Here is a 113159-nt window from a genome sequence, read left to right as displayed (position 1 = left end):
CCGGCGAGCACCTGTCGAGCCTGGTGGACGGCTTGCTTGAGCTGTCGCGCATCGAGGCCGGCAAGCTGCGGCTCGAACAGGAAGCCGTGTCGCTGGAATCCCTGTTCGACGATCTGGTCCGGATGTTCCGGCCCCTGGCCGCGGCGCGCGGGCTGGCCTTCCACTATCGCGTGACGGGCCGGCTGCCGCTGCACGTGCATGGCGATTCCAAGCGGCTGCGGCAGATTGTCATCAACCTGGTCAGCAACGCGATCAAGTTCACCGATCATGGTTCCGTCACGCTGACCGTACGGCATCAGCGCGAGCTTGCCACGATCAGCGTGAGCGATACCGGCCCCGGTATTCCCGCCGAAGACCAGGCGCGCATCTTCGATCCGTTCGAGCGCGTCACGCCGCACGACGACCGCGAAGGCATCGGTCTGGGGCTGGCCATCGTCCGGCTGCTGGCAGAACTGATGGGCGGCGACATCGTGGTGCGCAGCGCGCCCGGCGAAGGCAGCGAATTTCTGGTGCGGCTCTATCTGCCGGCGGTCTCGGCCGTGGTTGCACCGCGCAAGACAGTGCCGGCCAGGCCGCTGCCGGCCGATGCGCGCGTGCTGATCGTCGACGACAGGGCGGCGCATCGGGCTGTGCTGCGCGGCTTCCTGGCGCCGCTCGACCTGGCCGTGCACGAGGTGGGCGAGGGCGCGCAGGTGGTGCCCGAGCTGCGTGACTGGCGGCCGCAACTGGTGCTGCTGGACCTGAACCTGCCCGATGCCTCGGGCTGGGACCTGTGTCGCCAGATCCGCAACGAGCAGCCAGCGCCGCAGGTGGTGATCGTGTCCGCCAATGCGCATGAGAACACCGAGGAGGCCCGCCAGTTGCACGGCTACCTCGGCTTTGTCAGCAAGCCCGTGCGCGAGGCGGAACTGATCGATATGGTTCATCGGGCGCTGTCGCTGGCGCCTGCCCCGCAGCCACCGCAGCAACCGGCGCAGCCCGACGACGAGACGTTGCGCGAGCTGCTGGCGATGGGTGCGACCGGCCGACTGCGCGCTGCCGAAGCACAATTGTCGGAACTGGCGCAGGGCGGCGGCGCCGTTGCGGCCTGGGCGCGCCAGATGCTGGTGCTGGCACAAACCGACGCTGCGGCCCTGACCGCTTCACTTGGCGAGGCGCTTCATGCAACCCGATCCTGATACCCGGCGCCTGTCTGGCGCCATCGAGACACGTGTGCTGGTGGTGGACGACAGCGCCGACGCACGTGGCATGCTGACCCGTGCCCTGGGCGACGAGGCCATGCTCGTGCATGCGGCATCGAGCGGCAACGCCGCGCTCGATGCGCTGGCGTACTTCGCGCCCGATGCCGTGCTGCTCGATGTCGACATGCCCGGCATGGACGGCTTTGCCACCTGCGAGGCGCTGATGGACCGCCACGCCGACCTGCCCGTCATCTTCATGACCGGGCTGGGAGACACCGGGCATGTCGTGCGCGGCTTCGAAGTGGGAGCCTGCGACTACGTGACCAAGCCCGTGGTCATTGCCGAGGTGGTTGCACGTGTGCGGTCCCATGCCAGCAAGGCGCGCCTGGCGCGCAGTGCCCGCGAGGCGGTGCTGGGCAGCACGGTGCCAATGTTTGCGGCCGGAGCCGATGGCCGCTGGCTGTGGAGCAATGCCAGCGCGACGCAGGTGTGGCTCGACCGGGGCTGGCCGGCGCCAGTGGCGGGCGGTGCCTTGCCGCAAGGGCTGCACGCTGCGCTGCAGCGGCTGCGGCTTGCGGCGCATGTCACGCTGGATACCATGTCGCTGCGCCGCCTGACCGGCGAGGCGGCGGACTGGATGGTGGTCGAGATCGGCGCGTCCCCGTTGCCGGGGCAAGGGGGCGATACCGGTACCGATGCCGATGCCCCGGGTGTCGGCGGGGCCGTGCCGGCGCTCACCGCGCGCGAGGCCGAAGTCATGGCCTGGGTGGCGCGCGGCAAGACCAACCGCGATGTCGCGGAAATCCTGGGCATGAGCCCGCGTACGGTCAACAAGCACCTGGAACACATCTACGAAAAGCTTGGCGTGGAAACGCGAACGGCCGCCGTGGCCGCAGCGCAGCGGCGCAACAGCGCAACGGCGTAGCCGGCCAGGGGGTGTCGGGCGCATGCGCCCGGATCGGGCCGCCTACGGGTCTGCCTGTCTGGTACGGGCTTGCCTATTGGCATGGACCCGTCTGTCGGCATGGGCTCGCCGGCCGGCCGGCCCTGCCGCGCAGCCTGCCCACGCGGTCACGCCATTGGCATAGCTCGTCCAGCCGAAAGTGCTGGAACTTGCCGGCCAGGATCATCGCCAGATCCGACTGCGGCAGGCGCAGCAGCGCGGCGGCGTCGGCCAGCGTGACGCGGGCCGCCCGCAGCCCACGTTCCATCTCCATCACGATCGCGGCCTTGCGCGGAATGTCTTCGGCGTCGGCAAAGCCGAGACGGGCGTAGACGTTGTCCGGTCCATAGACAAAGCTGAACATGGCGCTTCCTGCCTGGTACTGCCGTATGCGGCGACGCTGCGAACTATAGGCGGCACCAGCCCGGAAATCGCCAGCGGAAACATGTCGCCGTGTTACGCCGTATTGCAGCATGTGACAGCGCCATTGCCATGTGTGGCGCGGGTCTCGTGCCCGGCCTCCCCCACTTCGGAAGGGCTCGAATTCCGTTCAGTTGACCCGACAACGCACCGTTAGCCGATAGCTGGAGAGGCCGAGCATACGGCCCGAACGGGAAATTTCGCGGACAACACACATCATGCCCAGCCAGTGAATCCAGATATCGGGAGGTAACGCCAATGCAACTTTTTCAACGAATGACCGTCTTCCAGCGCATCATGTCGGCCTTTGCGGTCGTGCTGGCCATGACATGTGGAATGGGCGGCTTCGCGCTGTTCGAACTCGCCCGTGTGGGTGATGCCACGCGCGATATCAAGGACAACTGGATGCCGTCGGTGCGCCATTCCCTTGAGATGAAGAGTCAGTTGAACGCCTATCGCACGTCGGAGTTGCAGCATGTGCTGTCTGCCTCGGAGGAGGAATTCCGCCGGTACGAGGCCCTGATGGGCAAGCAGCTTGATGCCTTCCGCGATGCCGAGAAGATCTTCGCCAGCCTGCTGGCCACGGAGGCCGAGCGGCTCACGTATCGCGAGATGACGGCGCTGATGACGCAGTACCTGGCCGTCCATGACAAGCTGCTGGCGCTGTCCCGCAGCGGCGACCGCCAGGGCGCGGTGGCCATGCTGCGTGGCGAGTCCTTCCAGGTACGCAGCCAGTTGGAAGCCAGTATCGACAAGGCGGTGCAGCAGAACGTGACCGGCTCGGAAGTCAGCGGCACGCACGTGGAGCAGGTGTTTGCATCGGCACGTAACCTGATGATCGGCGCGCTGCTGACGATGGTAGTACTGGTCGTCGCGCTGGCGCTGGCGCTGGCGCGTGGCCTGGTGCGCCAGCTGGGCGGCGAGCCGGCTTACGCGGCGCAGGTGGCCGGCGAGGTGGCGGCAGGCAACCTGGCGCTGGAAGTCGTGCTGAAGCCGGGCGATACGTCCAGCATGCTGCACGCGATGAATCGCATGCGCCTGACGCTGGCCGATATCGTCCATCACATCAAGGCATCCAGCGAAGCGGTGGCTACCGCTTCGGGGCAGATCGCCCAGGGAAACGTCGATCTTTCGCAGCGCACCGAGGAGCAGGCATCGGCGCTGGAACAGACCGCCGCCAGCATCGAGGAACTGGCCGTCACGGTCAGGCAGAACGCCGACAACGCAGGCCATGCCGACAAGCTCGCGCAAGGTGCGTCGTCGCTGGCCGAGAAGGGCGGCCAGGTGGTGGGCGACGTGGTCAGCACCATGGGGGATATCTCGAGCAGCTCGGGCCGCATCGTTGACATCATCAGCGTGATCGAAGGCATTGCGTTTCAGACCAATATCCTGGCATTGAACGCTGCCGTGGAGGCTGCCCGCGCCGGCGAGCAGGGACGCGGCTTTGCCGTGGTGGCCGGCGAGGTGCGCTCGCTGGCGCAGCGCAGTGCATCGGCCGCCAGGGAGATCAAGGAACTGATCGAAGGCTCTGTCAGCAAGGTGCAGGAAGGCTCGGCGCTGGTCGATAGCGCCGGGCAGACCATGCACCAGATCGTGGAGGCCGTGCGGCAGGTGTCGCAGCTGGTGGCCGATATCTCGGCGGCGTCGACGGAGCAGACCAGCGGTATCGAGCAGGTGAACGCGGCGGTGACGCAGATCGATGACGTGACCCAGCAGAACGCGGCGCTGGTGGAAGAGGCCGCTGCCGCAGCCACGGCGCTTGACGAGCAAAGCCGCAGCCTGTTGTCGTCGGTGGCCGTGTTCAAGCTGTCTGACCGGCGCGGCATGGCGCGCAGCAGTGAAGCGCACGGCTTCGGCCACAGCGGGGTGCCGGCGCTGGCCTGACGCCGGGAAGACGTTGCAGTCACGAGGAAGGCCGGAGCCAGTCTCCGGCTTTTTTCGTTTCGGGTCGCCGGTAATCCTTACACGGTCTGCATTTTCCCGCCAGGCCGGCCATGGCGTCGCTTGCGGCTACCAGAACGTGGCCGCGTAGCCGACCAGGATCAGTGCCATCGCGATCAGGAAGACCGGGTGTGTCCACGTATAGCGCCGGTTTCCACGCAGTTTCTGCATCTTTTCTTCGCGGTCCTGCACGTCGCCTTGCTGCATGGGTGTCCTCCTCGAAGTCCGGGGCCCGACGGGCCGACAGGGTCGTGGTGTGCAGGATGCGTGCCATGCGCGGCGGGCACCGTGCCGGCAACGACGCCGGACACCGGGCGGCGGGCTTGGCACAATAGCAAGCTTCGCGCGTCCCGTTGTCAGCCGGCGATCGATCGCGCGCCCGGCAAAGGAGAGATGACCTCATGACGGTGCCAGATATGTCCGCCTCGCCCGATCCATCCAACGCATCCGGTTCGTCAGACCAGCCCGCCCGCCCGCCCGCTATCGGCCTTGGCAGCGCGGCACGCGACCTCTACCGCGCGCTCTGGCGCCATGCGCACGGCGTGCGGGGCCAGATGCTGGGTGCCGCCGGCCTGTTGTCGGCGGCGCAGTTGCTGCGGCTGACCATGCCGTGGCTGGCCGCACAGGCGATCAACGCGCTGCAGCAGGGCCAGATGGAAGTGGCCGGCCGATGGATCGTCTACCTGATCGGCATCTATCTGTTGTCGTGGCTGCTGCATGGCCCGGGGCGCGTGCTGGAGCGCAATGTGGGCGTGCGGGTGCGCGAGCGGCTGTCCGACCAGCTCTACGCGCGCATTGCGTCTGCGCCGCTGGCCTGGCGAGATGGCCGGCACTCGGGCGAGTTGCAACACCGCGTGGTGCAGTCCAGCCGGGCGCTGTCCGACTTCGCGCAGAACCAGTTCGGCTATTTGCAGAGCGCGTTCAACTTCGTAGGGCCGATCGTGGCGCTGGCGCTGCTGTCGCGTACCAGCGGCGTGATCGCGGTCACCGGCTATGTGGTCATCGCGCTGATCATCTTGCGATTCGACCGTACGCTGATGCAGCTGGCCCGTGCCGAGAATGACGCGGAGCGCCGCTATGCCGCCGCGCTGCTGGATTTTGTCGGCAACGCGGGCACGGTGATCGGCCTGCGGTTGCAGGCCGCGTCGCGCAAGCTGCTCGACCATCGCATGGCGGCCGTGATGGCGCCGTTGCGCCGTGCGGTGGTGGTCAACGAAGGCAAATGGTTTGCCGTCGACCTGCTTGGCATGGGACTGACGTGGATCCTGGTGGTGGTGTACGTGCTGCAGGCGCGCCAGCCGGGCCAGGCCGTGCTGCTGGGTACGGTCTTCATGATCTACCAGTATGCGCAGCAGGCCGCGACGGTGGTTGGCGCGATGGCGTCGAATTTCCAGAGTTTCGCGCGCATGCATACGGACTACGGCAGCGCCGAGCCGATCTGGGCAACGCCCGGCGATCCGGACGCGGCCGTGCCCGCCGTGATGGCGGACGCCCCGTGGCAGACGCTGGAACTGCGCGGCGCCACCTGGCGCTATGCCGACGACGCACGCGGCGGCCTGCACGGTATCGACCTGCAACTGCGGCGCGGCGCACGCATTGCGCTGATCGGCCCCAGTGGCGGCGGCAAGAGCACGCTGCTGCGCGCCCTGGCCGGCCTCTATCGCCCGCAGCATGGCGAACTGCGTCGCGACGGCATGGCCGAGGACTGGATCGAACTGCGCGCGCTTGCCACGCTGATCCCGCAGGAGGCCGAGGTATTCGAAGCCAGCGTGGAGGAGAACCTGACCTTCGGCGAGCCGGCCGATGCGGCGGCGCTGCAGGCCGCCGTGCATACGGGCGTGTTCGACGAAGTGTTGCAGCGCATGCCCGCCGGCCTGGCGAGCCCGCTCAGCGAGCGCGGCGCCAACCTGTCCGGCGGACAGCGTCAGCGGCTGGCGCTGGCGCGGGGGGCGCTGGCCGCGCAGGGCAGTTCGCTGTTGCTGCTTGACGAACCGACCAGCGCGCTTGATCCGCAGGCCGAAGGCCGCGTGTTCGACCGCATGTTCGCGGCCTTTCCGTCGGCCTGCATCGTCGCATCGGTGCATCGGCCCAGCCTGCTGGCCCGCTTTGACACCCTCGTCGTGGTCGAGGCTGGCCGGGTGGTCGATGCCGGGCCGCGCGACGAAGTGCTGGCAAGGCGCGGGGACTGATCCGGACGCGCCCCTGAACCGGCCGCCAGCGCGGCCGGCGCGGCGCCGTTACATCAGCGAGTCGGTCGAGTAGGCGACACCATCGCGCCCGGGGTCGGCCCCGCCGTGCAGTGCTGTGCCGTCGATATGCACCGCATGCACCCATCCGATCGTGTAGTTGTACGGATTGCGGATCACCTCGTAGCCCTGCTGTTCGAGCTGCCGGCAGACCGCGCGCGGAATGCGGTTGCAGACGTCGATGGCATTGCTGGTCGACGAGAAGCGCGGAGCCGACACGGCATCCTGGATCGGCATGCCGTGGTCCACGGCGTTCAGGATCACCTGCAGCACGCCCATGGCGATCTGTGTGCCGCCCGGTGCGCCGAGCACGATTTCGGGCTGGTTGTCGCGAAACACGATGGTGGGACACGACGACGTGAAGCGGCGCTTGCCAGGCGCGATGCTGCCGGCCCGGCCCGGCCGGGGATCGAATACGCCCATGCACCCGTTGTACATGAAGCCCATGCCGGGTGTGATGGCGCCCGACGGCATCGCCAGCGAATGGGTCAGTGACACACAATTGCCGTCGCCATCCACCACCGACAGGTGCGTGGTATCGCGCGGCACCGCGTGTCCGGGGTTGACGCGCGTGACGGACACTTTCTCGTGCGCGCGCACGGCTGCGGCGGTCTGCGCGGCGCGCTCGGCGGACAGCAGGCGTTCCAGCGGGATGTCGACGAAGGCCGGGTCGCCCAGGTGCTTGTCCTTGTCGACGGTGGCCTGTTTCATGACTTCACAGACGATGCGCAGGTATTCGGGCGAGTTGTGCGGCATCGAGCGCAGGTCGAACTGCTCCAGCGCGTGCAGCATCTCCAGCAGCATCGCACCGCCACCGGGCGGCTGATTGGTGGCGATGAGACGGTCGCGGTAGCGGCCGAACAGCGGCTTCTGGCGGATCACGCGGTAGTCGGCCAGGTCCTGGCGGTTCAGCAGGCCGCCGTTGGCCTGCATGTCGGCGACGATGGCGTCGGCAATCGACCCGCGGTAGAAGGCGTCGGCCCCCTCGCGGGCAATCACGTCGAGCACACTGGCCATGTCGGTGTTGACGATGGGCGCGCCGATGGGCCGCGGCAAGCCGTCTTCGCGGCAGTAGATACGGCGGCCCGATTCGCTGAAGGCCAGTCGCTCGCGGTTGCTGGCGCGGCCGAGCGTGGCTTCGTCCATCCAGAACGCGTGCATGCCGGGGCGCACGAAATAGCCGCCACGGGCCCAGGCAATGGCCGGCGCCACCACCTCGCGCCATGGCAGGCGGCCGTGGGCGGCGTGCATCGCCTCCAGGCCGCGCAGCGTGCCGGGGGTGGCGATCGATTGGTAGCCGATGTCGTTCAGGCGGTCCTTGATGAAGAAGCCGAAGCCGTCGCGTGCCTCGCCCTCCAGCAGGTCGGCCCACATGTCGGGCCGCGCGCTGGCTGGTGCCGTGGCGTGGAAGTCGAAGTATTCGTGCGCGCGGGCGTCGCGCATGTAGACCGCACCGGTGCCAAAGCCCGCGATGCCGCACATCAGCGGATCGACCACGGTCTGCGCCAGCGCGCAGGCCACGGCCGCATCCACGGCGTTGCCGCCTGCCTTCAGGATCTCGACGCCCGACTCGGCCGCTTCCGGCTGCGGGCAGACCACCATTCCAGGATTTGTCATGGCAGGGTCCTTACTTGGATTGGAAGTCGACGGAGCCCAGCGCTTCCTGCACCTTGGCGGTGTCGCGCACGGTCATCTGCATCAGCATGCCGGACGGGCCGGGCATTGGCACCACCTGCATGGTCCTGAGCTTTTCGAGCGTGCCCTTGTCGGCCAGGAAGACCTGCGATGCGGCGTGCAGGCGTTTCACGACATCGGGTGACGTGCCGGCCTTGGCGGCCACGCCCATCCAACCCAGGTCATCGAGCCCCGACAGGCCCAGTTCGGATGCCGTCGGCACGTCTGGCAGGTCTGGCAGCCGCTTTGGCGCGAACAGCACCAGCGGCACGAGCTTGCCGGCGCGAATCTGCGGCATGGCCGTGCTCAGCACCGGCGCCATGACCTGCGTCTGGCCGCCGACGGTGGCGACCACGCCATCGGGTTCGCCCTTGTACGGCACGTGCGTCATATGGATGTTCTGGTTCTTCTGGAACAGTTCGACCACCAGGTGGGTGGAATTGCCGTTGCCCGACGACGCGAAATTGATCTTGCCCGGCTTGGCCCTGGCGGCAGCCACCAGGTCGGCCAGCGTGCGGAATCCGGTCTGCGGATTGGCAACCAGCACGAACGGCACCGTGGTCAGCACCGACACGGGCGTGAAGTCGGTTTCGGGCTTGTATGACAGCGGCGCGTAGGCGAACTTGTTCAGCACCATCTGCGAGACGCCGGCCAGGAACAGCGTGCACCCATCGGCAGGTTGGGACAGCACGTACTTGGCCGCGATCACGCCACCGGCGCCCGCCTTGTTTTCCACGAGCACGGTGGTGCCCAGCTCCTTCGAGGCCGTTTCGGCCCACATGCGCGCCAGCGTATCGGTGCTGCCGCCGGCCTGCTGCGAGACCACCAGCTTGATCGGCCGCGTGTTACCCGCTTCGCCGCAGGCCCAGCCCGGCGCCGATGCACCCACTGCGAGCGTCGCGGCCAGCAGTTTCCCCATGATGGAGAATTTACTCATGTCGTGTCCTTCTTGATCAGTGGTTCCATGGATTGTTCCGCGGCCGCAGAAGCGTCAATATTCGCCCGGGAAGCGCGGAACGGCCAATGAAATGTTCCGAACCTTGTATGAGTATTTGTTCATGTCGCAGTCTCCGGACACCGTGGCCTGGGCGCGCCGGTTGCGGATGCGTCACCTTGAATCGTTCCTGGTCCTGCACGAGGCAGGCACGCTGACGCTGGCCGCCCAGCGGTTGCACATGACCCAGTCGGCCATGTCGCACTGGCTGGGCGAGATGGAAGACCTGGTCGGCACGAAGCTGGTGCTGCGCGGCAAGCAGATGAAGCTGACGGCGGCCGGCGAGGCCGTGCGCAAGTTGGCGCTACGGGTGCTGGGCGAAGTAGGGCGGACCAACGCCGAGCTGCTGTCGCTGGCAAAGGGCGACGTGGCGCGCGTGCATATCGGCAGTGTGACGGCGGGTATCGCCCATCTGATTCCGCGTGCCGTGCTGGCCTTTCAGGCGCGCCATGCCGATGTGTCGTTCCAGGTGACCGAAGGCGTGTTCAACGCGCTGCTAAGCGGGCTGGAGGAGCGCGAGTACGACCTGGTGGTGGGGTCGATCGATGCCCGCGCCTACGGCCAGCATCTGGAGCACGAGGTGCTGTTTGCCGACGACATCGCGATTGTGGTCGGGCCGGACCATCCGCTGGCGGCGGCACGCAGCGTCGGCTGGGCCGACGTATTCGGCTTTCCGTGGCTGATGCCGCCGCGCGACACGCTGATGCGCGTGCGGCTGGAAAACACCTTGCTGGAACGCGGTGGCGCCGGCATCAAGCCGAAGATCGAAACGGGGTCGATCGTAGTGCTGGAATCGGTGGTGCGCGCCAGCGACCATGTGGGCGTCTGTTCGGCCGCCATGGCTGCGCACCTGCAGAGCCGTGGGCTCGTTTCCATCCTGCCGCTGGCCGACGTGGGGTCGTTTGGGCCCGTGGGGGCGGTGTGGCGGCGCGGCGGCGCCGACGAAATGCTGCTCGACTTTGTCTCACTGCTTCGCAGCGAGGCCGGGCGGATCGACGGCGGCGGCTGACGTGCCGGCAGCCGTCAGGCTGCCCAGCGGGCTGACGCCTTTCCAGGCGCCTGTTGCGATGGCATCGACGATCAGCTTCAGCAACGCGTCTTCCACCGTCTTGCAGGCCAGGCTGAGCCGTGCGGCGCCTGCCACGCAGAGGAACACGCGGCGCACCAGCGACGAATCGGAGATCGGCACGCACGCGAACGCCTGCGGCGGTTCGGTGGCCAGCGCGCTCCAGGGCAGGATGGTCCACCCCATGCCGGCGCTGACCGCCGACAGCAGCACCGACACCGCGCTGGTCTCGGCCACAAGCTTCAGTTCGAGCCCGGCGGCCACGAAGGCTCGGTCTGTCAGCACCCGTACCGAATTGGGAAAGCTCGGCAGCAGCAGCGGCAACGCGGCCATCTCGGCCAGCGTCAGCGCCGTGTCGCGCTGCGCCGATGCCGGGCCCACGGCCATCAGGTCTTCGTCCAGCAACGGCACGAGATGCATGTTCGGACGCTGCTGGGCATCCATGGCGATGCACAGGTCGAGCTTCTGCGCCGTGACGAGTTCGGCCAGGTCGGCGCTGCTGCCTTCCACGATCTCGACCGTCACGTCGGGCACGTTGCTTGTGACGAACTGCAGCAGCGGCACGGCCAGCACGCGCGACGTGCTGGTCGGCAGGCCCACCCGGACATGGCCAGACGGCACATCGCGGCCATGCCGAACGGCCGCATGCGCTTCTTCCATCTGGCGCAGCACCATCTTGGCGTGCCGGTACAGGATCTGGCCGGTTTCGGTGGGACGCGCGCCAAATGGCCCGCGCACCAGCAGCTTGGCGCCCAGTTCGGCCTCCAGGTTGACCACGTGCTGGCTCAACGACGGTTGGGCAATATGCAGCGCATCGGCCGCCGCGGTAATGCTCTCGAGTTCGACGATGCGCGCGAAATAGCGAAGCTGCCGGAAATCCATGACTGCGAAAACGTGGGAACGGGATGCCCACTCTAGCACTTCATGTGCTGGGGCAGGCATCGTCCCGGCGTCAGCGGCCGCTTGCCTGCGCGGCTACGGGCACGTCGATATGGCAGCCGCCGCTGCCAAGGTGCAGGGTCAGCAAAGGTGGGCGGCCATGGGGTACCTGCGGAAAGTGGCCGCGGTCGGCCCCTGCGATGGACACCCGCAGCCGGCTGCCTGCCGCCAGTGTCCACGCCATCGGAAGCAGCGCGAAGTCCAGCGCGACGGGCTCGTCCGGGGTCAGCCGTTCGGCATCGGCACGGCGGTGCGCGCGATAGGGCCAGGTCGTGCGGTACTCCGCAGGGCAGGGTTCAGTCTTCCGGTGGGACGCGCGCAGCATGCCCTCGGTGATATAGCGCACCGTGCCATCGGCTTCCACTTCCGAGAGGTAGACGAATACCGCCGCGTCGGGCTGCGACGAAGCCACCTGCAGATGCGCCACCACATGGCCCGCAATCGCCATCGGCGATGCCAGAGGCGCCGAGTCGAAATGGGGCAGTGCCGCTTCGTGCCGGCCCCAGTCGGCGTAGTAGTCCTCGATGTTGGCGGCCCCCAGCCGCTCGTAGCGCGTCTGGCGGCCGGTGCTCCAGTCGAAGCTGACCTGGGTGGCGGCTGTGGCGGCCCCGGACTGCGGTGTGGCCGACAGCACGCCGCCATCGGTCAGGTGCAGCCGGGTACTGGCCGGGGCGGGCGGCCAGGCGTCGGCCGGTTGCCACTGGTTGTCGTGGATGCTGTGGTAATGCACGCGCGCTTCGCGTTCCAGGCCGGTGGGCAGGCCAAGCAGGTGATGGTCGAAGAAGCGAAGCACTTCGCCCAGCAGCGGGAAGTTGGACGCGGCGCGGTCGCGCCAGGGCGACACGTTGGTACGTGCACCATGGTCCCAGGGGCCCAGCAGCAGGCGGCTGTCGTGCGACGGCAGCGAAAGGAAGCGTGTAATGGCGCCGTTGGCGTAGCCGCCGCCGTCGTACCAGCCAGAGATCGAATACACGGCGACGTCACGCGCGATGCCGTCGAGATACCGGTACGGGCTGCAACTGCCGGAATCGAGCGACGGGTCATGGAAGGCGGCGCCATCGCGATAGGCGAACTCTGGCGCCAGATCGGCCAGCGTGAAATTGTTGCGGTGCTCGGCAACCGCGGCGGCCACCAGTGCGCCGTCGGCGTCTTCGTCGGTGCGCTCGGGGCCTTCGAAGGTCGGGTCGTTGAAATAGGGAAAGCCGGCTACCAGGTCGCGGCGGTCCTGGTCCAGTGCAAGCATCAGCTCGTCATAGGCTTCCACCCAGACCTTGGACAGCATGCCGCCCGGGTAAAGCTGTTCGCTGTAGATGTCGGACACCGAGAACAGCGGTGCGATGGCCTTGACCGCCGGATGGCCGGTACTGGCCAGGAAGCATGCCGCGGCGCCCAGATAGGAAATGCCAGTGGAGCCAATCCTGCCGTTCGACCATGGCTGGCTGGCAATCCATTCGGCCACTTCGTAGTAGTCGTCGCGTTCGGTGGGCGACCGCAGCGCGTCGCGCGTGCCGAAGCTGGCGCCGGTGCCGCGCACATCGACCACGACCACGGCGTAGCCCTTGGGCACGAAGGCATCGCGGTACTTGGCGCCGTTGGGGCTCGGTTCCGCACCCGGCCGGGACAGGCGGAAGCGCCGGTAGTACGGCGTGAAGATCACCACCGTAGGGAAGGCTTCCGGCGCGGCGGTGCCCGGCAGCGGCTGCGGCAGGTACACATCGGCGGCCAGGCGGCAGCCGTCGCGCATGGGCAGATAGCACGAGGCCGGCTGGGCTGGTACGGAGAAGGTGGACGGACGGCTTGCCAGATAGGCGGACGGCGGCGTCAGCCACGCGTTGCCACGGGTATCGATGTCGGACATGACGGTGTACTTGTGCGGAAGGGCCTGAATAACGGCCCCATGGTACGGAGCGGCCCGCCGGTTCCGGAAAGACGAAATTCCGATCCGGTCATAGGTCGGCCCTATGGCCCGCCACGCGGCTGTGCGCCAATCCGCCGGAAAACCTGCGTGCCGGGCACAAGGCCGGTGCGTGGCGCCGTGATGCTGCATTGCAATAGTGCGCATGGGCCCCACGGATGGGCGGTTGCCTCAGGGTTTGCCCAGGGCATAGCCCTGGCCTATGTTGGTATCGACAATCCGTATTGGTCGCGGGTCGCGCAGATCCATACCATCGTCATGAATATTTCGTGACTGGCTTCGATTCGATTGGAGAGTATTGATGTACCGACGTTTGATGGCTTCCGCGTTCATCGCCTCGGCGGTGTTGTGCCATGGCGCTGTGCAGGCCCAGGATGCATACCCGACCCGGCCGATCCGCATGATCGTGCCGCAGTCGGCCGGCTCCGGCGGGGACGTGGTGGCGCGGCTGCTCAGTGACAGGCTGTCGCAAGACCTGGGGCAGTCGATTGTCGTGGACAACCGTCCCGGTGCGAACGGCATCGTGGCGATGAGCACCGTAGCCAAGGCGGCACCGGATGGCTACACCGTGCTGCTGACGGGCGTGTCGCAGATCAGCTTCAACCCGCACCTGTATGCGTCGCTGCCGTACAACCCGCAGAAGGACTACACGTTCATCTCGCCGGTCGTCGACACGCCGTTCGTGATCGTTGCCAGCAAGGCCAGCGGCATTACGTCGGTGCAGACCTTTGTCGACAAGGCCAGGAACAAGCCGGGCGGCCTCACGTTCAGCAGCGCCGGTGTGGGCAACTCCACGCACCTGGCCATGGAAGTGGTGGCGGACAAGCTGGGCCTGAAGATGACCCACGTGGCCTACAAGGGGTCTGGCCCGGCGTTGACTGGCGTGGTGGCGGGCGAGGTTGACGCGATGGTGAGCGTGCTGGGCGCAGCGCTGCCGCAGGTAACGGGCGGCACGGTGGTGCCGGTAGCCATCGTCGGGCAGCAGCGCGTGAAGGAATTGCCGAACGTGCCGACCCTCAAGGAGGCTGGCATCGATGTGCCGCTGATGCCAAGCTGGTACGCACTGGTGGGCCCGGCGGGCCTTGATCCCAGGATCGTGACCCGGCTCAACACCGCAGTGCAGGCGGCACTGGCCGATCCGCAGATCAAGGCCAAGCTGGCATCGTTGTATCTGTTCCCGGTGGTGGGCAGCGCCGATGCCATCAAGCAGCGTGCGATGTCGGAGTCGAAGGTCTGGGGTGACTTCATCCGCAAGCGCGGCATCCAGGGTTCCTGATTGCTGCTTGACACGTCAGGCTGGTGATGCCCGGCGCTAGTGCGGCAGGAAGAAGAACGTCAGCGCCAGCGTGAAGTAGACCACCAGCAGTTGTACGCCCTTGAACCAGTCGGCGTGGCCATCGTTTGCCATCTGGGCGGTGACCAGCACGGAAAGGGCCACGATCAGCACCAGGGCCGGGCGGAACGCCAGGTCCATCGGCGAAGGCCCGATGACAAGGCTGGCAAGCACCAGTACCGGTGCCACGAACAGGGCAACCTGCACGCTGGAGCCTACCGCGATCGAGAATGACAGGTCCATGCGGTTGTTCAGCGCGGCCGTGATGGCGGTGGCGTGCTCGGCGGCATTGCCCAGTATCGCCACCACGAACGCCCCCACGAAGATGTCGCTCAGGTGGTACTGCTGCATCATGGGCGCCAGGGCACCGACCATGATCTCGCTCATCCATGCGGTGCCGGCCGTGGCGACCACCAGCATGGCGATGGGCCGGCCTATCGATGCCCGGGGCGCGGGTGTATCGGGCTGCGGTTCGGTGCCGGCCGCAGCCGGCGCAGGGGCGGCGCGGAATAGTGCCGGATGCGTGATGAGCGAGAACACCAGGTAGAGCGCGTAGACGGCCAGCAGGGCCACCGAGATCGAAATGCTGAGCCGGTGCAGGGACACCGTGGCGCCTTCCACGGCTTCGAACGTGGCCGGCAGGATCAGGGCAACGGCCGAGAGAATCAGCATCGTCGCCTGCGACCGCGCGCCGCGCGGGTTGAACTGCTGTTCGTGGTGGCGAATGCCGCCGGTCAGCATGGCGGCACCGAACACCAGCAGCATGTTGCCGACGATCGAGCCGACGATGGACGCTTCCACCACCTCGTGCAGCCCGGCCTGCAGTGCCGCCAGCGCGATGATCAGTTCGGCGGCGTTGCCGAACGTCGCATTGAGCAGCCCGCCGACACCTTCTCCCAGATGCTCCGCCAGTTGCTCGGTGGCGTGGCCCATCCTGCCGGCAAGCGGCAGGATAGCCAGGGCCGAGACGGCAAAGATCAGGAGGTGGCGGTCGGCGGCAAATATTTCGATTGCAATCGAAACAGGAACAAAGACCAGAAGCCAGTTCATCAGGACAGGATCATGATCACCACCATCCCCCAGATGGTCAAAAGCGTGTTGCCCACCGCGTAGGTGACGGTATAGCCCAGTCCGGGCACCTGGCTCTTGGCCGCTTCGCAGACCATCCCCAGCGCCGCCGTGGTGGTGCGCGCCCCGGCACAGATGCCCAGGATCAGCGCCGGGTGGAAGCGGAACACGAACTTCGCCAGGAACATGCCGATGATCAGCGGCACGGCGGTGGCGAAGATGCCCCACAGGAACAGGCTCACGCCCAGTTTCTGCAGGCCGGCGATGAAGCCGGGCCCCGCCGAGATGCCCACCACCGCGATGAATACGTTCAGGCCGACCGAGTTCATGAACCAGAGCGTCGGCTCGGGAATGCGGCCGAACGTGGGATGAATTGCCCGGAACCAGCCGAAGATGATGCCGGCGATCAGCGAACCGCCCGCCGTCGAAATGGTCAGCGGAATGCCCGACACATGGATCACGATGGCACCGATCAGCGCGCCGACCGTAATCGCCAGCGAGACAAAGGCGACGTCGGTGACCGTGGTGGGGCGGTCCACGTAGCCGAGTTGCTTGGCCGTGGCATTGATATCCTGCGTGCGGCCCACCAGCGTAAGCACGTCGCCGCGATAGAGCTGGGTCTTGGGCAGTACCGGAATCACGGTCTCGGTCGGGCCGCGCTTGATCTTCTTGAGGAACACACCCCGCGCGCCAGGCCAGCGCGCCAGTTCCTGCAGCGGCTTGCCGTCCACTTCCTTGTTGGTGATGTAGACGTCGACGCCTTCGGTCTGGATATTGAGCAGCTCGGTGTCTTCGACCTCGCGGCCGCTCGGGCCCAGGCGCAGGATCATCTGGTCGCGCTTGCCCCCAATGGCTACCACATCGCCGGGCTCGATCAGCGTGTGCTGGTCAACCTCGATGATCTTGCCGTTGCGCCGGATGCGCTCGATAAAGGCCCGCACGCCGTCGTGCGTACCCGCTTCAAGCTCGCCGACCGACTTGCCGATGAACTGGCTGTCGGGCGCGACGGAGTAGGCGCGCACCTCGAAATCATGCCATTCGGTGCCCCCGCCAGCCGATGAGCCGGCCCCCAGCATCTGCTCGTACTCCTTGCACGCGGCCACCAGGTCGATGCCCAGCAGCTTGGGCCCGATCTGGGCCAGGATGATGGCCGACCCGACGGTACCGAAGATGTACGTCACCGCATAGGCGATTGGCATGCCGTCCAGCAGCATCTTGGTCTCTTCCGGCGAGCGCCCCAGCCGGTTGATGGCATCGGTGGCCAGTCCCATCGACGCCGAGATGGTCTGCGAGCCGGCGAACAGGCCGGCGGCAGAACCGAGGTCGTAGCCGGCGACCATGGCCGCCACCACCGACGCCCCCAGCGAGAGCACCGCCAGGATCACTGCGAAGATCGCTTGCGGTACCCCGTCCTTGGCGATGCCGCGCACGAACTGCGGACCCACCCCGTAGCCAACCGCGAACAGGAACATCAGGAAGAAGACCGACTTCACGTTCGCGGAGATCTTCACGCCGAGGATGCCGATAACGATGGCTACCAGCAGGGTGGACGTCACGGCTCCAAGGCTGAAGCCCTTGAAGCTCTTTCCGCCCACCCAGTAGCCAATCCCCAGCGCCAGGAAGATGGCGATCTCCGGGTAGGCCTTGAGCGTATCAACAAACCAGGTCATGTTTGCCTCCTGTTATCGGACCTCAGCGTTTGCGGCGAGACTGGCTGGTCGCGGTGACCGCGATTACTTCTTCTTCGACTTGGTCTCCTTGCCGCCTTCGGTCTCGCGATAGCGCTCCAGGTACTCGTCGCGCAGCTTGCGGACCGAGCGGCCGATCTTGACGTAGTCCTCTTCGTTGAGGTTCGCCAGCGACACGCGACCCGACGGATGCCGCGTGCCAAAGCCGCCGCCGGGCAGCAGCACCACGCCTGCCTCTTCGGCCAGCCGGAACAGCAGTTCGTGCGGCTGGATCGATTCGAGCAGCCACTTGACGAACTCCGGCCCCACCTCGCGGCTCATCTGTTCCACGTCGAGCAGGGTGTAGTAGTCGACGACGTTCTCGTCGACCTCGGCCATCGGTGCGCCTATGCCACGGTACAGGGCGGCCTTGCGGCTGCGGATCAGTCGCTTCATCGCTTTCTTGTAGCTTTCGGCGGTATCCATGAGGGAGAACAGCGAGAACAGCACCATCTGCACCTGCTGCGGCGTGGAGAGGCCCGCGGTGTGGTTGAGGGCCACGGTGCGGCTGTCGGCCACGATGCGGTCGATGAACTGGAGCTTCTCCGGGTCGGTGGTGATCGACGAATAGCGCTTGTTCAGGCCGGCGCGTTCGTCCTTGGGCAGGTTGGCGAGCTTTTCGTCGAACAGGTTCGTCTTGTGCGTGGCAATCACGCCCAGCCGCCAGCCGGTGGCGCCGAAATACTTCGAGTACGAGTAGACCAGGATGGTGTTGCGCGGGCACATGGCGAACAACGACACGAAGTTGTCGGCGAACGTGCCGTAGACGTCATCGGTCAGGATGATCAGGTCCGGACGCTCCTTTACGATCTCGGCGATGTATTTCAGGCTTTCGTCGCTGACCTTGACCGACGGCGGATTGCTGGGGTTGACCAGGAAGAACGCCTTGACCTTGGGATCGCGCAGCTTGTCGAGTTCCTTTTTCGAGTATTGCCAGCCATCGGCCGGGTCTGCATCGATCGACAATTCCGTCAGGTGATATTCGGACAATTCAGGAATTTCGATATACGGCGTGAAGATCGGCATGCCCAGCGCAATCGTGTCGCCGGCCTTGAGCAGGTGATTGACCCGCATGGAATTGAACAGATAGGTCATGGCCGCGGTACCGCCTTCCACGGCATAGAGATCGAAATCCCCAAGGAACGGATGCTTGCCGATCATTTCCCGGCGGATGTATTGCTTGACGATCTTTTCCGTCAACCGGAGCATGCGGTCGGGTACCGGGTAATTGCAGGCCAGGATGCCTTCGCACATCTCGTAGAGGAAATCGCCGCCATCGAGCCCAAGCTGGTCGCGCACGTAGGAGACGGCGCCAGCCAGGAAGCGGACGCCTGGCACATCGTGATGCTCGCGCGCAAAGAGATCGAAGCGTTCCTCGATGCCGGCACGGCGAGGAAAGCCGCCGACGCCCTCGGGCAGATAGGAAAACGACCGCTCCGATTCGCGCATGGCGAACAGGCCAAGCTGCCAGAACCCGTGACGCGGCACGGTAGCCAGGAAGTTCGGATTGCCGCGGCCGGCATTGAGCATGAGCCGGTTGGACACACTGCCGGCTAGTTTGATCAGCTCGTCCTTCAGCTCGAATGGCGAAAGGCTGGCCAGCTTGGAGGTATCCCGCTTGCTCATCGTGTGTCTCCGGTTCGGTCGAATGTTGCGGCGCGAAAACGGCAGCCCTCGGGGGCGCTTATCGCAAGCCGCGTGATGGATGGGCACCTTGGTGATTCGGAAAAATCACGCGCAGGTGCCGCGCACTATTCCCAGATACACAACCTAGTCTGCATAGCGTGTGTGCTCAATTGGGCCAAAGGGCTACTGGAAGGGGATTCGCCCGGCATTTGCGGGCAGGATTAGGCCAAGGTCCAATGGAAAAAAGGGCGCCGACTGCCAAATTCTCTGATTGACTGCATCGCCGTCACGCAGGCATTTGCGCGCAAGAATCCCGGCCACGACGCCGATTTTCCGGAGACAGAACATGGAAGTGGACCAGCAGACATCGAAGCGGGACCTTCACCAGTTCCTGGCCGCATCCGAAGGCCGGATCGACCGCTGGCGTACGCTGCACCGGCTGGCGAAGTCGCTGGCTGCGGCGCCGCAACAGGTGGACTCGTGGGTGGGTCCGTGTCGCGACGTGCTGGAGGAGTTGCGGCCGCTGGAGCAACTGAATGGCTATCCGGGCACACAGATCTTCGCGCAGGTGGAGGCCCGGTTCGCCGAGCGGGACTGGAACGCGCTGGCGCGGCTGGTGGGCCGCATCAGCACCGCGTTGCTGTCCAACAGCTACCGTGACGGCCACGAAGCGTGGCTGGTCGAGGAGGAGGGCGAGACGCGGCTACCGGAATTCCTGCCGCCGTCGATCGGCAGGGGGCAAAGCCGCAAGCCGTATTTTGAAGTGCTGATCGTTGCCGCAGGCGAGCCGTCCACGTGGGACGACCTGCGCGCGTCATTCCGGCGGCTGCGGCGCGAGGACGACCAGTTCGTGTGCGAGACCGTCGTGGTCGGCAGCTTCGAGGATGCCTTGCTGGCCGCCATCTTCAACTACAACCTGCAAGCGGTGGTGATTGTCGACGGCTTTGTGTTTGCCTCGCAGTTCACGTCGCCCGCCCTGCGCGAGATCATTACGCGCAACACGCCGGTGGGCACCGATGCGGGTGCTGGCGATACCGGTGCAACGCTGGCACGCGTGATACGGCGGCTGCGGCCAGAGCTGGACGTGTACCTGTCCACCGACCGTGACGTCGGCCATCTGGCGGGATCGGAAGAGGCAGCGCCGATACGGCGCATCTTCTACGGGGCCGAGGAACCGATGGAAATCCACCTGGCGATCCAGGAGGGCGTGAAGGACCGCTACGAGACTCCGTACTTCGACAACCTGAAGCACTATGCGCAGAAGCCGATCGGCACGTTCCATGCGCTGCCCGTGGCGCGCGGCAAGTCGATCTTCAAGTCGAACTGGATTCGCGACATGGGCGAGTTCTATGGCGCCAACCTGTTCCTGGCGGAATCGTCGGCCACGACCGGCGGCCTGGACAGCCTTCTGGAGCCAACCGGCAACATCAAGCGGGCGCAGGAAAAGGCCGCGCGCGCGTTCGGCGGCGACCGCAGCTTCTTCGTGACCAATGGCACGTCCACGGCCAACAAGATCGTCCACCAGGCGTTGCTGTCGCCGGGCGATATCGTGCTGATCGACCGCGACTGCCACAAGTCGCACCATTACGGCATCGTGCTGGCGGGCGCGCTGCCGCTTTACATCGATGCCTATCCGCTGACCCAGTATTCGATGTACGGCAGCCTGGCGATCCGCCCCATCAAGCAGGCGCTGCTGGCGTTGAAGGCCGAAGGCAAGCTGGATCGCGCAAGAATGCTGGTGCTGACCAACTGCACGTTCGACGGCCATATCGCCAACGTGCGACGCACCATGCTGGAGTGCCTGGCGATCAAGCCGGACCTGATCTTCCTGTGGGACGAGGCGTGGTTTGGCTACGCGCGGTTCTCGCCGCTGCTGCGCATGCGCACCGCCATGGGTGCCGCGTACAAGGTGCGCAAGATGATGCATGACCCGGCCTACCGCGAGCAGTACGAGGCGTTCAAGGCATCGGTAAAGGATATTCCCGATACGGACGCCCGCCTGCTGGACATGCCGCTGCTGCCTGACCCGGACGTGACGCGCGTGCGCGTGTACGAGACCGATTCGATTCACAAGTCGATGTCGGCGCTGCGGCAGGGATCGATCGTCGTTGTGGCCGACCAGGACTTCCACAAGGTCGAGGCGCCGTTCAAGGAGGCATTCTTCACCCATACCTCGACGTCGCCGAACCTGCAGATCATCGCGTCGATCGACCTGGCGCGGCGTCAGATGGAACTGGAAGGCTATGAGCTGGTGCAGCGCGCGCTGCAACTGGCCATTGAAATGCGCCAGGAGATCAACGAACATCCGCTGATCTCGAAGTACTTCCGCGCGGCCACCCCGGCCGAGATGATTCCCGAGGTGTACCGGGTCTCGGGGTATGCCGACTATGCGATGCCGGGCAAGACGCTGGCGGATACCGCGCAGGCCATGCGCGAGGACGAGTTCTTCCTCGATCCCACCCGCATCACGCTGCTGTGCGGCAACGCCGGCTACGACGGCACCCAGTTCAAGGGGCTGCTGGCCGAAAAGTACGATATCCAGATCAACAAGACGTCGCGCAACAGCGTGCTGGTGCAGATCAACATCAACAACACGCGCAGCGACCTGGCGCATCTGATCAAGGCACTGGCCGACCTGTCGCGCGACATCGACCGCCGGCTGGAAGAGGGCGGCGAGAACGAACGCGCAACGTTTGCCGCGCGCGTCAAGGCGTTGGTGGAAGACGTGCCCGACCTGCCGAACTTCAGCCGCTTCCATAACGCGTTGCGGCTCGACAGCCGGAGCGCAACGCCTGAAGGGGATATGCGTACCGCGTATTACCTGGCCTACCGGCCCGAATGCTGCGAGTACATCAAGCTCAACGATCCGCAGATCGACCAGCGGCTGGCCGACGGGCCGGAACTGGTGTCGGCCAAGTTCGTGATTCCCTATCCGCCGGGCTTTCCGATCATGGTGCCCGGCCAGGTGATCACGCCGGAAACCATCGCGTTCATGCGCAAGCTCGATGTCAAGGAGATCCACGGGTTCAACGCGGCACGCGGGCTGGAACTGATCCGGCCCGAGGCACTGGAAGCATTGCGCAAGCCATGACCGCCAGGGCATCGATTCTTCACTTCCTACGAGGCAACCGAGATGCTGAAAGCAAGATTCCCGGGGAAAGCCCGGACAAACCGGCATGCCAGGGCATGCGTGCTGGCCGGGCTGGCGCTGCTGGTCGCGCTGCCCACGGCCCCGGCGTGGAGCACCGAGCAGGCCCAGCAACGCCGCCAGGGCCGCGACGTGCGCCAGGATACGCGGCAGGGTGCGCGCGAGACCAAGCAGGACTGCCGCGCCGCTGACCAGAAGAGCAATTCGGCATGCCGGCAGGACAAGCGGCAGACCAAGCAGGGCGGCCGGGAGGCCGCGCGCGATATCAAGTACTAGGTGGACTCTGACGCGGCGGGGGCAGATCGCCCGCCCGCCAGCGCCCACCAGCGCCCGATTACGCGGCGCCTACGCCCGTTTCAGCGCCTCGATCCGGCTGCGATAGGCGCGCTGCAGGCAGCTCTTGTCGCTGCACCGGTTGCGTTCGTCGCGCATCCAGGCGCGCTGGTCGTCCTTGATGCGCGTCTTGTTGGCGGTGGACGCAAGCTTGCGGCCGTACAGATCGGCAAGCTCCTTGTCGGCGCGCGCCAGATCGGCATCGCCGCATACCAGTTGCGACGCCATGGACGTGAGCCGGCTGCAATCGAAGCTGCGCGTCAGCGCCGCGTGGGTGTCGGTCCTGTTTTCGATGCGCCCCGGCTTGCAGAGTCCTTGCAGCGACCGGCATACCGCGTTGCGGCCCACCCAGGCCATGTCATGCGCGCCATGGTCCGCCACGAAGCGGTTGATGGCGGCATGGGTGACGCCCCGCTGCATGGCGTTCGCCGCGACGATTTCGTTGCACAGGGAATCTGACAGCAGCGCAGTGCCCTGGCGCTTGTAGCAACTATGGAACCCCAGCAGTCCGGATCCCAGGATGCTGCGGCGTTCTCCCGAGGCAAAGATGATCGACGCGCATGCCGAAGCGCACCGGGCACCGTCCGGCACCACGGTGTAGACACGAACCTTGTCCATGGTGTCCACGAGCCGGAAGGCAGCCTCCACGTTGCCGCCCGGGCTGTCCAGGATCAGCGTGACCAGGCCTTCGTCGTCGCGGTCGGCGATCCTGGCCACCGCCTGGAACTTGCCGGCGTCACCATCCTCGATGCGACCCTCGCCAATCACCATCCTGCGATTCAGCTCGGGCTGGTGGTAGATGCGGAATTCCATGGCTGGCGCGCTGGCTGGGTACAGGCCCCCGCTGGCGAGCATCAGGGCTGCCAACGCGCGCTGGAACAGGGAGAGCCCCGCTTGCCCGGCCCGACCATCGGCAGATCGCATTGCCACCTCGCTTTTCTTGCAGATATGCAAAAATGTCACGGATCAACCGATATAGTGTTGCCAGTGGCACACATAAGAAAAGTGGGAGTATTCAAATTCTTTCGCAAGGCCCGACGCGGCCCGGCCGAAGCCAGGCCGGCGCCGGCGCCGACGGCTGCGCCGCCTGCACTGTATGTTCAGGATACAACCAGTTCCTATGAGCGCGTATTCAATCGCGTGATGGAGAGCGTGGTTGGCATCTCCCATGCCGACGCCGCCGAGATCCTTGCCATCGTCAAGCGCAGTGGTTCCGACGGCCTGAACATGGCCGGCTATTTCGAGCAGGTGTATTCGGGGTATTTCAGGGGGCGCGAGTGGACCTGGACCGAGTACGACGACTGGGCGGCGCTTTTCACCGAGATGGGCGCCTTCCCGTCGCACTGGACCGACATCGACCAGCCCCAGAAGGCCAAGACCCGGACCGAGGAACTGCTGGGCCAGCGTGTAGGGGATATCCGCGCGTTCCTGGATGCCCAGCGTGTCGAGTATTCGCCGCGCACCGGCAAGGTGCAACTGGTTGCGCTGGTGGAGCACACCGCCGGCCTGGAAGACTCCGCACTGTGGCAGGCGGTGCTGGCAAGACGCCGCCACGATGCAGAGCTGGCAGTCGAGCGCCGGCCCCGGCTGCTCTATGACCTGCTGATGCGGACCATCGCCTATCGCGCCAAGAGTGAGCGCGATGTGGAACGCGCCAAGGCTGCCGGCGTCAAACGCTTCGACCTGATGCTTGATATCGAGGCTGACCGTCCGTTTGTGGAGGTGGCGCGCAAGAAAAGCCCTTCGTCGGTGCCGCCTTTCTATCCCAACGACTTCACGTTGCTGCGGCCGATCATCGAGAACGGCGAACCTGGCGCCCGGTAGCCCGACCGCGCCAATACCCCCGTGGCGGCCTTGCCGTGCCCCAGGGGCGGGTCACGCATGCCAGGCAAACGCTCGCGATGCGATGCCGGCATGGCAGTTACAATTCGTGGACGCCCCTTTGCCGCAGACCTCCCCAGACGCCCCAGACCCATGGATCACAACCTGACCCTCATCACCACGCTCGCCGCAGGCTTTGGTATCGCGCTTGTGCTCGGATTCCTCGCGGAGCGCATGAAGATACCGGCGCTGGTCGGCTACCTCGTGTCGGGCATCATCATTGGTCCCGGCACGCCCGGCTTTGTCGCGGACGTCCATCTGGCTGCCCAGCTTTCCGAGATCGGCGTGATGCTGCTGATGTTCGGCGTGGGGCTGCATTTCTCGTTGAGCGATCTGCTGGCCGTCAAGCGCATCGCCATACCCGGCGCGGTGGTGCAGATGGGGATCGCCACGTTGCTGGGCATGGCCATCGGCTGGGGCTGGGGCTGGCACTGGGGCACCGGGCTGATCTTCGGGCTGTCGCTGTCTTGCGCCAGTACGGTGGTGCTGCTGAAGGCGCTGGAAAGCCGGGGCGTGCTCGAAACCATGAATGGCCGTATCGCGGTGGGCTGGCTGGTGGTGGAGGATCTGGCGACAGTGCTGGTGCTCGTGTTGCTGCCGCCGCTGGCCGGGCTGCTGGGCGGGACCGTGAATGCGGAAGCACAGGCGTCGCAGTCGATCGGCATGACGGTGTTCCAGACGCTGCTGCAAGTGGTGGCCTTTATCGCGCTGATGCTGATTGCAGGGCGTCGGGTGCTACCGTGGTTGCTGTGGCAGGTCGCCAAGACCGGCTCGCGCGAGCTGTTCACGCTGGCCGTGGTGGCGGTGGCAATCGGCATTGCTTTCGGTGCGGCCGAGATCTTCAGCGTGTCGTTTGCGCTCGGCGCCTTCTTTGCCGGCATGGTGATGCGTGAATCGCAGTTCAGTCATCGCGCGGCCGAAGAATCGCTGCCGCTGCGCGATGCATTCTCGGTGCTGTTCTTCGTTTCCGTCGGCATGCTGTTCAAGCCGGAGATCCTGGTGGAGCAGCCGCTGCACGTGCTGGCGGTGGTGGCCGTGATCGTGGTGGGCAAGTCGCTGGCCGCGTTCGCGCTGGTGCTGGCGTTCCGCTACCCGCTCAATACGGCGCTGACGGTGTCGGCCAGCCTGGCGCAGATTGGCGAGTTCTCGTTCATCCTGGCCGGGCTCGGTGTGACGCTCGGCCTGTTGCCGGCAGAGGGCATGAGCCTGATCCTGGCCGGCGCGCTGATCTCCATCGCCCTGAATCCGTTGCTGTTCGCGGCGCTGGAGCCGGTGCGGCGCTGGATCCTGGCGCGTTCGGCAATTGCGCGCAACCTCGAACAGCGTGGCGATCCGTATGCCGAACTGCCTGTCACCACCGAGCGCAAGTATCTGCAGGGCCAGGTGGTGCTGGTCGGTTACGGGCGCGTCGGGCGCCGGATCGCCAAGGCGATGCAGGAGCGCGGCATTCCGTTCGTGATTGCCGACGAGAACCGCGAACTGGTGGAAGGACTGCGCAAGGCCGGCTTTGCGGCGGTGTCCGGCAATGCGGCCGATCCGGCCGTGCTGATCCAGGCGCATATCGCCCATGCCGCGATGCTGGTTGTGGCCGTGCCCGAGCCGTTGTACGTGCGGCAGATGGTGGAGACCGCCCGGACGCTCAATCCGCATGTCGAGGTGGTCTTGCGCACCCATAGCGAGGACGAATCGAAGCTGCTGCGCAAGGAAGGGCTCGGCACCGTGTTCTATGGCGAAGAGGAACTTGCCAAGGGCATGTCAGGCCACGTGCTGGGGCGCTTCGTGCCCGAGACCGTCAATGACGCCAGCGCCAGCCCGGTGGCGCTGTAGCGGCTATTGGTTGCGGGGCCTTCAGAGATAGCGTTCCGCTTCGTCCAGCAGGGCGCGCTGCGACACCATGTCGCCACGTGCGAAGTTGACCAGCGTGAACGCGCGCACCAGCGGCGGATCGCCCGGCACATGGGCGGTCAGCAGTTCGATGTCGCTGGCGGGTGTCGTGCTGTCCGGCTCCAGCAGCACATTCGTGGCGCTCAGGCGCAGCGGGCGATGTGCGATCGAAAACCGGGCAGGCGCGTCCGCAAGCGTTTCGGTCAGGCACTCCAGCTGCCGCTCCAGCGCGCCAGCCGCAGCAGGCAACTGGGCGAGTGCCTGTTCGTTGCTGGCAATCTGCTCGCGCAGTGACGCGGCCTCGGCCGTGCTGACCGGCGTATCGCCGCCCACCACAGACCGCATCCCGGTGCCCTGACGCTCGAACAGTCGCAGCCGCGCTTCCAGCAGGGTCTGCTCGCGGTCCAGTTCGTCACGGCGCGACTTGCCTGCCGTAAACAGGGCCAGGGATTCCAGCGCCAGTTGATCGAACATCCGGCGCACGATCTCGTCGCGCAGGGTGGCATCCGAATCGGCGATGATCGTCACACGGTGCTCGCCGAAGCTGATATTGGTCTGCGGCACCTCCGATCGCATCACATCGCCTTCCAGCGCCACCCCCAGCGTGCGCCGCTCGGTCATGGTCATGCCGAGCACGGCGGCGGCCGCCTGCGTGGCGGGCGATGCCGCAAAGAAGTCGCGCAGTTCGGGCGATCGGCTGAAGGTCAGCGCCACATCGTGCGGGGTGCCGAAAAACGCGTGGATATAGGGATCGATACCCCATGCATGGTCGCTGGCGTCGCGCGCGGCGGGCACGTCGTGGACCAGCGTGCGCACGTGAGTCAGGGCTTGGGCCAGGGCCGGTCGCAACTGGCGCTCATAGTGCGATACCAGCCGCAGCCGGGGATTGAGGCGGGTGACGCGCTCCGCGAGTTCCGCAAGTGCGTGCCTGTCGTGTTCGTCCGCGTGCGTGGCTCGCTCGCGCATCCATCCGATCAGCCCCATCGCTCTGCTCCCCAGGGTAGTGTCCGCTTGTGTCCGGCGGGCGGACGGCATCCGCCAAGGTATTGCCACTGGATTGTAGGCAATTGCCGTGGATGCGGGCCGGCTTAAGTACCCGTCAGCCGGTTGCGGCCTGGCAGACAGCCCAGCAGCACATCGAAGGCCGGGCCGATATGTTCCTCGGGCACGCAGGCGTAGCCCAGCAGCAGGCCCTTCTGGACGGATTGCCCCAGGTAATAGCGCGACAGCGGGCGAACGATGATGCCCCGCTCGCGTGCCGTGGCTGCGACGGCAACGTCATCCGCGTCGTCGGGCAGCCGCAATATCAGATGAAGGCCCGCATTGCTGCCCTGGCGGTTCAGGGCGGCGGGGCCCAGGTAACGCTCGATCAGGTCGGCCAGCATCGCGCGGCGCCGGGCGTAGAGCGGGCGCATGCGCCGGATATGCGCGGCATAGTCGCCGGCCTGCATGAACTCGGCCACCGTCGCCTGCGTCATCAGGTGGCCGGCGCGATACAGGTCGGCGTGCGCGGTCTGGAACGACGCGGCCAGGGCGCGGGGCAGGACCAGGTAACCCATGCGCAGCCCCGGATACAGCGTCTTGCTGAACGTGCCGATGTAGATCACCGGGGCATCGGGCTCCATCCCCTGCAGCGACGGGATGGGCTGTCCGGAAAAGCGGAACTCGCTGTCGTAGTCGTCCTCGACGATCCAGCTGCCATGCTGCCGCGCGAACTCCAGCAGCGCGCGACGGCGCTTCAGGCTCATGACCGCGCCCATCGGATACTGGTGCGAGGGTGTCACGAAGACAAAGCGCGGCGGGGGAGCGTCGCCAATCGCATCGGTGTCCGGCAGGGTCAGTCCGTCGCCGTCCACGGGCATTGGCACCATGCCGATATCGCCTACCTGCAGCACGCTGCGGATACCCCAGTAGCCGGGCTCTTCCACCCAGGCCTGGTCACCGGGCGAGCCCAGCAGGCGAACCACCAGGTCGATGGCCTGATGGATGCCCTCGGTGATCAGCACCTGCCCGGCGTCGCAGCGCACCGAGCGCGCCACGCGCAAGTGCGTTGCCACGGCTTCGCGCAACGCCGGCAAACCGCCGCCATGGCTGTAGCTGAGCCATTCCGGCTGGGGATTGCGCCACAGGCGTGCCGAGATTTGGGAGTAGCGCCGATGTGGAAATCGGCGCAGATCCGGCACGCCGGGCATGAAGGCACCCCACTGCGTGGGCGATGCCGAGGCATTCTCGATCAGCCGGCGGCCGCGTGCGGACAGACCCGGCATCTCGCGCGGGCCGGCCTCCGCCACCGTGGCGGCGGTCGCGTTGAGGTAGCTCTCGGGCGCAGTATCGGCCACAAACGTGCCGCTGCCAGTGCGGGCGCGCAGATAGCCCTCGGCCAGCAACTGTTCGTACGCGAACATCACCGTATTGCGCGACAGGCCCAGTTCCGCCGCCAGGTCGCGCTGGGGTGGCAGTCGGGTGGCCGGTGCCAGGCTGCCATCGAGAATGGCCCCGCGAATGCACTCGTAAAGCCCCCGGTTCAGCGGCTTGCCAAACGCCGCAAGGCCGTCGGGCCCCAGGCGCTGGAGTAGCAGGTCACCGCAGATCGATTTCAATTGGCACCATTGAATTTATGAAAGTGGCGCTGGATTGTAGGGCCAAATGTGATTGAAATGTACGGAATCGCTGCGCAGTGCCGGCTGAACCCCCGGTGCGGCCACTGCCGGTGCCGACCTGCCCCCTTCGCTTTCCGACCATGAAAAACATCGAACTGAATCAACGCCGCAGCCTTGCCACGCCCCGCGGCGTGGGCGTGATGTGCGACTTCTACGCCGAGCGCGCCGAGAACGCGACGCTGTGGGACGTAGAGGGCCGCGCCTACACGGACTTTGCGGCCGGCATTGCCGTGCTGAACACCGGGCACCGGCATCCCCGCGTGATGCAGGCCGTGGCCGCCCAGCTGGAACGATTCACCCATACGGCATACCAGGTGGTGCCGTACCTGAGCTATGTGTCACTGGCCGAGCGCATCAACGCGCTGGTGCCGATCACCGGGCTCAACAAGACCGCGCTGTTCACCACCGGTGCGGAAGCCGTGGAAAACGCCATCAAGATCGCGCGTGCCCATACGGGCCGGCCCGGCGTCATCGCATTTGCCGGTGGCTTCCACGGCCGCACGCTGCTGGGTATGGCGCTGACCGGCAAGGTGGTGCCGTACAAGGTGGGCTTCGGGCCGTTCCCGTCGGACATCTATCACGCGCCGTTCCCGGGCGCGCTGAATGGCGTGAGCACGGAACAGGCGCTGCAGGCGCTGGAAATGTTGTTCAAGACCGATATCGATCCGCAACGTGTGGCCGCCATCATCGTGGAGCCGGTGCAGGGCGAGGGTGGCTTCCAGCCGGCACCTGCCGATTTCATGCGCGGCCTGCGCGCGGTCTGCGACCGCCACGGCATCGTGCTGATTGCAGACGAGGTGCAGACTGGCTTCGGCCGTACCGGCAAGCTGTTTGCCATGTCGCACCACGACGTACAGCCCGACCTGATCACGATGGCCAAGAGCCTGGCTGGCGGCATGCCGCTGTCCGCCGTGTGCGGCCGCGCGGAGATCATGGACGCGCCGCTGCCGGGCGGGCTCGGTGGCACGTACGCGGGCAATCCGCTAGCCGTGGCCGCTGCCCATGCAGTGATCGACACCATCGAGGACGAGCAGTTGTGCGAGCGCGCCGCGCAACTGGGCGCGCAGCTGCAGGCGCACCTTGAAGCGTTGCGTGCGCAGTGCCCGGCGATGGCCGAGGTGCGTGGCCTCGGTTCGATGATCGCTGCCGAGTTTGTCGACCCCGCCACCGGCGCACCGAGTGCCGAGCATGCCAAGCGCGTGCAGATGCGCGCGATGGAGGCGGGCCTGATCCTGCTGACGTGCGGCACCTACGGCAACGTGATCCGTTTCCTGTATCCGCTGACGATTCCGCAGGCGCAGTTCGATGCGGCACTGGTCGTGCTGTCCAGCGCGCTGGTCGGCTGAAGCTGAAGCCACGGGCCCAGGGGCCTGTGGCGAAAAAAAAGAACAAGCCATCCAGAGAGAGCGCCGGGCACATCAATAGTGCCTTGGCACCAGGAGACAACACCAGCCCGCAGGCGCATCGGAAATGCTAACCAATCCGGTGCGCCACGCACGCAAACTTCATCGAACTGAAGGGGGCGGACGGGGCTCGTGTCAACGATGCAGCGATGCCAGTGGCACGCAAATTGCGGAAGGAACGGCGGCATCCGGTGCATTCACACGGATGACCATCGTTCGAATCAATGAGGGTACAGACATGCGTTTCACATCTTTCCGAGCACTACTTTCCGTCGGCCTGATCGCGGCGTCGTCCATGGCGCTGGCGCAGGGCGCGCGCGACTGGCCCACGCAGCCAGTGCGCATCGTGGTGCCATTCCAGGCCGGTTCGGCCACCGACCTGATCACGCGGCAACTCGGCGCCGGACTTGCCAAGGAGTACGGCCAGAGCTTCGTGGTGGAAAACCGGCCCGGCGCGGCGGCGATGATCGGCAGCGAGGTCGCGGCCCGTGCGTCGGGCGACGGCTATACGCTGCTGATGTCGGGGCCGGCGTCGATGGTGACCAACCGCTTTCTGTACAAGAAGCTGAGCTACGATCCGGACGCGTTCGAAAAGGTTGCCGTGGTGGCCATCACCCCGAATATCCTGCTGTCGAATCCGTCGCTGCCGTTCAAGACGCTGCCCGAGATGGTGGCCTACGCGAAGGCCAACCCCGGCAAGCTGTCGTACGCATCGTTCGGCACGGGCACGACGTCGCATATCGCCGGCGAGATGCTCAAGGCGGTCGCCGGCATCGACATCGTCCACGTGCCGTACAAGGGCGCAGGCGAGGCGATTCCTGCGCTGCTGTCGGGTCAGGTGTCGATGTACTTCGACACCATCATGACCGGCCTGCCGTATGTGAAGGCGGGCAAGCTGCGTGCGCTGGGCATGTCCACGGCAAAGCGTTCGCCGCAGGCGCCTGAAATCCCCACTATCGCAGAGCAGGGCTTCGCGGGCTACGATATCGCACCGTGGTACGGTATCGTGGCGCCCAAGGGTACGCCGGCCGACGTGGTGGTCAAGCTCAACACGTCGATCAACAAGCTGCTGGCTACGCCTGACTTCCGCGAGAAGCTGGCCGTGACCGGTGCCGAACCGCGTGGCGGCAGCGTCAACGACTTCACGGCGATGATCAACGCGGAGATCCCGCGCACCGAGAAGCTCGTGAAGCAGTCGGGCGTCGCCCTGCAATAAGATTCCGCAGCAAACCTCGTGGCGCTGCCTGCCGGCGCCATGTTCTTACTTCCTTACCTGTTCCGCCCATGTTGCCTTTCGATTGGTCCTTCCCGTATCCGTCCCAGAAGATGCCGCTGCTGGCCTCCAACGCCGTCAGCACCAGCCAGCCGCTGGCCGCGCAGGCCGGCCTGCGCATGCTCTACGAAGGTGGCAACGCCATCGACAGCGCCATTGCCACGGCCATTGCGCTGACGGTGGTGGAGCCCGTCATGAACGGCATCGGCGGCGACATGTTCACGCTGGTATGGCACGAAGGGCAGCTCTACGGCCTGAATTCCAGCGGCCGGGCACCGGCGGCTTGGACGCTCGATTACTTCGCCGGGCGTGACCGCATGCCGTCGGTGGGCTGGGACACCGTGACGGTGCCAGGCCAGGTGGCGGGCTGGAAGGCGTTGTCGGCGCGGTTCGGCAAGCTGCCGTTCGCGCGGTTGTTTGCGCCGGCCATCGAATATGCGGAGCAGGGCTTCATGGTGTCGCCGCAGATCGCGCGGCAATGGGCTGCACAGGTGCCGGTGCTGCGTGAGCAGCCCGGCTTTGCCAAGGCCTTCATGCCCAATGGCCGCGCGCCGCAGGCCGGTGAGCGCTGGCGCTTTCCCGAGCAGGCCGCCACGCTGCGCAAGATTGCCGAGAGCGATGGCGAAAGCTTCTACCGGGGCGAACTGGCAGAGCGCATCGTGGCGTTTGCGCAGGAAACCGGCGGCGCGCTGCGTGCCGGCGACCTGGCGGCGCACCAGCCGGCCTGGGTCGAGCCGATGAAGCAGGACTTTCGAGGCTACACGCTGCATGAGATCCCGCCTAACGGGCAAGGCATCGCGGCACTGATCGGCCTGGGCATCCTGGACCGCTTCGACCTGGAAAGCATGGGCGTGGACAGCGCCGACTTCTATCACGTCGGCATCGAGGCCATGAAACTGGCCTTTGCCGACCTGCACCGCCATGTGTCGGACCCGACGACGATGCAGCACGCGCCCGCGTCGTTCCTGGACCCGGCCTACCTGGCCGAGCGCGCTGCGCTGATCGACCTCAAGCGCGCGGGCACGCCGTCGGCCGGGATGCCGAAGGTCGGCGGCACCGTGTACCTGACGGCGGCTGACGCTGGGGGCTCGATGGTGTCGTTCATCCAGTCGAACTATCGCGGGTTTGGCTCGGGCGTGGTGGTGCCGGGCACGGGCATTTCGCTGCACAACCGCGGCGAGGGCTTCAACCTGAAACCGGGTCACGCCAATTGCGTAGCGCCGGGCAAGCAGCCGATGCACACGATCATTCCGGGTTTTGTCACGCGCAACGGGGCGCCGGTCATGTCGTTCGGCGTGATGGGCGGGTCGATGCAGGCGCAAGGTCACGTCCAGATGATGGCCCGGCTGGCCGCGTTCGGCCAGAACCCCCAGGCCATGAGCGACGCGCCACGCTTTCGGGTGGAGCACGGGCCGGTGGTCAACGTCGAAAGCCATCTGCCGGCCGATGTGGTGGCGGTGCTGCGCGAACGCGGCCATCGGGTTGAAGTGGCGCCGCACGACAGCCTGGAATTCGGTTCGGCCCAGCTGATCTACAAGGCCGAGCATGGCTATATCGCCGCATCGGACTCGCGGCGCGACGGGCAGGCCGTGGGATTCTGAGCATCGGGGGATGGGCGGGGTGGCGCGGCGGCCGGGGATGCCGGCTGCCGGCTGGGCATCACAAATCGTGATACCCCCATGCCGGACAAGGGCTTAGCAGCATTCCGCCCTGCGGATAGAGTCACGGACAGACTCACGAAGGCATTGATAGCCGTGTCCATCCCCACTCACAATCCCCGCAAGCAGGGCGTCCGCGCATGATCGACGTCCTGGTAATCGGTGGCGGCAACGCCGCCCTCTGTGCCGCATTGATGGCCCGCGAGGCCGGCGCCAGCGTCATGCTGCTGGAAGCCGCGCCGCGCGAATGGCGCGGCGGCAACTCATCCCACACCCGCAACCTGCGCTGCATGCACGACGCGCCGCAGGACGTGCTGGTCGACGCCTATCCCGAAGAGGAATACTGGCAGGACCTGCTGAAGGTCACTGGCGGCCTGACCGACGAGAAGCTGGCCCGGCTGGCCATCCGCGCGTCGTCCACCTGCCGTGACTGGATGCGCAGCCACGGCGTGCATTTCCAGCCGCCGCTGTCCGGCGCGCTGCATGTGGCGCGCACCAACGCGTTCTTCATGGGCGGCGGCAAGGCGCTGGTCAATGCGTACTTCCGCAGCGCCGAACGCCTGGGTGTGCAGATCCGCTACAACGCGCCGGTCGACGCCATCGAGCTCGACGGCAGCCGTTTCGTGGCGGCACGCATCGGCAGTGAGCGGATCGAGGCCCGCGCCTGCGTGCTGGCGGCCGGCGGTTTCGAATCGAACCGCGAATGGCTGCGCGAGGCGTGGGGCCAGAACGAGCGCGGCGAATGGCCCGCAGACAACTTCCTGATCCGCGGTACGCGCTTCAACATGGGCGTGCTGCTCAAGCACATGATTGCCCAGGGTGCCGACGCCATCGGCGATCCGTCGCAGTCGCACTGCGTGGCGATCGACGCGCGGGCGCCGCTCTATGACGGTGGCATCTGCACGCGTATCGACTGCGTGTCGCTGGGTGTGGTGCTCAACGCCCACGCCGAGCGCTTCTACGACGAGGGCGAGGACTTCTGGCCCAAGCGCTACGCGATCTGGGGGCGCCTGGTGGCCCAGCAGCCGCAGCAGATCGGCTATTCGATCATCGACGCCAAGGCCGTGGGCCGCTTCATGCCACCGGTATTCCCGGGCGTGAAGGCCGACACGCTGCCCGAACTGGCGCGCAAGCTGGGCCTGGACGAAGCCACGTTCATGCGCACCATCAACGATTACAACGCCGCCTGCCGCGTGGGCAAGTTCGACCACACGTCGCTGGACGACTGCCATACCGAGGGCGTGACGCCCGCCAAGACCCACTGGGCCCGCCCGATCGACACCGCGCCGTTCTTTGGCTACGCGCTGCGTCCCGGCATCACCTTCACCTACCTGGGACTGAAGGTGAACGAGGAATCGGCCGTGCATTTCGATGGGAAGCCCAGCCAGAACCTGTTCGTGGCAGGCGAGATGATGGCCGGCAACGTGCTGGGCAAGGGCTATACGGCCGGCGTGGGCATGGCTATCGGCACGGCATTCGGCCGCATCGCCGGCACCCAGGCGGCCAGGGCTGCCAAGTCGGGCGGCCAGGCTGGCGCGGCAACTCAGGCATCACGGGAAAAGGAATATGCAACATCTTGAAGCGCTGACGCGCGAGGCGGCGGCGCTTGCCAATGGTGCGCTGCCCTTGACCACCGACGAGGCCGAAGTGGCCCGCACGCTGCAGATCTGCAACGCCTGCCGCTATTGCGAAGGCTTCTGCGCGGTGTTCCCGGCCATGACGCGCCGGCTGGAATTTCCCAAGGCGGATATCCACTACCTGGCAAATCTGTGCCACAACTGCGGTGCCTGCTACCACGCGTGCCAGTACGCACCGCCGCACGAGTTTGCGGTGAACATTCCGCAGGCGATGGCCAAGGTCCGCGTGCAGACGTATGGCGACTATGCCTTCCCGGCGGCGCTGGGCGGCCTGTACCGGCGTGCGGGCATGACGATGGCGCTGGCACTGGCCGGCGGCCTGGCGCTGTTCCTGCTGATGGTGCTGGCGATGCGCGGCACGCTCTGGCACGAGCCGCTGGCGGGCAACTTCTACGCGATCTTCCCGCACAACCTGCTGGCGGCCATGTTCGGCGCCGTCTTCCTGTTCGCCTGCGGCGCGCTGGGCATCGGCGTGACGCGGTTCTGGCGCCAGGTGACGCCGGGCATGCGCAGTGGTGACGAGCGCGGCGCGGCCACGGGCGGGGCGGTACACGATGCGTTGAAGCTGAAGTACCTGGATGGCGGGCACGGGCAGGGCTGCAACAACGACGACGATGCATTCACGCTGCTGCGCCGCCGCTTTCATCACTTCACGTTCTACGGTTTCATGCTGTGCTTTGCGGCAACCGCCGTCGCCACGCTGTATCACTATCTGCTGGACCTGCACGCGCCGTACCCGGTCACGAGCCTGCCGGTGCTGCTGGGCATCGCCGGTGGCATCGGCCTGCTGATCGGCCCGGCCGGCCTGCTGTGGCTGAACCTGAAGCGCGACGAGCGCACGATGGACACGAAGCAGAAGCCGATGGACCGCGGCTTTATCGCGCTGCTGTTCCTGACCAGCGCAAGCGGCCTGGCGCTGCTGGCGTTCCGCGATACCGGTGCGATGGCGTCGCTGCTGGCCGTTCACCTGGGCATCGTGATGGCGCTGTTCCTGACGCTGCCTTACGGCAAGTTCGCGCACGGCATCTTCCGTAGCGCGGCGCTGCTCAAGTTCCATATCGAAAAACGCCGGCCCAGCGATCTCGCGCTGGGCTCGGACTGAACCGAATCCACTGAATCCAGATACCGAATCCACCAAGGAGACACATCATGACGAAACCCGGTGTGCTGAACATCCCGTCGATGCGCGGCCAGTGCAGCGAGGCGGAATGGCAGGCGCGCGTGGACCTGGCCGCCTGCTACCGGCTGGTCGAGCTCTATGGCATGGCCGACATGATGGCCAACCACATCTCCGTGCGCGTGCCGGACGAGGAAGACGCGTTCCTGATCAACCCGTACGGCATGATGTACGAGGAGATCACGGCATCGTGCCTGATCAAGGTGGACCACGCCGGCAAGATCCTGTCGACGCCCGACTTCGGCCCGCTGAACTATGGCGTCAACAAGGCCGGCTACGTGATCCACAGCGCCGTGCACCACGCACGCCCCGAGGTGGCCTGCGTGATCCACACGCATAGCTGGGCATCGATGGCCGTGTCGTCGCTGGCATGCGGGCTGCTGCCGATCACCCAGACCGCCATGCGTTTCCTGAAGATCGGCTACCACGACTACCAGGGCGTGGTGCTGGACACCGCCGAGCAGGAATCGCTGATTGCCGATCTGGGCCGTGGCGAGGCGCTGATCCTGCGCAACCACGGCGCGCTGACCGTGGGCAATTCGGTGGGCGAGGCGTTCAACTGGATGCACCGGCTGGAGCTGGCCTGCCGCTCGCAGGTGGCTGCCATGTCGTGCAATACGCCGCTGCAGCAGGTATCGCCCGAAGTGCTGGAGGAGACCTGGAACAACTACCAGCCCGGCACGCGTCGTCCCTACGGCCTGATGGAATGGCCGGCGCTGCTGCGCAAGCTCGACCGTCTGGACCCGGGCTACCGGGACTGATGGACCAACGGCGCAGACCGTTGGCCGCTGTTTGGTGTCGCCTCTCTCCCGCGTGGCGGGAGAGAGCCGGGGGAGGGCAAGTCTTTCAAATCGAGGCGCGTGGCAAGCAGAACCTCAAGCCCTCTCCCCCAACCCTTCTCCCGTGCGCGTGAGAGGGGAGCAAGTCCAGAAAAGCAAATACCGAAGAAAGCCCCCGCTTGGCAGGTTGGAGTAGACAAATGAACCGCAGAACCATGCTGGCGCAGATTCTTGCGCTTGGCGCCGCCCCCTATGTGCTCAGCGCTCGCGCGCAGCCGCTTTCAAACAAGCCCGTGACGCTGATCGTGCCGTTTGCCCCCGGCGGCAACCTCGATGTGGTGGCGCGCGCCATTGCCCCGGCGCTGGAACAGAACCTTGGCCGCAACGTCATCGTCGACAACCGTCCAGGCGCGGGCGGCGTGATCGGTGCATCGGCGGTGGCGCGTGCGGAGCCCGATGGCTCCACGCTGCTGGTGACCACGCCCAACGCGGTGGTGGTGCTGCCCAGGATGACGCGCACCAATTTCAAGCTGGCGAGCTTCAGCCCGGTGGGCCTGATGTCCACCACGTCGCTGGTCGTCGTCGTGAAGGGCGGCGATGCACGTTTCAAGGACGTCGAGGCGCTGCTGGCCTATGCGCGTGCCAATCCGGGCAAGCTGGCTGCGGGTCATGCCGGTCCCGGTACGACCAACCACATGGCGCTGCTGCAACTCGAAGATGCCGCCAGGATCCGGCTCAACCAGGTGCCATACAAGGGCTCGGCCCCTGCGCTGGTCGACCTGATGGGCGGCCAGATCGACATGGTGGTTGACCAGTTGACCAGTTCCGCGCCGCATATCCAGTCTGGCGCGTTGCGCGCGCTGGCGGTGATGTCGCGCGACCGCGATGCCACGCTGCCGAAGGTGCCCACGCTGCGCGAAGCGGGCCTGGCCAACTTCGAGGCCACCACCGCCACCGGCCTGCTGGCGCCGGCAGGCACTCCGGCCGCAGTGGTCGACACGATCAATACCGCGCTGCGCAAGGCCCTGGCCGAAGGCAGCGTCAAGAGCCGGCTGCAGAACGTGGGCAGTGTGGCGCAGGCTTCGTCGCCCCAGGAACTGCTGGCGTCGCTGCAGAAGGAAGATGCCCGCGCCCAGGCGCTGGCCACGGCCGGCCGGCTCAAGGCCGCCGAGTAACCACGCCCCACGGCATCTGAACAAGCGAAAGAACCCATGACACGCCCCTGCCTGCCACCGCTGGCATCGATCACGCCGCCGTCGTTCCGCGCACCTGCCGGTGCCTGCGACAGCCATGCCCACGTGTTCGGGCCGTATGGCCGTCATCCGCTGGCCGATGACCGCAGCTATACGCCAGCCGAGCATCCGGCCGAAGCATTCATCGCCCATCTGGACGAACTGGGCCTGACGCGCGGCGTGCTGGTGACGGCCAGCGCCAGCGGCACCGACAACAGCGTGGTGATCGATGCCCTGCGCCAGTACCCCAAGCGACTGCGCGGCATTGCCGTGCCGGCCGCCGACACCACCGATGCGCAGCTCGATGCCTGGCATGACGCCGGCGTGCGTGGCGTGCGCTTCAACCTGTACCAGATCGGCGGCCACGCGGTGTACCGCAACGGCGTGGGCATCGACGTGCTGGAAGCACTGGCGCCGCGCCTCAAGGCACGCGGCTGGCACGCGCAGATCTGGATCCATGCCCCCGATCTGGTGGAACTGGGGCCACGCCTGAAGGCACTGGCGCTGCCGCTGGTGATCGACCACATGGGCCGCATGGCCACGTCGCGTGGCGTGGGCGATGCGGGATTCCAGGCGCTGTGCGCGCTGCTGGCCGAAGGCGTGGCCTGGACCAAGATATCGGGCGCCGACCGCCTGCAGCCAGCCGGTTCGCCATACCGCGAGGTCGATCCGTTTGTGGCGGCGCTGCTGGCGGCCAATCCGGAGCAGATCGTCTGGGGCTCGGACTGGCCCCATATCAACTATTTCGATCCGGCGCAGATGCCCGACGACGGCGAGCTGTTCAACCTGCTCGCCCGCTGGATTCCCGGCGAGGCCGACCGCCACCGTGTGCTGGTGGCGAACCCGGCCCGGCTATACGACTTTGGGTGACGGTACCGAAGCGATGAAGACACCACAACTACAACGACTGGAACGGAGACTACGCATGAACCCGACAACACCCCTGAATACCTTCTGGCACACCCCCGCCAGGCTGCTGGCCTGCGCGCTGACCGCCGGCCTGACGCTGGCAGCGCCGGCCCGCGCCGACGACTATCCGGCCAAGCCCGTGCGCGTGGTGGTGGCCTTCACGGCCGGTGGTACCACCGACATGCTGGCGCGCAGCGTCAGCCAGCAACTGGCCCAGCGCTTCAAGCAGTCGTTCGTGGTGGATAACCGGCCCGGTGCCGGCGGCAATATTGGCACCGAGTACGTGGTGCGCTCGCCTGCCGACGGCTATACGATGCTGGTCAACTCCGTGGGGCCGATCTCGATCAACCAGACGCTGTACAAGAAGCTCAACTACGATCCGCTGACCGATCTGGTGCCGGTGGTGCAGATCGCCGACGTGCCGAACGTGCTGGTGGTGCATCCGTCGCTGCCGGTGAAGTCGTTCGAGGAGTTCGTGGCGTACGCCAAGGCCAATCCGGGCAAGCTGAATTACAGCTCGACGGGCGTGGGCACGTCGTCGCACCTGTCGGGCTTCATGCTGACCGAGCGGATGGGCACGCAGGCCACGCATATTCCGTACAAGGGTGCCGATGCGCTGAACGACCTGCTGTCCGGACGCGTGCAGTTCATGTTCGCAACCATCCCGTCGGTGATGCCGCATATCCAGGCCGGCAAGCTGTGTGCGCTGGCGGTGTCCAGCGCCAGGCGCTCGCGTTCGCTGCCGGATCTGCCCACGGTGGCCGAAAAGGGCTTCCCGGGCTTCGAAGCCGGATCGTGGTTCGGCTTCTTCGCACCCAAAGGCACGCCGCAGGACGTGATCACCAAGGTCAACCAGGCCGTCAACGAGGCGCTGCCGTCGCTGCAGGCGCAGATGATCCGCGAAGGGGCCGACCCGGTGGGCGGATCGCCGAAGCAGTTCGGTGATTTCACGCGCAAGGAATACGTCAAGTGGAAGGCCGTGGTGAAAGCCTCCGGCGCCACGGTGGATTGAGTTACGCCATGCCATCTGAAGCCCTGCGTATCCTGCTGTCCGCCGCCGCGTTGCAGTCGCACCGCGCGGCCATCGACACGGCCATGGCGGCCACCGGCGCCAGCTGGCAGCCGGTGGTCGTGCCCCAGGTGGATGACCCGCGCACCATGGATGCCGACGTGGCCTTTGTGTCGCGCGACGTGACCGGTCTTTCCACCAAGCACGAAATCCTGCCTGCCACGCAACGCTTCTATACGGCGATGCTCGATGCGCCGTCGCTGCGCTGGACCCATACGCATTCGGCAGGCGCCGATCGCGCGATCTTCGCGCAGTTGCGCCAGCGCGGCGTGACCGTCACCACGTCTTCGGGCGCGAACGCCGGGGTCGTGGCCCAGACGGCGCTGGCCGGACTGCTGGCGCTGGCCCGCCATCTGCCGCAACTGATCGACGCGCAACGGGAATCGCGCTGGGCGCCGCTGATCGGCACCGGGCTGCCTCGGGACTTGCAGGGGCAGCGCGCCACCATTGTGGGTTGGGGGCCGATCGGGCAGCAGATCGGCGCGGTGCTGCGGGTGCTGGGACTGACGGTGACGGTGGTCAGGCAGCGGGCTGCGCCGATGGAGCCCGGATTCGACGCGGTCACGTTCGAGCAGTTCGACTCGGTGTTGCCGGATACCGACTGGCTGATCCTGGCCTGTCCGCTGACCGAGCGCACGCGCGGGCTGGTCGATCGCACGGCCTTGCGGCGTTTGCCGGGCGGGGCGCGACTGGTCAACGTGGCACGGGGCGAGGTGGTCGACGAGGCCGCGCTGATCGATGCCTTGCGCGCGGAGCAACTGGGCGGTGCGTACCTGGACGTGTTCGCCCACGAGCCGCTGGTCGCGTCGTCGCCGCTCTGGTCGATGCCGAACGTTATTGCCACACCGCACAGCGCCGGCTTTTCGGATGGCAATGCCGCACGTGTGGTCGACATCTTCCTGGACAATCTACGACGCTGGTCAGGGGGAGAGACCCTCAAGAACCGGGTGGACTGATCGATTTCAGACGCGTCTGCATGGTATTGCGGAAATTTCCGCAACCTGCGCGGCGGGAACGCATTGACAATAGGTCATCGCATGTTTCGAACCGCCATGACCATGCCCTTTACCGCTGTTTCCACATCGACGGCTGCTCCCGCGTCATCCGCGTCATCCGCGTCTTCCGCATCCGCCTTGTCGCCAATGCCGCGCATCGTCGTTGCCGAAGACAATCCTGTATGCCTGCTGGTACTCGTTGAACAGTTGCGCGCCATTGGCGGATGCGAGGTCGTGGCCTGCGAAGACAGCCAAGGTGCCTGGGCGGTGCTGCAGGATGGCGCCGCCTTGTTGCTGACCGATGTTGGCCTGCCCGGAATGGGCGGCCTGGGCCTGGCGCGGGCCATTCGCCAGGCCGAGCTGCAGCGGGGCGCCAGTCGCCTGCCCATTATCGCGGTGACGGCTACCGCCGACAGCAAGACGCGTCGCCGGTGCCGGGCCGCGGGCATCGATCTGGTGCTGGCGAAACCGGTCAGCCGCGAGATGCTGACGTACCTGGTGGACCGGTATGTCAGCCGCCCAGCCGCCTGACCGACGGCTGCGGCAGCAGGGCGTCAGCCCTTCCAGGCCGATGCGCGGATAACGCTGCAAAAATTGCCACGGTGAAAGTGCGGGTTCTTGTCAGCCAGCACATCGGCCTTGACGTTGCCGAAGGTGGTATCGGGCTTGTGCTGGATGCCCTCGTAGAACGCCTGAATGATGTCTTCCTTGAACTGCGGCGTGCGCGGGTGGGCATGCACCACGGCTTCGCGATCGGCGTCGGAAAACGTGTCGTAGCGAATGCCCAGCACATCCATCTCGACGCCGGCCGTCACCAGTGCGATCTCGGGCGCCATGAACTCCGGGATGCCGGGCGTGGTGTGCAGCGCGATGGCCGTCCAGACCTTTTCTACTTCCCGTTCTCCAATGCCACGGCTGCGCAGGAAATCGGCGGCCGCGTTGGCGCCATCGACTTCGAACCGTTTGTCGGGGCTGCTGTGCGAATGGGTCAGACCCATGTCGTGGAACATTGCGCCCGCATACAGCAGTTCGGCGTCGTAGCCAAGCCCACGCTGCAGGCCAGCCAGTGCGGCCCAGTAGTAGACGCGGCTGGAGTGGTGGAAGAGCAGTGGCGACTCGGTGTCGCGCACGAGTTCGGTGATTTCGCGGGCCAGCTGGCTGTCGGGAATGGCGATGTCGCCAATGGTGAAGCGCATGTTTGCTCCTGTCGGGTAGGGTTGCTTCGAGTCTAGGAGCAGCGGTAGTATGTCTTCAATCGTCGTATAGCGACGAATTAAGACATGCCCGGACGATCCGGACGATCCCGGGCCAATTACCTGCTTTCGCCATGCCAGCCACCCGCACCATCGGCCTGTTGGCCATCGAAGGCGTCCAGTTGCTGGACGTCTCCGGCCCGCTCGACGTTTTTGCCGAAGCCAACGTCCAGGCAGGCGCCACGGTCTACCAGATGAAAGTGGTGGCTGTGCGGCGCGCGCCGCTTACGGCGTCTTCGGGCGCCAGGCTCCTGCCTGATATCGTGATCGAGGACGATATGGCGACCGCGTCGCCGTCGCGCTTCCATACGCTGCTGGTGGCCGGAGCGCCCCACGCCGGCAACGCGCCCGCCGATCCCCTGGTGCTTGACTGGATCCGCCGGGCGGCCCCGGCAGCCAGGCGTTATGGGTCCGTCTGCAGCGGTGCTTTCCTGCTCGCGGAGGCCGGGCTGCTCGATGGCCGGCGCGCGACCACGCATTGGGCCGCTGCCGATACGCTGGCGGCACGCTTTCCGAAGGTGGCCGTGGATGCCGATGCGATCCACGTGCGCGATGGCAAGGTGCGCACCGCTGCCGGCGTGACGGCGGGTATGGACCTGGCGCTGGCGCTGGTCGAGGAAGACCTTGGGCGCGATATCGCGCTGAAGGTGTCCAGCCAGTTGGTGATGTTCTTCAAGCGGCCCGGCGGGCAAAGCCAGTTCAGCCGCCGCGAAGCCCCTGCCGCTGCAAACCGTTCGGCCCTTCAGGAACTGCAGCGCTGGGTAGCCGCCCATCCGGCGGCGGCCCACGACGTGCCAAGCCTGGCCGCGCGCATCGGCGTCAGCGCGCGGCACCTGTCACGGCTGTTCCACGAGGAGGTTGGCGTCACACCGGCCAACTGGGTAGAGGCCGCGCGCGTGACCGCCGCGCGGCAACTGCTGGAGGAAGGGAACATCGCCCCCAAGCAGGCCGCAGCCGAGTGCGGCTTTTCCAGCGTCGACACCCTGCGCCGCGCGTTCCTGCGCGTGGTCGGCGTAACCCCGGCCGAGTATCGCAAGCGCTTTGTGTCGGGGGTGGATTGATCGAATGCTTTTCGGCGCGCCTACATGTTCAACGCCCGCTTCTGCACCGCCAGTGCCGCTTCGCGCATGACTTCCGATAGCGACGGGTGCGGGTGGCAGATCATGCCGATGTCTTCAGACGCGGCCTTGAACTCCATGGCGACAACGCCCTCGGCGATCAGGTCCGAGGCGTTGGCCGCGATGATGTGGACGCCCAGCAGCTCATCGGTCTTTGCGTCGGCGATCATCTTGATGAAGCCGTCGGGGCGGCCCATGCCCATTGCGCGGCCGTTGGCCTGCATCGGGAACTGGCCGGTGCGGTATTCGCGGCCCTCGGCCTTCAGTTGCGCCTCGGTCTTGCCCACCCAGGCAATCTCGGGCTCGGTGTAGATCACCCAGGGAATGCAGTTGTAGTCGATGTGCGGCTTCTGGCCGTCGATGACTTCAGCCACCATCACGCCTTCGTCCTCGGCCTTGTGCGCCAGCATCGGGCCGCGCACCACGTCGCCGATGGCGTAGATGCCGGGCACGGACGTGCGGCAGTTGTCGTCGACGGGGACAAAGCCGCGCGGGTCGGCGGACAGGCCCACGGCATCCAGGCCAAGGTTGTCGGTGTTCGGCACGCGGCCAATCGACACGATCAGACGGTCTGCCTCAAGCTTCTGATCGGCGCCGGCCTGGTCCTTGTAGGCGATGGTCACCCCCTTGGCCCTGGTTTTCACCTCGCCAATATTGACGCCCAGGTGGATGGTCAGTCCCTGCTTCTTGAACAGCTTGGCTGCTTCCCTGGCAATGGCGTCGTCGACGGCGCCCAGGAAGGCGGGCAGGGCTTCGAGAATGGTCACTTCGGCGCCCAGGCGGCGCCAGACCGAGCCCAGTTCCAGCCCGATCACGCCTGCGCCGATCACGGCAAGCTTCTTTGGCACGGAATCGAAGGACAGCGCCCCCTCGTTATCGGACACGATCTTGTTGTCGACCGGCACGCCGGGCAGATGGCGTGCCTTGGAGCCTGTGGCAATGATGACGTTGCGCGCTGTGTAGGGCTTGGCGTCGGTGCCGTCGCTGGCTTCCACGGTAATCACGCCGTCGGCTGCGCGGCCCTTGAACTTGCCGTGGCCCTTGATCCAGGTGACCTTGTTCTTGCGGAACAGGAATTCCACGCCGCCGGTGAACTTGTCGACGATTGCGGCCTTGCGCCGGATCATCTGCGCCAGGTCCAGCGACACGCCCTTGATCTGCACGCCGTGGTCGGCCATGCCGTGCTGCGCGTGCTCGAAGTGTTCGGACGACGCGAGCAGAGCCTTGCTGGGAATGCAGCCCACGTTCAGGCAGGTGCCGCCCAGCCGTGGCTTGCCGGCTTCATCCTTCCATTCCTCGATGCAGGCCACGGTCTTGCCCAGTTGCGCGGCGCGGATGGCGGCGATATAGCCGCCAGGGCCCGAGCCGATCACGATCACGTCAAAGTCAGCCTTGGCCGAGGCGCTGGCGCCGCCACCCGTTGCCGCAGGGGATGCCGCGGCGGCGGCAACCGGGGCAGCGGCCGGTGCGGCAGCAGGGGCCGGCGCCGGGGCAGGTGCGGCTGCCGGTGCGGCGGCGGTGGCCTTGGCGTCGGTGTCCACCACTGCTATCACCTCGTCGGCGTGGACCGTGGCGCCGTCCGGCTTGACGATCTGCGCCAGCACACCGTTGACCGGACAAGGTACCTCCAGCGTGACCTTGTCGGTTTCCAGCTCCACAAGGATTTCGTCGCGCTGGACGGCCTCGCCGGGCTTCTTCTTCCACTGGATCAGCGTGGCTTCCGAGACGGATTCGGACAACTGGGGCACCTTCACTTCGATCGTGGCCATGGTCTTCCTTCGGGTTTTCGTGTGGCGAAAGCTTCCAGTCTAGGAGAGCACGCTGGCAGTCATGCAACAGGAGAATCAGGGTTTACCCTGACCAATGCAAACGGCCCGCCGATAGGGGCGGGCGGTCTTGCCAGTGCCCGGGCTGGGCCGGGCGGCGCGACTTAGTGGCCGGCGCTCTGGCCGCCGTCGACGTGCAGGATCTCGCCGGTGATGAACGGCGCCGATTCCAGGAACAGCACGGCTTCGGCGATATCGCTCATCTCGCCCATATGGCCCATCGGGTGCAGCGCGCCAAGCGCTTCATGGGTTTCCGGCGCATGCATCGGCGACTTGATGATGCCGGGCGACACGGCGTTCACGCGGATGCCGCGGCGGGCGTATTCCACGGCCAGAGACTTGGTGGCCGAGTTGATGCCGCCCTTGGTCAGCGATGCCAGCACCGACGGCACGCCCTGGATTGCGTGGTCGACCAGGCTGGTGGTAATGCTCACCACATGGCCGCTGCCCTGCTTTTCCATCTGCGCGATCGCCAGTTGCGTGATGTAGAAGAAGCCGGCCAGGTTCACGCCGGTCTTGGCGAGGTAGTCCTCGGCCGTGTAGCTGGTGAATGGCTTGGCGATGAAGATGCCGGCGTTGTTGACCAGGGCGTCGACGCGGCCGAATTTCTCGATGGCCTGCGAGACCACCCGGCGGGCGGTGTCGGGGCTGGCGATGTCGCCCGGCACGGCCAGGATGTTGGCGTCATCGGGTTGCTGGATGCTGCGCGCCGTGGCTACGACGCGGTAGCCGCGCTGGCGGTAGGCCTTGACCAGCTCTGCGCCGATGCCTTGCGAAGCGCCCGTGATGATGGCGACTTTTTGCGTGTTTTGGGTGGTGCTCATGATGTGCCTCTTTGATTTGGTTGACCTTGGCATCGCTGCCAATCGAATCGACGTGGTCGATGGCTGGAAATGTAGGTGAGGCAAGCCCGCGATTGAACGGCACCGGCGCACAAACAGTTATGCGCGCCGGTAACAAGTGCGCGGGCGTGGCATGATGCGGCGATCTGTCAGGGGAACGGAGGATGCGATGACGACGCTTGCAGATGTCGCGGCCAGCGGGCAACCCATCGAGACAACGGTGTTCCGCCAGGACGCGCTGTCGGTGGGCCTGGTGCTGCCGCTGCTGGGCAAGGGTGAGATCGCGCCGGACTTTCCGTCCCAGCTGGATCTCGCGGCACGCGCCGATGCGCTGGGCTACCGGGCGCTATGGGTCCGCGATGTGCCGCTGAACAGCGCCGGGTATCCCGATCCGGTGGGGCACCTCGATCCGTGGGTGCTGCTTGGTGCGCTGGCCACGCGTACCCGACGGATTGCGCTGGCAAGCGGCGCCATTGTGCTGACGCTGCGGCATCCGCTGCATATCGCCAAGGCGGCGATATCGGTCAGCGCGCTGTCAGGGCAGCGCTTTATCCTGGGGCTGGGATCGGGCGACCGTCCGCCGGAGTATGCCGCGTTTGGCCGTGACACCGAGGCGCGGCGCGACCTGTTTCGCGATCATTGGGAATCGGTGGCCGCGTCGGTAGACGTGCCGTCGCGCGTGATGCCGGATCTGGCGCCCGAGGGCGCGCCGGACTTCTACCTGTTGCCGCGCCAGCCGCGCGCCGTGCCGCTGCTGGCGGTGGGATCGGGCGGACAGAGCGTGGACTGGATCGCCCGCCATGCCATCGGCTGGATGACCTATCATCGCGATCCCGACACGCAGCGCGAGCGGCATCGGCTCTGGCGCATCGCCGTGGAGCGCGGCGCGCCAGAGCAGTTCCGGGCTTTCGGCGTCGCCATGCGGCTGGAACTGTCGGAGCAGCCCGACGAGGCGCCGTCGGCATTGAACCTCGGCTATCGAACCGGTGCCCGTGCGCTGGTAGACCTGCTGGCGGACATGCGCGAAGCGGGCACGCATCATGTGGCCCTCAACGTCACGGAGTCCACGCGGCCTCCGGCAGAGGTGCTGCAAGAGGTCGCCGAGACGGTGCTTCCGCATTTCCACGACGCGGCCGTGGCGTGACTGCGTAGCGTGACTGTGGGGCGCTGCGCGAAGACGCAGAGCGCTCGAAACGCTCAAAGCGAGCAGAGCGTGGCAGCGATCACCAGTGCAGTGGCGGCAATGCCTAGCGGCGCGCCGAAGTTGTTGCCGCCGTGCATCAGCGCCGTGGAGACCAGCGGGCCAACGATCTGCCCCACGCCATAGGCGGCCGTCATCACGGCGAACAGGTTGAAGCTGACCTTGTGGGCCAGGCGGCGCGCCGCAGGCGCTGCGATGGTGACCGTACCCATGAACGTGCCGCCGACCAGTGCTGCGCTGACCAGGTAGGCCAGTGCGGTATGGCTCAGCGCGGGCAGTACCACGCCAACGGCCTGCACGCCAAGATTCCATTGCATGGCGCGCCGGGTGCTCAGCCGCTCATGCACGGCGTGCCACAGGAAACAGGACGGCGCGGCGCCCAGGCCAAATACGGCCCACACGTGAATCGGATCGATCTGGCCCAGCGCGTCGCGCACAAACAGCGGCAGATAGGTGGCGGTGATGATGTAGCCAAAGCCCGCCAGTCCGTAGCTGGCGATCAGCGGTGCCGGGCCGAGTGCGCCTTGCGGTGCCACGGCGGCGGTCGTGGCGCTGCCAGTGCGCGCCTGCAGGCGCAGCGCCTGCCATGCCAGCGCGCTCAGTACCAGTGCGCCGATAGCCAGACCCAGCCACAGTGCCAGGCTGTGCCACTGCGCAAGATTGCCCATGGCGATCAGTTCGGCGGATATCACGATGCCGATACCGACGCCCGAGAACATCAGCGGTGCGCCATCGTGACGGCCACGTACGTGCAGCAGCCACGACGCGGCGTTGACCAGTGCCAGCGCACTCAGGACGCCCGAGACAAAGCGCACCACGATTAGCGCCGTGTCGGGCAGCGGCAAGGCCAGTGCCGCCAGCGACACCACTGTCCCGGCCAGCGCCACGCGCGACCAGAAGCCGGCCCGGGCATGAGCAATACGTGCGGCCAGCAGCGCACCCAGCAGATAGCCCGCGTAGTTGGCCGACGCCGCGAGCGACCCCGTTGCCACGCTCATCGTGCCGTCCCGCACCATCAGCGGATACATGCCCGTGAACGCAAAGCGGCCGAACCCCATCGCCACGGCCAGTGCCAGCGCTGCCGCGATGGCCTCGCCCAGCGATTTCCCGGCATCGGCATCGTGTCGGGTTTGCGGAGTCGGAAGGGAAGGTGCCGTGGAGTTCGCCATGATCGCGGGTTGCTGTTCAATATTCTCAAAAAGAGATTGATTGCAATGCAAATATCTCGATATGGGAATAATAGGGCAAGCCGCTTACCTGGCTTGTTCCGCCATGTATCAAGGGATGTTCCGGCTGCGCAACAAAGACCGGCGGGAATCCTAGGCGGAGAATTTGTCGACCAGGAAGTCGACGAAGGTGCGCACCCGACGCGAGACATGGCGCGCATGGGGGTAGAGCAGCACGAACGGACGCGTGCTGCCGCCAAATTCCTGCAGCACTTGTACAAGCGTGCCTTCGCGCAGGTCCTGCTCGACGACAAAGCGATAGGTCTGGAACAGGCCTGCGCCGGCGCGGGCCAGCGTGGCGCCGCCCAGCGCGTCTTCGGAGGTGGCAATGCTGCCAGTGGTCATCACGTCGATGTCCTCGCCGTCCTGGCGGAACGTCCACGGAATACGCCGGCCGCTGCTGGGGCGTTCGAACTGGATGCACTCGTGCGCCAGCAGGTCGTCGAGCGTTTTCGGGGTGCCGCGGTGTTTCAGGTAGGCCGGGGTGGCTACCACCACCATTTCGGCGTCTTCCAGCTTGCGCGCGATCAGCGTGGAATCGTCGGGCGTGCGGCCGCGTACCGACAGGTCATAGGTGTCGTCGGCAAAGTCCACATTGCGGTTGCTGATATGGACGTCGATATCGACTTCGGGGTAGCGCTCGCGGAATTCCGGCAGCACCGGCAGCACGCGATAGTGCGCGTAAGGCGTGGGCAGGCTGATACGCAGGCGGCCGGAAGGCGTGGCGTGCTGGCCGCTGATCTGGCGCTCGGCGTCCACCAGCTGGGCCAGCGCCTGGCGGGTTTCGTCGAAGTACGTGCGGCCCTCGTCCGTCAGCCGGATCTGGCGCGTGGTGCGCACGAACAGCCTGACGCCGAGCCGCTCTTCCAGCCGCGACACGCTGCGGCTGACCGCCGCCGGTGTCACACCCGCCGCCACGGCCGCCGCTGTAAAGCTGCTGAGTTCGGCTGCAAGGCAGAACAGTTCGATGCTGCCCAGTTGTAGATCGTCGAATTGGCGCTTCATGGTCGGGTGGGGCGAGGTGGCTGGGATTGCAGACCGCAATGATGAGCCACCTCCGGGCAATCCACATCCCAGCGGGCGGCTTCATTTGCCCGAAGTGTATGCGATGCCACACCGCTGCGTGGCCGCCCCCCAAGCCGCCCCCCAAGCCACGCCGGCCGACTAGTGCGGCTTCGACGGTTCCCAGTGCGCCGGTACCGGCGTCGCCGGACCACCCGGTACGGAGACGGTCGCCGTGGCCCGATGCCTTACCGCCTCGTACGGCTTGCCTTCGAACGTGCCTGGCGTGCGTTCCAGATGCACCACGTGCAGGATGTACTGGCCGCGCCACGGGAAGTCGAAGCGCACCCGTCCGTCCTTGCCCGTGGTGGCCTCGCGTGTCCAGGCATTGGGCGCGATGATGCGTACGTCCGTGGCGGGCAGCGGGGCACCCTGGAAGACCACGCGGTATTCGCCGCGCGTGCCGGTGGGCAGGATGTCGAGCGTCATGGCGTCGGCATCGCCGGCCGGTGCGGTGCCAACCAGGCGCGCATAGAACATCGGCTTGACGATGCCGATGCCGGCGCGGGTCCAGTCCTTGACCGCGTAGGCGGATTCCGTGGCCGTCACCGTGGCGCCGCGTGCGGGGCGCGCGAAGGCGAAGCCGCCGGTTTCACGCTTGACCGGGAGCGGGTTTGCCTGGCCGGGCTGACCAGCCTGGGCGGCGGCCGTGCGAATCTGCGGGCCCGGCATTTCATCCAGCCGGCCCGGCGATTGCTCGCGCACCAGTTCCTCGTATTCGCCGAAGTACAGGTGGCCGCCGGCCTTGTCCTGCTCCAGCCACAGGTAGTGCGCCCGGGCTGCCGACGGCAGTGCCAGCGCGATACAGGCGGCCGCCAGGCCTGCCATCGATGCAAGTCGTGTCATGGTGTCCTCACTGGAAGCGATAACGGGCGGTCAGCATGGCGCTGCGCTTGTCGCCGGGCAGCGCGCCCGAGAAGGTCGGCGACGTGTAGTACGTCTTGTCGGTCAGGTTGCGCAGGTTCAGCGTCACGTCGAACTTCTTCTGGCGATAGTAGATGGCCGCGTCCAGCACCACGTACGACGGCACCTGGTACAGGTTCAGCGAATCGGCGTAGCTGTCCCCCTTGTAGGTCAGGCCCAGGCCAACGCCCCAGCCGTGCAGCGCCTGCTGCTGGAAGTCGTAGGTGGTCCACAGGCGGCCGCCGGTGCGGGCCACGCCCGCGGGGCGGGTGCCGGCGATGCTGCGGTTGGTCACGCCCATGATCGCGTTCGATGCCAGCGTGTTCGATTCCACCTCGACGTTCTGCAGCACGAAGTTTGCCAGTACCGTCCAGCCGGGCACCGGCATGGCCGACAGCTCCAGCTCCACGCCACGGCTCTTGTCGCGGCCATCGGGGGTGGGGCTCAGCGCGCCCGGCAGCGTGATGTAGTAGTTCTTGCGCGTGGTCTCGAACAGCGACACATTCGTGTTCAGCTTGCCGTCCAGGAACTCGGCCTTGACGCCGATTTCCTTCTGCAGCGCGCTTTCCGGCTCGGTGGACAGCGCCGCCGGCTCGGTCGACACATTGATGAACTTGCTGGTGGACACACCCGCGTAGAACGACAACGCACGCGTGGGCTGCCACACGCCGCCCAGCGAGCCCGAGGTCAGGTTCTGGGTGGCGCCGATGGACCGGAATGCCGTGCCCTGGGTGCCTACATCGCTGAACTTCACGTTGTCGTTGCGCACCGCGCCGCGCAGCTTGAAATGCTCGCCAAAGGCCAACTGGTCCTGCAGGTAGACGCCCACGTCCTCCTGCTTGAGTACGCGGTTGAAGCCCTGTGCGGGCACTGCCGCCAGGCCGGCCAGCGTCGTTTCGGGCACAACCGGCGAGTTGATGTCGAGGATGTTCGGCAGGTTGTAGCCGTTGCGGACAGAATTGATATGGGTGTCCGAGTACTCCAGGCCGAACAGTACGGTGTGGTCCACCGGGCCGGTGCGCGTCTTCCACACCAGTTCGTTCTGGGCCAGGATGAAGTGGCCGTCGTCGAACTGCGTGCGGGCCGTGCGGCCGGTCATCTGGTTCAGCGCGTTGCCGCCGTTGCCGCCCGCATTGCGGGTCATGTCGAGCGAACGTTCGTCATAGATAAACGCCGTGCGCATCGTCAGCGACGGATCGATGCGCCAGTCGTGGCTGACCGTCACGCGGTCGATCAGCTGGCGGGTGTCGTTGAACGGGCTGTAGTAGCGGGCGTCGCGCGGTGCCCCGGCGATCTTGCCCTGGTTGTTGAAGACAATGCCGTAGTTGTCCGGGACGATGCTGATGTCGCGGTGGTCGTAGTCGATCGTCAGCGTCTTGTTGGTGTCGTAGGCCCAGCTGAACGACGGCGAGACCTCGCGGATATCCCGGCCCAGGCCCCGGTAGCCGTCGCTCTTCTCGTAATCTGCGATCAGGCGCGCATTGACCTGCGAGCTGACCGGGCCGCCCACGTCCACGTAGGTGCCCCAGGTGCCGAAGCTGCCGCCAAAGGCGCCGACCTCGGCACTGAATTTCGACAGGGGCGGCTTGGTGACCATGTTCACCGTGCCACCAGGCTGGCCGGAGCCATACAGCGCCGAGCCCGGGCCCTTGAGCACCTCGATGCGGTCCACGTCGTACATGGTCCGGTAGTAGCCGTTCTGGCTCGGGCCGTCAGGGTAGCCGTCGCGCAGGAAGCGCATCGCCAGCCCGCGAATCGTGTAGTTGTTGGCAAAGCCATAGCCGCCGGCCAACTGCGCCTGCACGCCGGCCGAGTTCTGCAGCGCGTAGTTCAGGTCGATCGCGCCCTGGTCGCGCAGTACGTCTTCGGGGATGACCGAGATCGCGGCCGGGATATCGCGCAGCGGGGTATCTGTCTTGGTGCCGGTGCTGGTGGTCTCGTTGGGACTGCCCGGCAGCGTCTTGCCCGCCGAGACTGTCACGGCCGGCAGCGTCTGGTCTGACGGGGCCGCCTGGGCCAGCACGGAGGCCGGCAGGCCGGCGATCAGCGCGGACGCAAGAGTGGCGATGGTGCGGGGACGTGGCGCGCGGCCGCGACGGGCAGGGTGGTGCATGGCTTCGGACAATTCGGATCAGTTAAGAGAAAGCGACGAAGGCGTTGCATTTCGTCGGCGTCTGGCGGCGCGCCACCCGGGGTCGGGCTGCAGGCGAGCCAAAAGACACTAATAGGAATCATTCGCAATTCATACGGGATGGATCGAAATCCGGGGCGGATGTCCTGCCTCTCCAAGCCATTTGTGAGGGGGATGCCGATGAACTTTCGTGGTCTGGGACAAATGTCCGATGCTCATTTTGTGGCGCAAAGCGCACGATTTGCGGTCTGCAGTCGGCGGTGCTTTCGATATAAGTGAGAATCAGTTACATTTACGGGCGCCTGTGTCGGTTCTGTTACGGTTTTCCGGCCAGGCGTCTATCCGGACGCGTCGATGCCCTACAAACTTCCTTTCCTGCTGATGGTGTTTCCGGCCTACCAGGCCTGGGACCTGTATCAACTGCTCCATAGCGGCCCGTCCTATCACCTGCTGACAGAGGTGGCCGCCACGGGGGCGTTCCTGGTGATCCTGTACCTGGTGATTCGCGAACGCCGGCGCGCCGCGCACGAATTCGAGATGCTGAAGGCATCGGCTGATGCGGCGGCACGCGCCAACGCCGAACGCGACGAGGCATCGCAGCGGTCCACGCGCGATTTTCTGAAGTCGATGCAGCAGCAATTCGACACCTGGAAGCTGACGCCGGCCGAAAAGGATGTGGCGCTGCTGCTGGTCAAGGGCCTGTCGCTGGAGGAAATCGCCGGTGTGCGAGAGAGCGGCGCCAAGACGGTGCGGCAGCACGCCGCCAACGTCTATGCCAAGGCCAAGCTCGAAGGCCGGCATCAGCTGGCGGCCTATTTCTTCGAAGACCTGCTGGTGCCGGCGGTCAGCCGTTGAATCGTGCGGGCGCCGACGGGCCGGCTCCTTCGGCTGCCGGGCGGATTTCGGCCGCCAGCGCTACCTGGCAGTCCGCGCAAAGCCCTGGCAGGGCGAGATCGGCCTTGGCGGGTACCAGTCCATGGGCCAGGAAGTGCTGGCGTACGGTCTGCTCCAGGGCGGCGTCGAACACTTCGGCAAGGCTGGCGCAGCGCGTGCAGTACAGATGGCGGTGAACCGGCTGGTCGGCCAGTTCGTAGAACGTCATCGCCCGGTTTTTCCTGTCCGATACGACGACGCGCGCCAGCGGCCCAAGATCGGCCAGGTCGTAAATGGCCTTCTTGAATGAGGAAATGGATTGGCCGTCATTGCGCTTGAGCATCGCCGCGCAAAGCTGCTCGGGCGTCAAATGGCGCTGCGGCGATTCCATAAGGATCTCCATTAGCGCAACGCGGGCGACATTGGGTGAGAGACGGTGTGTCTCCAGCAGCTGGATCGACGATGGATGCTTTTCGCCAGGCATTTCCGGAATATCAGGGCGCTTGGTTTCTGCCTGCCGGCCGAGAGTGTCGACCGGCAGCGGGTGGCCACGCAGGCTAGCCGTTGCCGCGGTGGCATGACAATGCCAATCGGGCCGGGGCGGGACATTCGTCCCGTGCAAACCGTACGTGTGCCCGGTACGCATCGGGCTGCCGGGAGGCCGTTGGGCCGCAGTGGAAACGTTGGGGCAGGCTAGCCGACGTTCGTTAGCCGGACATTAATTCGTCACCGGCAGGGGGAGCCGGTGGTCTCGCGAGCCGGGTTCGGTAGAATTTCGATAATGATTCTTATTTGAAGAGAAGCTGAGTAAGGCATGGAAATACGCCCCCGGATATTGGTCGTCGACGACCACAAGAACATTCGTGATCCGTTGGCGACCTATATGCGTCGTTTCGATTTTGATGTCGAGGCGGTCGGGGATGGCAAGGCCATGCGCCAGCGGCTGGACGAACGCAGTTTCAACCTGATCGTCCTGGATATCATGCTGCCTGGGGAAAATGGCCTGTCGCTGTGCCGCTATGTATCGGAACACGTCGGGACGCCGGTTATCCTGCTGACGGCAGTGACCGAGCAGGCAGACCGCATTGCCGGACTGGAAATCGGCGCCGACGACTATGTCGTCAAGCCTTTCGATCCACGCGAGCTGGTGGCCCGCATCCGCAGCGTGCTGCGGCGTAACCGGACCCCGATGCCCGCCACCGTACCGGAGCCGCTGGCCCAGCCCGACTGCCGCTTTATCTTCAGCGGCTGGACATTCGATACCGCCACGCGGGAACTGCGCAACCCGGGCGACGAGGCGGTGCCGCTGAGCACCGCCGAATTCCATCTGCTGCGCGCGTTAGTGGAAAACGCCAATCGGGTGCTGAGCCGCAGCCAGTTGCTGGACCTGACCCAGCGCTCGGAAACCGTGGCCTTCGACCGAAGCGTCGACAGCCAGGTGAGCCGCCTGCGCAAGAAGCTGGAACCGGACCCCCGGCGCCCCGGCATGCTCAAGACCGTCCGCGGCGACGGGTACCTGCTGGCCACCCGCGTCACGCTCGAACACTGATGAGGCTGTTTCCGCGAAACCTGTCGGGGCAACTGGTGGCCTTGTGGCTGCTGGCCATGCTGGCCGCGCATGTGATTGCCGTGCTGGTGCTGTCATGGTGGCGCGCGGACAACGTCACCATCCACCCGCTGTCGGTCCGCACCATCGAGACCCGCATTCTTTCCGCCTACCGCGTGGCCGCGCGCGCTGACGATCCAGCCGAATGGCTCGATGACATCAGCCTGCCCGATTCCACGTTCGGCCTGGCGGCCCGTTCCGAGGTTGCCGCCACGGCCATGACCGAGCCCGAACAGGCGCTGGCGCTGCGCCTGCGCCGCCTGCTTGGCGTGCCTGGAGATGCCTCCATATATGTACGGCTGCGTCAGACCGAGCCGGTGCCCGGCGTCACCGGCGCCGAAGACCGGGGCAACTGGCTCGAAAAGGCGTTCCGGGGCACCCAGGCCACCGCGCTCGATGTCGATGTCCGGCTGCCGCAGGGCCAGTGGCTGCACAGCCGGCACTGGCCGACCATGCTGCCGGCCCATTGGTCGCGGGTGCTGAGCTTCTCGCTGGTGGTCGGCATGCTGCCAACGGCGCTGATCGCGCTGTTGTTCGGCCGCCGCATCATGGGGCCGCTGCGGCGGCTGACCGAAGCCTCGAAGCGGGTCAGCCGCGGCGAGCAGGTGATCCTGCCCGCGTCCGATGGACTCAGCGGCGTGCGCGAGATCACCAAGGCCTTCAACGACATGCAGCAAAGCCTGGTGCGCTTCGTCAACGGGCGCACGCAGATGATTGCCTCCATCGGGCATGACCTGCGCACGCCGCTGACATCGCTGCGCATCCGGGCCGAGCTGATCGACGATGCCGAGCTGCGCGACGCCATGGTGCAGACCATCGACGAAATGGGTGTCATGGTGGAAGAGACGCTGCGCTTTGCGCGCGACGAGGCGCTGCAGGAGCCCACGCAGGATGTGCAGATCTGCGACCTGGTGCGCGAGGTGGTGGACAACCAGACAATCCAGGGCCGCAGCGTGAGCTGGACCAGCCAGGTGGACGCGGGCATGTTCTACCGCTGCCGGCCAGTGCATCTGAAGCGGGCGCTGGGCAACATCATCGACAACGCCGTGCGCCATGGCAACGTCTGCGTGAGGATCCTGGCCGACACCGTTGGCAAGTCCCTGCGCATCGAGATCGAGGACGACGGGCCGGGCATCGACCCCGAACAGCTCGAACGCGTCTTCGAGCCATTCACCCGGCTGGATTCGGCGCGCAGCATGGACAGCGGCGGCGTGGGGCTGGGACTGGCGATTGCCCGTTCGTGCATCCGCGCGCATGGCGGCGATATCTCGCTGCAAAACCGCCAGGAAGGCGGCCTCCGGGCATTGATCGACCTGCCCAACTAGCCAGCGCGGCGGTGGCGGCAACATGTGGCTGTCATGCGATTGCCACAATTCGCCACAATCGAGCAAACCTGCACAACATCAAATAGCAATCATTCTCGTTTTGACGTGATTGCCATGCCTGCCGTCCGGCAGGGGCGTTGTGCAACCTCTTTGACGGGGAGTGTTGAAGGTCCAGCCGAAGCACGGCAGCACGTCGGGTCCGAAACTCAAATCGTGCTGGAGTCTTCCGTGCAGCAAAAGAAAATCTCGAATGCCATCCGCCTGCTGGTCTCAGGCGCTTCCGCGGGCCTGGTCATGGTCCCGTTTGCCGTCCACGCCCAGGCGGCAGCCAGTGCGGCCATGGTGGCCGGCGGCAATGTGCTGCCGCAGGTGACCGTCACCGGCCAGGGCATCGGCAACGCCAATGACGCGCCGACCGGCATCTCGCGCCTGCCCGAGACGGTCAAGGAAACGCCGAAGACGATCAACGTGGTACCGCAGGAGGTCATCGAGCAACAGCACGCCACGTCGCTGGAGCAGATCCTCAAGAACGTGCCCGGCATCACGATTTCCACGGGCGAGGGCAATGGCGGCCAGAACGGCGACCAGTTCCGGATCCGGGGTTTGTCCGCCAAGGGCGACATCTACGTGGACGGGCTGCGCGACTTCGGTGCCTACAAGCGCGACGCGTTCAACACCGAGAGCGTCGAGGTCATCAAGGGGCCGTCGGGCGAGAGTTTCGGCGTCGGCAACGTGGGCGGGCTGATCAACCAGACCACGAAGAAGGCCAACCTGCATACCAGCACGAGCATCGACCAGGGCATGGCGTCGGATGCCACGTACCGCACCACGCTGGACAGCAACTTCAAGCTCAACGACACCTCGGCGCTGCGCATCAACGGCGTGTTCCAGAACGGCCGCGTGGCCGACCGCGACCACGTTGACGACGACCGGCGCGGCGTGGCCATCGACTTCGGCACCGGCCTGGGCACCCGCACCGAATGGCACCTGAACTACTCGTACCTGCACCGCAGCGGCGCGCCCGACTACGGCGTGTCCGTAGCCCAGGGCGCCGACGGCTTCTACCGGCCGCTGACCGAATACGGCGTGCCGGGCGTGTCGTCGTCCACGTCGTATATCCGCAATACCGACCGCGACACCACCGACGCGCATATCGTGTCGTCGAACTTCATGACGAAGCTCGACAACGGCATCACCATCAGCAACGACACCCGCTTCAGCTTCTACGAGCGCGATTTCTCGTCGACCAACCCGGCTGCGCTGACATATGCCAACCTGCAGACGCTGCTGTCCGGCCGCAACCTGGCGCTGCCCTACGCGGCAGGCGGCGGGGTGACGTACCTGCAGCGCGGCTGGGGCGTGCAGAACGTGCTGAGCGCCAAGGGCGAGTTCCAGACCGGGAGCATCCGCCACAAGGCGATGGTGGGCCTGGATACGATCTACCAGCGCGACCACCGCGACCAGGGCACCTGGACGGGCCGCATGAACAACCAGACCGTGGTCAACCCGGTGTTCTACAACAGCCCGAATGCCACGGTGGCCTACAACTCCACGCGCGACGCCAATTCCACCGACATCGGCGTGTTCATGAGCGACCGCGTGTACCTGAACGACCAGGTCTCGCTGCTGGGCAGCCTGCGCTGGGATTACTTCCGCAGCGAATATTCGACCAGCGCGTCGTCGCTGGGCGGCAGTGCGGATTCGAAGAAGCTGAGCCCGGCCATCAGTGCCATCTGGGAGCCGACCAAGGACTACATGTTCTACACGTCGTTCTCGCGCACGTACCGGCCGGTGGGCACCGACATTGCCGTGGCCGTGGGCGGCGTGGCGTCCGAGGTGCCGCAGAATGGCTTCAGCAACGAGCCCGAGCGTGCCGATACCATCGAAGTGGGCACCAAGCTCGACTTCCTCGACAAGCGCCTGGGTGTGACCGGCGCGCTGTTCCAGACCAAGAAGACCAACGCCTACACGGTGGACCCGACCACGGGCGATATCACCAACGGGTTCTCGGATTCCGGCGAGGGACGCCGCATCCGCGGCCTGGAACTGGGCCTGAGCGGCCGCATCGTCGGCGGCTGGACCGCCAACGTGGCCTATGCGTACCTGAACGGCGAGGTCACGTCGGCGACCACCGCGTCCATCGTCGGCAATACGGCGCCCGGTGTCTCGCGCCACAACGTCACGCTGTGGACGGCCTATGACATCCCCCACACGCTGCTGCCGGTGCCGGGCCAGCTGACCATTGGCGGTGGCCTGCAATACGCCACGGGCTACTGGGCCGATTCGGCCAATACCACGAAGATGCCGGACAACTTCGCGCTGGACGCCATGATCGCGTACAAGCAGGGCAAGTACCGCATCTCCCTGAACGGCTACAACCTGACCAACCACCTGAACTATCAGTCGTCGTTCGGCGCGGTGCGCGCGGTGCCCACGTCGCGCCGCACGTTCCTGCTCAATGTCGGCATGACGTTCTGACCGGCTGGTCCCGAGCGCCGCGAAGCCGCTACCATGGCGGTTTCGCGGCCAATCCCGCTGACCTGATTGCATCCCATGCTTGTCCAGATTCCCGATGTCCTGACGCCCGAAGAGATCCGCTACTGCAGGGAGCGCCTGGAGCGCTCGGCCTGGGTGGACGGGCGCGTGACGGCCGGCGATCTCGCCGCCCGGTCGAAGCACAACCTGCAGGTGCCGGTGGACAGCGCCGAGGCGCGCGAACTGGGCGAGCTGATCCTGACGGCCCTGGGCCGCAGCCCGACCTACCACTCGGCGGCGCTGCCGCTGCGGGTGCTGCCGCCGATGTTCAACCGCTACGAAAGCGCCATGACGTTCGGTACGCATGTCGACAACGCCATCCGCACGGTGCCCGGAACCGGCGGCATGCGCATCCGCGCCGATGTGTCGAGCACGCTGTTCCTGTCCGACCCCGACGAGTACGACGGCGGCGAACTGGTCATCAAGGACCTGTACGGTTCGCATACCGTCAAGCTGCCGGCAGGGCATATGGTGGTCTATCCGGCGTCGTCGCTGCACGCCGTGACGCCGGTTACGCGCGGGGCGCGCTGGGCCTCGTTCTTCTGGGCCCAGTCGATGGTCAAGGACGACGGCCAGCGCAGCATGCTGTACGAACTGGACCTGGCGATCATCGACATCCGCCAGCGGCTCGGCGACGACCAGGACGCCGTGCTGGCCCTGGTGAACCACTACCACAACCTGCTCCGGCGCTGGGCCGAGCTCTAGGCCTGGGCGTCGCTCCGACGCACACGCGAAATCCGGCCGCGCCCCGTGGTGGACGGGGCACTTGTTCCCGGGTGTATCAATTCATGTTCTGCCGGGTCCGTTTATCGGCACATCGGTGACTTCTATAGTGGGTTCCAAGCGAACGGCGCGCCGCGCCGAAGCAGCAGGAAACTACAGACCCAGGAGTCACCATGTCCGTCGAAGCAAAACTGGCCGCGCGCGGCCTGACCTTGCCGTCACCCCCGCGGCCGCTGGGCAGCTATACCGCCGTGAGCCGCGCGGGCGATCTGCTGTTCATCTCCGGCCAGCTGCCGCTGCAGGACGGCAAGGTGGTCTGGCAGGGCCAGGTCGGCCGCGACCTGACCGTGGCCGAAGGCAAGCAGGCCGCCCAGCTGGCGGCGCTGAACGTGCTGGCGCAGATCCACGCGCACCTGGGCGGCTTCGAGCGCCTTGACCATATCGTGCGTGTGGAAGGCTACGTGACCAGCGCCCCGGGCATGCTGGACCAGCCAGCCGTGGTCGACGGTGCGTCGGACCTGTTCGCCGAAGTGTTGGGGGAGAAGGCCGGCCATGCACGCGCGGTCTATGCCCAGACCCAGCAGCCGGCCAACGCGGCGGTGATCCTCGTGGTCATCGCGCAGGTCAGGTCGGGGCACGCCTGAATACAGGTTCAGGCAACACGCGCGGGTGGTGCCGCCCTATCCGAACGGATGAGGCGAACATGCGTCAAGGTGGAAGCAACTGAGCCTCTTGTACAGCAGCCAGGATGCGGCGCAGCGGCTACGATCGGGCATCGTTCCGACATCGTCCAGAGATACCGCCATGACGCTCCCCGAGGTTGCCCGCTCCGTGTTCATCGAAACCAGCCGTCGCTACCTGTTGCCAGGCATGCACGGGGGGCTGGCCGCCTCAATGCGTCCAGTGCCAGAAATCGAGTGCCATCTTGGCGCCGAGCACGGCCAGGATGCCGCCCGCCACCCAGCGCTGCGCCAGCAGCCACTGGGGGCGGCCGGTCATTAGCGCCGCCGCGCGGCCCGACGACATGGCTACCAGCGCGTTGACGCCGGCGAAGGCCACGGTCAGCGCCAGGCCGAGCATCAGCGTCTGGCCCAGCACGCCGCCGGCGCGGTAGTCGATGAATTGCGGCAGGATCGACAGGAACACCAGCGCCAGCTTCGGATTTAGCAGGCTCGTCATGGCGCCCATCGCGAACAGCCGGCGCGGCGGTTCGCTGCCGACGGTCTGCACCTGCAGCGGCGAGCGGCCACCAGGACGCAGCATCTGCCAGGCCATGTAGAGCAGGTAGACGGCGCCGGCCAGGCCCAGCAGCCGTCCGGCGCCGGGGATCGCCAGGAACAGCGCGCTGATGCCGAACGCGGCACTCAGCATATAGGTCAGGTATCCCAGCATCACGCCCGCCAGCGAAATCAGTCCGGCGCGGGTACCCTGCGAGACCGAGCGTGCCATCACATAGACCATGTTGGGCCCCGGCGTGACCGCCAGCAGGCCACCCACGGCCAGGAATTCGTACATCGTTCTCATCGGCGTCCATCCGCGTCGTTGATCGGCAATGGATGCAGTATCGATTTCGGCGATAAATAAGTAAAACGGGATATATTGATCGCATTATTCAGATTAACTGATGCGATGAAGAAGCTCGACCTGGACGTTCTGGAGATGGTGGTGGCCGTGGCCGAGGCGGGTTCGTTCGCGCGGGCGGCCGAAACGCTGCACCGGTCACCCTCGGCGGTCAGCATGCAGATCAAGACCATCGAGGATGTGCTGGGCAAGCCGCTGTTCGTGCGGACGACCCGCAACGTGGCGCTGACCGACGACGGCCGGACGATGGTCGACTATGGCCGGCGCATGCTGGCGATGCGCGAGGAAGCCTGGGCAGCCGTGGTGCGGCCCGAGATTCGCGGCCGGGTGACGATCGGCGTGCCGGACGACTACGCGTCGTCGCTGCTGCCCACGGTGCTGCGCAAGTTCGCGGCCGCGCATCCGCGTGTGGAAATCCGCGTGATCGGCATGGCCAGCAATGCGCTGATTCCGCTGCTCAAGGACAACACGCTGGACCTGGCGTGCCTGACAAAGACGCGCGGCGTCACGGGCGAAACGATCCGCCAGGAGCCGATGGCATGGGTGGCGGCGCGCGGCGGCAGGCCGATCTGGAAGGAGCGTCCGCTGCCGATCGCCGTGTTCGCGCCGGGCAGCGCGGCCCGTGCGCACGCCATTGCCGCCCTGCAGCAGGCCAATATCCGCTACCGCACGTCGTACGAGAGCCCGAGCCTGCTGGGGCTGATCAGCATGGTCGAGGCGGGCCTGGCCGTGGCGCCGCTGGCGCGTTGCAGTATTCCGGCACACCTGGCCGTGCTTGGCGAAGCCGATGGCCTGCCGCCGTTGCCGGCACTGGACGTCGTACTGGCCCGCAGCGCCGCGTCGAACCGGCCGCCATGCGACTTCCTGGCCGGGCAGATGCTGGCCGATCTGCGTACCTGACGGCCCGCCCCCTCCGCCTACCAGCGCTCCATATACGGCCGCAGATCGAGTTCGAACGTCCATGCGTCGCGCGGCTGGGTGTGCAGGTACCAGTAGTTCTCGGCGATATGGTCGGGGTCCAGGATGCCGTCCTGGTCCTTCAGCGCGTAGCGTTCGGGGAACGTTTCGCGGATAAAGGCGGTGTCGATGGCACCGTCGACCACCACATGGGCCACGTGGATGTTGCGCGGGCCAAGTTCGCGCGCCATGCTCTGGGCCAGCGCGCGTAGCGCGTGCTTGGCGCCGGCAAACGCGGCGAAGTTTGCCGATCCGCGCAGCGCCGCCGTGGCGCCCGTGAACAGGATGGTGCCGCGTCCGCGTGCCACCATGCGGCGCGCAGCGGCCTGCCCGTTCAGGAAGCCGCTGAAGCACGCCATTTCCCAGATCTTGAAATACTTGCGCGGCGTTTCCTCGAGGATGCTGCTGGGGACGTTGGCGCCGATATTGAACACCAGTACCTCGATGGGGCCATGCTCGGATTCGATCTGCGCGAACAGTTGCGCCACGTCCTCTTCCTTGCGGGCGTCGCTGCTGTACCCGAACGCCTGGCCGCCTTCGGCGCGGATGCCGTCGACCAGTGGCTGCAGCTTGTCGGCCGTGCGGCGCGTGACGCAGGCGATATAGCCTTCCCGTGCAAAGCGGCGGGCGATGGCGCCGCCCGTGGCGTCGCCGGCGCCAATGACCAGGGCAACCTTCGGATGGGTCTGTGTCGTGGTGGACGTGGTGGTCATGCTGTCTCCTGTTGTGCTCGTTAGTGTAGTGGTTGTCACGCCACCGCGCCGGGCGCGCTGTCTCCGGCTTCGCCGTATGCGCCGGGCACGCCGGGCATACGGCAATACTGGTTGTCGGCGCGCGCACAGCCCACCGACGTGTCGGGCGGCGGCCGGCCAGCGGCCCATGCCGCCGATGTCGTCAATGCCAGGAAGCTGACGGCCAGCGCCGCCAGCAGCAGGGGAAGAACGGTACGCATCATGGCTTTGTCACCTTAGTGGGCATCGGCCGACGGTGCCTTGGGCGGCATCACCTTGCGCATCAGCGGCACCAGGGGGATTGCCACTACAAAGCACGCCAGGATCACCATGAAGGCATCGGCATAGGTCAGCGTATGGGCTTCGCGCATGGTCAGCGCCCACAGCTGCCGAATGGCGGCTGCGTTGCCGTCGTTGACCTCGTTGCTCAGCGTGGCCAGGCGCGCGGTCGACTGGCTCAGGAACTCGGTCATCGCATCGTTGCGGATATTGAGATGCTCGGCCAGCCGCAGGAAGTGCAGGTTGGTGCGGTCGTTCAGGATCGTCGCGCAGGCGGCGATGCCGATGGCGCCGCCCAGGTTGCGCATCAGGTTGAACAGGCCCGATGCCAGCCTGAGCCGTGCGGGCGGCAGGGCGCCCAGCGTCAGCGTTACCGTGGGTGCCACGGCGAACTGCTGCCCCATGCCGCGCATGGCCTGCGGCAGCATCAATTCGGCACTGCCCCAGTCATGCGTGATCGGCGCGAAGCTCCACATCGACAGCGCGAACAGCGCCAGGCCGAACATCAGCAGCCAGCGCAGGTCCACGCGGTTTGCCAGGAACGCGTAGAGCGGGATGGACATCACCTGGAACAGGCCCGTCGAGAAGATCGCCAGCCCGGTCTGCAATGCGCTGTAGCCGCGCACCTGACCCAGGAACAGCGGTGTCAGGTAGATCGTGGCAAAGATGCCGATACCCGTGACGAACGAGAAAAAGCAGCCCAGCGCGAAGTTGGGGTCCTTCAGCGCGCGCAGATCGACCACGGGATTGGCGAACGTCAGGGACCGCCACAGGAAGCCGATGCCGGCGATGCCCGATATCCACGCCGTGGTCAGGATGGTCTGGTCGCCAAACCAGTCCCAGCGCGGCCCTTCCTCCAGCGTGTATTCCAGGCAGCCCAGGAACAGCGCCAGCATCACGATGCCGGGGTAGTCCGCACCCTTGAGCAGCGACCAGTCGGGGTGATCGATCCTGACCAGCATCGGCACCACCACCGTGACAAAGATGCCCGGTACCAGGTTGATGAAGAACAGCCAGTGCCACGAGTAGTTGTCGGTAATCCAGCCGCCTACCGTGGGCCCCAGCGTGGGCGCCAGCGACGCCAGGCCGCCGATGATTGCGGCGGCCGCCACGCGCTGGCGTCCCGCGAAGAACGCAAACGCGGTGGTGAAGACCATCGGGATCATCGACCCGCCCAGGAAACCCTGGGCCGCGCGGAAGGCGATCATGCTCTGGATGTTCCAGGCGATGCCGCACAGCAGGCTGGTCACCGTAAAGCCGGCGGCCGACGCGGCAAACAGCCAGCGCGTGGACATCACGCGGGACAGCCATCCGGACAGCGGAATGACGATGATCTCGGCGATCAGGTAGGCGGTCTGTACCCAGACCGTTTCGTCGGTGCCGGCCGACAGGCCGCCGCCGATATCGCGCAGCGATGCCGAGACGATCTGGATGTCGAGCAATGCGATGAACATGCCCACGCACATCGTGCCGAAGGCCAGCACGCGGGTGGCCATCGGCAGGTCGGCCGGCGACGGCAATGCGAGAGGCGCGACGGGTGCGCTGGCGGCTGGCCCCGCCGGGCTTTGGGAGACGGCGGTGTTCATGACTTGCTCGATGCCTGTTCCAGATGCGGTTCGTCGGCCTGCGCACTTGCCTGCGCCGGCCCGGCATGGGTATCGATTTCGGCCACCACGGACAGGCCGGGGCGCAGCAGGCCGAGCCGGGCGTCGGCATCGTCCAGCACGATGCGCACCGGCACGCGCTGAACGATCTTGGTGAAGTTGCCGGTGGCGTTCTCGGGCGGCAGCACGCTGAACTGGGCGCCCGTGGCGGGTGCCAGGCTTTCCAGGCGGCCATGAAACACCTTGCCGGGCATGACGTCGGCCACGATGGTGGCGCGCATGCCGGGCTTCATGTGGGCCAGCTGGCCTTCCTTGAAATTGGCGTCGACCCACAGGCCACGCGCGGGCACGATCGACAGCAGTTGTCCGCCGCTTGGCGCATAGGCTCCGACGCGCGCACGGCGGTTGCCCACCGTACCGTCCACCGGGGCGCGCAGTTCGGTGTAGCCCAGGTTCAGGCGCGCCAGGTCGCGTTCGGCAATGGCCTGCGCCAGCGCCGCCTCGGCCTGCTGCCGCTGTGTGGCGATGACGTCGAGCTGCCGCCGGGCGGCCTCCGCGCTGGCCTTGGCCTTCTGGCCGTTGGCAACCGACTGCTTGAAATCGGCATCGGCCTTCTGCGAACTCTGGATCGACACGGCTGACTTGGCGACCAGGCTTGCGTAGCGCGCCTGGTCGTCGCGGGCACGCACGGTTTCTGCGTCGGTGGCCGCCACATTGGCGCGGGCTTCGGCGATTACGGCTTCCTGCAGCTTCGCGCGGGCATCGAGATTGGCGATCAGTGCCTGTTCGGACGCCACGGCGCCTTCGGCCTTGGCCACGGCGGCCTGGTAGTCGCGGTTGTCGATGCGCGCCAGCAGGTCGCCGGCATGCACGGCCTGGTTGTCGGTCACCAGCACCTCGGTCAGGTAGCCGGGCACCTTGGCAGCGATCAGCGTGACGTCGCCGCCCACGTAGGCGTCGTCGGTTTCCTGTACGAAGCGGGCGTCGGTCCACCAGTGATAGCCGTAGCCGGCGGCGACCAGCGCAATCAGCGCGCCTCCGGTGCGGATCAGCAGGGCTTTCCTGCCGGGCCTGGCCTTGGTGGGGGTGGCATCGGCAGGCGCGCGATCGGCGGTTGTGGTGCTGCTGGTCATGAAAGGCTCCGTACTTGGATAACGCCTGCGGCAGGCGCGAGAGGGGTGGTTTCGATGGGTTCGGCGTCGCCTTGCGCGCTGGCCTGTGCCGTGGCCGAGCGTTCGAGGCGCGCCCGCAGTGCCGGGCTGGCAGCGGGGCCGGGGGCGATGTAGTGATCGGTTTCGGTGATGCGCTGGCCCGTGTCGGCATCGACCAGCGCGATGCGCACGGCGCGGCCGGTCTGGCGCTCCACCAGTTGCACGGTGTCGGCCTGGTCCGCGAAGTGGCGTGTGCCCCATTCCATCAGCATCAGCAGCACCGGCCGGAAATCGCGGCCGCGGGCGGTGAGCACATAGTCGTCGCGCGGCGGGTGGGTGCTGTAGGGCCGGCGGGCCAGCAGCCCTTCATCCACGAGCTTCGTCAGCCGCCGCGTCAGCATGTTGGGCGCGATGCCCAGGCGTTTCTGGAAATCGTCGAAACGGGTGGCGCCGTAGAACGCCTCGCGCAGGATCAGTACCGACCATGTGTCGCCAACCCGCTCTACCGCGCGTGCCGTGGGGCAGGCCGATTCCTTGTGTGACTTTCGCTGCATCCTTGTCACCTCTCGAAAAAACATGTTGCTATCAAGATGAAAGTTAGTCTAGTCTAGTAACTATCATCGTGCAAGTTAGATTTGCATGAGCGTCCAGGAAAGGAATTCGAGATGACGAAACAGGCACAAGGCGGGCGGGTTCAGCGGACGGCTACGCTGGCGGCATCGGTGGCGGTGATGTTCGGGCTGGTGGCCTGCGCGGCAGTCGGGCCCGACTATCACGCACCGGCGGTCAATGCCCCGCAGGCGTATCGGCATGCGGCGGAAGTGGCGCCGGTCAACGACGTGCGCCAGCCGGTATCGCTGGATACCTGGTGGAACGGCTTCAACGATCCGGTACTGACCACGATCGTCCAGCGCGTACTGGACCAGAACCTGAACATGGCGGCGTCCGTGGCGCGCGTGGAGCAGGCTCGTGCCGCCGCCAGCTTTGCCGGTGCAGAACTGCTGCCGCAGGGCAGTGCCTACGGCGATGTCAGCAAGCAGCGGCAGTCACTGGAAAGCCCGCTGGGCAAGATCGGCAGCAAGTTCCCGGGCTACACGCGCGGACAGACGCTGTATTCGGTGGGCGCGGCCGCTACCTGGGAAATCGACCTCGCCGGCGGGTTGCGGCGCGGTGCCGAGGCGGCCAACGCCGAACTGCAGGCGGCCGAAGCCAATCACCTGGGGGTGCGCATCCTGGTGGCGGCCGAGGCGGCCGATGCCTATTTCCGCGTGCGGGCCGCGCAAAGCCGCATCGCCATTGCCGAGCAGCAGGTCACCACGAACCAGCGCCTGCTTGACCTGGTGCGGCTGCGCCTGGCCGATGGCATTGGCGCGGAGCGCGAGCAGGCCCAGGCCGAGGCGCAACTGGCCCAGACACGCGTCACGATTCCGCCGCTGCGCATCGAACTGGAAACGCAGCTGAATCGGCTCGATGTCCTGATGGGCGCGCAACCGGGTACTTATGCCGCCGAACTGCGCGATTCGCAGGGCGCGCTGACCGTGCCCCAGGTGGCGCTGGCACAGGGGCCAGCCAACCTGCTGCAGCGCCGTCCCGATGTCATCGCGGCCGAGCGCCGGCTGGCCGCGTCGAATGCGCGTATCGGCGTGGCCACGGCCGAGTACTACCCGAAGGTGTCGCTGTCGGCGCTGCTCGGGTTCGAAAGCCTGTCGGCCAGCAAGCTGTTCACGGCGCAGGCGTTCCAGCCGGCGGCCACGGCGGGGCTGCGCTGGCGCCTGTTCGATTTCGGGCGCGTCGATGCCGAGGTGGCTGGCGCAAAAGGCGCCTACGCCGAGGCGCTGGCGAACTATCGCCAGGCGATGTTGCAGGCCACGGCGGATGTCGAGAATGCGCTGGTATCGCTGACCCAGCTCGACGCCCAGCGCCTGGAACTGGACAAGGAGGTGGGGGCGCATGAACGCGCCCGCAATGCGTCCGAGGATGCCTACAAGGGCGGCGCAGTCAGTCTGTTCGAGGTGCTGGACGAGGATCGCCAGCTGCTGGCCGCCCGCGACCAGCAGGCCATGGTGCGCGCCGATAACGCCCGTGCCGCCGTGTCGGCGTTCCGGGCGCTGGGCGGCGGGTGGTCCTGATACGCCGGCCCGCCGCACGGTAGCCGGCGTGCGTCAGCGATCCAGCGCTTGCGCCAGTACCTGGGCGACCGTACGCATCTACGAATCCTCGCAGGATTGGCGTGCCGGCTTTCGGCGCGGCTTTTCGGATGGCGGGAGTAAGATACCTGTCGCCGGACACCTATCAGGAGACACAGCATGAGCAGCAAGAACACGATCTGTTTGTGGTTCGAGCGGGACGCGCTGGATGCGGCCACCTTCTACGCCGGGCATATTCCCGACAGCAAGGTCGGCGCGGTGATGCGGGCGCCCGGTGACTATCCCGACGGCAAGCTTGGGGATGTGCTGACCGTGGAGTTCACGGTGGCCGGCATTCCGTGCGTGGGGCTCAATGGCGGCCCGCACTTCAAGCACAGCGAGGCGTTCTCGTTCCAGATTGCCACCGACGACCAGGCCGAAACCGACCGCCTGTGGAACGCAATCGTCGACAACGGCGGGAAGGAAAGCGATTGCGGCTGGTGCAAGGACCGCTGGGGGATTTCGTGGCAAATCACGCCGCGCGTGCTGCTGGCAGGCATTACCGACCCTGATCGCGTGGCGGCCAAGCGTGTCTTCGACGCCATGATGACGATGCGCAAGATCGACATCGCCACCATCGAGGCCGCACGCCGCGGCTGATCTTGCGGGTGCCGCATAGGCTGCAAACTGTTTGAAGAACGCGGAGCGAGCATGCCGATGCCGACATGTGTGCCAGCGCAGACGGCGCTGGTGGTCATGCACTATCAGACCGACATCCTGAACCTGTTTCCGGAGGTCGCGCCCACCTTGCTTGCCAACACGCGCAGGCTTTGTGACGCGGCGCGCGCACGGGGCGTCAGCGTCTACTTCGCGAAGATCCACTTCGCGCCGGGTTATCCGGAGATCAGTCCGCTGAACCGGAACGGGCAGGGCATCCGGCAACTCGGGCTGTTCGTCGAAGACCGGATATCGCCCGAGCTTGGCCGCCAGCCCGATGAGCCCGTGATCCTCGCGCATAGGGCCAGCGTGTTCTTCGGCACCGACCTGCAGGTGCGGCTGTCGGCTCAGGGCATCGACACGCTGGTCATGGTGGGCATCGCCTCGACCGGCGTGATGCTGTCGTCGGTTGCATATGCCAGCGATGCGGACTTCCGGCTGGTGACGGTCAAGGATTGCTGCTACGACCCCGACCAGGTCGTCCACGATCATCTGTTTGCCACGGCGTTTGCGTCGCGCACCGAGGTGCTGTCGCTCGCCGAGGCCCTGGCGTGGCTGGCCTGATGTCGGGGGTGGCAGACGCCTTTACTTCTGCCCGGGCTGCGCGGCCCAGTCGAGCACGGCGTCGAACAGGCGTAGTCCTTCGGCCGACAGGTTGGGGAACGTCTCGTTGTCCAGGAAGAACATGACGCGTCGCGCTGGCGCGATGGACTCGTAGTCCATCGTTGCGCCCTTCTCGTAGGTGAAGACGGCGGCCTTGTCGGGCTGGCCGTAGAGCGTGGCGATGGTGCTCGCGCCCAGTCCCGGCTTGCCCCAGCTCATGGCCGCCTGTTTCCGGTACACGTTGACCGCGCCCGCCGGCAGCCCCCCGGCGGCCGGATGCGGCGCGTTGACCAGCCAGACGTAGCGTTCGCGTGGGGCCTCGCCAAAGTCGGCATCATGCCGCTTGCCGGTCATGGCCAGATCGTCGAGGTAGTCGTTCTCCCAGGTCATCAGCGGCACGCGCAGTTGCCGCCAGCCGGCCTGCATCGATTTGGCGGAGACGGTCGACGACAGGATCACGCAATCGGCGTTGGACACGGTTTCGGGCGCCACGTCCTGGTTATGGATGGTGACGCGATAGCCGCGCGACTCCAGATGGGCCTTCACCATCTGGTCTGCCGCAGCGCTGGGGCTCGATACCTGCGTCACGAGCGCGATGCTGCGGTCGGCGGCCGAAACGGGTGCGGCGGCGGTTGCGGCCCAGATGGCGCTGGCGGTCCACAGGCCCGCCAGCCTTGCAAGCCTCCTGATTGCCGATTGGCCGGTTGTTGACGATTCGCTCATGGTCAGAACTCGAAGGTGGTAATCAGCGAAACCTGCCGGGCGTCGCCCACGGCGACAAAGTACCGGTTGGCGCTGGACGGGTAGTACACGCGGTTGAACAGGTTCTTCGCGTTCAGCTGGAAACGCACCTTCTGGCCGCTGATGCGCGTCTCGTAGGTGGCGAACGCGTCGAACAGCGTGTAAGCGGGCAGCGAGAAACTGTTGGCCGAATCGCCAGGGCGGTTGCCCACGTAGTGAACCATGCCGCCAAGCCGCAGGCGGTCGCCGCCGAAGATCTGCCCGAAGTCATAGACGGCCGACAGCGACGCCGTGTGCTGCGCCACGTTCCAGAGCCGGTTGCCCGCGTACAGCGGATCTTCGGTGGTCTTGGCGTCGATATAGGCATAGCTGGCGATCACGTTCCAGCGGTTGCCGATCTGCCCGGTAATGTCCAGTTCTGCGCCGCGCGAGCGTGCCTTGCCCGATGTCCGCCAGTCCGTCAGCTTGGTGACGTCGTTGTATTGGGACACCAGCACGTTCTTCTTGTCGATGTTGAACAGCGCGAAGGTGCCGGTCAGGCCGCCAACGAAGTCCACCTTCGTGCCCAGTTCCCACGATCTGGCCTCTTCCGGCGCCACCGAGGAATCGATGACCACGCCGGAACTCAGCGGCGCGATGGTCGATGTCGGCTTGAGCGATTCCGTGTAGCTGGCATAAACCGATACCGCTGGCGTGGCCTTGTACACGATGCCGGCGCGCGGCAGCCACTTGTTGTCCGAGATATCGGTGTTGGTCGTGAACGGCCGGCCGCGCCCGGCCATCTGGCTCCAGGTCATGTAGCGAAGGCCGCCCACCAGAATCCATTTGTCGGTCAGGTACAGGCTGTCCTGCAGGAAGACCGACGTGTTATGCAGCGAGTCGGTCTGGTCGCTGTCGCTGGCCGATACCGTGGTGGACGGGCTTTCCAGGCCATAGACCGGATTCAGATAGCTGAACGTGTACTTCGTGGCCTGGCGCAGCAGGTCCCTGCGATAGATCAGCCGGTACTCGTGGTCCATCCCGATCTGCAGGTTGTTGCGCATCCCGGCAACCTTGAAATTGCCGTCGACATAGGCAATGCCGTAGCTGTCCGTGCTCAACGCGCCATGCGTGGCGTCGTTGCTGCGGCTCAGCGTGCCGTTGGTGGTGTTCACGCCGGTCACGCGCAGCTGGCCCGCGTCGTACGTCTCGCGGTTGTAGCTGTAGCCGAAATGGCCCTTCCAGTCGGCATTGAACTGGTGGTCCACCGACAGCTGCGCCAGGTGCGATTCGCCGCCCATCTCGTTGAACGATTCATCAAGCCGTCGGCGGCTCGGAATCGGCAGCGGCTGGTTCGTACGCGGGTCCAGCGCGGTGCCACGATCGAACGGGTACAGGAACTTGCGGTACTCGTACGACAGCACGGCCTGGGTTTCCTTGCCGTACCAGGCCACCGATGGCGCGATCAGTGTTTCCCGGTGAACGCCGAAATTGCGCCAGTACTGCTCGTCGGTGTAGTCCGCGACGAGCCGGTAGGCCAGCGGCGTATCGCCAACCGCGCCGGTGGTGTCGAGCGTGCCGCCGGCGCCGTTCTTGCCGTGCCCGTAGGTAGAGCCGCGCAGCGACAGTTCCGTACGGCGCTTGCGTTCCGGAACCTTGCTGACGATATTGACGACCCCGCCCGGGTCCATGATGCCGTACAGCAGCGATGCCGGTCCCTTCACCACTTCCACGCTTTCCGCCGCCGCGTTGAAGCCGCGCCCTTGTACCAGGGGCATGCCGTTGTGCATGACCGAGCCGTCGCGGTTGCCGCCGAAGCCGCGCTTCATGATGGTGTCCTGCGTGCCCGCCAGCGTGTTGCCCTGGGTGATGCCGCTGACGTTGCCCAATGCATCGTCGAGATTGCGGGGCCGCTGGTCCTGCAGCACCTGTGCGGGAACGATGTTGACGACCTGGGGCGTGTCCTGGAGCGGCAAATCCGACCGCAGCGTGGACGGGCTGGGCTGGGGGCGATAGCTGTCGGCCGGGCCCGTGGCGCTGACGGTCACCTGCGGCAGGGTAGCCCCGCTTGCGGCGTTGTCCTGGGGGGCCCCGGGCACGGTTTCCCGGCGTACAAGAAGATAGCTCCCGTTGTCCCGGGTCACCCCGAGGCCTGTGCCGGCCAGCAGCTGATCCAGCGCCGCCTGCACCGAATACTGGCCGTGCAGGCCGCTGGTGGTCAGGTTTGCCGTCTGCTCCGGCGTGAACGCCAGCAGGATGCCCGCCTCGCGCCCGAAACGGTTCAACGCGGCCTGCAAGTCGCCGGCGGGAATGTCATAGGCGCGGACGGCGGCGGCCTGCGCTGGGGCGCCCTGCGCGAAGGCGGGTACTGCAACGATCAGTCCCGAAGCATGGAGGGCGGCGGCAAGAAGGGTGCGCGGAATCAGTGTCGAAGGACGAAAAGCGTGGCTGTCAGAGGGCATACGTGGATCGGACTGCGAACATCGGCAAGAGGGTCTTACTTGCTATGTCCCGCGAGAATCCAGAACAGACCACCTATTCTCGGAATTCCTGAAAATATTCCGGGCGCCGCCTGTGAACGGCCGGCGGCGGGCTAGCGAACCGCTGCCCGGCACGCCATGCCCTCGTGTTCCAGCCAGGCGCAGAATTGGCCGACCAGTTCATCGCCAGCCTTCTCGTTCGGCACGTACGTGCAATAGCTGCGCGATGGCAGGCGTGGCGCAGCGAACGGCTCGACAAGCCGGCCAGCGGCCAGGTCGTCGGCCACCAGCGCGATTGGCCCCATTGCGATGCCGATGCCGTCGATGGCGGCCTGCAGGGGCAGGTAGAAGTGGTCGAAGGTCAGGGTGGCGGCCGGAATCAGCGCCGGCATCTGTGCGCTGGCGAGCCAGTCGGGCCACAGCCGGGGCAGGCTGGAGGTATGCAGCAACGTGTGCTGGCGCAGGTCGGCCGGCGACCGGAGCGGCACGCGCGCCAACAGTGCCGGACTGCAGACCGGCACCCGTTCCTCGATCAGGAAAGACCGCGTCGCGTAGCCGTAGAACGTGTCCGGGCCGCCCCGGATGATGACGTCATAGCCTTCGCGCAGGCTTTCCAGCGGCGCATTCGACGTCTCGACCCTGACCTCCACATCGGGATGCCCGGCGCGGAAGGCCGCCAGCCGGGGTACCAGCCAGCGCAGGGTGAACGTGGCGGACGCGTTCACGGACAGGGTCCGGGCGACGGCCTCCGGCACGCCGTATTGCGCGGTGGCCTGCGAGAGCTGCTCGAACAAGGGGCCGACTTTGTCCAGATAGGCCCGCGCGGCCGGTGTCAGCGCCACGCGCCGGTTGTGCCGGTCGAACAGCGGCGCGCCCAGCCATTCCTCCAGCAGCCGAATCTGCTGGCTTACCGCGCCGTGCGTCACATGCAACTCTGCGGCGGCGTCCTTGAAGCTGCCGAGCCGGCCGGCGGCCTCGAAGGCCCGCAAGGCGTTCAGCGGAGGCAATACCCGTTTCATTAATAAGAGATTTTCTAACGCGACGGGGCAATTTATCTCGATTGTCGGGCCGTTACAAGATAGATATCCTGCCTGTCAGTCTTGTTGGCGTTGTCTCCCGCTCACTTTCAGCCCTGCATCCCTATGTTCAGTCTTACCGGCGGCGTCGTGCTCCTGGCGGCCTTGCTCCATGCGAGCTGGAACGCGATGCTGCACGGCAATCGCGATCGCTTCCTGTCCATGACGTGGATGAGCATCGCCATTGCGGCGGTTGCCACGCTCATCGTGATGTCCAGCCCGTTGCCGGCCCGCGCCGCATGGCCGTACATCGTCGCGTCGGGGCTTGTGCATATCTTCTACAACATGAGCCTGGTACGGTCCTATCGCCGCAACGACCTGGCGGTGGCCTACCCGGTTGCGCGCGGTTCGTCGCCACTGCTGGTCACGCTAGGCGCGGCGCTGTTCGCACAGGAGGCGATCAGCCCGCTCCATGTGCTTGGTGTCGCGATGATTTCGGGAGGCATCGTTGCCATTGCGCTGCAGGGACGCCATGTGTCACGCGCGGGGGCGTTGTCCGCGCTGGCGACTGGCGCGACGATTGCGCTCTATACCGTGATCGACGGCATTGGCGTAAGGCTGTCCGATGGACAGGCGGTTGCGTACACCGCGTGGATGTTCCTGTTCTACTGGCTGATGCCGGTGCTGTTCGTGGCGATGCGTGGCGCCGGGGCGCTCTGGGCACCGGTTCGCGCCGAGCCGGTGGCCGTTGGCGTGTCGCTGGTGGGTGGCCTGGTGTCGCTGGTCGCATATGGCATCGTGATCTGGGTGCTGCAGTCCGGGGCGATGGGCGCAGTGTCGGCGTTGCGCGAGACCAGCGTGGTGTTCGCGGTGCTGATCGGAAGGGTGTTCCTTGGCGAAACGGTCAGCCGGTCGCGCTGGCTGGCCTGCCTGGTCGTGACGGCCGGCGCGGTTTGCCTGGGACTTTGATACAAGGGGAGACTTGCAACATGACGAGCGAAAAGTACCAGCGGGCCGGTAGTTGCCATTGCGGCGCGGTGCGCTTCGAGGTGACACTCGGCGACGGCTTCAACACGGTGCGCCGCTGCAACTGTTCCTACTGCCGGATGCGCGGCGCCGTCGTGGCCGCGGCGGAAATCGGCGGAATCAGGTTCCTGCAAGGTGAGGCACTACTGAGCAGCTACCGCTTCAACACCGGATCGGCGCAACATTTCTTCTGTTCCCGCTGCGGCATCCATACGCACCTGCAACGGCGATCGAATCCGAACCTGTATGGCGTGAACGTAGCCTGCCTGGATGGGGTCAGCCCGTTCGACTTCGCCGAGGTGCCGGTCATGGATGGCATCAACCACCCGAACGATACCGGCGCCCCGGCGCGGCAGGCCGGCACGCTGCGGTACGTGCCAGCCGACTGACGGATCGACCGGGAATCAGCCCTGCTCCCAAGCGCTGCACCACCCCTTGGCCGCTACCTCCTTGTCGCCGAACAGCACGCATCCGCCCGATGCGCTGCCTTTGTCGCCCTGATAGAGCTGGCAGTTGGCGCAGGTCTGCGATGGCTTGTGGGCCGGGAATTTCTGGGCGTCGACCTTGGCGGTATCGGCCTTGTAGCCCAGCTTCACAGCTGCCGGCTCCTGCTCGCCGAGCATGTTGGCGGCACGGGCCTGGCGGCTGCCGAGGGCTGCGGTGACGACCATGCTGGTGGTCAGGGCAAGCGGAAGATAGCCAAGGAACTGTCGTCTGCGCGGCATGGTGGGGTCCTTTCGTGGTGATGGGCCGGTCTATGGCGGGGTGCGCCGGAGTGCGGACAGCGTACAGGGTTTCCGGGCGCTGCGTGGCCGGATGGCGGCTAGCCGGGGCGGAAGAAGCATTTGTCCGGCACCTTGTAGCCGGCCGCGCTCTCCACGGCCTGCGCCACGAAAGGTAGCGTCATCGGATTGCCGATTTCCTTGTGGAATGCCACCCACAACTCCAGCGCCGGCACATCGCGATCGGACAGCCGGCGGTAGACCACACCGTTGATCGGTTGCGCGGCCGCCGATGCGGGTACCAGCGACACGGCAATGCCGGCCGCCACCATCGACATCATGGCGTGATGGCGCGCCGCGTCGTGCATGCGCGACGGCACCACATTGTGCTCGGCCAGCCAGGTCATCATCAGATCGTGCGCATATTGGCCGAAACGCCGCTCCAGCGTGGCAAGGCTCTGGCCGTCCAGGTCGCGCGCATGGATCTTCGGCCTGGTAGCCAGCGGATGATCCACGGGCACGGCCAGCACATAGGGTTCCGACATCAGGCGCCGTGCCTGCAGGCGTGGGTCGGTGACAGGCGGCCGCAGGATGGCTACGTCCAGCTCGTTGCGCAGCAGCGCCTGGAGCATCGCCTCGGAGCTGATTTCGCGCAGCGAGTAGAGGACGCCGGGCGCGCGCGCGGAAAAGTGCCGCAGGATGTCGGGCACGAGTTCGACGGCGGAGATCGCGGTCAGGCCGATGCCGAGATGGCCGACGTCCTCGCCACGATCGGCCTGCGCCACCATCTGCCGTGCGCGATGCTCGATGTCGAACAGCTTCTCGGCCTCCGCACGCAAGACCTGGCCGGCCGGCGTCAGCCGCACGCTTCGCTTGGTCCGCTCGAACAACTGTGCCCCGATCTGGGCCTCCAGTTGCTTGATCTGCAAGCTGAGTGGCGGCTGCGTCATGTTCAGCCGACGCGCGGCGCGCGTGAAATTCAGTTCGTCGGCCAGTACCAGGAACGAGGTCAGGACACGCAGTTCGAGCGGGTTGTACATATACAGGGTCTGTATAAGTCAGATACACAAGTAATATTGGAAATATAACTCGCGCCCCCGCAGAATGTCTTCACCGCAACCACTCACACGCGTTGCGGCATGAAAACAGAGACGCGAGACATGACCATCCAGCACCCGATCGACGACCGCCTGCCGGCGCTGCTACGCAGCGGCAAGCCCTTGCGCGGCATCTTTACCGCATTGCCCAGCCCGGCCATCGTGGAGATGTGTGCCTATGCGGGTTTCACGTTCGTCATCATCGACAACGAGCATGGCGCCGCCGATTTCGAAACCACCGAGCACATGCTGCGCGCCGCCCGGTCCAGCGGCATCATCCCCGTGGTGCGGTGCTTCCTGGAGGACATCCCCCGGGTGCTGGACATGGGCGCCAGCGCTGTGCAGGTGCCGATGATCGAAACGGTGGAGGATGCCCGCGATCTGGTGCAGCGCGTGCGGTATCCCGCCATTGGCCGGCGCGGCAGTGCCTTCAGCGGCCGTGCGGCCGGCTACGGCGCGTTTCCGGGTGCCGCGCATACGACCCGCAGCAACGAGGGCGTGGCGCTGATCGCCATGATCGAAACGCCCGAGGGTGTCGCCAACGCTGCGGCCATTGCCGCCGTGGACGGCATCGACGCCGTATTCGTCGGCCCCAACGACCTGGCGCACGCGATGGGCCATGGCAACGACTGGAAGGCTCCCGCCGTGGCCGCCGCCATCGAGCAGACGCTGCGTGCGATCCAGGCCCAGGGCAAATGCGCGGGGATCATTGCCCTGAACGCCGACGACGAGCGACGCTATGGCGAATTCGGGGCGCGCTACTTTGCCACGGTGGCGACCAGCGTGATTACGCAGGCGTTCCGTCAGGCGGCGCAGGGCGGGCAAGACGATACGGCGCCGGGATTGCGCTACTAGCTGTCCCGGCCAGCCCGTCCGGTCTTCCGGTTCCGGAAGGTCTGGAAGGCCAATCCCGTCGACGGCGGACGGTCGCTGTACTGAATGCGCTGTATGGAAGGGGCCGCGCTTGCAGCCCCCACGAAAAGAAAATGGAGACAAAGCATGAAATCCGCATACCGCCGCACGTTATGCGCCGCCATGGCGCTTGCCGGGCTGTCGCTGACCATGGCCGCACCCGGGGCAAGGGCCGACGCCTGGCCGACCAAGCCGATCAAGTACGTGGTGCCGTTTTCTCCCGGCGGCGTGTCGGATGCCACCGCCCGCATCGTGGCCGAAGGCCTGTCGCAGCGGCTGGGGCAGCCGGTGGTCATCGACAACAAGCCGGGCGTGTCGGGCATTCTCGGCACACAGTTCGTGGCGCGCGCCGAACCCGATGGCTACACGATCATGGGCGGCACGATCACCACGCACGCGGTCAATCCGTTCTTCTACAAGAAGCTCGGCTATGACCCGGTCAAGGATTTCGTGGCCGTGAACCTGGTGGGCACGGTCAGCAACGTGCTGGTGGTGTCGAATGACAGCCAGTACAAGTCGGTGGACCAGATCGTTGCCGCACTGAAGGCCAAGCCAGGTTCGCTGACGTTTGGCACGGCCGGCCCCGGCAGTTCGCAGCAGCTGTCGGGCCAGCTGTTCCAGAGCATCACCGGCACGAAGTTGCAGCAGATCTCGTACAAGGGCGGCGCGGCGGCGATGACCGACCTGATCGGCGGCCAGATCGACCTGGTATTCGAGACCGTGGCCGCGGCCAAGCCGATGCTCGACGGCAAGCGCGTGCGTGCCATCGGCGTGACATCCACGCATGCGCTGCCGGGCCTGCCCGGCGTGCAGCCGCTGGCCGACCAGGGCCTGAAGGGCTTCGAGATGCAGTCCTGGCAAGGCATCTTCGCGCCGGCAGGCACGCCGAAGCCGATTGTCGACCGCCTTGCGAGCGAGATTGCGGCCGTGGTGGCTACGCCTGCCGTGCAGCAGCGCCTGCGCACGCTTGGTGTGGAGCCGGAAGGCAAGACGTCGGCGGCTTTCACGGCGTTCCAGCGCGCGGAAGTCTCGAAGTGGGGCAAGATCATCCAGGCCGCGGGGGTGGTGCCGGAATGATCGTCGCGGTCGGCGAGCCATCGGGGGTGGCCGCCGGCATGCCGTGACGGCGATGTTGTGCGCTGGACAGGGGCCGCCTATCATCCCGAGGTCGAGGTCCCGTTTCGCCTCAACCACTGGCCTCAACCACCGTCAAGCGACTGGAAGAACATGGATAACACCCCCATTCCGCAGGCTGTATACAGCCCCATCACGCGCAGTGCGATCTTTATCGTCGCCACGCTTTCCGACGGTGACGCGCACGCCGCCACGGTCAGGTCGCTGTGCGGCGACATCGCCGCGCTGGTGCGCTCGGTGGGCAAGCGCGTGCCGGCGGGCAACCTGTCATGCGTCTGCGGCTTTGCATCGGAAGCCTGGGACCGGCTGTTCGGCAGCCCACGCCCTGCATCGCTGCATCCGTTTCGCGAATTCGAGGCCGGCAACCGCCGCGCCATGGCGACACCGGGCGACCTGCTCCTGCATATCCGTGCCGACCAGATGGACCTGTGCTTCGAACTTGCCACGCAACTGATGCGGCGCCTGGGTGGCGCGGTATCGGTGGTCGACGAGGTGCAGGGCTTCCGCTACTTCGACATGCGCAGCATGGTGGGGTTTGTCGATGGCACCGAGAACCCCGAAGGCGACGATAAGGTCCGCTTCACGATCATCGGCGACGAGGACCCGACGTTCGCGGGCGGCAGCTATGTGCTGGTGCAGAAGTACCTGCACAACATGGATGCCTGGAACGATCTGACGGTGGAGGCCCAGGAGCGCATCATCGGCCGGACCAAGCTCGACGATATCGAGCTTGACGACGCGGTCAAGCCCACGTGCTCGCACAGCACGTTGACGACGCTTGAGCAGGATGGTGAGGAGGTCAAGATCCTGCGCGACAACATGCCGTTCGGCCAGCCGGGCAAGGGCGAATTCGGCACGTACTTTATCGGCTACGCCCGCTCGCCGGCCCCGATCGAGCAGATGCTGGAGAACATGATCGTCGGCAAGCCGCCGGGCAACTACGACAGGCTGCTGGATTTCAGCCAGGCGGTGACCGGTGGCCTGTTCTTCGTGCCATCGGCCCCGCTGCTGGAGGCGTTGTCCGAACGCGAGCCGGGCACGGCTCAGGCGGCTGGCACGGCGGGCTGAGATCCGCGGCGCGACGGTCGCGCGGCCGCAGCAAGCATAAACAGTCTGCGCTTCACGATGGCCCCCGGTCGGCTTCCGCGCCAAGGTAGCAATCGCCCGGGCGCGTGTCCATCATCAGAATTGATGAAGCGGTCGCGCGGCGGGCCGAAGCAGGGCACGCCATGCGACGCTAGGTCCTCGCAGCCAGTGCGAGTCGAACCAGGTCGATGGTTCTTGCGCAGTCCATTTTCTGCTTGAGGCTCGCGATCTGGGATCGGACGGTGTTTTCCGACACGCCCCCGGATGCCGCGCACGCCGCCGGCGACTGGCCTGAGGCAAGTCCGGCAAGGATCCGTGCCTCGGCACGGGTAATACCGAACGTCTTGGCAAGTTCCTCGGGCGAAGCGGCTGCCGGGGCGCGCTTGCGCCGCAGACGGATCAGCGCCAGGGGCTCGCCGATGGTCCGCAGGTGCGCGGAGGCCCGGGAAATGTCGAGGGCCATGGCCTGCCCCAGTTCCTGGGTGATCGCCGCCTTCGACTGCCAAGCTGGATCGATGACGCGGGCGATGTGCCGCGCGAGCTGTTCCATGACGCTGCGGTTCGGGTGGAAGAGCTTGCCGGCCTTGACGCAAAGGCCCTGCGCGTTGTCCAGCAACGCGGCCGCCGCGTCCGACAGATGCGAGACGGTGCAACGCGGCGTCACCAGGCAGATGGCCTGGTCGTAGGCGGCGAAAACGTCTTCCAGCATGTCGACACGCATGGCAATGGATCTGCGCCGCTGGATCATTGCGGCCTGAAAGGCGCGGACATAGGTTGCCACCTCGCCTTCGCGCAGACGCATGGCCGCGCCGTCTTCCACCGTTGATCGCTGGAAGCTCAGTGCTGTCAGGCGTTCGTCATTGCGTTCGAGCAGCAAGGCCAGGATCTGGTGCTGGCCATTCGGACGCATGTAGTCGTTGTAGAACGCCGAGCGTTGCAGGGTTGGCCGGGAGATGGCCACATTGCTGTCGATCCAGCTACCGGGTTCGATGGCCGTGGCCGCGTGCGCCAGGACATCGGACTTGTGGAAGTGATCCTGGTACTCGCGCAAGGTGGATTCGGCCAATCCCGCATGGCTGACGTGCAGGTAGTCGCCAGCGCCGGACAGCATGATCAGCGAGCCGGAGTCGGCACCGATCAGGTCTCGGGTGGTTGTGAGGATGTCGGACCACGGCGGGTCCTTCTCTGGCACGCAGGCAAGTGCCTCCATCGCGCGATGGAAATGGATGGATGCTGGCAAAGTCACCTCCCCGTGTGACTGGAACCCCTGTTAATCCTCGTTCTGGCTTGACGAGTGAACAGGCCCGCCGGCTTTATTTCTGGCTCGTCCGGGTTTCGGAAAATGTAGCAGAGGCCGATCGCGGCTTGATGCCGGAAACATCCCCCCGTCGGTAGGGTTTCGGCGCAGCAAGTGGCGTCAGGGGAGCACGGCGGGAGGGAGGCCGGGCAACAGCGGGGGAAAGTGGGGGAAGCGGAGAAAGCGGAGAAAGCGGGGAAAGCGGGGCGAGGCGGGATGGCCCGGAGCAAAAAGCCCCCTCGCAACCGGGATTACGAGAGGGTTGAAGCCCGGCCCGAAACTGAAGATCAGGGAATCGGGGCCGGGACGACAGGTGCCCTTATGGACGATCGATGCTCAGCGAGTAGAAGTTCTGGTTCGGGTTGACGCTGATGACGGCCGACAGGCCGGTGGACCCGCCCACGCGGATGCCGTACGACTCCGAGGCACCGGGGCTTGCCGGACGATAACGCATGCCAACCGTGGGCTTGTCGGCCGTCCACGAATCCTTCCGGCCGTCTTCCATGCGGGTGCGCGTGTACGTTTTGGTCGCGGTATCCACGGTGTCGATGCGGTTCGTGTACGGCGTGAGGGCCGACATGTTTCCAGTGCCGTCAGTGACCGAATCCCAGAACGGGGTCAGGGCGCCCACCGCGGGCAGGGACAACGACACCTGCTGGGTGTAGACCGTGAAGCCACTGCCGCGTGTCGAGAACATGGCCATCTTGCCGTCGGAGCCCATGAACGTAATGAGGAAGCCAGGCCCGTAGGTGTTGCTCTGCGTGGTCGAGATGCCGCCCGTGCCCGCGTTGATGACCGGCAGGTCGGCCTGCGTCCAGATATTGCATTCCATGCCCGAGTAGCAGCGGCTTCCGGCGGTGACCTTGCCCGTGTTGTCGAAGTTCATGTAGACCCGGCTCGGGACCAGCGTCGAACCGCCGCCGGGGGTGGTGCCATACGCCAGGCCCACCCAGTCGCCGGCCTTCTTATCGACCGGAATATCCTGTGCCGGCACGATCACGCGGGGCGTGAAATACGTGCTGCTGCGCTGGTCGCGCACGAGCATGATCCCGGCTTTCCCGACAACCAGGTCGAACGGATGCGCGGTATCCGCGTTCGAATAGCGGCATGCCTCGGAAGCGGGGACGAAGGTATCGACGGCGTTGTCCGATGCATAGGTCAGCTTCATGGTGGCGGCGTCGAACGTTGCCAGTTCGATCACGTTTTCGGCCATATTGACGCTGAAATACTTGCCGCTGCGCAATGAGGGGCAGGTTGCGGCCACGGTCTGCAAAAGGGTTTGTACGGGCCCGGCGGTGCCGCCCGGGTTTGCGGCGACCGCGTCGGACAACTCGGCCAGGCTCGTGCCGGAGGATTTCAGCACCGCGCCCAGCTTGTCCAGCGCCTGGTCCTGGGCGTTGCCCGATGCACTGCCATGGGCGGCCACCAGCGTATCGGTGACCGGATTCATGCCGGTCAGGTCCACGGTGCCGGTCAGCGTCAGGCTCACGGCCGAGACGGCGGTCGAGATGCCGGCGGGCGTCAGCTTCGACTGCGCGGCGGCGTCAAAGGTATTGAAGAAGTCCGCCGTACTGCCACCGGCGATGGCCGCCGTAACGAGCTCGGTCAGTGGCGTGACGTTTGCCACCGCCGCCATCCCGGCGCCAGCTTCCACGATCGAATGCATGGTCGTACCGTCCGGCGTCTGGACCCTCAGCACGCACGGACGTACGGCATTCTCGATATTCAGCTTGTACGTGCCATCGGCCGCCGTCGTGGCCGTACCCGACCCCGATGCGCATTTTGCCGTGACGGTCGCGTTGGCAAGCGCCGCGCCGGTGGCGGCCGTGCCGCTGATGGTGGTCGTGCTGGCCGGCGCAGCACCGGTGCCGCCGGTACTGGCCGAAGTGGAAGACCCGTCTCCACCGCCACAGGCGCTCAGCGCCGCTGCGGCAATCGTTGCCAGGACAAGTTTGGACTTCATCTTTGCAAGCTCCCTATCGTGTCTGGCTGCGACCACTGCAGGCCGCAGCTCTCCTTCCTTTTATGGGTGCCCTGATCGCCGTGAGGGCGACCGAGGCACGCGGAGTATGGGAGCCGCCATTACCGTCCGCATCATCAACTTTGATGACGAACAACAGTGTCGATAGAGGGATTGCCTGGCCGTACGTCCGTCAGTGTCCGCCGAGTTTGCCCGGTTCGGCTTCGTAGTTCACCGTCACCCACTCGAAGCGGTCGCCCTGCCTGCGCAGATGGCCCAGGCCCGGAAATGCGATGTGCGCGGCGGCGACCACGCTGCGGTCGCGGACGACTTCGCCGAAGACGTCCTTGCGTGAGCGGCGGGCGCTGGCGGCATTGCTGTCGTACTTGACCGTGGTGTCGGGTTTCTGAAGTTGCAGTGCCGCGACGTGGACAAGGTCACCCCAGACGATCAGCGTCTGGCCCTGGCTCCTGACGACGTACGACACATGCCCGGGCGTATGGCCGGGTGTCTGCATGGAGACGATGCCGGGCACCAGTTCCTCGTCCCCCTCGAACGGCTCGAAACGGTTGGCGGACTGGTACGGCGCGGCGGCCGCGATGGCGGCATCGAAGAAGGAGCCCAGGAACGGCGGCGCCTTCGCCTTGTTGGCGGCATTCAGCCAATAATCGGCTTCGGCCTTGCTGGCGCGCAGCACCGCGTTCGGGAACAGCATCGTGCCTTTTGCGCTGACGCCGCCGATATGGTCCTTGTGCATGTGGGTCAGCAGGATCTGGTCGACCTGCTCCGGCCGGTAGCCCGCCGCGCGGATGTTGTCGGCTAGATGGCCGCAGCACGCGCCATAGAGGTCGCCGGCGCCGGCGTCGATCAGCACGAGCTTGCTGCCGGTGTTGATCAGGAATGCGTTAATCGAGCCTTGCACCGGCGGCGTCAGGAAGTCACGCGCCAGGTTCGCCTCGATTTCCTTGCGGGGCATGCCTTCGACGACGGCATCGATCGGGAACGCGTGCGTGCCGTCGAGCAACGCCGTCACTTCGAAGTCGCCGACCATGATGCGGTAGTACCCGGGGCCCTGCGTCTGCACCTGTGGCGCCGCCGCGACGGCCATGGAAGGGAGCGTTGCCACCGCGAAGGTAGCGCCGAAGGCCAGAGCGGAAGCAAGCTGGACGAAGGACTTGCGAATCGAGGGCGTTGGTCGGATCGGGATCATCAATGCAAGGGGCAGGGGGCAAGAGACAAGGGAAGAGTGGCCGGCGGCCGGGCCGGAGGCATGGCCGCCATGGTCTCCGATGCTAGAAGGCCGGGCCCTGCGCAACAACTGGCGGCTGGTCGGGCTGCAATCAGACCAAGGTATGGGTCGACGGGTCGACGGACCGGGGTGGGGCAGGAACGAGGCGGTGCGCCACCAATTGATGAGCACGGTTCATGACCGCATGCGCCAAGGCCGCGTAATCGCAGGCACGTTTGTCCGCTAACATCCCGCGATCCCCTGTCACGCCCTTCGCCCCATGACAACACTGAAAATCAATGGCCAGGTCCATGATGTCGATCTGTCCCCCGACACCCCATTGCTCTGGACACTGCGCGACGCCCTGGGCTTCACCGGCACCAAGTTCGGCTGTGGCATGGCGCTGTGCGGTGCCTGCACCGTACACGTCGACGGCCAGGCGGTGCGTTCCTGCGTGACGCCGATCTCGGCGCTGGGCGACAAGCCCGTGCGGACGATCGAGTCGATGGATGCCGACCGTGTCGGCAAGGCGGTGCAGGACGCCTGGGTCGAACTGGGGGTGGCGCAGTGCGGCTATTGCCAGGCCGGCCAGATCATGACGGCCACGGCGTTGCTCAAGGACAATCCGAAGCCGACTGACGCGCAGATCGTGGCCGCGATGAGTGGCAACCTTTGCCGCTGCGGCACCTATACGCGAATCAACGCCGCCGTCCGGCTGGCGTCGTCCCGGCTTTCGGGCAACAAGACCGGAGCCCGGGCATGACACGTACCGATATCCAGCCATTGGAACAGCCGGCGCGCCGCCGGCTCCTGCAGGCGGGCGCGGCGTTTGCGCTGTCCGTGCAGTTCGGCGGCCTGATCGCCAAGGCCGATGCCGCCGAGGCGGGCAAGAAGTATGGTGCCTTGTCGATGCCGGGCGGTGTTGTCGACAACCCGCTGGTCTTTGTCTCGCTGGCCCGCGATGGCACCGTCACCATCGTTGCGCATCGCGCCGAGATGGGGACGGGTGTGCGGACCAGCCTGCCGATGGTGGTGGCCGACGAGATGGAAGCCGACTGGAGCCGCGTGAAAATCGTGCAGGCGGATGCCAACGAGGCGCGCTATGGCAGCCAGAACGTGGACGGCTCGCGCAGCATGCGGCATTTCCTGGCGCCCATGCGGCGCGTGGGTGCGTCGGCGCGCCAGATGCTGGAAGCGGCTGCCGCCGCGCAATGGAAGGTGCCCGTCACCGAGGTCCAGGCCCGCCATCACGAAGTCATCCATACGCCGACCGGTCGGCGGCTGGGCTATGGCGACCTGGCCGAAGCCGCCATGCGGCAGCCGGTGCCGGCGCACGATCAGCTCCGGCTCAAGCAGCCGGATGCGTTCCGCTATATCGGCAAGGGCAAGATCGTGCCGGCCGACAGCCGCGATATTGCCCAGGGCAAGGCCACCTACGGCATCGACGTGCGGTTGCCCGGCATGGTCTACGCGGTCATCGCGCGACCGCCGGTCTACGGTGGCAAGCTGCGCAAGGTCGATAGCGCCGATGCGCTCAAGGTGCCTGGCGTATTGCGCGTGGTGGAACTGAAGGGCTATGACGGGCCCCCGCTGTTCAACCCGGTGGGCGGCGTGGCGGTGGTCGCCAGCAATACGTGGGCGGCCATGCAGGGCCGGGCTGCGCTCAAGCTCGAATGGGACGACGGGGCGAACGCCAGCTACGACTCGGCCGCGTTCCGTCGTGCGCTGGAGGCCGCGGCGCGTCAGCCAGGCAAGGCGCTGCGCAACGACGGCGATGCCGTTGCAGCGCTGGCGGCCGGCAAGGGTCAACGCAGGGTGTCGGCCGAGTACTACGTCCCGCACCTGGCGCATGCATCGATGGAAACACCCGTTGCGACGGCGCGCTTTGTCGATGGCAAGTGCGAGATCTGGGCGCCTTCGCAAGCGCCGCAGGGCGCGCTGGAAAGCGTGGCAAAGCACGTCGGGCTCGATCCCAGGGACGTGACGGTCCACCTGACGCTGCTGGGCGGCGGCTTCGGCCGCAAGTCGATGGCGGACTTCATCTCCGAGGCTGCGCTGGTATCGAAGGCGATGGGCGGCACGCCGGTCAAGCTGCAATGGACGCGCGACGACGATATCCGGCACGACTACTACCACACGGTGTCGGTCGAGCGGCTGGAGTCGACGCTGGATGCCAGCGGCAAGCCGCAGGCATGGCTGCACAGGTCGGCTGCGCCGACCATCGGCTCCACGTTCAAGGTGGGAGCGCAGGGCAAGGCCGACTTCGAGGCGGCGATGACGGCCATCAACATTCCGTACCAGATTCCGTCGATCCGGCTGGAGTCGGCCGACGTGCCGGCGCACACCCGCATCGGCTGGTTCCGCTCGGTGTCGAACATCCCGCATGCGTTCGCGGTGCAGAGCTTCGTTGCCGAACTGGCGCACCAGGCGGGGCGAGACCCCAGGGACTACCTGCTGGAACTGATCGGGCCGCCGCGCAAGATCGATCCCGCGACGCTATCGGACAAGTGGAACTACAACGAGTCGCCCGATGTGTATCCGCTGGACACGGGCCGCATGCGCCGCGTGATCGAGGAAGCCTCGCGCCGGGCCGGCTGGGGCCGCAAGCTGCCGAAGGGCCACGGCCTGGGTATCGCCATGGCCTACAGTTTCGTGACCTATGTGGCGACGGTGATCGAAGTGGCCGTGGACGCCAAGGGCCAGATCACTATTCCGCGCGTGGACATGGCAATCGATTGCGGTCCGCAGGTCAACCCGGAGCGTATCCGCTCGCAGGTCGAGGGCGGATGCGTGATGGGCATCGGACTGGCGATGCTGGGCGAAATTTCGTTCCAGGAAGGCCGGGTGCAGCAGAGCAATTTCCACGACTTCGAGATCCTGCGCTCGCAGATGGCACCGCGCGCCATCCACACGTGGCTGGTCGGTGGCGACTTCGACGTGCCGCCCGGCGGCGTGGGCGAGCCGCCTGTGCCGCCCGTGGCGCCGGCATTGTGCAATGCCATCTTTGCGGCCACCGGCCAGCGGATACGTTCGCTGCCGATTCGCGACCAGCTCGCCCAGGCCTAGCCGTTGGCGCCATCCGGACGGTACCGGATGGCGTCGATCACGATCTTGAGCGCGCGCGAGGACTGGCGTCGGCTGGGGTAGAACGCGTGATAGCCGGGGAAGGTGGGGCACCAGTCTTCCATCACCCGGACCAGGTGTCCGGACTCGACGTAGGGCTGGAGCATCGGCCAGGGCAGGAACGTCAGTCCGAACCCGTCCAGGGCGGCATTCAGCATCTGGTTGACGCTGTTGCACACGACCTGGCCCTCTACGCGCGCCTGCACCTTCTTGGCACCCTTCGCCAGTTCCCAGGCGTAGAGGCCGCCGCTCGTGGAAAGCCGCAGGTTGATGCAGCGGTGGGCCAGCAGGTCGCGCGGCGTGGCGGGCTTGTCGCGGCCCTTGAAGTACGCTGGCGCGCCGACGATTGCCATCTTCACATCGGGACTGATGCGCACCGCAATCATGTCCTTCTCGATCTGGTCGCCAAAGCGCACGCCGATGTCGTACCGCTCGCCCACGATATTGGTGAGGCCATAGTCGACGGTCAGTTCGACGTTGAGATCGGGGTACTGCGGCAGCACCTTGGCAAGCCGGGGCCAGATGATGGCGTCGATCGGATGGTCGACGGCGGTAATGCGGATCGTGCCCGCCGGTCGGTCGCCAAGAGCGGCCACCGCCGCGAGGTCGGCCTCGATTTCCTCGAACTTCGGACCCAGCGACTGGATCAGCCATTCCCCGGCGTCGGTCGTCGACACGCTGCGCGTGGTGCGGGTCAGCAGCCGGACGCCCAGCTTGGCCTCCAGGCTGCGAATGGTATGGCTGAGCGCCGATTGCGTGACACCGAGTCGGGCAGCGGCGCGCGTGAAACTGCGCTCCCTGGCGACGGTAATCAGGGCCAGCAGGTCGTTCAGGTTATGGCGGGGCATGGGACAGGCTTTCTTTCTGCGAGGCGGGCCAGGCCGGACTGGATGCCATCCGTGGCCTGTATGGAGCTATGAAGGCATTTCATGAATGCCTCCGCTATTGTTCAGTCCGAAGCGCGCCGCGCGCAAGCATTTTCATAAGGAGATCCGAATGCACCGTTTGCACGTCCCCCATCTTTCCAGCCGGTTCACCGGCGGCTTGCTGGGTGCCGTGGCCCTGGCTGCGCTGAGCGCATGCGCGGCGGACTTGCCGCCCGCAGCCGGGAAGGGCGCGACCGGGGCACTTGCCATGACAGTGATTCCTGCGGGCTCGCGCGCGCCCACACCTGCACCTGCCCAGTACTTCGTCGGCACGGCTCGCGTTGCGCCGATGTTTGCCGGTAGCGCGCCGTCGCGGCTGTCATCTGGCCAGGTCACGTTCGATGCCGGGGCGCGGTCTGCCTGGCATACCCACCCTGCCGGCCAGATGCTGGTCGTGATGGCCGGCAATGGATGGATCCAGCAGGAAGGGCAGCCGAAGCAGGAGATCCGCCCGGGCGACGTGGTCTGGACCCCGCCGGGCGTCAGGCATTGGCACGGTGCCACACCAGGCGGGTCCATGACCCATCTTGCGATACAGGAATCGGTGGATGGAAAGAATGTCGACTGGCTTGAGCCCGTCAGTGAAGACCAGTACCGCAAGTAAGGAAATCCGGAGCAAAGGCAATGAAACACATTCTGGCAGTAGCGGCGGCTTCGCTGGCCGCATCGGGCAATGCAGTCATGGCACAACAGGTCGAGGGTGCAGCGGGTGGTGGGCGGGCAAGCGCAGTGACTGCCCCGGTTTCGATCGCCGATGTCGGGGCGGTGTCGCCGGCGCTGGCGGCATTCATCCAGGGCCGGCTACAGGGCGAAGTGTGGCAGCGCCCGCAGATGAGTGCGCGCGACCGCAGCGTCGTCACGGTGGCCGTGCTGGTTGCCCGCAACCAGCCTGCGGAGATGCCCGCGCAATTTGCCCTGGCGCTGGATCATGGCGTGAAGCCGGCCGAGCTGTCCGAGATCATCCTTCACCTCGCCTTCTACACCGGTCTGGGCAATGCGTTGGCGGCGATCCCGGCGGCAAGGCAGGTCTTTGTCGCACGCGGCATTGACGTCGATGCGCTGCCGGCCGCGAGCGGCGATCGCCTGCCGCTGAATGAGGCCGCAGAAGCCGCGCGGGCTGCCGGTGTGCAGCAGAACTTCGGGGCGGTGGCGCCGGGCGTGGTGCAGTACACAACCGACGTCCTGTTCCGGGACTTGTGGCTGCGTCCGGCGCTGGCGCCCCGCGACCGCAGCCTTGTGACGGTCGCCGCGCTCGTTGCGACGGGGCAGGTGGCGCAGATTCCATATCACCTGAACCGGGCGATGGACAACGGCCTGACCCAGGCGGAAGCGTCCGAGCTGCTGACGCAGCTCGCCTTCTACTCGGGATGGCCCAGCGTTTTCTCCGCCATGCCTGTATTCAAGGACGTCTTCGCCAAACGCGCAGGCTGATGCGTGCGTGCAATCGAGTCTTTCAGGGCCTTCGCGCCCGTGTAACGAACCCATCCCCCGGACATGATTAAAGTGACACGCCCATGCCAGCAAGCGTCCGGCGACGGGCCGGCAGCTTATTTCTCGGGTAGCGTCCGCATCGACTCGCACTTCCAGGCGGAAGGGCCGGCACGGGTGGGGGGCGCCACGGTCACGTTCGCGCCTGGCGCCCGGACGGCCTGGCATACCCATCCGCTTGGTCAGACGCTAATGGTTGTCGCGGGTGTTGGCATCGTCCAGCAATGGGGCGAGCCGCCCCAGACCATCCGCCCCGGTGACCTCGTGTGGATTCCCCCGCACACCAAGCACTGGCACGGCGCCACGCACGCAATCAGCATGGCGCATATCGCCATCGCGGAAACTATGGACGGGACCCCCGTGGCATGGATGGAGCAGGTGAGCGCTGAACAATATGACCTTGCGCAGCAACGGCAGGTAGCTTGAGAAAAGTGCCTGATAGGTTGATTTTCGTGCCGGATATGCCGAATTCGGCGCTTCCATGAGTGCCTTGTTCGACTGACGACTTAATCAATTATTTGCCTCAAATTTGCGCGATCTGATGCCGCAATACGCATGTAGTGTGCCGATGACCTCGCGCGGGTCACAGGGCAATGAAGAATATGGATGCCGAAGTGGCGCTGTGGGAAGCATATGACTGCCGCCGTTTGAGATAGTCGCAAGTGATTGATTTATAAGCGTAAAGAAGTGCACAGAAATTTGTTGAATCGGTGCCGCTTATAGTCCGTGTGAGTCATCAGGCATGCACGCAGAATTTTTTGGTGCCGACCGGTTGCCCTGGCTCACAAAGACGTGGCCCAAAATAATTTGTGCAATGCCGCATCGCGTCTGCTACACTGCGGGAAAACCCCATAAGGGTAATCCCTAGTGTGAGCGACGCCATGAACATCCAATCCGTCATCGACCGCGAACTGGGCACCCAGAGCCTGGGTTTTGCCAACGACGTGAAGCGCGTAATCGCCGCCGTCCAGAACATCTTCACCCGCCTGCAGGCGGAAGCGCGCAAGGCCAGGGTGGTCTACGCGAACGGCTGAAATAGCCAAGAGCGGCGTTTCAGGCGCTGCGCCCGATTGAAAACCGGCTTGCTACCCCCCGATTCGGGGGCGTGGCAAGCCGGTTTTCTTTTGTGAGCTATTGGGACGTGCAGCGATTTGCTCTCTAGCTCCATTTGACTAGATACGGTATGTGAATGTTTATGAGATACTAGATATAGTGGGTAATTGCTGGTGGGCTCACTAGTCGGGGTCGCTTAGCTCCAGAAGCGCCGACTCCTGCCTCCTGGAGCGCTTTGAGGAGTAATCGTGGCTACAAACAGCAAGAGAACATCTCCGCAGGTCGCATCGACCGCAGGCAAGACGCTTGGCAGCAGTTCGTCGAGTGCGCTCCAGAAGTCGCTCGCCGGGTCCGCTTTGCGGCAATCCGGCACAACCGCGCAGACGGGCGCCAACACGGAAAGCAAGGCGTCGAAGGCATTGGACAATCCTCGCTCGTCTCCGTTGACAAAGACACTCGCCGGCACGGTGGTGGCTCAGTCGAACAAAAAGCGTTGAGTCTGGGTGAGAGGGGGGCGTTGCCCTCGCTACACCCTCAGGGGCACTGCTTCGGCAGTGCTTTTTTGTTTCTCGCACTCAACCCACACACGCTCATCGGTTCCTCAGGCGCGGGTAGAACGTCACCGTTTGACTCCAATGCTCTGCGTTAAGAGGTGCAGCACCGAAGGATTCGCCTGACTGAGTTCTTCGGTATCTGCCAGATAGCCGTACAACCGGTGCAGTGCCAAGGCGATTGCACACGACCGCGAGTATCCCCCTTCGCAGTGCACCGCTACCGTCGACACTTCCTCTGGTAGCGCCTCAACGAACCCTCGAATCCTCTCCGCATGCTCCGGCCGGAAGGCATCTTTGAGTTTCTCCTTCGCTCGGGACGAAAGCTCTGGGTTCATGAAATCGACGTCCGCAAAGCTCAATCGCAGAACCTGCTTGAATCCATCCAGACTGGCCGGCGGCCTCCCTGGCGCAGTCACCGAAATGACCGCCACCGACTCCAATCGCGGCAGCTTCTCAGCGACATTCCTCGACACCGCCAAAACCTGCCTCGTCCCATCCCTCGGCGGCTTGTAAAGCTTGTCAATTGCATCTTTCAACTGAAGCGGCACGCGACATCCTCCTTGGTTGCCCGCTCAAGCCTGCAGCAGCGCAGCCAATCTCTCGATTAGCCAATTCAGCTCATCCTCGGAACACCAGCCTTTCTGCGACACCGATATCTGAACCCTGCGAAGCGTCTTCTCCCGCGACTGACCCGTATGCTCGGCCTCATCTTTCCGCGCAACCCATAACAACTGCCGCGCCAAATCCTCGCAGATATTCCAACGCTCCCAGCGTTCTTCGTCGGTCTGACCAGCGACATATCGCCCGCCAATCTCCCGAACCGCGATTTTCGGCTGCGCGCCTGTCACCACCGCCGGAATCGTGATGCGCGGGAAGTTCTCAGGCACGTCATTGAGGTTCATGTTTGGGCTCCTGCTTCTTGGGGCGTGGTTTGCTCGCGCGCTGGCGGGGCTCTGCATCCCTGGTCATCATCAATGGATTGATGGTTGCGACGGGCCCAATCGTGCCGAACCATTCCTGTCGGCCGAGCGCGCGAACAACGCAGACGAGCGTGTGCAAGGACGACCCGTTACCCAGCTCGAGATTCCGCAACGCCCGTGTGCTGACACCCGCGCGCTCCGCCAGGACGGATTGCTCCAGGTTGCGATTGATGCGAAGGCGCCTGAGACTGGACCCAATCTCGTACTCGAGCTCCTCGGGGGTGTACGAGCGAGTCGGGTCTATGTGCCCCATGTCATTACCTCGGGGCGCAAATATGTCTCTGCAACTACAGGTGCATTTCTGCCGCTACGAGCCTGTTCTAACTCACTACAGGCAACTTCTTGCCGGCTGAACCGTGAGGGGAGGGTGGCTCGCTTCGGCATGTTCGTCCGCGCTATTCAGGCCTGTGGGTGGCGTGATACTTGGCCATGGCCCTAAGCGCCGCCACGAAATAAGTCTTCCCCGTGGCTTTGACATCGTCGATTGCGCAGGTCACTTCGTCGCGGGTGGCAGTAAAGCTTGCGCCGTGCGTCTGGGCGTATTCGAGGACGGCCAAGCGGCTCGTCGAGTCGCAAGGCGTCAGCTGTACGTGGGCGTTGTTCATCGAGTAGATTCGGAGACTGCCTCTGCTGGGGTCATACGCGGCGAAGGCCTTTGCAGGGTCGCCGATGATTTCGAGGCCATCCGTTATGCAGAGTTGGTACATCAGTTCCAGCTCGGTCATGTTGTCGATGGTTTTGCCGAAGCTGTACCTCGTATGGGTTGTCGCGGCTCCCTCAGGCCACTCTTCTAACAGCGCGGCCAAGCCTTTACGTATGTGTTCCATTTCCATCTCAGGTCTCCGCAGACCAGGGTGTCGCTTCGCCTCAGCGCCGGCGCTAAACGGTTCGTCGCGAAACTCGGCAATAGTGCGATTTTAGGATATGCAAATTTAACACTATACGGGTTATTGTCGCAAGCTATTGGGTTCACTACCCGTCACGCCGGCAATGAGAACTTCCATTCCTGAGGAGGAGTACGCCCTTTTGCTCAACGCTCTTCGGGCGGAACGTGAGGCCAGAGAGGTGACGCAAGTCGAGCTCGCGGTCCGGATGGGAGTCGATCAGAACTTCATTAGCAAGTGCGAGCGGGGAGGGCGTCGACTCGATGTGCTGGAATTCCGGAAGTGGTGTATGGCGCTGGGCACGACGATTGTCGACGTCTTAGGTCGGGTCGAAGTGCAACTTTCTGAGTTCGAAGCTGCAATGGAAACTACACGGACGGTCCAGAAGAAGCTCGCCCGCAAGGCCAAGTCGACCAAGTAGGCAGCGTCTTTCCGCTGCGCAGCCTTCGCCCGGCTCCTCTGCTTCAGTTCTCCAAGACGGTGTTCGCCGACAAATTCTCAGGGTGTTGGACTGCTTTCAAAGACAAAAACCAAGCATTCGTCGCACAGCGTCAAACCGTGAGCCGAGAGTTGCTTAAGCGCCACATAAGGGGGCAGGTTGAAGAGATGGTAAAACGTGACGCAAAACTCACGTTAAGCGCGGTGGTTTCAGAATTCAAGGCGAAGTACGGCTATGCAAAGTGGGGATATGTAGAGCTAACGACCGCAGTTCGCGAAATTTTGGCAGAGCGAAGCCCTCACCACTAGCGAGCTCGATGATGGTGGTGGCGGCCACCGGCGAAGTCCCAACAAGAGAAGTGCAGTGAGCGGAAGAATCAAGCATATGGTTGCCGTTCTCAGAATCAAGCATATCGGTGCAGATCGGCAAGCTTTTGGTTAAGTCGCCATCGACGTATGTTGCGTTCCTGCATACGCGGAATTACCTAATGCTGCGATGCCGCAATCCTTCTGCTACAATTCGGGAAAACCCCATAAGGGTAATCCCTTAAAGGAAGGACGTCATGAACACCCAATCCGACATCAAGCTGACCGATCAACTCGAACGCGACCTGATCGAGCGCGAACTGGGCACCCAAAGCCTGGGTTTTGCCAACGACGCGAAGCGCGTAATCGCCGCCGTCCAGAACATTTTCACCCGCCTGCAGGCGGAAGCGCGCAAGGCCAAGGTGGTCTACGCGAACGGCTGACCGGCACGAGCAAGAAATAAAGGGGCGCCGAATCGGGCGCCTCGAATATTTGAAAACCGGCCTGTCACACACCGAACGAGGTGTGTGACAGGCCGGTTTTCTTTTGTGCGCATCCTGGCGAAATGCGAGGACTCCAACGCATCGCCATGCAGTGGGGTGCACAATGCCCTTGAATGTTGCGCATTCGCATCGCCCGGGCTTTCGCTGTAAGTGAGAATCAATTAGATTTGCGGGTTGTTGATTGAAGTAGCGATATCTGCACAGTTCAATCTTGTGCTCAGTATCGCTAGCCGCTTTGATATCTGAAATGGCGATTGCCTGCTACAAATCCCTGGTTCCGAATCGCCATTGGGTCGTGGTTGCTGCTACATGACGGCAAGCGACCCGGGAACCCATTCGCACGTCGATGCCTTGTACAGCCATCATCACGCATGGCTGCAAGGCTGGCTGCTGCGCAAAATCGGCAATGCTTACGATGCCGCCGACTTGGCGCAGGATGTATTCGTTCGCCTGCTTCATCGGAAAGTTGTGGAGATTCGCGAGCCCCGAACGTACCTGGGCACCATCGCCAACGGACTGGTCATCGATTTCTGGCGGCGGCGGGAACTGGAGCAGGCGTGGCTGGAAACGCTGGCCCAGTTGCCTGAGGCGCTTGCCCCTTCCCCCGAGAGCCGTCTGCATTTCCTGCAGGCCCTGATGGAAATCGACCGCATGCTCGATACGTTGAAGCCGCGGGTCCGAACGGCCTTCCTGCTGGCCCAGCTAGACGGGCTGACCTGCCCCCAGATTGCCGAACGCATCGGCATGTCATTGGCCACCGTCGAGCGGTACATCGGCCAGGCATTGCGGCGATGCTACGAACTGCGGTTCGGTAGCGAGTAAGCCGGTCGATATGTCTGCATTGCGCGACGACTTGCCGTCCGAGATTGTCGACGAGGCCGTTAACTGGGCCGGTCGTTTGCTTTTCAACGAGCCGACCGAAGAGACGCGTCGACGGTTTCTGGTCTGGGAACGCGCGGATCCACGGCACCAGCTCGCCTGGCAGCGCGTTCAGTCGCTACGTGACGGATTTCCGAAAGTACCCGTGCCGCTTGCGCTGGAAACCCTGCGTACTGCAGAAGCCATCCGCGGGCGGCGGCAGGCCGGGCGTCGGCAAGCGCTCAAGGTCCTGGCGTGGGGAGGCGTGTCGGTGCTGGGGCTTTCGACGGGCTACCGCTATGCGCCCTGGCAGCGTTGGCTCGCGGAGGTCAGCACGTCGGTGGGCGAGCAGCGCAGGCTCCAGCTGGATGACGGCACGGTTGTCGTGCTCAATACCGATTCGGCCGTCGATATTCGGTTTGACGCAGGGCGCCGCGATCTTATCCTCCACCGCGGGGAAATTCTCGTGACAACTGGTCACGACGACCCGTTTGTGCGGCGTGCTATTCAGCGGCCTTTCACGGTACGTACGTCATTCGGGACGATGCGGGCTCTCGGCACGCGCTTCACAGTTCGGCTCGGTGACGACTTCGCGCAAGTCAGCGTCCAGGAAGGCGCTGTGGCAATGAACCCGGGTAGCGGCGATAGCCAGTCCATCGCCAAGGTGGGTACTACGTGGTCGATGTCTCGGAAGGCCGTCCTCCAGGACGTTGATACGGCATTGTCCCCGGATAGTTGGGCGGATGGGCTGTTGTCAGGCACCCATATGCGGCTGGGCGACGTCCTCGCGGAGCTCGGCCGATATCGGCGCGGGCGCATCGATTGCGATCCTGCCATCGCCAATCTGACCGTCTCCGGCGCATACAGAATCGATGACACGGATCGCACGTTGCGTTTCCTGGAGAAGGTCTTGCCGATCCGTATCTCGTATTTCAGTCCCTACTGGATCAGGGTCGTACCGAAGGGTTAGGGGCGCAATGGTCTTGTTACAAATTTATCCCATATGAAGTGAGGGGATCTGGCGTGGCTGTCCGGCCTGGATTGTAGGAACACCCTTCAACCTGCCTTGGACCTTTTGAGAACCATGCCGCAACTGCAATCCCGTCGTCCGTTATCCCATGTCAGCCTCAGTACTGCATGCCGCTTGCCGCTCAAGCCTGTCACTGCTTCGCTATATCAAGCCATGTTGTGCCTGGCTGTAGGCTCTGGAGCCATGTCATTCAATGCCGCCGCGCAGACTTCCCCGGAGTCGGCTTCGGAGACAACGCTGCCTGCTGTCACGGTAAGCGCAGCAGCCGGGAATGACGCGACCGACCTTCCTGCGGCTTACGCGGGCGGTCAGACCGCGCGCGGAGGCCGCCTGGGGATGCTCGGGAACCGCGGCAACATGGATTCCCCGTTCTCCACGAGCAGCTACACCGCCCAGCGAATCGAAGACCAACAGGCGGTGACGTTGGCAGATGTGCTGAATGCCGACCCGTCGATCCGGTTTACCGGCCAGACTGGCGGCGTCACCGATTCGTTCATGATTCGCGGCTTTCCGATCAACGAAGGGAACCTGTCCGAAATCGCATTCGATGGTGTGTACGGAGTCTCGCCGAACTACCACCTGTTTCCGGAATACATCGAGCGGGTGGAAGTCCTCAAGGGGCCGGCTGCGCTGCTCTACGGCATGTCTCCGAATAGTGGCGTAGGCGGTGTGGTGAACGTTGTGCCCAAGCGGGCCGGCAACACCGACCTGACGCGCTTCACCCTCGACTACGGCTCGGATGCACAGGTCGGCGGCAGCGTGGACCTGAGCCGCCGTTGGGGCAAGGACAAGGAGTGGGGCGTGCGTTTCAACGGCCTGCACCGACAGGGCGGAACGCCGCTGGACAATCAGACGTCGCGCAGTGAAGTGGCGGCCGTCTCGCTGGACTATCGCGGTGACCGTCTGCGGGCGTCGCTCGACCTGATCGAGCAGTACCAGTGGATCGATGCTCCGACACGACCGTTCCTGGTTGCGGCGGGTATCAACGTGCCAACGGCGCCTGACGGCAGGCGCAATATCACCCAGCCGTGGGGCTGGTGGAAGTCCAATGATGTATCGACGCTGTTCCACGTCGAGTATGACGTTGCCGACAACGTCACCGTGTATGCCGACGCAGGCGGGACGCGCTCGGATGTTGCGCGTCTTTCCGACCAGACGCCGACCATCCTGAACGCGGCTGGCGATACGACGACCGCCGTGCAGAACTGGAAGTTTCAGGTGAACCGGATGTCGTTCGACACGGGCGTACGCGCGAAATTCGATACTGGTCCGGTCAGGCACACGCTTGCGCTGCAAGGCAACTTCTACTCGGACCGTTTCGCCAACGCAAATGTCTCGGGCACACCCGTCCAGTCGAATATCTACAATCCGGTCGTGCGACCAGAGCAGTCGATTGCGCCGCCGAAGTACGTGCCAAAGGTCTCGGACTCGACGCTGTCGGGCGCCGCACTTGTCGACACCCTGAGCGCCCTGGATGACCGCGTGGCGCTGACTCTGGGTCTGCGCTACCAGCAGGTCGAGTCGAACAACTACAACACCGCGACTGGCGCGAAGTCATCGTCGTACGATGAAAGCGCAGTCACGCCCCTGGCGGGGATCGTATTCAAGCCATGGCGCAACGTTTCCTTCTATGCCAACTACGTTGAAGGGTTGAGCAAGGGAGATATCGCGCCGGCCACCGCTTCCAATGCCGGCCAGGTCTTCTCGCCGTACAAGACGAAGCAACAGGAAGTGGGCGTCAAGGTCGATGCCGGTTCTGTGATGGCAACGCTTGCGGCGTTCCGCATGACCAAGCCGAGCGGTCAGCTATACGGTACGGTCTACGCCATCGACAGCGAGCAACGCAACCAGGGGCTGGAGCTGACGGTGTCCGGGGAGGTCGTCCGTCGTGTTCGCCTTCTGGGTGGCTTGACCTGGATCGATGGCAAGCTGACGAAGACCAACAGTGCAGCGACCCAGGGAAATCGGCCGGTTGGTGTGCCCAGCATCATGGCCAACCTTGGCGCAGAGTGGGACCTGCCGTGGCTTCAGGGCCTGACCCTGACCGGCGCGGTCAACTACACGGATCGCATCTACGTCAACCAGGCCAACACGCAGTCGGTGCCGTCCTGGACCACATTTGATTTCGGCGCCCGATATCGGACCAGGGTAGCCGGCAAGGCCACCACGTTCCGCGCCACGGTGATCAACGCCTTCGACAAGAACTACTGGGGTGGCGTCGCGTCGTACAGCACGATTTCGCAGGGAGCGCCGCGGACCTTCCTTGGCTCCGTGACGGTCGATTTCTGATGCGGGATCCATGCTGATGAGCCATCGCCGGGTCTTGACAGGGATCGTTGCCGCGATGGTCATTGCCATGGGCGTTCAGGATTGCCCCGCCGCCGCCCAACCTCACGGGGCGGCGGTGGAGATTCGCCAGTATTCGATTCCGGCGGGGCCGCTGGACAACGTACTCATACAGTTTGCGACGGCGTCGAGGATTGACCTGGTCTTCGAGGCCGATGCGCTGCGGAGGCATCAAAGCGCCGGATTGACGGGGCGCTATTCGGCCCTGGATGGCATTCGCAAGCTGCTGGATGGCACTGATTACCAGGTGGTGGATCTGCGTGACGGTGGCTATCTCATCCGCCATCGTTCGCAAGCGGGGGATCGTGCGGAGGTGCCGCCGACACTGCCTATGGTGACGGTTACCGGTAGCGCCGGTCGCCATCCTGGCGCCACCGGCACGGAAAGCCCGTTTGGGTCCACGAACCTCGGCATTCTGGGACGAATGGATGCCATGGACGCCCCGGCAAGTACGAGGCGCTTCGATTCGCACGCCATCAAGGACAGCCAGGCGTACAGCGTCGCGGAGGTCGTCGAGAGCGACGCGTCGGTGCGGTCTGTCAGCAAGCCTGGCGGCATTCTCGACGCCTTCACGATTCGCGGATTCCCGTATAGCAACGGAAACTTTGGCGAAATCGCGTTCGACGGTGTCTATGGCATTGCCTCGAACTATCGGGTTGCGACGGGGTACGTCGAGAGAATCGAGCTTGTCAAGGGCCCGACCACGCTGCTGTATGGCATGTCGCCGGGGGGCAGTATTGGCGGCGCCATCAATATCGTGCCGAAGCGTGCAGGCGCCGATGACGTCACCGAAATCGGTGCGGACTACGGCTCTGCGGCGCAGCTTGGCACGTCTTTGGATGTGAGCCGGCGATTCGGCAGCGATCGCGCATTCGGGGTGCGATTCAATGGGGGGTATCGGGCAGGGGACACCGGCCTGGACAATCAGCATCGCAACGCCGGTTCGGGTGCCGTATCGCTGGACTATCGGGGCAGGCGTCTTCAGGCAAGCCTGGACATTGCCGGCCAGCACGAGACGATATCGGCGCCATTTCGGCTGGTTCATATTGTTCCTGGCATAGCCGTGCCGGAAGCCCCTGATGGGCATCGAAACATTTCCCAGCCCTGGGAGTCTTCCAGAATCAACGACGGTTCGCTGCTTGCGCGTGTGGCATACGACATTGACGCGCGTACGCAGTTGTTCGTCCACGCTGGCGGTGGCCGTACACGCGTGGCGCGTGTGTTTGCCATCACGCCCACGATCATCAATGAAGCCGGAGACGTCTCGGTATTCGATACCAACTACCGGTTCGAAGTCGCGCGATCGAGCGCGGAAGCTGGTGCCCGGTGGAATTTTGGAACCGGGCCAGTGAATCACCGGCTCTCGTTGTCTGTGAGCGGCTATAAAGACCAACTGAATCGAGGGCTGGTGAACTCCTCGCTGACGTCCATCACCAACCTTTACAACCCCGTGGAATTGCCGCCCCAATGGATCCCCGAGCCTGCCAGCGTACCAAAGGTCTCCGCGACCTATCTGTCGGGAATGTCGCTCGTGGACGCTGTGACCATGATGGAAGACGCCTTGCGGTTCACGGCGGGTCTGCGATATCAGCGGATTCGTTCCGATAACTTTGACCCGGAAGGGACCGTTGTCGCTCACTACGACAAGGCCGCCGTATCGCCCATGCTCGGGATCGTGTGGCGGCCAGGCCAGCGGGTCTCGCTCTACGCAAATCGGGTCGAAGGATTGAGCAAGGGGGAAACGGCTCCGACCAGCGCCACCAATGCAGGCGAAGTGCTCGCCCCGTATCGCTCGACCCAGTATGAGGTCGGTGTCAAGCTCGCACAAGGCACCACGGCTGCCAGCCTGAGTGCTTTCCAGATCAGCAAGGTCAGTGGGGTGATGGCCGGGGGGCGCTTTACCGCCGATGGCGAACAGCGCAATCGCGGCCTGGAATTCGGGTTGCGCGACGAGATTGTCCCTGGCATACGGGTAAGCGCAAGTGCGATGTGGCTCGATGCCAGGATTTCGGAAAGCGCCGAGTTGTCCGGCAAGACGCCCATTGGCGTGCCGTCCTGGCAAGCCAATCTGGGAGGGGAGTGGGACGTGCATGGGATCGCCGGGCTGACGCTGTCCAGCAGCCTGGTGTACACGGGGCCGCAATACGTGGATTCGGCCAACACGCAACGAATCCCCTCCTGGACCCGTTGGGACATTGGAGTGCGCTATCGCCTGAATGGCGGTCAATACCCCACGACCGTGCGTCTTGCCATCCGAAACGTACTGAATCGGCCGGGGTGGGTGGCGGTCGACGCTTATGGCGGGCTGGCTCAGGCTGACCCACGCACAGTGCTGGCATCGGTATTCGTCGGCTTCTGAGGTTTCTCCACGCCGCAGGGTAGGGCGCCTCGGAAGCGCGCCTGCGCTACGGTGCTGCGTCGAATGCGCAGCGCATGAGGCGAACCTGGTTGCGGCGACGCTCATGCCCTGCAATGCTCGTGCTTCGCTTGCGGATGAGCAATGACTACATGTCGAACTGTGCCGACAGCCAGACCGTACGCGGCCGGCCAGGCCATGCACCATTGATGCTTGGGTCGCCCGCAGCCCAATACCGCTTGTCCGTCAGGTTCTGGATAGTCAGGGCAAACGTCGTGCGGTAGCTGGCGAGTCTCGTCGTGTAGCGAGCACCGGCGTCGAACCGCGTGTAGCCAGCCATCCAGCTGGTGTTCTGGGCGTTCAGGGCGCGGCGGCCGACGTAGTACACCCCGCCATTCACGCTCAGGCCGGGCAAGGCAGCGATTCGGTAGTCCAGATACGTGCTCGCCTGGAAGTTCGGCACATCGGCGATGCGCTTGCCAGCCACGGTCGGATCGCCGGGGTTGTCGGCTTCGGTATGAAGGAAGGCGAGTCCGCTCACAATCGACAATGCGCTGCCAATTCTTCCGTTTGCCGTCAGTTCCACCCCCTGGTGGCGCTGTACGCCACCCTGAACCGTAAAGTGGTCGGCGTTGACGTATTGCAGGGTCTTCTCGAGACGGAAGATGGCCCCGGTCAGCAGAAGGTTGTCAGTGACGCGGGATTTGACGCCAAACTCGTATTGCTTCGTCTTGAGCGGTGCAAGGTTCTCTCCCGCATTATTGGTGTCGTATCCTGCCGGCCCGGGCTGTTCGAAGCCTTCGGCGTAGCTGACATAGGTCGACAGGCTCGGCAAGGGTTTGAAGGTAAGCGCGAAGGATGGCGCATTGACGCTTGCTTCCTGCGTCGTATTGTTGCCGGATGCCGGGAAGCTGTCGTTCTTGTAGCGGATATGGCGCAGGCCGAGCAGCACATCCCACTTCGGCGTGAGAGAGATCACGTCGCTGACAAACACGCTGGGCTGGTAGTTCCTGGAAATATTGTGTTTCGGAAACGTGAGATTCCCCGGCGCCGGCGAGTACACAGGCTGATAGATATTGCCGACCGTCGTGTCAAGGACCGTGAAGCCCGATTCCACCGCCTCGAAGTTCCGCGTCGAAAAGCCTGCAACGAGCTGGTGGGCAATCGGTCCGGTCTTGAACTTGCCGGTAACGTAGGTGTCGGTGGAAAGGACCCGGAAATTCTGGTCCGGATTCAGGTAGATGTCGCCGGAAAGGATGTCTCCGTTCCTGGCAACGTTGTAGATGTCCGGAAACGCCGCGACCCGGGCGTTATAGGACTGGGCTACGCGGCTGGTGACCTTCCAGTCTTCGTTGAACCGGTAGTTGAAATCGGCGCCAATATTGTAGGTCCTGGTTTCGTACTGCAACCAGGGCTGACCAAGCAGAATGCGAGGATTGACCGGCGATGGCAGTGTCCCATCGGCGTAGGGACCAATGGCCGGCTGAGCGGCGATCTTGCGGTTCTGAAAATCGAAATTCAACTGCAGCAGCGCCTGGGGGGTGATGGCCCAGTCGAACGCGCCCGCAATGAAGGTCCGCGAGGTATCGCCGTTGTGCCCGAAGTCGCCAAGCTTTTCGCCAGCGATATTGAGCCGGTAACCGAAGCGACCGTCGCCCAGCGGGCCGCCGATGTCGGCGCTGGCGTAGTAGCCATCGTGATCGCGGATACCAGTTTTGACGCTGGCAAACCGGTCGCGTGTCGGACGCTTGATGACGTAGTTGATGGTGCCGCCCGGCGAGTTGATGCCGTAGAGGAAGCCGGACGGGCCTTTCAGTACGTCGATTTGCTCGATGTTCTCGAGCGGAATTTCATAGTATGGAGCGACCGACATGCCGTCGCGCCGAATCGTGTTGGTCCAGTCCACGAAGAAGCCGCGAATCCGCACCGTCTCGTAGGCACCAGCCTGGGTCGCGTCCTGAATCGACGGATCGTTCTTGAGGACGTCCATCAGGGTCCGGGCGTCCTGGCTGTTCATCAACTCCGCGTTGTAGGACTGAACGGAGAACGGTACCTCTTCTGGCTGCCGCTCGCCAAGCGCGCCCATATTGATGCCGGGGCTGGCGAATAGTGCCGGGCGGCTGCCCTGTACTTCAACGGTCGGGAGAGTCGTCCCGGAATTCTCCGGGGCGGACGCTGGCGCGGCGGCTATTTCCGGGGCCCCAATGGCATACGACTGCCCGCCCATATTGCGCGCAGCCATGCCGCTGCCAACCAGCAACTTGTCTAGTGCATCCGGTACGGAGAGCTTGCCGTTCACCGCCGGAGCCTGACGTTGCTTTGCCACGTCCGTCGCAAAGACGATGTTTGCCCCGGATTGACGCCCCAGTGCGCGGAGCGCCTGATCCAGTGGTTGCGCAGGAATATTGATGTCGTAGGCCTGGCGTTGCGCGACAGCATGGGTTGAGACGATCGCCATGGACGCCGCTGCTACCAGCCTTGGTGCGCAAGCGCCAAGCCCGGCTCCCCGGGCGCTGAAAATACCTGAGATCACGATTTCCCCTGATTGCTTGTTATTGGAAGCACCCGATTGGGTTGCTCAGGGGTTGGCGTATGTCGTCGCGGATGTGTTGATGTCTGTTACAAAAAATCTGCTATCGCTTCGAGATGGTGACAGTCCCATCGGAAAGTCGCGTTGCCGCGACTGGCAGGATGGCTGGCAGGGAGTCGATAAAGGGCTCGAGTCTGCTGATGTCGAAGTCACCCGACAGCCGGAGCGCGCCAACGTCTTCGTCGCGTATCCGTATCGGGGCAGTTCTGTAGCGTTGAAGCTCGGTAACAAGCTGCCGCAACGGCGTGCCGTCCAGGACGATGCGGCCCTCGACCCACGCCGTATTGTCGCGGTGCGTGGTGCGCTCGGCGATGGTGCCATCGGCGTCGACCTCGACGGCCCGGCCTGCCAGCAGCGTTACGGCTCGGGGAGCGCTGGTGGTGGATACGGCCACCTCCCCATCCAGTACGGAAACGTCCACGGCGCGGGCCGGGTCATCCGGGCGGCGGCGAACGTTGAATACTGTGCCGATGTCCAGGATGGTGGTGTTGCCGGCTTGCACGATGAACTTGCGCCACCCGTGGGATACGGTAAAGCGCGCCTCTCCCTGTTCCAGCAGAATGCGCTTGCTGCGCAGGTGGGTCTCGACCACCGCAACCGAATTGGTATTGAGTTGTATGGTCGAGCCGTCGCGGAGGGTCCAGGTCGTTCTTTCCCCGACGCGGGTTGCAATCTGTGTCGATTGCCATGCCGGATCCAATGTCCACAACGCGGCAGTCAATGCGCATACGGCGGCCGCCGTGGTTCCCGCGGCACGCCGGCGCCGACGCTGAACTTCGGCGCGCGCCTGCTTGAGCAAGGCATCCTTGCTCGGGTAATGCCCGCTGAGCGCGTCCTTGAACGAGGCCAACGGATCGCCAGGCGTCACAGGCGCCTCGGGCAATTTGGGCGGGTCAACACGTCTTTTCATCGACAAAGTGAGTTGGCGCGGTGGCGGATGACGCGGAGCATAGCTTGCGCTGCGGTGGTGGCTCATCATGGGCAGGACCGCTCGCCGTGCCGAAATCCAGTACGGGGCGCAGGGTTGCCCTCGCGCGCATGACGTGACGAGCGACCATATTCCTTGAAATGCCCAATGCCTCGGCAATGTCCGCCTGGGGCATGTCGTGAAGGCGATGTAGCAGGAAAACCTGCTGGCACCGGGGCGGCAAGGCATCGATGGCCTGGCGAATGCGCTCGAACTGCTGGCGCCAGAGAAGCTGTTCCTGCGGGCCTATCGTGTGGGCAGCGTCGGCGTATTGCGCTTCGGCTTCCGAGATCATGCCAGCGTGAGCGGTCTCCGCACGTTGACGGTCAATGGCGCGAAAGAGCGAAGCCCGGCGGAGTAGCGCCAGTGGCTGTCGGGCAGTCGTGCGGCTCGGGCGCTCCAGCAGTTGCAGGCACAGGTCGTGCACCACATCCCGCGCGAACGAGCGGCCTGAGAATCGCCGACGCACATGATCGACAAGGTCCTCGTAGTGACGGACCAGTGTCGTCAGCAAGGTCTGGTTCTCGGGGATTGGAGTCACGAGCGCGGGATGGCAGGACCGGAGCGGCAAATATCGAAATGATAAGCATTATCGTTGCGGAGCGCAGCTAGTTTCTGTCGCGCGTCGCATTTTTGACAACTCCACCCGGCAATATCGGCACCAGAGCCGGAAAAGGAGCGGCCCGATCCGCGTCCCGCCTCCTGTTCGGATACCAACTCCCGCCGCCGTCCGCATCCTCAATTTTGAGGATGTCGGGCTTGTGCCTCAAACAATAAGATCGCGACCGCGGTGCCGCTTGCGTACCGCGTGGGGGAGCGCTCGCCAGGCAGTCCGGCGAGCAAATAGCAGAAATACGCATAACAAGACAGGTCAAAAGGGAAATGAACCAAAAGAATCGGGTCCGGAAGTCGGGAGCAAGGGTGGCGCTGTGGGTCGCGCCCGCCATGATTGCCAGCGCAGTGTTGTCGCCGGCCAATGCCACGGACTGGGCAGCGCTCCAGCGAGGCTTCGAGGCGCTCAGGCCCATGGCGGAAAAGTTCGACCGCGACAACGAGAATCGCCGCCGCCAGCAGGAACAGGAAAACGCACGCAAGGAATCGGAGCGCCAGCGCCAGCAGGCAGCCGAAGCCCAGGCGAAGGCCGCGGAGGCGCAGAGAATGCAGCAGGAGCAGGCGTCCCGTGACGCGGCCGCCCAGCGCGAACTGGCAATGCTCGCACCGCCTCCGGAGTGGGCCGGCCTGCCGGTTCTGAATCGCCGTGTCCTCGACCGCAAGGGGGCCGCCGACAAGGCAGCGGACTTCGTTGTGAGTGGCGCGACTTCGAAGCTCTACTTTTCGGATGATGGCTCGGTGGCCGTCTACGTGAACAACGGCCGGCAGCTTGTCGCACGAAACATGGCGACCGGCGCCGAGCAGGTGCTGCGCTCGAATTTCTCGACAGAAGGCTTCTACTTCATCCACATCCTGGGCAACAAGTTCGTTTCGACGTCGGGCAATCTGAGCGACGTCATGGACCTGACGGGAAAATCCCTCGTGCCGGACGCGAAGCTGGCCGTCAAGATGGTCGGCAACCGGATGGTGGCGGCAGCGTATGACCCTGAGTCAGGAGCGGCGTCGGAATGCAAAGCCGTGCTGGAGTTCGATCTTGATGGCCGGCTACTGTCGCGCGTGGATATGGCGGGGCAAGGCTACAGTCGCTGCGATATCGTTGCCACGAACACGCAGCAGATCGAATTTGTTGCCTTGAACAACGCCACCGGCGAGATTGGCTACTTTGCCGGCGGCAAGAAAGTGTCGTTCGTGATGGGCGGCGACCACGGCAAAGTCAACAGCGCGGTGGCATTGCCAGGAGGGCTGGCGGCGGCCTACATCAACAAGGGCGACGAATCGCTGGAGACAGAGCTCTGGGACATGCGTGCCGGCAAGAAGCTCTGCACGCTCGCGAAGGACACCTACTTGTGGGGCACAAAGGGGCGCATCGTCAACTGGAAGCCGGCAACCGTCGTGGATCCGGCGACCTGCGGCTTGACGACCCTGAATGCCGGCGACATCGTCAGTCTTGAAGAAGACTACGTGACCATGTTCGACAAGTCGAATGGCGTCATGACGATCTACGACACGAAGACGATGCAAGTCGTCACGCGCATCACCACGACGGCCTCGGGGAAGCTCGGCGCCAAACGATTGAAGCGCACGAACGCGGTGGCGATCGGTCCGGACTACTTCACCAATGAAGGCGGCGGAACCACGCAGGTTTTCGACATGAAGACGGGCAAGTTGCTGCAAGAGGTGCCAGGCTGGCTGCATCATAGCGGAGCGGTGACGACGGACGATGCCAGGCGAAACGACAAGGGCGATGTGCGTTCGGTCAAGGTATGGCGACTGCAATCGACACCTGCCAACACGGAGCTCTTCAGGTTCGTCGAGGCACTGAAGAAGGATAAATACGAGACGGCGGCCGACTACCGCAATCGTCTGGCCAAGGCGTCCTACCCCTACCAGATTGACGTGGACGTGAAGGACTACCATGCGGACGGGTCGTACTTCGAGGCCCTGTACCAGGGCGTCACCGTTGGTGTGCCGATGGCGCCGGCCCTGGCGCGCAAGCTCGACGGCCAGGCCAGGCTGACGGTTCAGGGGCAACTGCGGGTGCTCGATGAGGAGTTCGTGATCCTGCGCAATGCCACCGTCAAAACGGCGGATGGCACGACAATCCCGGTTCCGGAGGCGAAGGTCCCTGCCCGCCGCCCGCAGACGAGCACGGCCAAGGGCCCGGACGCCACGGGCGCGGTGCAGCTCGCATCGGCCAATGGTGCCACCGGGGGTGTCATGGCCCTCAAGACGGGCGGCAAGGCAGGCTCCTGCACAGGTAACTTTGCCTATCTGTCGCCGCAAATGCCGGCCTTCACGGACGGCAACCTGGCTACCGTACGCAGTACCTTGCTTTCGCAGAATCTGGGAAGCCTGGCTGCGGAGCTGAAGACACAGGGCCGCAACGTTTCGGCACTGGATGAAGCGATCAACGAACACGAGCGCGTGGCGTCGGAGGCCGAGCAGACGGCAAACCAGACGTACGGTGGCCCCGGCACCTCGAACATCCAGCAGGCGAAGAATGGCACGCTGCCTCTCTCCTACCAATGCGATGGCATTCAGGGCTCATCGGTCTGCGCCTATATCATCAACAAGTGGTCGGCGCAGTTCTACCGCGAGGCGAAGTCCAGACTGAGCCAGTGCGCTTGAGCCGGCTCTCGCCATGAAGCAGAAAGCCCCACGCAATGCCGTCGTGGGGCTTTTTTTCGGTTGCGCGGCAAGGCGAGCGGTCTGCTGGCAGAGGATCAAGTGTCCGCTTGCGACTGTCGCGCGCTGCGCCAGGTCCGGTCCAGCACCATCCGGTACGAAAACCGCTCGGCCGGATGAACCGACCATGCCATCTCGATAAGGTTGCCGCTGCCGTCGCGATACTGACGGTTGATCCACAACCCGGCAGTGCCGGGCGGCATCCTGAGCAGTTCGGCAATATCGGGCGGGAGCGCGGCCGCATGAATGACCTGCTCGATTCGCGAGACGGACACATTGAACTGTTGCTCGATCAGGTGAAACACCGAGGCCTCGATGTCCTGCTCGGCACCGCGCACACCGCGGTAGTCAGGATGGACCCAAACCTCGTTGTAGCAGATCGGGGTATCGGACCCTTCGCCAGTGCGCACCCCCCGGATTACAAGCCAGAGCTGACCCTGATACGGATGGAGTACGGGGTCGGCGTCGTCGCCCACTTCGCGCAGGTCGCGCGACAGCACATGCATGCGCGTGGTCGCCGCGTACTGGAGCAGGTCGCCCACCTGGCCCACAGCCAGTTCGTAGCCTTGTTTGGCGCGGGCCGCCGTCACGACCGTGCCCACGCGCGGCGTACGCTTGATCAGTTCAAGCCTGACCAGCCGTTCGATGGCGGCGCGCACAGTGTGGCGGCTCGCCCCGAACTGCTTGCACAGTTCCATCTCGGTCGGGAGCTTGCTGCCCACCGGGTACTTGCCCGACTCGATTTCCGCCCGCAGGCTACGGGCCAGGGCGAGATAGCGGGGGCTGGCGTCGGCGCGCACGCTAGTGGCCGCGTCGGTAAAGTCGTCTGGGAGGGTGCCGCCTTGTTCCATGAATCGCAGTGCTGGCGTCAGGTGAAGTATTGGAACGGAGCATAGCCGGGACGAGTCGTGGCGGGCAAGCGCTGTCGTGCCGCCGTGTCATCGCCGTCAGCCGTCAAAGTCGGTTTTCCTGGCGGCTGGCCTTGCGCGGCCACCCCAGAACAGTAGTCCGGCCGCCAGCACGGGCACGCCCGCCAGCGCCAGGTATGCCACGCCGAGGCTGTTCACGCGCTGCGCGAAATAGCCGAAAGCAGCCGGACCGGATACCACGCCAAAATAGGTGCAGAACAGCGCGCCGCCCGTTACCGACGCCACGCGCCCAGGCGGGGCAAGCCGCGCTACCTCGCCCAGGTAGACGCCATTCCATCCAATCGCTGTCGCGCCGAGCAAGGCGGCCACCAGGCAGAGCGGCACCAGCGTCCACTGGGCCGTGAACATGCCCGTTGCCACGGTGCCCGCGCTCATCAGCACCGCCAACAGAATCAGCACACCACGCGGCGCGCGTGCCAGGTCCGCGAGATGACCCCACGCGATGCGCCCGGCAATGCCTGCACCCTGGGCAACCGCATAGATCAGGCCGGCCTGCGTCAGCCCGATGCCAATCTCGGTGGTCAGGTACGTCATCAGATAGCCGCTCACCGAGAGCTGGCAGGCCGAGAACAGCAACGAGACCGCGGCCATCGACCGCAGGCGGCGATCGCCCAGCACATCGCCGAACATCTGGCGCAGGTTCGCCGCCAGCACGAAGCCGCCGGACGCGGCATCGTCGTGTGTGGCCCGCAACGGCTGGCTCAGCATGGCGATGGCGAGCGCTGTTGCCGCGAGCGCGCCGAATGCGGCCTGCCACGACGTAAGGGTGGCCAGCGGAGGCAGCACGGCGCCGGCCAGCAGGCCCCCGAGCGGCACACCCGTCTGCTTGAGCGAGAACACGAAACCCATGCGCCCGGCCGAAGTGGTGCGCGCAAGGATCTGCGAACTGGCGGGCGTGATCGGGCCGTAGCCCAGGCCGCTGGCAAGCGCGGCCAGCGGCCGCAACTCCGGCACGCCGGTCGCCAGCATGCCGAGTGCCGCCGCCTGGGCCACCAGGCCAAGCTGCGACGCGCGTACCGGCCCCCATGCCCCGACCATTCCGGCGCCGGCCAGGCTGCCGGCCATGCCGCCCACGTAGACCAGCGACAGGAACAAGCCGACGCTGGTCAGCGTCACGCCGGGGATCGCGGGCGCCAGCACCGCGAAAGACAGCGTGGCGGCCGTTGCCAGCATCTGGATGGCCAGCGTGCTGGCTAGCATGAGCGCTGGCCGGCCAGCGGCGGGCAGGGCAGCGGTCATGAAGCGTGACGCTTGTCGAAGGCCCACACCGATTCGAAGTCCATCAACGTGTTGAAGCGCGGGAAGTCGTAGAGCTGCTCGCCAATGCCCAGCGATGTGCGGTTCGCCTGGAGATGGCCGTAGACGTTCTCCAGCGCCTTGCCCATCGCCAGGAAACCAACCGCCGGATAGATGGCGATGGCAAAGCCCATCTGTTCCAGCGTGTCGGCGGGCAGTACCGGGGTGCGGCCGGTTTCCACCACGTTGACCAGCAGCGGCAGGTCGAAGGTGCGGCCGATGATCTCCAGTTCCTTTTCCGACTCGGGCGATTCGACGAAGAGGATGTCGGCCCCCGCCTTCGCATAGGCTTCGGCACGGCGCAGCGCTTCGTCCAGCCCCAGCGTCGTGCGGGCGTCGGTACGGGCCAGGATCAGGAAGTCGCGGCTTTGGCGCGCTTCCACGGCAACCTGGATCTTCCTGACCATGTCCTCGACCGGAATCACCCGGCGGCCCGGTGTATGGCCGCATTTCTTCGGGAATTCCTGGTCTTCGAGCTGGATCACGCTGGCACCCGCGCGCTCGTAGCCGCGCACCGTGTGCGCGACATTGAGCAAACCGCCATAGCCGGTATCGCCGTCGCAGATCATCGGCACCGTGGCCGCCGAGCAGAATGCGCCCACGCGGTTGACCATGTCGGTGTAGGTGGCAAGCCCAGCGTCGGGCAGGCCCAGGTACGACGCAACGGTGCCGTAGCCGGTCATGTAGAGGCAGTCGAATCCCATGCGGGTGGCGATGCGCACCGAGATCATGTCGAATACGCCGGGTGCTGCGATCAGGCGCTTGCGCGCGAGCAGTTCGCGCATCGACGGGCGGGTGGTGGGCTGGGAAGGTGTGGCGGTCATCAGGCGGCTTCCTTGACGGGATAGATACGGAGTTTCATGCCGTGGGCGTTTGCCATGCGGGCTTCGAAGGCACGGATCTCGGGCGTGATGCCGATGCCGCGGAATCCGCCGCGCACGCACGCGGCGTCCACGTCCTTGTAGGCATCGAGCCAGCCCAGTGGCAGCGGTTGCGCCTGCGGCAGCGACAGCCACAGGCGGAACAGATGCCGCTTGCGCTCCGGCTCGGGGTGGTCCTCGTACTCGGTGCGCGAATGCAGCACGATATGGTTGTTCAGCAACTGGATGTCGCCCGGCTGCAGGTCCATGTCGTAGCGCAGATCCTCGCGCGCCAGCAGCGCGTCGAACAGGTCGAGGGCCTCGGTCTGTTGCGGTGACAGGCGCGGCACGTCAGGAAAGCTGGCCTGCGCGCCCTTGATGTGGTTGCGGATGTGGCGGCAGGCGAAATGCCCGTCGCGCACCCCGAAGATCGGTGCGGCGTACCACGGCGCTTCCTCGGGCGCCTGTTCTCCCTGCCGGCTGAAGATCAGCGGCTTGTACAGCTCGGCGGCCAGGTCGGGGCGCAGCCGCACCAGTTCGTTGTGCGCGGCGATCGAGCTGGTGATCAGGCTGGAGCCGCCCGACTTTGCCGTGCGCACGCAGAACAGCCCCACCATGTCGCTGCCATCGGCGTGGAAGTCCAGGCCCGAGCGCGTGTTGTAGCCGCGCCCCGTGTTGGAGCGGTAGGTGCCGCCCGCATCGCGCACATCCGATACGAACTGGCTCATCTTGCCTTGCGGGCGTGCCACGCCCAGCAGCAGGCCGATGCCCCAGAACAGCTTGCGCAGCGCATCGGTGTCCCACCGGTCGACCGGGAAGCCGCGCAGCAGCTTGAGTCCGAAGCCGCCCTGCGTTTCGTCGATCAGGGCCACCAGGCGGCGACGCACGCGAGCATCGAGCGGAAAATCCTCGATCGACATGTCGAACATGTTCTTGCCGGTAGCCAGCGCATGGCGCAGCGCGTGTTCGAGCGCCGCGACTTCATCGGCGTCCAGCACGTGAATCCAGCCTTGGTCGCGTTCCATGTCGGCGCGTGTCCAGCCTCCCGGCACCGGGCGGATCGTATCGCTGGAGGGAATGTCGTTCGTGTTCGTGTTCATATGCGCTTGTCTCACTCCGCTTGCAGGTTGACTTCCTTGGCCAGGCGTTGCCAGAACTCGAAATCCTTCTTTACCTGGACGTTGAATTCGTCCACCGGCTGGGCCACCGGCGTGGCGGCCTGCTCGGCCAGGATTTCCTTCATGTCCGGCGCCATCACGATGTCATGCACTTCCTTCTGCATGCGCTCCAGTGCCGCCCTGGGTGTCTTCGCCGGGGCATAGAGGCTGTATGACGTGTACACCTCGAAGTCCTTCATGCCGGATTCGATCATGGTCGGTACGTTGGGCAGGGCGGAAGTGCGCTGCGCGCCGGTCACGGCCAGTGGGCGCAGCTTGCCGGACGTAATGAACGGCTTCGCGGTCAGCACGCTGGTGACGCCAACGGTGGTAACGCCGCCGATCACGTCGGTCATCAGCGGCGAGCCACCCTTGTAGGCCACGTTCACCATGTCCAGGTGCTGATACTTGTTGTACATCTCGCCCACCAGCCGCGTCATGTTCTCGGAGCTGCCGTAGGAATACTTGTCCGGCTTCGCCTTGACATGATTGGCGAACTCCACCGCGTTCGTGGCCGGGAACGTGCTCTGCGTGACGAACACCAGCGGCGACTTGCACACCATCGTTACGCCGATCAGGTCGGTGAACGTGTCGTACGGCATCTTCTTGTACAGGATCGGGTTGAGCAGATGCGTGTTCACCACCAGCACGTAGGTGTGACCGTCCGGCGCCGACTTGGCGACGAAATCGGTACCGATGATGCCGTTGGCGCCCGGGCGGTTGTCCACCACCACTGGCTGCTTGAGCCGCGGCGTCAGTCGCTCCGCCAGGCGGCGGGCCACGATGTCGGTGCCGCCGCCTGCCGAATACGGCACGACGATCCGCACCGGCTTGTCCGGGAATTCGGCTCGGGCGGGCACGGTCAGCACTGCCAGGCCGAGGGCCATCAGCGTGTATTTCTGTGGGGCGAACATGCTTTTGTCTCCTCTTTCCTGCGACGTAAAGAAGTCCGGCTCTGCGGCCGGACCGGAATCGTCGTGTCCGTATTTATTCTTTTGTCCGGACAAATTGTCAGACAAGCATAGGAAGCCGGTCCGGTGCTCGCAAGGCAAGATG

The 113159-nt window shown here is 65.3% G+C and carries 99 protein-coding genes and 1 pseudogene (1 of these 100 running past the window's edge); 52 read left to right on the top strand and 48 right to left on the bottom strand.

Annotation, left to right across the window (positions count from 1 at the left end; genetic code table 11):
• Positions 1-1178, top strand: the end of a protein-coding gene (locus ACOABP_RS20515; protein WP_474229890.1) for a hybrid sensor histidine kinase/response regulator. It extends 2176 nt beyond the left edge of the window; only the last 1178 of its 3354 coding nucleotides appear in the window; the start codon falls outside the window, past its left edge; the stop codon is at positions 1176-1178.
• The gene (locus ACOABP_RS20510; RefSeq protein WP_474229888.1) at positions 1162-2106 is read left to right on the top strand and encodes a response regulator; all 945 of its coding nucleotides are present in this window, start codon (positions 1162-1164) and stop codon (positions 2104-2106) included. Before ACOABP_RS20515 ends, ACOABP_RS20510 begins: the two co-directional genes overlap by 17 nt.
• A gap of 73 nt (positions 2107-2179) precedes the next feature.
• Here the strand turns inward: ACOABP_RS20510 and ACOABP_RS20505 are convergent, their stop codons facing one another.
• On the bottom strand, positions 2180-2488 hold the full coding sequence (locus tag ACOABP_RS20505; protein ID WP_474229886.1) for an XRE family transcriptional regulator: 309 nt from the start codon (positions 2486-2488) through the stop codon (positions 2180-2182).
• A gap of 314 nt (positions 2489-2802) precedes the next feature.
• Between ACOABP_RS20505 and ACOABP_RS20500 the strand changes: the two genes are divergently transcribed.
• Positions 2803-4428 carry a methyl-accepting chemotaxis protein gene (locus ACOABP_RS20500; RefSeq protein ID WP_474229885.1) on the top strand — a complete coding sequence of 542 codons (1626 nt, stop codon included), beginning with the start codon at positions 2803-2805 and terminating at the stop codon, positions 4426-4428.
• 126 nt (positions 4429-4554) lie between these two features.
• On the opposite strand, the gene ACOABP_RS20495 is transcribed toward ACOABP_RS20500, so the two are convergent.
• Positions 4555-4692 (bottom strand): hypothetical protein, encoded by a 138-nt coding sequence (locus ACOABP_RS20495; RefSeq protein ID WP_474229883.1) that lies wholly within the window; start codon positions 4690-4692, stop codon positions 4555-4557.
• Between the two features lie 194 nt (positions 4693-4886).
• Between ACOABP_RS20495 and ACOABP_RS20490 the strand changes: the two genes are divergently transcribed.
• Complete coding sequence (locus ACOABP_RS20490) at positions 4887-6674, top strand: ATP-binding cassette domain-containing protein (protein ID WP_474229882.1); 1788 nt, start codon at positions 4887-4889, stop codon at positions 6672-6674.
• Positions 6675-6722: 48 nt separating this feature from the next.
• Here the strand turns inward: ACOABP_RS20490 and ggt are convergent, their stop codons facing one another.
• Both ggt and ACOABP_RS20480 read right to left on the bottom strand, forming a co-directional pair.
• Complete coding sequence (gene ggt, locus ACOABP_RS20485) at positions 6723-8348, bottom strand: gamma-glutamyltransferase (protein WP_474229880.1); 1626 nt, start codon at positions 8346-8348, stop codon at positions 6723-6725.
• A 10-nt stretch (positions 8349-8358) separates the two neighbouring features.
• Positions 8359-9342 (bottom strand): Bug family tripartite tricarboxylate transporter substrate binding protein, encoded by a 984-nt coding sequence (locus tag ACOABP_RS20480; protein ID WP_474229878.1) that lies wholly within the window; start codon positions 9340-9342, stop codon positions 8359-8361.
• A gap of 121 nt (positions 9343-9463) precedes the next feature.
• On the opposite strand from ACOABP_RS20480, the gene ACOABP_RS20475 reads away from it, so the two are divergent.
• Positions 9464-10408 (top strand): LysR family transcriptional regulator, encoded by a 945-nt coding sequence (locus ACOABP_RS20475; RefSeq protein WP_474229876.1) that lies wholly within the window; start codon positions 9464-9466, stop codon positions 10406-10408.
• Here the strand turns inward: ACOABP_RS20475 and ACOABP_RS20470 are convergent.
• Both ACOABP_RS20470 and ACOABP_RS20465 read right to left on the bottom strand, forming a co-directional pair.
• A complete protein-coding gene (locus ACOABP_RS20470) occupies positions 10364-11347 on the bottom strand; it encodes a LysR substrate-binding domain-containing protein (RefSeq protein ID WP_474229874.1) in 984 nt (327 codons plus the stop codon). The two genes, ACOABP_RS20475 and ACOABP_RS20470, sit on opposite strands and share 45 nt — an antisense overlap.
• Positions 11348-11417: 70 nt before the next feature.
• Entirely contained in the window at positions 11418-13262 is a 1845-nt protein-coding gene (locus ACOABP_RS20465) for a CocE/NonD family hydrolase (RefSeq protein ID WP_474229872.1), read from the bottom strand.
• A gap of 358 nt (positions 13263-13620) precedes the next feature.
• Between ACOABP_RS20465 and ACOABP_RS20460 the strand changes: the two genes are divergently transcribed.
• Entirely contained in the window at positions 13621-14595 is a 975-nt protein-coding gene (locus ACOABP_RS20460) for a Bug family tripartite tricarboxylate transporter substrate binding protein (RefSeq protein ID WP_474229871.1), read from the top strand.
• A 36-nt stretch (positions 14596-14631) separates the two neighbouring features.
• Here the strand turns inward: ACOABP_RS20460 and cax are convergent, their stop codons facing one another.
• From cax to ACOABP_RS20445, 3 genes are all read right to left on the bottom strand, one after another.
• A complete protein-coding gene (cax, locus tag ACOABP_RS20455) occupies positions 14632-15702 on the bottom strand; it encodes a calcium/proton exchanger (RefSeq protein WP_474229870.1) in 1071 nt (356 codons plus the stop codon).
• Positions 15702-17390 carry an aspartate-alanine antiporter gene (aspT, locus tag ACOABP_RS20450; protein ID WP_474229869.1) on the bottom strand — a complete coding sequence of 563 codons (1689 nt, stop codon included), beginning with the start codon at positions 17388-17390 and terminating at the stop codon, positions 15702-15704. The genes cax and aspT overlap by 1 nt, the downstream gene beginning before the upstream one ends.
• A 63-nt stretch (positions 17391-17453) precedes the next feature.
• Positions 17454-19073, bottom strand: coding sequence for a bifunctional aspartate transaminase/aspartate 4-decarboxylase (locus ACOABP_RS20445; RefSeq protein ID WP_474229867.1), 1620 nt, complete (start codon positions 19071-19073; stop codon positions 17454-17456).
• Positions 19074-19419: 346 nt separating this feature from the next.
• Between ACOABP_RS20445 and ACOABP_RS20440 the strand changes: the two genes are divergently transcribed.
• The gene (locus ACOABP_RS20440; RefSeq protein WP_474229866.1) at positions 19420-22164 is read left to right on the top strand and encodes a decarboxylase; all 2745 of its coding nucleotides are present in this window, start codon (positions 19420-19422) and stop codon (positions 22162-22164) included.
• Between the two features lie 42 nt (positions 22165-22206).
• Positions 22207-22497 carry a hypothetical protein gene (locus ACOABP_RS20435; protein WP_474229865.1) on the top strand — a complete coding sequence of 97 codons (291 nt, stop codon included), beginning with the start codon at positions 22207-22209 and terminating at the stop codon, positions 22495-22497.
• A 69-nt stretch (positions 22498-22566) separates the two neighbouring features.
• Here the strand turns inward: ACOABP_RS20435 and ACOABP_RS20430 are convergent, their stop codons facing one another.
• Positions 22567-23478 (bottom strand): ATP-dependent Clp protease proteolytic subunit, encoded by a 912-nt coding sequence (locus ACOABP_RS20430; RefSeq protein WP_474230464.1) that lies wholly within the window; start codon positions 23476-23478, stop codon positions 22567-22569.
• 219 nt (positions 23479-23697) lie between these two features.
• Here ACOABP_RS20430 and ACOABP_RS20425 point away from each other — a divergent pair, with 219 nt between their 5' ends.
• The gene (locus ACOABP_RS20425) at positions 23698-24378 is read left to right on the top strand and encodes a hypothetical protein (RefSeq protein WP_474229864.1); all 681 of its coding nucleotides are present in this window, start codon (positions 23698-23700) and stop codon (positions 24376-24378) included.
• A 150-nt stretch (positions 24379-24528) separates the two neighbouring features.
• On the top strand, positions 24529-26262 hold the full coding sequence (locus ACOABP_RS20420; RefSeq protein ID WP_474229863.1) for a cation:proton antiporter domain-containing protein: 1734 nt from the start codon (positions 24529-24531) through the stop codon (positions 26260-26262).
• Positions 26263-26283: 21 nt separating this feature from the next.
• Here ACOABP_RS20420 and ACOABP_RS20415 read toward each other — a convergent pair whose 3' ends face one another.
• Together ACOABP_RS20415 and pdxR are read right to left on the bottom strand one after the other, a co-directional pair.
• Positions 26284-27303 carry a hypothetical protein gene (locus tag ACOABP_RS20415; RefSeq protein ID WP_474229862.1) on the bottom strand — a complete coding sequence of 340 codons (1020 nt, stop codon included), beginning with the start codon at positions 27301-27303 and terminating at the stop codon, positions 26284-26286.
• 104 nt (positions 27304-27407) lie between these two features.
• Positions 27408-28919 (bottom strand): MocR-like pyridoxine biosynthesis transcription factor PdxR, encoded by a 1512-nt coding sequence (pdxR, locus tag ACOABP_RS20410; protein ID WP_474229861.1) that lies wholly within the window; start codon positions 28917-28919, stop codon positions 27408-27410.
• Between the two features lie 140 nt (positions 28920-29059).
• Between pdxR and ACOABP_RS20405 the strand changes: the two genes are divergently transcribed.
• The 11 genes from ACOABP_RS20405 to ACOABP_RS20355 all read left to right on the top strand — a co-directional run bounded on the left by ACOABP_RS20405 (position 29060) and on the right by ACOABP_RS20355 (position 41642).
• Positions 29060-30325: a 4-aminobutyrate--2-oxoglutarate transaminase gene (locus ACOABP_RS20405; RefSeq protein WP_474229859.1), complete on the top strand. Its 1266-nt coding sequence runs from the start codon at positions 29060-29062 to the stop codon at positions 30323-30325.
• Between the two features lie 295 nt (positions 30326-30620).
• Positions 30621-31598 carry a Bug family tripartite tricarboxylate transporter substrate binding protein gene (locus ACOABP_RS20400; protein ID WP_474229858.1) on the top strand — a complete coding sequence of 326 codons (978 nt, stop codon included), beginning with the start codon at positions 30621-30623 and terminating at the stop codon, positions 31596-31598.
• A 68-nt stretch (positions 31599-31666) separates the two neighbouring features.
• On the top strand, positions 31667-33256 hold the full coding sequence (locus ACOABP_RS20395; protein WP_474229857.1) for a gamma-glutamyltransferase family protein: 1590 nt from the start codon (positions 31667-31669) through the stop codon (positions 33254-33256).
• A 197-nt stretch (positions 33257-33453) separates the two neighbouring features.
• Positions 33454-34893, top strand: coding sequence for an FAD-dependent tricarballylate dehydrogenase TcuA (gene tcuA / locus ACOABP_RS20390; protein ID WP_474229856.1), 1440 nt, complete (start codon positions 33454-33456; stop codon positions 34891-34893).
• Complete coding sequence (tcuB, locus tag ACOABP_RS20385) at positions 34880-36052, top strand: tricarballylate utilization 4Fe-4S protein TcuB (protein WP_474229855.1); 1173 nt, start codon at positions 34880-34882, stop codon at positions 36050-36052. The genes tcuA and tcuB overlap by 14 nt, the downstream gene beginning before the upstream one ends.
• A 47-nt stretch (positions 36053-36099) precedes the next feature.
• A complete protein-coding gene (locus tag ACOABP_RS20380) occupies positions 36100-36888 on the top strand; it encodes a class II aldolase/adducin family protein (protein ID WP_474229853.1) in 789 nt (262 codons plus the stop codon).
• A gap of 218 nt (positions 36889-37106) precedes the next feature.
• On the top strand, positions 37107-38081 hold the full coding sequence (locus tag ACOABP_RS20375) for a Bug family tripartite tricarboxylate transporter substrate binding protein (RefSeq protein ID WP_474229851.1): 975 nt from the start codon (positions 37107-37109) through the stop codon (positions 38079-38081).
• 36 nt (positions 38082-38117) lie between these two features.
• The gene (locus tag ACOABP_RS20370) at positions 38118-39008 is read left to right on the top strand and encodes an amidohydrolase family protein (protein WP_474229850.1); all 891 of its coding nucleotides are present in this window, start codon (positions 38118-38120) and stop codon (positions 39006-39008) included.
• Between the two features lie 55 nt (positions 39009-39063).
• On the top strand, positions 39064-40059 hold the full coding sequence (locus ACOABP_RS20365) for a Bug family tripartite tricarboxylate transporter substrate binding protein (protein ID WP_474229848.1): 996 nt from the start codon (positions 39064-39066) through the stop codon (positions 40057-40059).
• 8 nt (positions 40060-40067) lie between these two features.
• The gene (locus tag ACOABP_RS20360; protein ID WP_474229847.1) at positions 40068-41072 is read left to right on the top strand and encodes a D-2-hydroxyacid dehydrogenase; all 1005 of its coding nucleotides are present in this window, start codon (positions 40068-40070) and stop codon (positions 41070-41072) included.
• A gap of 186 nt (positions 41073-41258) precedes the next feature.
• The gene (locus ACOABP_RS20355; RefSeq protein WP_474229846.1) at positions 41259-41642 is read left to right on the top strand and encodes a response regulator; all 384 of its coding nucleotides are present in this window, start codon (positions 41259-41261) and stop codon (positions 41640-41642) included.
• A gap of 23 nt (positions 41643-41665) precedes the next feature.
• On the opposite strand, the gene ACOABP_RS20350 is transcribed toward ACOABP_RS20355, so the two are convergent.
• Positions 41666-42307, bottom strand: a complete 642-nt coding sequence (locus ACOABP_RS20350) for an HD domain-containing protein (protein ID WP_474229844.1) — start codon at positions 42305-42307, stop codon at positions 41666-41668.
• Positions 42308-42438: 131 nt separating this feature from the next.
• Between ACOABP_RS20350 and ACOABP_RS20345 the strand changes: the two genes are divergently transcribed.
• The gene (locus tag ACOABP_RS20345; RefSeq protein ID WP_474229842.1) at positions 42439-43425 is read left to right on the top strand and encodes a GlxA family transcriptional regulator; all 987 of its coding nucleotides are present in this window, start codon (positions 42439-42441) and stop codon (positions 43423-43425) included.
• Between the two features lie 20 nt (positions 43426-43445).
• On the opposite strand, the gene lpdA is transcribed toward ACOABP_RS20345, so the two are convergent.
• From lpdA to ACOABP_RS20330, 3 genes and pseudogenes are all read right to left on the bottom strand, one after another.
• Positions 43446-44861 carry a dihydrolipoyl dehydrogenase gene (gene lpdA, locus ACOABP_RS20340; protein ID WP_474230463.1) on the bottom strand — a complete coding sequence of 472 codons (1416 nt, stop codon included), beginning with the start codon at positions 44859-44861 and terminating at the stop codon, positions 43446-43448.
• A 222-nt stretch (positions 44862-45083) separates the two neighbouring features.
• A pseudogene (locus ACOABP_RS20335) lies at positions 45084-45251 on the bottom strand (biotin/lipoyl-containing protein); the annotation flags it as partial.
• A gap of 161 nt (positions 45252-45412) precedes the next feature.
• Positions 45413-46132, bottom strand: a complete 720-nt coding sequence (locus ACOABP_RS20330; RefSeq protein WP_474229841.1) for an SDR family NAD(P)-dependent oxidoreductase — start codon at positions 46130-46132, stop codon at positions 45413-45415.
• Between the two features lie 187 nt (positions 46133-46319).
• Between ACOABP_RS20330 and ACOABP_RS20325 the strand changes: the two genes are divergently transcribed.
• Positions 46320-47294 carry an LLM class oxidoreductase gene (locus ACOABP_RS20325; RefSeq protein ID WP_474229840.1) on the top strand — a complete coding sequence of 325 codons (975 nt, stop codon included), beginning with the start codon at positions 46320-46322 and terminating at the stop codon, positions 47292-47294.
• 53 nt (positions 47295-47347) lie between these two features.
• On the opposite strand, the gene ACOABP_RS20320 is transcribed toward ACOABP_RS20325, so the two are convergent.
• The 4 genes from ACOABP_RS20320 to ACOABP_RS20305 form a co-directional block, all read right to left on the bottom strand.
• On the bottom strand, positions 47348-48520 hold the full coding sequence (locus ACOABP_RS20320) for a YbfB/YjiJ family MFS transporter (RefSeq protein ID WP_474229839.1): 1173 nt from the start codon (positions 48518-48520) through the stop codon (positions 47348-47350).
• 150 nt (positions 48521-48670) lie between these two features.
• On the bottom strand, positions 48671-49582 hold the full coding sequence (locus ACOABP_RS20315) for a substrate binding domain-containing protein (RefSeq protein WP_474229838.1): 912 nt from the start codon (positions 49580-49582) through the stop codon (positions 48671-48673).
• A 159-nt stretch (positions 49583-49741) separates the two neighbouring features.
• The gene (locus ACOABP_RS20310; protein WP_474229837.1) at positions 49742-50485 is read right to left on the bottom strand and encodes a hypothetical protein; all 744 of its coding nucleotides are present in this window, start codon (positions 50483-50485) and stop codon (positions 49742-49744) included.
• A 7-nt stretch (positions 50486-50492) separates the two neighbouring features.
• On the bottom strand, positions 50493-52655 hold the full coding sequence (locus ACOABP_RS20305; protein WP_474229835.1) for a TonB-dependent receptor: 2163 nt from the start codon (positions 52653-52655) through the stop codon (positions 50493-50495).
• Positions 52656-53027: 372 nt separating this feature from the next.
• Between ACOABP_RS20305 and ACOABP_RS20300 the strand changes: the two genes are divergently transcribed.
• The gene (locus ACOABP_RS20300; RefSeq protein ID WP_474229834.1) at positions 53028-53528 is read left to right on the top strand and encodes a helix-turn-helix transcriptional regulator; all 501 of its coding nucleotides are present in this window, start codon (positions 53028-53030) and stop codon (positions 53526-53528) included.
• Here ACOABP_RS20300 and ACOABP_RS20295 read toward each other — a convergent pair.
• Positions 53518-53937 (bottom strand): Fur family transcriptional regulator, encoded by a 420-nt coding sequence (locus ACOABP_RS20295; RefSeq protein WP_474229832.1) that lies wholly within the window; start codon positions 53935-53937, stop codon positions 53518-53520. The two genes, ACOABP_RS20300 and ACOABP_RS20295, sit on opposite strands and share 11 nt — an antisense overlap.
• Before the next feature lie 423 nt (positions 53938-54360).
• Here ACOABP_RS20295 and ACOABP_RS20290 point away from each other — a divergent pair, with 423 nt between their 5' ends.
• The 5 genes from ACOABP_RS20290 (at position 54361) to ACOABP_RS20270 (ending at position 60379) form a co-directional block, all read left to right on the top strand.
• The gene (locus ACOABP_RS20290; protein ID WP_474229830.1) at positions 54361-55095 is read left to right on the top strand and encodes a response regulator; all 735 of its coding nucleotides are present in this window, start codon (positions 54361-54363) and stop codon (positions 55093-55095) included.
• Entirely contained in the window at positions 55095-56477 is a 1383-nt protein-coding gene (locus ACOABP_RS20285) for an ATP-binding protein (RefSeq protein WP_474229828.1), read from the top strand. Before ACOABP_RS20290 ends, ACOABP_RS20285 begins: the two co-directional genes overlap by 1 nt.
• Positions 56478-56705: 228 nt before the next feature.
• Positions 56706-58955: a TonB-dependent receptor gene (locus ACOABP_RS20280; protein ID WP_474229826.1), complete on the top strand. Its 2250-nt coding sequence runs from the start codon at positions 56706-56708 to the stop codon at positions 58953-58955.
• 75 nt (positions 58956-59030) lie between these two features.
• Positions 59031-59717 carry a Fe2+-dependent dioxygenase gene (locus ACOABP_RS20275; protein ID WP_474229824.1) on the top strand — a complete coding sequence of 229 codons (687 nt, stop codon included), beginning with the start codon at positions 59031-59033 and terminating at the stop codon, positions 59715-59717.
• 191 nt (positions 59718-59908) lie between these two features.
• Positions 59909-60379: a RidA family protein gene (locus ACOABP_RS20270; protein WP_474229822.1), complete on the top strand. Its 471-nt coding sequence runs from the start codon at positions 59909-59911 to the stop codon at positions 60377-60379.
• Between the two features lie 247 nt (positions 60380-60626).
• On the opposite strand, the gene ACOABP_RS20265 is transcribed toward ACOABP_RS20270, so the two are convergent.
• The gene (locus ACOABP_RS20265; protein ID WP_474229820.1) at positions 60627-61259 is read right to left on the bottom strand and encodes a LysE family translocator; all 633 of its coding nucleotides are present in this window, start codon (positions 61257-61259) and stop codon (positions 60627-60629) included.
• 105 nt (positions 61260-61364) lie between these two features.
• Here ACOABP_RS20265 and ACOABP_RS20260 point away from each other — a divergent pair, with 105 nt between their 5' ends.
• The gene (locus ACOABP_RS20260) at positions 61365-62216 is read left to right on the top strand and encodes a LysR substrate-binding domain-containing protein (RefSeq protein WP_474229818.1); all 852 of its coding nucleotides are present in this window, start codon (positions 61365-61367) and stop codon (positions 62214-62216) included.
• 17 nt (positions 62217-62233) lie between these two features.
• Here the strand turns inward: ACOABP_RS20260 and ACOABP_RS20255 are convergent, their stop codons facing one another.
• From ACOABP_RS20255 to ACOABP_RS20235, 5 genes are read right to left on the bottom strand one after another with little or no spacing between them, the layout of a single operon-like run.
• Positions 62234-62986 (bottom strand): SDR family oxidoreductase, encoded by a 753-nt coding sequence (locus tag ACOABP_RS20255; RefSeq protein ID WP_474229816.1) that lies wholly within the window; start codon positions 62984-62986, stop codon positions 62234-62236.
• A gap of 35 nt (positions 62987-63021) precedes the next feature.
• Positions 63022-63228, bottom strand: a complete 207-nt coding sequence (locus ACOABP_RS20250; RefSeq protein ID WP_474229814.1) for a hypothetical protein — start codon at positions 63226-63228, stop codon at positions 63022-63024.
• A 12-nt stretch (positions 63229-63240) separates the two neighbouring features.
• On the bottom strand, positions 63241-64869 hold the full coding sequence (locus ACOABP_RS20245; protein ID WP_474229812.1) for a DHA2 family efflux MFS transporter permease subunit: 1629 nt from the start codon (positions 64867-64869) through the stop codon (positions 63241-63243).
• On the bottom strand, positions 64866-66020 hold the full coding sequence (locus ACOABP_RS20240) for an HlyD family secretion protein (RefSeq protein ID WP_474229810.1): 1155 nt from the start codon (positions 66018-66020) through the stop codon (positions 64866-64868). Before ACOABP_RS20240 ends, ACOABP_RS20245 begins: the two co-directional genes overlap by 4 nt.
• Positions 66017-66592: a winged helix-turn-helix transcriptional regulator gene (locus ACOABP_RS20235; RefSeq protein ID WP_474229808.1), complete on the bottom strand. Its 576-nt coding sequence runs from the start codon at positions 66590-66592 to the stop codon at positions 66017-66019. The genes ACOABP_RS20240 and ACOABP_RS20235 overlap by 4 nt, the downstream gene beginning before the upstream one ends.
• A gap of 111 nt (positions 66593-66703) precedes the next feature.
• On the opposite strand from ACOABP_RS20235, the gene ACOABP_RS20230 reads away from it, so the two are divergent.
• From ACOABP_RS20230 to ACOABP_RS20220, 3 genes are all read left to right on the top strand, one after another.
• Positions 66704-68167, top strand: a complete 1464-nt coding sequence (locus ACOABP_RS20230; RefSeq protein WP_474229806.1) for an efflux transporter outer membrane subunit — start codon at positions 66704-66706, stop codon at positions 68165-68167.
• A gap of 177 nt (positions 68168-68344) precedes the next feature.
• Positions 68345-68824, top strand: a complete 480-nt coding sequence (locus tag ACOABP_RS20225) for a VOC family protein (RefSeq protein WP_474229804.1) — start codon at positions 68345-68347, stop codon at positions 68822-68824.
• Between the two features lie 51 nt (positions 68825-68875).
• Complete coding sequence (locus ACOABP_RS20220; RefSeq protein WP_474229803.1) at positions 68876-69445, top strand: cysteine hydrolase family protein; 570 nt, start codon at positions 68876-68878, stop codon at positions 69443-69445.
• A 21-nt stretch (positions 69446-69466) separates the two neighbouring features.
• On the opposite strand, the gene ACOABP_RS20215 is transcribed toward ACOABP_RS20220, so the two are convergent.
• The 3 genes from ACOABP_RS20215 to gcvA all read right to left on the bottom strand — a co-directional run bounded on the left by ACOABP_RS20215 (position 69467) and on the right by gcvA (position 73703).
• Positions 69467-70207: a hypothetical protein gene (locus ACOABP_RS20215; RefSeq protein WP_474229801.1), complete on the bottom strand. Its 741-nt coding sequence runs from the start codon at positions 70205-70207 to the stop codon at positions 69467-69469.
• A gap of 2 nt (positions 70208-70209) precedes the next feature.
• A complete protein-coding gene (locus ACOABP_RS20210; RefSeq protein ID WP_474229799.1) occupies positions 70210-72666 on the bottom strand; it encodes a TonB-dependent siderophore receptor in 2457 nt (818 codons plus the stop codon).
• Between the two features lie 131 nt (positions 72667-72797).
• Positions 72798-73703 carry a transcriptional regulator GcvA gene (gcvA, locus tag ACOABP_RS20205; RefSeq protein ID WP_474229798.1) on the bottom strand — a complete coding sequence of 302 codons (906 nt, stop codon included), beginning with the start codon at positions 73701-73703 and terminating at the stop codon, positions 72798-72800.
• 123 nt (positions 73704-73826) lie between these two features.
• Between gcvA and ACOABP_RS20200 the strand changes: the two genes are divergently transcribed.
• Both ACOABP_RS20200 and ACOABP_RS20195 read left to right on the top strand, forming a co-directional pair.
• Positions 73827-74669 (top strand): EamA family transporter, encoded by an 843-nt coding sequence (locus ACOABP_RS20200; protein ID WP_474229796.1) that lies wholly within the window; start codon positions 73827-73829, stop codon positions 74667-74669.
• A gap of 20 nt (positions 74670-74689) precedes the next feature.
• Complete coding sequence (locus ACOABP_RS20195; protein WP_474229794.1) at positions 74690-75115, top strand: GFA family protein; 426 nt, start codon at positions 74690-74692, stop codon at positions 75113-75115.
• A 15-nt stretch (positions 75116-75130) separates the two neighbouring features.
• Here ACOABP_RS20195 and ACOABP_RS20190 read toward each other — a convergent pair whose 3' ends face one another.
• Both ACOABP_RS20190 and ACOABP_RS20185 read right to left on the bottom strand, forming a co-directional pair.
• Positions 75131-75451, bottom strand: coding sequence for a high-potential iron-sulfur protein (locus ACOABP_RS20190; protein ID WP_474229793.1), 321 nt, complete (start codon positions 75449-75451; stop codon positions 75131-75133).
• Between the two features lie 98 nt (positions 75452-75549).
• Positions 75550-76488 (bottom strand): LysR substrate-binding domain-containing protein, encoded by a 939-nt coding sequence (locus ACOABP_RS20185; RefSeq protein WP_066736182.1) that lies wholly within the window; start codon positions 76486-76488, stop codon positions 75550-75552.
• Positions 76489-76608: 120 nt separating this feature from the next.
• Between ACOABP_RS20185 and ACOABP_RS20180 the strand changes: the two genes are divergently transcribed.
• The 3 genes from ACOABP_RS20180 (at position 76609) to ACOABP_RS20170 (ending at position 79659) form a co-directional block, all read left to right on the top strand.
• A complete protein-coding gene (locus tag ACOABP_RS20180; RefSeq protein WP_474229791.1) occupies positions 76609-77400 on the top strand; it encodes an HpcH/HpaI aldolase family protein in 792 nt (263 codons plus the stop codon).
• Positions 77401-77544: 144 nt separating this feature from the next.
• Positions 77545-78534, top strand: coding sequence for a Bug family tripartite tricarboxylate transporter substrate binding protein (locus ACOABP_RS20175; protein WP_474229789.1), 990 nt, complete (start codon positions 77545-77547; stop codon positions 78532-78534).
• Between the two features lie 150 nt (positions 78535-78684).
• Positions 78685-79659: a Dyp-type peroxidase gene (locus ACOABP_RS20170; protein WP_474229787.1), complete on the top strand. Its 975-nt coding sequence runs from the start codon at positions 78685-78687 to the stop codon at positions 79657-79659.
• A 169-nt stretch (positions 79660-79828) separates the two neighbouring features.
• Here ACOABP_RS20170 and ACOABP_RS20165 read toward each other — a convergent pair whose 3' ends face one another.
• The 3 genes from ACOABP_RS20165 to ACOABP_RS20155 all read right to left on the bottom strand — a co-directional run bounded on the left by ACOABP_RS20165 (position 79829) and on the right by ACOABP_RS20155 (position 84042).
• Entirely contained in the window at positions 79829-80917 is a 1089-nt protein-coding gene (locus ACOABP_RS20165) for a helix-turn-helix transcriptional regulator (RefSeq protein ID WP_474229785.1), read from the bottom strand.
• 376 nt (positions 80918-81293) lie between these two features.
• Positions 81294-82937 (bottom strand): hypothetical protein, encoded by a 1644-nt coding sequence (locus ACOABP_RS20160; protein WP_474229783.1) that lies wholly within the window; start codon positions 82935-82937, stop codon positions 81294-81296.
• Between the two features lie 190 nt (positions 82938-83127).
• Positions 83128-84042, bottom strand: a complete 915-nt coding sequence (locus ACOABP_RS20155; protein ID WP_474229782.1) for an MBL fold metallo-hydrolase — start codon at positions 84040-84042, stop codon at positions 83128-83130.
• 400 nt (positions 84043-84442) lie between these two features.
• Here ACOABP_RS20155 and ACOABP_RS20150 point away from each other — a divergent pair, with 400 nt between their 5' ends.
• Positions 84443-84925 carry a (2Fe-2S)-binding protein gene (locus tag ACOABP_RS20150; protein ID WP_474229781.1) on the top strand — a complete coding sequence of 161 codons (483 nt, stop codon included), beginning with the start codon at positions 84443-84445 and terminating at the stop codon, positions 84923-84925.
• Positions 84922-87228, top strand: a complete 2307-nt coding sequence (locus tag ACOABP_RS20145) for a xanthine dehydrogenase family protein molybdopterin-binding subunit (RefSeq protein ID WP_474229780.1) — start codon at positions 84922-84924, stop codon at positions 87226-87228. Before ACOABP_RS20150 ends, ACOABP_RS20145 begins: the two co-directional genes overlap by 4 nt.
• Here ACOABP_RS20145 and ACOABP_RS20140 read toward each other — a convergent pair.
• Positions 87225-88133 (bottom strand): LysR family transcriptional regulator, encoded by a 909-nt coding sequence (locus tag ACOABP_RS20140; protein WP_474229779.1) that lies wholly within the window; start codon positions 88131-88133, stop codon positions 87225-87227. The two genes, ACOABP_RS20145 and ACOABP_RS20140, sit on opposite strands and share 4 nt — an antisense overlap.
• A gap of 148 nt (positions 88134-88281) precedes the next feature.
• On the opposite strand from ACOABP_RS20140, the gene ACOABP_RS20135 reads away from it, so the two are divergent.
• The 5 genes from ACOABP_RS20135 to ACOABP_RS20115 all read left to right on the top strand — a co-directional run bounded on the left by ACOABP_RS20135 (position 88282) and on the right by ACOABP_RS20115 (position 91249).
• Positions 88282-88815, top strand: a complete 534-nt coding sequence (locus ACOABP_RS20135; protein ID WP_474229777.1) for a (R)-mandelonitrile lyase — start codon at positions 88282-88284, stop codon at positions 88813-88815.
• Between the two features lie 77 nt (positions 88816-88892).
• Positions 88893-89642, top strand: a complete 750-nt coding sequence (locus ACOABP_RS20130) for a carboxymuconolactone decarboxylase family protein (RefSeq protein WP_474229775.1) — start codon at positions 88893-88895, stop codon at positions 89640-89642.
• Positions 89643-89705: 63 nt separating this feature from the next.
• On the top strand, positions 89706-90125 hold the full coding sequence (locus tag ACOABP_RS20125; protein WP_474229773.1) for a (R)-mandelonitrile lyase: 420 nt from the start codon (positions 89706-89708) through the stop codon (positions 90123-90125).
• Between the two features lie 455 nt (positions 90126-90580).
• The gene (locus tag ACOABP_RS20120) at positions 90581-90733 is read left to right on the top strand and encodes a hypothetical protein (protein WP_474229771.1); all 153 of its coding nucleotides are present in this window, start codon (positions 90581-90583) and stop codon (positions 90731-90733) included.
• A 267-nt stretch (positions 90734-91000) separates the two neighbouring features.
• On the top strand, positions 91001-91249 hold the full coding sequence (locus ACOABP_RS20115) for a hypothetical protein (RefSeq protein ID WP_474229770.1): 249 nt from the start codon (positions 91001-91003) through the stop codon (positions 91247-91249).
• Between the two features lie 122 nt (positions 91250-91371).
• Here ACOABP_RS20115 and ACOABP_RS20110 read toward each other — a convergent pair whose 3' ends face one another.
• From ACOABP_RS20110 to ACOABP_RS20095, 4 genes are all read right to left on the bottom strand, one after another.
• Positions 91372-91854, bottom strand: a complete 483-nt coding sequence (locus tag ACOABP_RS20110; protein WP_474229768.1) for a hypothetical protein — start codon at positions 91852-91854, stop codon at positions 91372-91374.
• A gap of 24 nt (positions 91855-91878) precedes the next feature.
• Positions 91879-92208, bottom strand: coding sequence for a hypothetical protein (locus tag ACOABP_RS20105; protein WP_474229766.1), 330 nt, complete (start codon positions 92206-92208; stop codon positions 91879-91881).
• Positions 92195-92539 (bottom strand): helix-turn-helix domain-containing protein, encoded by a 345-nt coding sequence (locus ACOABP_RS20100; protein WP_474229764.1) that lies wholly within the window; start codon positions 92537-92539, stop codon positions 92195-92197. Before ACOABP_RS20100 ends, ACOABP_RS20105 begins: the two co-directional genes overlap by 14 nt.
• Positions 92540-92681: 142 nt before the next feature.
• A complete protein-coding gene (locus tag ACOABP_RS20095) occupies positions 92682-93119 on the bottom strand; it encodes a hypothetical protein (RefSeq protein ID WP_474229762.1) in 438 nt (145 codons plus the stop codon).
• A 157-nt stretch (positions 93120-93276) separates the two neighbouring features.
• Between ACOABP_RS20095 and ACOABP_RS20090 the strand changes: the two genes are divergently transcribed.
• The 6 genes from ACOABP_RS20090 to ACOABP_RS20065 all read left to right on the top strand — a co-directional run bounded on the left by ACOABP_RS20090 (position 93277) and on the right by ACOABP_RS20065 (position 101010).
• Complete coding sequence (locus ACOABP_RS20090) at positions 93277-93591, top strand: helix-turn-helix domain-containing protein (protein ID WP_474229760.1); 315 nt, start codon at positions 93277-93279, stop codon at positions 93589-93591.
• A 580-nt stretch (positions 93592-94171) separates the two neighbouring features.
• Positions 94172-94357 carry a hypothetical protein gene (locus ACOABP_RS20085; protein WP_066736159.1) on the top strand — a complete coding sequence of 62 codons (186 nt, stop codon included), beginning with the start codon at positions 94172-94174 and terminating at the stop codon, positions 94355-94357.
• A gap of 369 nt (positions 94358-94726) precedes the next feature.
• On the top strand, positions 94727-95239 hold the full coding sequence (locus ACOABP_RS20080; protein ID WP_474229758.1) for a sigma-70 family RNA polymerase sigma factor: 513 nt from the start codon (positions 94727-94729) through the stop codon (positions 95237-95239).
• A 10-nt stretch (positions 95240-95249) separates the two neighbouring features.
• Positions 95250-96245: a FecR domain-containing protein gene (locus ACOABP_RS20075; protein ID WP_474229756.1), complete on the top strand. Its 996-nt coding sequence runs from the start codon at positions 95250-95252 to the stop codon at positions 96243-96245.
• A 114-nt stretch (positions 96246-96359) separates the two neighbouring features.
• Positions 96360-98594 carry a TonB-dependent receptor gene (locus tag ACOABP_RS20070; protein WP_474229754.1) on the top strand — a complete coding sequence of 745 codons (2235 nt, stop codon included), beginning with the start codon at positions 96360-96362 and terminating at the stop codon, positions 98592-98594.
• A 10-nt stretch (positions 98595-98604) separates the two neighbouring features.
• Complete coding sequence (locus ACOABP_RS20065) at positions 98605-101010, top strand: TonB-dependent siderophore receptor (protein WP_474229752.1); 2406 nt, start codon at positions 98605-98607, stop codon at positions 101008-101010.
• Positions 101011-101155: 145 nt separating this feature from the next.
• Here the strand turns inward: ACOABP_RS20065 and ACOABP_RS20060 are convergent, their stop codons facing one another.
• The 3 genes from ACOABP_RS20060 to ACOABP_RS20050 form a co-directional block, all read right to left on the bottom strand.
• The gene (locus ACOABP_RS20060; protein ID WP_474229750.1) at positions 101156-103465 is read right to left on the bottom strand and encodes a TonB-dependent siderophore receptor; all 2310 of its coding nucleotides are present in this window, start codon (positions 103463-103465) and stop codon (positions 101156-101158) included.
• 175 nt (positions 103466-103640) lie between these two features.
• A complete protein-coding gene (locus tag ACOABP_RS20055; RefSeq protein WP_474229748.1) occupies positions 103641-104447 on the bottom strand; it encodes a FecR family protein in 807 nt (268 codons plus the stop codon).
• Between the two features lie 43 nt (positions 104448-104490).
• Positions 104491-105078: an RNA polymerase sigma factor gene (locus ACOABP_RS20050; protein ID WP_474229747.1), complete on the bottom strand. Its 588-nt coding sequence runs from the start codon at positions 105076-105078 to the stop codon at positions 104491-104493.
• A 368-nt stretch (positions 105079-105446) separates the two neighbouring features.
• Here ACOABP_RS20050 and ACOABP_RS20045 point away from each other — a divergent pair, with 368 nt between their 5' ends.
• Positions 105447-107804 (top strand): YncE family protein, encoded by a 2358-nt coding sequence (locus tag ACOABP_RS20045; protein ID WP_474229745.1) that lies wholly within the window; start codon positions 105447-105449, stop codon positions 107802-107804.
• A gap of 95 nt (positions 107805-107899) precedes the next feature.
• Here ACOABP_RS20045 and ACOABP_RS20040 read toward each other — a convergent pair whose 3' ends face one another.
• From ACOABP_RS20040 to ACOABP_RS20020, 5 genes are all read right to left on the bottom strand, one after another.
• The gene (locus ACOABP_RS20040; protein ID WP_474229744.1) at positions 107900-108712 is read right to left on the bottom strand and encodes a GntR family transcriptional regulator; all 813 of its coding nucleotides are present in this window, start codon (positions 108710-108712) and stop codon (positions 107900-107902) included.
• A gap of 96 nt (positions 108713-108808) precedes the next feature.
• The gene (locus ACOABP_RS20035) at positions 108809-110029 is read right to left on the bottom strand and encodes an MFS transporter (protein WP_474229743.1); all 1221 of its coding nucleotides are present in this window, start codon (positions 110027-110029) and stop codon (positions 108809-108811) included.
• On the bottom strand, positions 110026-110871 hold the full coding sequence (locus ACOABP_RS20030; protein ID WP_474230462.1) for an isocitrate lyase/PEP mutase family protein: 846 nt from the start codon (positions 110869-110871) through the stop codon (positions 110026-110028). The genes ACOABP_RS20035 and ACOABP_RS20030 overlap by 4 nt, the downstream gene beginning before the upstream one ends.
• Positions 110872-110909: 38 nt before the next feature.
• A complete protein-coding gene (locus ACOABP_RS20025; protein WP_474229741.1) occupies positions 110910-112046 on the bottom strand; it encodes a TauD/TfdA family dioxygenase in 1137 nt (378 codons plus the stop codon).
• Between the two features lie 11 nt (positions 112047-112057).
• Positions 112058-113017, bottom strand: a complete 960-nt coding sequence (locus ACOABP_RS20020; RefSeq protein ID WP_474229740.1) for a tripartite tricarboxylate transporter substrate binding protein — start codon at positions 113015-113017, stop codon at positions 112058-112060.
• Between the last annotated feature and the right edge of the window lie 142 nt (positions 113018-113159).

This window comes from Cupriavidus sp. HE11, from assembly GCF_056097175.1.
Note: the sequence above shows the minus strand (reverse complement) of the source record. Positions and strands in the feature narration are given on the sequence as shown.

What these genes read in the sequence shown, in the direction of transcription:
- ACOABP_RS20510 (WP_474229888.1), top strand. Translation starts at nt 1,162, where the DNA reads ATGCAACCCGATCCTGATACCCGGCGCCTGTCTGGCGCCATCGAGACA.
- ACOABP_RS20505 (WP_474229886.1), bottom strand. Translation starts at nt 2,488, where the DNA reads ATGTTCAGCTTTGTCTATGGACCGGACAACGTCTACGCCCGTCTCGGC.
- ACOABP_RS20500 (WP_474229885.1), top strand. Translation starts at nt 2,803, where the DNA reads ATGCAACTTTTTCAACGAATGACCGTCTTCCAGCGCATCATGTCGGCC.
- ACOABP_RS20495 (WP_474229883.1), bottom strand. Translation starts at nt 4,692, where the DNA reads ATGCAGCAAGGCGACGTGCAGGACCGCGAAGAAAAGATGCAGAAACTG.
- ACOABP_RS20490 (WP_474229882.1), top strand. Translation starts at nt 4,887, where the DNA reads ATGACGGTGCCAGATATGTCCGCCTCGCCCGATCCATCCAACGCATCC.
- ggt (WP_474229880.1), bottom strand. Translation starts at nt 8,348, where the DNA reads ATGACAAATCCTGGAATGGTGGTCTGCCCGCAGCCGGAAGCGGCCGAG.
- ACOABP_RS20480 (WP_474229878.1), bottom strand. Translation starts at nt 9,342, where the DNA reads ATGAGTAAATTCTCCATCATGGGGAAACTGCTGGCCGCGACGCTCGCA.
- ACOABP_RS20475 (WP_474229876.1), top strand. Translation starts at nt 9,464, where the DNA reads ATGTCGCAGTCTCCGGACACCGTGGCCTGGGCGCGCCGGTTGCGGATG.
- ACOABP_RS20470 (WP_474229874.1), bottom strand. Translation starts at nt 11,347, where the DNA reads ATGGATTTCCGGCAGCTTCGCTATTTCGCGCGCATCGTCGAACTCGAG.
- ACOABP_RS20465 (WP_474229872.1), bottom strand. Translation starts at nt 13,262, where the DNA reads ATGTCCGACATCGATACCCGTGGCAACGCGTGGCTGACGCCGCCGTCC.
- ACOABP_RS20460 (WP_474229871.1), top strand. Translation starts at nt 13,621, where the DNA reads ATGTACCGACGTTTGATGGCTTCCGCGTTCATCGCCTCGGCGGTGTTG.
- cax (WP_474229870.1), bottom strand. Translation starts at nt 15,702, where the DNA reads ATGAACTGGCTTCTGGTCTTTGTTCCTGTTTCGATTGCAATCGAAATA.
- aspT (WP_474229869.1), bottom strand. Translation starts at nt 17,390, where the DNA reads ATGACCTGGTTTGTTGATACGCTCAAGGCCTACCCGGAGATCGCCATC.
- ACOABP_RS20445 (WP_474229867.1), bottom strand. Translation starts at nt 19,073, where the DNA reads ATGAGCAAGCGGGATACCTCCAAGCTGGCCAGCCTTTCGCCATTCGAG.
- ACOABP_RS20440 (WP_474229866.1), top strand. Translation starts at nt 19,420, where the DNA reads ATGGAAGTGGACCAGCAGACATCGAAGCGGGACCTTCACCAGTTCCTG.
- ACOABP_RS20435 (WP_474229865.1), top strand. Translation starts at nt 22,207, where the DNA reads ATGCTGAAAGCAAGATTCCCGGGGAAAGCCCGGACAAACCGGCATGCC.
- ACOABP_RS20430 (WP_474230464.1), bottom strand. Translation starts at nt 23,478, where the DNA reads ATGCGATCTGCCGATGGTCGGGCCGGGCAAGCGGGGCTCTCCCTGTTC.
- ACOABP_RS20425 (WP_474229864.1), top strand. Translation starts at nt 23,698, where the DNA reads ATGGAGAGCGTGGTTGGCATCTCCCATGCCGACGCCGCCGAGATCCTT.
- ACOABP_RS20420 (WP_474229863.1), top strand. Translation starts at nt 24,529, where the DNA reads ATGGATCACAACCTGACCCTCATCACCACGCTCGCCGCAGGCTTTGGT.
- ACOABP_RS20415 (WP_474229862.1), bottom strand. Translation starts at nt 27,303, where the DNA reads ATGGGGCTGATCGGATGGATGCGCGAGCGAGCCACGCACGCGGACGAA.
- ACOABP_RS20405 (WP_474229859.1), top strand. Translation starts at nt 29,060, where the DNA reads ATGAAAAACATCGAACTGAATCAACGCCGCAGCCTTGCCACGCCCCGC.
- ACOABP_RS20400 (WP_474229858.1), top strand. Translation starts at nt 30,621, where the DNA reads ATGCGTTTCACATCTTTCCGAGCACTACTTTCCGTCGGCCTGATCGCG.
- ACOABP_RS20395 (WP_474229857.1), top strand. Translation starts at nt 31,667, where the DNA reads ATGTTGCCTTTCGATTGGTCCTTCCCGTATCCGTCCCAGAAGATGCCG.
- tcuA (WP_474229856.1), top strand. Translation starts at nt 33,454, where the DNA reads ATGATCGACGTCCTGGTAATCGGTGGCGGCAACGCCGCCCTCTGTGCC.
- tcuB (WP_474229855.1), top strand. Translation starts at nt 34,880, where the DNA reads ATGCAACATCTTGAAGCGCTGACGCGCGAGGCGGCGGCGCTTGCCAAT.
- ACOABP_RS20380 (WP_474229853.1), top strand. Translation starts at nt 36,100, where the DNA reads ATGACGAAACCCGGTGTGCTGAACATCCCGTCGATGCGCGGCCAGTGC.
- ACOABP_RS20375 (WP_474229851.1), top strand. Translation starts at nt 37,107, where the DNA reads ATGAACCGCAGAACCATGCTGGCGCAGATTCTTGCGCTTGGCGCCGCC.
- ACOABP_RS20370 (WP_474229850.1), top strand. Translation starts at nt 38,118, where the DNA reads ATGACACGCCCCTGCCTGCCACCGCTGGCATCGATCACGCCGCCGTCG.
- ACOABP_RS20365 (WP_474229848.1), top strand. Translation starts at nt 39,064, where the DNA reads ATGAACCCGACAACACCCCTGAATACCTTCTGGCACACCCCCGCCAGG.
- ACOABP_RS20360 (WP_474229847.1), top strand. Translation starts at nt 40,068, where the DNA reads ATGCCATCTGAAGCCCTGCGTATCCTGCTGTCCGCCGCCGCGTTGCAG.
- ACOABP_RS20355 (WP_474229846.1), top strand. Translation starts at nt 41,259, where the DNA reads ATGCCGCGCATCGTCGTTGCCGAAGACAATCCTGTATGCCTGCTGGTA.
- ACOABP_RS20350 (WP_474229844.1), bottom strand. Translation starts at nt 42,307, where the DNA reads ATGCGCTTCACCATTGGCGACATCGCCATTCCCGACAGCCAGCTGGCC.
- ACOABP_RS20345 (WP_474229842.1), top strand. Translation starts at nt 42,439, where the DNA reads ATGCCAGCCACCCGCACCATCGGCCTGTTGGCCATCGAAGGCGTCCAG.
- ACOABP_RS20330 (WP_474229841.1), bottom strand. Translation starts at nt 46,132, where the DNA reads ATGAGCACCACCCAAAACACGCAAAAAGTCGCCATCATCACGGGCGCT.
- ACOABP_RS20325 (WP_474229840.1), top strand. Translation starts at nt 46,320, where the DNA reads ATGACGACGCTTGCAGATGTCGCGGCCAGCGGGCAACCCATCGAGACA.
- ACOABP_RS20320 (WP_474229839.1), bottom strand. Translation starts at nt 48,520, where the DNA reads ATGGCGAACTCCACGGCACCTTCCCTTCCGACTCCGCAAACCCGACAC.
- ACOABP_RS20315 (WP_474229838.1), bottom strand. Translation starts at nt 49,582, where the DNA reads ATGAAGCGCCAATTCGACGATCTACAACTGGGCAGCATCGAACTGTTC.
- ACOABP_RS20310 (WP_474229837.1), bottom strand. Translation starts at nt 50,485, where the DNA reads ATGACACGACTTGCATCGATGGCAGGCCTGGCGGCCGCCTGTATCGCG.
- ACOABP_RS20305 (WP_474229835.1), bottom strand. Translation starts at nt 52,655, where the DNA reads ATGCACCACCCTGCCCGTCGCGGCCGCGCGCCACGTCCCCGCACCATC.
- ACOABP_RS20300 (WP_474229834.1), top strand. Translation starts at nt 53,028, where the DNA reads ATGCCCTACAAACTTCCTTTCCTGCTGATGGTGTTTCCGGCCTACCAG.
- ACOABP_RS20295 (WP_474229832.1), bottom strand. Translation starts at nt 53,937, where the DNA reads ATGGAATCGCCGCAGCGCCATTTGACGCCCGAGCAGCTTTGCGCGGCG.
- ACOABP_RS20290 (WP_474229830.1), top strand. Translation starts at nt 54,361, where the DNA reads ATGGAAATACGCCCCCGGATATTGGTCGTCGACGACCACAAGAACATT.
- ACOABP_RS20285 (WP_474229828.1), top strand. Translation starts at nt 55,095, where the DNA reads ATGAGGCTGTTTCCGCGAAACCTGTCGGGGCAACTGGTGGCCTTGTGG.
- ACOABP_RS20275 (WP_474229824.1), top strand. Translation starts at nt 59,031, where the DNA reads ATGCTTGTCCAGATTCCCGATGTCCTGACGCCCGAAGAGATCCGCTAC.
- ACOABP_RS20270 (WP_474229822.1), top strand. Translation starts at nt 59,909, where the DNA reads ATGTCCGTCGAAGCAAAACTGGCCGCGCGCGGCCTGACCTTGCCGTCA.
- ACOABP_RS20265 (WP_474229820.1), bottom strand. Translation starts at nt 61,259, where the DNA reads ATGAGAACGATGTACGAATTCCTGGCCGTGGGTGGCCTGCTGGCGGTC.
- ACOABP_RS20260 (WP_474229818.1), top strand. Translation starts at nt 61,365, where the DNA reads ATGAAGAAGCTCGACCTGGACGTTCTGGAGATGGTGGTGGCCGTGGCC.
- ACOABP_RS20255 (WP_474229816.1), bottom strand. Translation starts at nt 62,986, where the DNA reads ATGACCACCACGTCCACCACGACACAGACCCATCCGAAGGTTGCCCTG.
- ACOABP_RS20250 (WP_474229814.1), bottom strand. Translation starts at nt 63,228, where the DNA reads ATGATGCGTACCGTTCTTCCCCTGCTGCTGGCGGCGCTGGCCGTCAGC.
- ACOABP_RS20245 (WP_474229812.1), bottom strand. Translation starts at nt 64,869, where the DNA reads ATGAACACCGCCGTCTCCCAAAGCCCGGCGGGGCCAGCCGCCAGCGCA.
- ACOABP_RS20240 (WP_474229810.1), bottom strand. Translation starts at nt 66,020, where the DNA reads ATGACCAGCAGCACCACAACCGCCGATCGCGCGCCTGCCGATGCCACC.
- ACOABP_RS20235 (WP_474229808.1), bottom strand. Translation starts at nt 66,592, where the DNA reads ATGCAGCGAAAGTCACACAAGGAATCGGCCTGCCCCACGGCACGCGCG.
- ACOABP_RS20230 (WP_474229806.1), top strand. Translation starts at nt 66,704, where the DNA reads ATGACGAAACAGGCACAAGGCGGGCGGGTTCAGCGGACGGCTACGCTG.
- ACOABP_RS20225 (WP_474229804.1), top strand. Translation starts at nt 68,345, where the DNA reads ATGAGCAGCAAGAACACGATCTGTTTGTGGTTCGAGCGGGACGCGCTG.
- ACOABP_RS20220 (WP_474229803.1), top strand. Translation starts at nt 68,876, where the DNA reads ATGCCGATGCCGACATGTGTGCCAGCGCAGACGGCGCTGGTGGTCATG.
- ACOABP_RS20215 (WP_474229801.1), bottom strand. Translation starts at nt 70,207, where the DNA reads ATGAGCGAATCGTCAACAACCGGCCAATCGGCAATCAGGAGGCTTGCA.
- ACOABP_RS20210 (WP_474229799.1), bottom strand. Translation starts at nt 72,666, where the DNA reads ATGCCCTCTGACAGCCACGCTTTTCGTCCTTCGACACTGATTCCGCGC.
- gcvA (WP_474229798.1), bottom strand. Translation starts at nt 73,703, where the DNA reads ATGAAACGGGTATTGCCTCCGCTGAACGCCTTGCGGGCCTTCGAGGCC.
- ACOABP_RS20200 (WP_474229796.1), top strand. Translation starts at nt 73,827, where the DNA reads ATGTTCAGTCTTACCGGCGGCGTCGTGCTCCTGGCGGCCTTGCTCCAT.
- ACOABP_RS20195 (WP_474229794.1), top strand. Translation starts at nt 74,690, where the DNA reads ATGACGAGCGAAAAGTACCAGCGGGCCGGTAGTTGCCATTGCGGCGCG.
- ACOABP_RS20190 (WP_474229793.1), bottom strand. Translation starts at nt 75,451, where the DNA reads ATGCCGCGCAGACGACAGTTCCTTGGCTATCTTCCGCTTGCCCTGACC.
- ACOABP_RS20185 (WP_066736182.1), bottom strand. Translation starts at nt 76,488, where the DNA reads ATGTACAACCCGCTCGAACTGCGTGTCCTGACCTCGTTCCTGGTACTG.
- ACOABP_RS20180 (WP_474229791.1), top strand. Translation starts at nt 76,609, where the DNA reads ATGACCATCCAGCACCCGATCGACGACCGCCTGCCGGCGCTGCTACGC.
- ACOABP_RS20175 (WP_474229789.1), top strand. Translation starts at nt 77,545, where the DNA reads ATGAAATCCGCATACCGCCGCACGTTATGCGCCGCCATGGCGCTTGCC.
- ACOABP_RS20170 (WP_474229787.1), top strand. Translation starts at nt 78,685, where the DNA reads ATGGATAACACCCCCATTCCGCAGGCTGTATACAGCCCCATCACGCGC.
- ACOABP_RS20160 (WP_474229783.1), bottom strand. Translation starts at nt 82,937, where the DNA reads ATGAAGTCCAAACTTGTCCTGGCAACGATTGCCGCAGCGGCGCTGAGC.
- ACOABP_RS20155 (WP_474229782.1), bottom strand. Translation starts at nt 84,042, where the DNA reads ATGGCCGTCGCGGCGGCGCCACAGGTGCAGACGCAGGGCCCCGGGTAC.
- ACOABP_RS20150 (WP_474229781.1), top strand. Translation starts at nt 84,443, where the DNA reads ATGACAACACTGAAAATCAATGGCCAGGTCCATGATGTCGATCTGTCC.
- ACOABP_RS20145 (WP_474229780.1), top strand. Translation starts at nt 84,922, where the DNA reads ATGACACGTACCGATATCCAGCCATTGGAACAGCCGGCGCGCCGCCGG.
- ACOABP_RS20140 (WP_474229779.1), bottom strand. Translation starts at nt 88,133, where the DNA reads ATGCCCCGCCATAACCTGAACGACCTGCTGGCCCTGATTACCGTCGCC.
- ACOABP_RS20135 (WP_474229777.1), top strand. Translation starts at nt 88,282, where the DNA reads ATGCACCGTTTGCACGTCCCCCATCTTTCCAGCCGGTTCACCGGCGGC.
- ACOABP_RS20130 (WP_474229775.1), top strand. Translation starts at nt 88,893, where the DNA reads ATGGCACAACAGGTCGAGGGTGCAGCGGGTGGTGGGCGGGCAAGCGCA.
- ACOABP_RS20125 (WP_474229773.1), top strand. Translation starts at nt 89,706, where the DNA reads ATGATTAAAGTGACACGCCCATGCCAGCAAGCGTCCGGCGACGGGCCG.
- ACOABP_RS20120 (WP_474229771.1), top strand. Translation starts at nt 90,581, where the DNA reads ATGAACATCCAATCCGTCATCGACCGCGAACTGGGCACCCAGAGCCTG.
- ACOABP_RS20105 (WP_474229766.1), bottom strand. Translation starts at nt 92,208, where the DNA reads ATGAACCTCAATGACGTGCCTGAGAACTTCCCGCGCATCACGATTCCG.
- ACOABP_RS20100 (WP_474229764.1), bottom strand. Translation starts at nt 92,539, where the DNA reads ATGGGGCACATAGACCCGACTCGCTCGTACACCCCCGAGGAGCTCGAG.
- ACOABP_RS20095 (WP_474229762.1), bottom strand. Translation starts at nt 93,119, where the DNA reads ATGGAAATGGAACACATACGTAAAGGCTTGGCCGCGCTGTTAGAAGAG.
- ACOABP_RS20090 (WP_474229760.1), top strand. Translation starts at nt 93,277, where the DNA reads ATGAGAACTTCCATTCCTGAGGAGGAGTACGCCCTTTTGCTCAACGCT.
- ACOABP_RS20085 (WP_066736159.1), top strand. Translation starts at nt 94,172, where the DNA reads ATGAACACCCAATCCGACATCAAGCTGACCGATCAACTCGAACGCGAC.
- ACOABP_RS20080 (WP_474229758.1), top strand. Translation starts at nt 94,727, where the DNA reads ATGACGGCAAGCGACCCGGGAACCCATTCGCACGTCGATGCCTTGTAC.
- ACOABP_RS20075 (WP_474229756.1), top strand. Translation starts at nt 95,250, where the DNA reads ATGTCTGCATTGCGCGACGACTTGCCGTCCGAGATTGTCGACGAGGCC.
- ACOABP_RS20070 (WP_474229754.1), top strand. Translation starts at nt 96,360, where the DNA reads ATGCCGCAACTGCAATCCCGTCGTCCGTTATCCCATGTCAGCCTCAGT.
- ACOABP_RS20065 (WP_474229752.1), top strand. Translation starts at nt 98,605, where the DNA reads ATGCTGATGAGCCATCGCCGGGTCTTGACAGGGATCGTTGCCGCGATG.
- ACOABP_RS20060 (WP_474229750.1), bottom strand. Translation starts at nt 103,465, where the DNA reads ATGGCGATCGTCTCAACCCATGCTGTCGCGCAACGCCAGGCCTACGAC.
- ACOABP_RS20045 (WP_474229745.1), top strand. Translation starts at nt 105,447, where the DNA reads ATGAACCAAAAGAATCGGGTCCGGAAGTCGGGAGCAAGGGTGGCGCTG.
- ACOABP_RS20040 (WP_474229744.1), bottom strand. Translation starts at nt 108,712, where the DNA reads ATGGAACAAGGCGGCACCCTCCCAGACGACTTTACCGACGCGGCCACT.
- ACOABP_RS20035 (WP_474229743.1), bottom strand. Translation starts at nt 110,029, where the DNA reads ATGACCGCTGCCCTGCCCGCCGCTGGCCGGCCAGCGCTCATGCTAGCC.
- ACOABP_RS20030 (WP_474230462.1), bottom strand. Translation starts at nt 110,871, where the DNA reads ATGCGCGAACTGCTCGCGCGCAAGCGCCTGATCGCAGCACCCGGCGTA.
- ACOABP_RS20025 (WP_474229741.1), bottom strand. Translation starts at nt 112,046, where the DNA reads ATGAACACGAACACGAACGACATTCCCTCCAGCGATACGATCCGCCCG.
- ACOABP_RS20020 (WP_474229740.1), bottom strand. Translation starts at nt 113,017, where the DNA reads ATGTTCGCCCCACAGAAATACACGCTGATGGCCCTCGGCCTGGCAGTG.